Source organism: Streptomyces sp. NPDC002958, from assembly GCF_055563255.1.
Map to the genome: position 1 here is coordinate 544,120 of NZ_JBVHDS010000002.1, position 96,464 is coordinate 640,583.

Here is a 96,464-nt window from a genome sequence, read left to right on the forward strand (position 1 = left end):
TATGGTCGGGCTTGTCCGACCCGTTGTGGTCGGGCTTGTCCGACCCGTTGTGGTCGGGCTTGTCCGACCCGTTGTGGTCGGGCTTGTCCGACCCGTTGTGGTCGGGCTTGTGCGGCCAGGATTGGGTGGGGGTGGGCTTCGGCGCGGGTGTCGTGTGTGAAGGGGACGGCCCCTGGGTCTCGGTGGGCATCGGGGTGGGAGAGTCCGTCCGGGTCGGCGTGGGCGACGACTCCTCACCGCAGGTCGGCAGATCCCCGTCAAAGGGATAGGAGTGCAGCTCCTGACCGCCCGACTCGCCCTCGGAGGTATGGGTCAGTGAACCGGCGGTGTAGAAGCGACCGTTGGTGCCGCTCATCGCCAGCGTCGTCATGCTCGACTGGTTACCGACCAGCACGCTGCCCTGGAACTGTCCGGTGCCCTTCAGCCCGATCTCGGTGGCGTCCGGGAAGTTCCACATCAGGTGCTCACGGAGTCCGGCCTGGGGCAGCGAGCCCATCAGCGTACTGATGTTGCGGCTGCTGCCGTAGACGTTGACCAGCACGGTCGCGCCGTCCGGAATGCCGTTGAACGTGATGCCCTGCTGGCCACCCTGAGCTGTCGCCACATCGGCGTCCACGGCGAAGACCTGGATGGCGGAGGTGCCGTCACCGGTGAAGACGGTCTCGAAGCCATTGTTCTGCACGGTGCCCGTGGTGGGCCGGCGGTGGTCCATGTTGTCGTCGTACGCGTAGCAGTGGCTGGACTCGGTCAGCTGGTCGCGCAGCGCGGTGTACGGCGCCGTGGCGTCGGGGTCCTGGACCGCCGTCGGGTTCACCGTCCCGCTGAGGTTCTGTGCGTACTTCACCAGACCGTGGTTCAGGCCCCCTTCGGCGAGCAGCCGCCTTCCGCTCGCGACGATCAGAGCGCCGCCCACGGTCAGGTAGTCGGATCCGTTGGGCGGCGGCACCCGGGAGCCCACGTCCGCAACGCCGACGTTGTAGATCTGCGAGACGCCCTCGCGCTTGTCCATGTCGAAGTCGCCAAGGGCGACGATCTTCCCCTCGGCCTCGGCAGCGGTCTCCCGGACCAGGAAGTCACCGCCGACGAAGATGTTGATATTGCTGTCGTGGTGGGTGACGGGCCTGTTGCCCGGGTCGGGCCATGTCGTCGGGCAGTCGTTCCCCAGACACGGGCCGAGCCCGCCGGGCAGCGGGTCGGCGACAGCGGTGGACGCGAGCGTGCCCACCATTGCCGCTGCCGCTGTCACGGCCACCGCCGCCCGAATACCTTTGCCGCGCCTACGCGCATCTGTTGCCATGTAGGGAAATATGCAGCTTTGGCTAACAAACGATTGAAATGCCACGCCGGTCGGTGTCCGATGCACCCGGATACCCGGACACGCGGGGCCGCGCCCGGGTAGGCCGTGCGCGCACGAGCGCGCGTCAGGCCGTCTCCGCCAGCAGTTCGGCCTCCACCCGAGGGTCCAGACCGACCGCGGCCCGGTTGGGCCGCCGCGGTGCCGCACCACCCCGTTCGGCCAGCCACTTCCAGGTGTCGGCGACCGTCTCCTCGACCGGCCGGCGGCGCAGACCGGCCGCGTACGCCTTGCTGACGTCGCCCCGGTGCACGGTGTCGTACAGCTCGCCCGGCGGCAGCCAGACCGGCAGGTCTCTCCAGGGCTCCACACCCGTCGCGAGGACGGTCTCCGTGGGAGTCCAGCGGAGTTCCGCGTCGGAGCCGGTGGCGCGCGCACAGGCGTCCAGCAGCTGCCGCATGGTGGCGTGGCCCGGGCGGCTGACCAGGTTGTACGGACCGTGCAGACGGCTGCGACCCGCGCCCAGGAGCCAGTTCGCGAGGCCGCGGGCGTCGATGTACTGGAGCATCAGATCTCGTGCGCCCGGGGCCAGTACGGGTCCGCCGCGGGCGATCCGCAGCAGCCACCAGGGCAGCCTGCCGATGTTCTCCCAGGGGCCCGGGAGCAGTCCCGCGCGGGCCAGCAGGGCCCGATCGCCGAAGGCGTCGAGTGCGGCCAGTTCGCCGCCGCGGCGAGGGGATACGGGACGTCCCCACCGGCGTCGGGCGAGGCACCGGCCACCAGCGGACCGTCCTCGGGCAGACCGGGCGGCGCCGAGACGGGGCCGGGACGGGGCCGGGACGGCGCCGGGACGGGGCCGGGACGGCGCCGGGGACGGGACGGACTGCGCCGGTTTACGGGCTGTTCAATGCGGTACGGACCAAGGTCAGCAGCTCGTCCTCCGCCATGCCCAGTTCGCGCGCGTCCGCCACCACTTCGCGTACGTGCTCCAGCAACCGGGCCCGGTGCGGCGAGACGCCGTCCGTGACGACCGCGCCGCGTCCCCGGCGCAGTTCGATCAGCCCCTCCTCACGGAGCTGCTGGTAACCCCGCAGCACCGTGTGGACATTGACCCCGAGCGACTCGGCGAGCACCCGTGCGGCGGGCAGCCGCTCGCCCGGTACCACCGCCCCTTCGGCGACGGCGCGGCGCACGGATGCCGCGATCTGATCACCGAGTGGCACGGTGGAGGTGGGATCGACCCGGAAGAGCATGGTCAGTACTCCACTCGGCGCTGGTCGATCAGGGTGTTGAGGAGCGCGGCCGCGGTCGCTGAGTCGTCGACGGTCACCGCGAAGTCCCGGCCGCCGGCCAGTGTCGCCACGATTCCCTCACCGGAGCGGATCATGAGACCGGTCCGCCCCGGGCGGATGCGGTAGCCCCAGCCTCCGTACTCCGCAAGGGGGTTGATGTCCCGGCTGGTCACCGTCTCGATCCGGTCGAGCGGCACCCTGAGGCGCGGCCAGGGCAGCATTCCCGAGATGGTGATACCGCGCCGGTCCACCACCACGTACGGCCGCGCGAAGCCGGCCAGCAGCACACCGAGAAGCAGCAGCGCAATCGCGGCCACCCAGCCCGAGACGATCAGCAGCACCACCCCGCCGGCCACGAGCAAGAGCGCGACCATCGGAAGCCACCAGCTCCCGGCGCTGCGCGCCCATCCGGCGACCTCCCCCTCGGCAAGTGCGATCCGCGCACCGCCCCCGACCTGCCCGGTCGCGGCCGGCTGCTCCGGTACGGAAGCGAGCGCGGCCAGCACCAGCCCCAGACCTCCGGCGAGCACGGCGACTCCCAGGGCGACGGCGAGCTGCCCCACCGGGAACGACACGCCTTGCGCGTACCCCTGCGCGCTCTCACCGGCGTCCACATTGGCCAGCAGCACGGCGGCCATCACCCAGCCGAGGAATCCGGCGAAGGCATACCCACCGGCGAACAGCCAGCGGTGGGCCCACCCGTAGAACTTCCCCCTCACCACCATGAGGGCCCACAGGAGGCCGGTCACGGCGAACAGGAGGACGTTGACCACTACGTACGAGGCCTGCCCCGCATGCCCGTCCGCCCGGCCATCGGCCCGGAAGTGGCTGGCCAGCTGCTCGGGCAGCCGGTCACGGAAGACGACGAGCAGCACCGAATCGACGACGAGTGCGAGCAGGAAGGGCAGGGCGACGAGGGTCGCGCGGCCCAGATTCTTACGCTTCATGAAAACCTCCATTGTTTGCATGCTAATAGAACAATAGAGGTCTGGCAAAGGTTGGCAACACGCCGTCGGTGACGGCGGTATCAGGCGGGGACCGCCCTCGCCGCGATCAGAGACAGTCCGACGAGAAGTTGGAGGGCGGCGAGCACGAGCAGTACGGCCCGGGACAGGGACCGGCCGTCGGTGGCAAAACACAGCAGCCCGGGACAGGGCCCGGCCGTCGGTGGCAAAACACAGCAGCCCGACACCGAAAGGACCGGCCGGGGCGAGGAGGTACTCGGCGCTCTGCGAGAAGGTCGAGAGCGCGGCGGTCTCCTGCGCGCTCCGGCCGCTTGCGCCGATGACGGCCAGCCGAAGTTCGCCTTGACCACAGCGGGCAGCAGGACGTCACTCAGGGCCGGCCCGGCCGCACCCAGCAGCGTGCCGTCGGCGGTGCCCCGGTCCGAGGCGCCGCGCGAACGGCGAGCCCCGCGGGCAGCACCAGCAAGGCCGGCAGGACGGCGCGCTCGATGCCCACACGCCGGGCACGATCACGGCTTCAACAGCGCGGACCACCGCGGGCACGAGGATCTCCTCGACGCCCTGGGCGCGGGCGACGCCGCCCGCGCCGCCCGCGGTGCCACCTCCAACATCGATGCCACCGGCGACTGACATGGCACCACGCCGCCTTCCCGGCCCGGCCGGAGCTGAGCCCACGAGGCGGGTGCCGGATGCAGACGGGCCGGACAACCGGCCGAAAATGACCTGCCGGGCAGGGAGATCAGGCGAGTTCCAGCGGGAACGCGCCCCGGTGTCCGGTGCCGGCGCCCCGGTCCGGGCGGGGCTCGTACTCACGGCAGCTCCAGACCTCCTGGACGAATCCGGTCCGCCGGTCCCACAGGTCCAGGACATCACCCTCACCGGCCGCCCCGCGGTAGGCGTCCTTGGCACCCCGGAAGCATGCGAGGCCGCCGGAAAGGCCGCGGCCGGGGGCCGGGAAGTAGTCCGAGAAGGCGCAGGCTATGCAGGTCTGGAGGCGCACCCCGGGCGGCAGGATGCGCTGGATCGTGGCAAGGGCGGAGGCGAAGTCGCTCTCGGCGCGATGGGACCGGTAGGCCGCCCCGCCGAACTGCAGCTCCAGGTAGAGATACGGATCGGGACGGCGCAGCGACAACAGGCAGCTGAGCGTGGCCTGATGGACCGCTCCCTCCCAGAATACCGGGAGCGGCAGGTCCCATTCCAGGACACAGTTGCCCAACGCGCCGTCCACCAGGGCGAACAGGTCGCCCGCCGGTGGCGTGCCGGCCACCGGGGCGAGGCCGTCGAAGCTCTCGCCCTCGAAGTCGATGCCCCTGATCCGGAGGCGGAGTTGCTGTCCATCGGTGGTGAGGATGACGGCGTCGGAACCCTGTCGGTCCCGGTACCACCCTGCCCATGACTCATCTGTCATGGGCACGGACTGTAGCCCGTGCCCACGACAGTCGCCCTGTCGCCCTCCTTTTCGTCTCACGAGCCTTGTGACCTCGGCGCCTTGCTCCGTTCTCCTTCCTCCGCCCCTGCACCGTTCTCCCCCTCCGCTCCCCCCTCCGCTCCCTTCTCCGCCCCCGCCTCCACTCCCCTCTCCGCACCCTTCTCCGCGCCCCCTCCGATTCCGCCGTGCGTCCCGTTCCCCCCTCCCCTCTCCGTGTCAGTGCGTCCGGCGGGTGACGAACTCCGCCAGAGTCAGGAGGTCGCCCGCCGGGGCCAGGTCGGGGACCGCCCGGGACAGGTGGTGGACCGCGCGTGCCATCCGGTCCGCCGCACAGACCTGTGCCCAGTCCCGGCCGCCTGCCCGGTCGACGGCGTCGGCGGCGCGGCTCACCTCGTTGGGCGCGCTGATGGATCCCTGGTAGAGCGCGGCGAGTTCGGCCGCTGCCATGGTGCCGGAGGTCAGTGCGGCGACCACGGGCAGGGACTTCTTGTGGGCGACGAGATCCGCCCCGACCGGTTTCCCGGTCTGTGCCGGATCTCCCCAGATGCCGATCAGATCGTCGATGAGCTGGAAGGCGAGGCCCGCCTCCCGGCCGAATCCGTCCATCGCGCCGACCGCCCGTTCCCCCGCGCCGGCGTACAGCGCTCCCAGGGCGCAGGCGCAGCCCAGCAGGGCGCCCGTCTTGGCGGTGGCCATGGTCAGGCACTCGTCCAGCGAGACTTCGTCCGGGCCACGGTCCTCGAAGGCGCAGTCGGCCTGCTGGCCTGCGCACAACTCGATGACACAGGTTGAGAGCCGCGCCGAGGCGCGGGCCGAGGCGGGGTCGGTGTCCTCGGCGAGGAGCCGTTGGGCGAGGGCAAGCATGGCGTCACCGGCGATGACCGCGTCCGGAATACCGAAGACCGCCCAGGCCGTGGGCCGGTGCCGGCGAGTCCGGTCCTCATCGATGACGTCGTCGTGCAACAGGGTGAAGTTGTGGACCAACTCCACGGCGACGGCTGCCCGTACCGCCCGTCGCTGGTCGCCGCCCAGCGCACGGGCGGCGGCGAGGACGAGGGCGGGCCTGATCGCCTTGCCCGCCTGCCCCGATGACGGGGTGCCATCGGCCTGCTGCCAGCCGAAGTGGTACATCGCGACGCGGCGGATCGATCCGGGCAAGGATTCGACGGCGGCGCGCAGTTGGGGATCGACGAGGGTCCGGGTCTGTTCCAGGAGGGCTGTGACCTCACGGCCCTGCGTCGCGAGGGCGGCCGGGTCGTTGTCGCCCGGGGCTCGGGGTGTGGGTGGTTGGGGTGCGTGATGGGTCTTCACTGGGGCGTCCTCCCGAGGCCGCCCCGGGCACGGCTGCCCGGTGGCGGAGGTTGACAGGGGCCCGGACATCGTCGTCCGGGCCCCCGATGGGTTACCGCCAGCGGCTGACCTCGACGTTCTCCAGTACGCCGAGGGCGTCCGGTACGAGGATGGCCGCGGAGTAGTAGGCCGTCACCAGGTAGGAGATGATCGCCTGCTCGTCGATGCCCATGAAGCGGACCGACAGGCTGGGCTCGATCTCGTCGGGGATGCCGGTCTGCTGGAGCCCGATGACGCCCTGCTCGGCCTCACCCGTCCTCATGCAAATGATCGACGTGGTCCCTGCATCGGTGACCGGGATCTTGTTGGACGGGAAGATGGGTACGCCCCGCCAGGCCGGCACATGGTGTCCGCCGACCTCCACGCTCTCGGGCACCAGACCGCGCTTGTTGCATTCGCGGCCGAATGCGGCGATGGCCCGGGGGTGGGCGAGGAAGAGCTTCGAGCCTCGGCGGCGCGAGAGCAGTTCGTCCATGTCGTCGGGGCCGGGCACGCCGTCATGCGGCTGGAGGCGCTGCCCGTAGTCGCAGTTGTTGAGCAGACCGAACTCGCGATTGTTGATCAGCTCGTGCTCCTGGCGCTCGCGCAGCGCCTCGACCGTGAGCCGCAACTGCTGCTCGGTCTGGTTCATCGGCTGGTTGTAGAGGTCGGCGACCCGGCTGTGGACCTTCAACACGGTCTGAGCAACGCTCAGTTCGTACTCGCGCGGCGACGCTTCGTAGTCCACGTACGTGTGCGGGACGACGGCTTCGCCGACATGGCCGGCGGAGAGGTCGATCTCTGCCTCGCCGTACTTGTTGGTGCGCTGCTGCGGGATGTTGAGCAGTCCGGCGAGATGGGCGCGGAGTGAATCCGCGCGCTCGGCGAGGTTCAGCACATCCGCCCGCCTCAGCGTCAGCACCGTGCAGTCGGTGACGGCACGGGCCGTGTACTCCCAGACGGCGTCGCCGTCGATCAGGGCGTGGTCGCCGAAGTAGGCCCCGTCGGCATGGAGCCCCAGCACCGTCTCGCCCCCGTACGGACCGGTGCCGACCTTCTCGACCTTGCCGTGCGCCAGCAGGAAGACGCTGTCCGCCGCGTCCCCGGAGGTGGCCAGCACCTGCCCCGCGGCAATGTCGCGCTGTTCGCACCGCCGAGCCAGCTCGCCGAGCACCTCCTCGTCGCCGAACTCCCGCAGGGCGGGGAGCTCTGCGAGTTCGGCAGGGATGACCGCGACCCGGTCACCGGTCTGCACGAAGGTCACCCGGCCGTCCCCGACCGAGTAGCTCAGCCTGCGGTTCACCCGGTAGGTGCCACCCTGCACCTGCACCCACGGCAGCATCTTCAGCAGCCACCGTGAGGTGATCTCCTGCATCTGCGGAGCGGACTTGGTGGTCGTCGCGAGGTTCCGCGCCGCCGCCGTGCCCAGACTCTGCTGCGGCGGCACCGGCGCGTTCTGAACCTCTTCACCAACGGACATCTGACGTCCTCTCGATCATCGGCTGACCTGCGTGAAGAAGCCTTTCAGCACGGTGAGTCGGCACGCCATTACACAAAAGAGTGTGACTATTTGGCCTTTGGGCTGGGCACGACGCTCAGCGATGTCCACGGATCCCTTTAACTTGCATCCCTGATGCAAGTTATCTACGGTGACCATCATGCGGCTGACGAAATTCACCGACGTGGCGCTGCGCGTACTGATGCGCCTCGCCGTCGTGGAGAACGAGGACCCGCCGACCACCCGGGAGGTGGCGGCGACCATGCAGGTGCCGTACACCCACACCGCGAAGGTCGTCGCCAAGCTCCAGCATCTCGGCCTCATCGAGGCACGTCGGGGCCGCGGGGGCGGACTCAGCCTCACCGGAGCGGGCCGGTCCGCCTCGATCGGCGGACTCGTGCGGAAGCTGGAGGGGCCGGGCGACGTCGTCGAGTGCGAGGGCACCACCCCCTGCCCCCTGCGCTCGGCCTGCCGACTGCGCGGCGCCCTGCGCCAGGCGGAGGAGGCCTTCTACGCCTCGCTCGACCCGCTCACCATCCCCGAACTCGTCACCTCCCCCACCGGCCCACTACTGATCGGCATCAGCAGCGGCCGGCCTGCCGCCGACTGAGTCACCGCACACCACCACGGGCGCCATCGCCCGGATTCACACTGCCCAAAAATACGCATCCTGGATGCCAATTCAACCCGAGGAGTCATCGATGCTCTCCGAGACGTCGACCGCCACCGTCCGTGCCACCCTCCCCGCCGTGGGAGCAGCCATCGGAGACATCGCCGATCTCTTCTACCGCAAGCTCTTCGACGCCCACCCCGAGCTGCTGCGCGACCTCTTCAACCGCGGCAACCAGGCGTCCGGCGCGCAGCGCCAGGCCCTTGCGGGCTCCATCGCCGCCTTCGCGACCCAGCTGGTCGAGCACCCGGACACCCGCCCCGATGTGATGCTCGGCCGGATCGCCCACAAGCACGCCTCGCTCGGCGTCACCGCGGCGCAGTACGACATCGTGCACACCCATCTGTTCGCCGCCATCGCCGAGGTGCTCGGCGACGCGGTCACCCCGGAGGTCGCCGCCGCCTGGGACGAGGTCTACTGGCTGATGGCGGGCGCCCTGATCTCCATCGAGGAGCGGCTGTACGCGCAGCAGGGTGTCGTCGCCGGTGACGTGTGGCGCGAGTGGGAGGTGACCACCCGGATCGAGGAGACGGCGGATGTCACCACCTTCCAGCTCCGCCCGGCCGACGGCGCGCCCGCCCCCGCCTTCCGCCCCGGCCAGTACATCTCCGTACAGGTGGAACTCCCCGACGGCGCCCGCCAGATACGCCAGTACAGCCTCTCCAGCGCCCCCGGCTCACCGCTTCGCTCGATCACCGTCAAGCGGGTGCACGGCGGCGGCTCACCCGACGGCGAGGTCTCCCGTCATCTGCACGCCGAGGTCGGGGTCGGCGACCGGCTGCGGGTCTCCGCCCCGTACGGCGATCTCGTACTCGACTCCGCCGACGCCCCGCTGCTGCTGGCCTCCGCGGGTATCGGCTGCACCCCGATGCTCTCCATGCTGGAACACCTCGCGGCGACCGGGCACCGCGCCCCGGTCACCGTCGTGCACGGCGACCGCTCCCCCGCCGACCACGCGATGCGCACCGACCACGCCCTGCTCACCGGAAAACTCCCCGACGCCACCGCCCACTTCTGGTACGAGGACCCGGAGCCCGGCCACCGGGCCGACCGCACCGGCCAGGTCGACCTGAGCGGCCTCGCCATCGCCCCCGGCACCCACGCCTATCTCTGCGGCCCACTGCCCTTCATGCGCGCCGTGCGCACCCAGTTGCTGGCCAAGGGTGTTCCGGCGGCCGACATCCACTACGAGGTGTTCGGCCCCGACCTGTGGCTCGCCCAGGGCTGAACCCGGCCCACTGCTCGCGGAATTGACCGGATCGAATCGCACACGGCCCGAACAACACCTCAGGGCATGGCCCGGAGACCGACATTCCGGTACAAGCGCATCAGGGCGTGTTTCGAAAGGCCCGATCCCCCGCGCGCAAGGAGTCGGCCATGTCCTCACCCATGTCCGCGAGCACCTTTCTGGCAGCACTGATGAACGAGGGGCTCACCGTCGTCCAGGTCGGCGACTGGCGTACTCACAACCGCAACCACAAGGGCCCCTGGGGCCCGGTCAACGGCGTGATGATCCACCACACGGTCACCAAGGGCACCTCGTCCACCGTCCGCATCTGCCGTGACGGCTATCCGGAGCTGCCCGGCCCGCTGTGCCACGGCGTGATCGCCAAGGACGGCCGGGTCCACCTGGTCGGCTACGGCCGGGCCAACCACGCCGGTCTCGGCGACGACGACGTACTGCGCGCCGTCGTCGCCGAGAAGCGCCTCCCGTCCGACAACGAAACCAACACCGACGGGAACAGGCACTTCTACGGCTTCGAGTGCGAGAACCTCGGCGACGGCAAGGACCCCTGGCCCGCCGCCCAGCTCGAAGCCATCGAGAAGGCCGCCGCCGCGGTCTGCCGTCACCACGGCTGGACCTCCCGCTCGGTGATCGGCCACAAGGAGTGGCAGCCCGGCAAGCTCGACCCCCGCGGCTTCACGATGGAGTCCATGCGGGCCCGGATCCACGACCGCCTGAAATGACCCGCACCCACCCGGCACGGCGGGGCACGGCGACAATTGCGGCATGCACTTCGAAGCACTTGACCTCTCCCGGCTGCGGCCGGTGCTCCCCTCTCCCCTGCAACCGGTGGAGGACGAGCGCTTCGCGCGTCACGGCGTACGGCTGCTGCTCAAGCGCGACGATCTGATCCACCCCGATCTCCCGGGAAACAAATGGCGCAAGCTCTCCCCCAACCTGCGGGCCGCCGCCGGGCGCACCGTGCTGACCTTCGGTGGCGCGTACTCCAACCATCTGCGGGCCACCGCCGCAGCCGGGCGACTGCTCGGTTTCCCCACCGTCGGGGTCGTACGCGGTGACGAACTGGCCGACCGCCCCCTCAACCCCTCGCTCGCCCGGTGCGCCGCCGACGGGATGACCCTGCACTTCGTGGACCGTACGACATACCGCGCGAAGGCCGATCCAGAGGTCTTGGCGGGGCTGCTGAGCGTCTTCGGGGAGTGCTGCGTCATCCCGGAGGGCGGCAGCAACGCTCTGGCCGCACAGGGCTGTACGGAGCTGGGCCACGAGCTGCGCGGCCGGGCCGATGTGGTTGCCGTGGCCTGCGGCACCGGCGGCACCCTCGCCGGTCTTGCCGCCGGCCTCGCACCGGGGCAGCGCGCCCTCGGCGTTCCGGTGCTGCGCGGCGGCTTCCTCGGCGACTCGGTACGGGAGCTGCAACAGGCGGCGTTCGGCGGGCCTGCCGGGTCGTGGTTCCTGGACGAGCGCTTCCACTTCGGCGGCTACGCCCGTACACCCCCGCAGCTGCACGCCTTCGCGGACGACTTCGAGCAGCGGCACGGACTGCCCGTCGAGCGGCTCTATGTCGCCAAGCTGCTGTACGCGCTCACCGCGCTTGCCGAGGAGGGGGCGTTCCCTACGGGAACCACGGTCACGGCCGTCGTCACGGGCCGACCGTAGGACGCGCCCCTCAAGGTGCGCCCTACTCCTCCCGGTAGGCCGCCGCTTCCTCCAGGTCGAGCCGTCTGAGCAGCGTCCGGAGCATCTCGTCGTCGATCTGCCGCTCGTCCCGCAGCCGTACGAAGACCTCGCGCTCGGCTTCGATCATTTCCCCGGCAAGGCGCCGGTACGTGTCGTCCGCCGACTCCCCGGTCACCGGATTGGCCGCGCCCAGCCGCTCCCACACGGAGTTGCGGCGGCGTTCCAGGACGGTGCGCAGCCGGTCGGTGAGCGGTCCGGGCAGGGAGTTGCGCCGGTCGGCAAGCAGCTCCTCCAGGCGCGCCTCGGCGGCTGTGGACGCCTCGCTCTGCGCCTGCGCCTCGGCCAGCGTCCGGGCCGTCGCATCGCGCCCCGGCAGCTTCAGGACGCGCACCAGCAGCGGCAGGCTGAGCCCCTGGACGACGAGGGTGCCGATGACGGTGGTGAACGTCAGGAACAGCACCAGGTTGCGGGCCGGGAAGGCCTGCCCTTCAGTCGTGACCAGCGGGATGGAGAAGGCGATGGCGAGCGAGACGACCCCGCGCATCCCGGCCCAGCCGACGATCAGCGGGGCCGTCCAATTGGTCTCGGGCTCCCGCTCCCTGATCCGTTTCGACAGCCACCGGGGCAGGTATGCCGCCGGATAGACCCAGATGAAGCGCACCACGACGACAGCGAGGAATACGGCCACCGCGTACCAGAGGGCGTCTGCCACGGCGTACGTTCCGAGCCCCTTCAGTACGAAGGGCAGCTGGAGCCCGATCAGCGCGAAGACCGTGGACTCCAGGATGAACGCGACCATCTTCCAGACGGCCGCCTCCTGGAGCCGGGTCGCGAAGTCGACCTGCCAGGCACGGTGACCCAGGTAGAGCGCGACGACGACCACGGCGAGCACCCCGGAGGCGTGCACGCGTTCGGCCGCCGCGTACGCCACGAAGGGGATCAGCAGCGACAGCGTGTTCTGCAGCAGGGCTTCCTTGAGATGCGTACGGAGCCAGTGCAGCGGCACCATCAGTGCCAGGCCGACCGCGACACCACCGACCGCGGCGAGAAGGAATTCGCCAATCCCCGCGCCCCAGCTCATGCCCTCGCCGACCGCGGCGGCGAGCGCCACCTTGTAGGCGGTGATCGCGGTGGCGTCGTTCACCAGGGACTCGCCCTGCAGGATCGTCGTGACCCGGCTGGGCAGCCCGACCCGGCGGGCGATCGCGGCTGCCGTGACCGCGTCCGGCGGGGCGACGACCGCGCCGAGCACCAACGCGGCGGTGAGCGGCAGGTCGGGCACGAGGCGGTAGGCCAGCCAACCGACCGCAACAGTGGCGAACAGGACGTAACCGACGGAGAGCAGCGCGACGGGCCGGAGATTGGCCCGCAGATCGAGGTACGAGCTGTCGACGGCCGCCGTATAGAGCAGCGGTGGAAGCAGCAGCGGCAGCACGATGTGCGCGTCGAGGGTGTACGTCGGCACCCCGGGCAGATACGAGGCGGTCAACCCCGCCGCGACCAGCAGCAGCGGAGCCGGCACGGGTGTGCGGCGTGCCGCCCCCGCGATGGCCGCACTGGCCGCGACCAGTGCCACCAGCGGCAATGCGTCCATTTCACGGTCCTCGTATCCGTCGTAACCTGACAATCATGAGTGAATGCCCGCACGTGTCCGAACTGCCGCGCCCCGAGCCGGCCCCGCTCAGCGGGACCTGTCCCGGATGCCTGGAGGCGGGCACCCACCCGGTACAGCTACGGCTCTGCCTGGTCTGCGGCCATGTCGGCTGCTGCGATTCGTCGCCGCTGCAGCACGCCACCGCGCACTTCAAGGAGACCGGTCATCCAGTGATGCGGAGCTTCGAGTCGGGCGAAAGCTGGCGCTGGTGCTTCGAGGACGGTTCGATCGTCTGACGTCTGGGTACGTCAAACCGGCGCCGGTTGTTCGTAATTGACCGCCGCAGCCCCCTATCCACGGTATGTGCTCATGGGCTTACCATGAGTGACAGTCATGGGCTGGGGGTCCGGAGACACGGCATCATGGATCGCGATAGCGTCGCCGGACCAGAACCGAAGACGTACCGCATGGCTCCGGGGCACCCTTCCCGGATCCTCGAAAGAGTTTGTGCCACCTTGGAGGTGAGGGTGTCCCAGATCGCAGGCGAGCCCGGGAATCAGGACTTCGTAGAGGTCCGGCTGCCCGCTGCGGGTGCCTACCTGTCGGTGCTGCGTACGGCCACGGCCGGTCTCGCAGCGCGCTTGGACTTCACTCTCGACGAGATCGAGGATCTTCGCATCGCGGTCGACGAGGCCTGCGCGATCCTGCTCCAGCAGGCCGTGCCGGGCTCCGTCCTCAGCTGCGTCTTCCGGCTCATCGAGGATTCTCTCGAAGTGACGGTGTCGGCGCCGACGACGGACGGCCGGGCCCCGGAGCGGGACACCTTCGCCTGGACGGTGCTCTCCGCACTGGCCGGAAAGGTCGACTCCTCGGTCGCCGACGACCGTACGGTCAGCATCAGCCTGTACAAACAGCGCGGCGCGGGACCCGGGCCGGCGTGAGCAACGGGAACGGGGACGGTCCTGTGCGGGACGAAACGATCCGACCAGGGGTGGTGCACGCAGCAGACATCCCGGAACAGCAGGCCCTGCCCCATCCGGTGGACGGGGCGGACGGGCCTGCGGGCCGTATGGTCGCGGTGGAGCAGTCGCAGGCGGAGCGGGCAGGCCAGATGAGCGAGCATGGACACCACGATCCACACGACCGCAGCGGGGCGCGGGCGCTGTTCATCGAGCTGCGCAACCTTCCCGACGGGTCGGCCGAGAAGGCGGAGCTGCGCAATCAGCTGGTCCGGATGCATCTGCCGCTCGTGGAGCATCTGGCCCGCCGGTTCCGCAACCGCGGCGAGCCGCTGGACGATCTGACCCAGGTCGCCACGATCGGCCTGATCAAGTCGGTGGACCGGTTCGACCCGGACCGCGGCGTCGAGTTCTCGACGTACGCGACCCCCACGGTCGTCGGCGAGATCAAGCGCCACTTCCGTGACAAGGGCTGGGCGGTCCGGGTGCCTCGTCGGCTCCAGGAGCTGCGGCTCTCGCTCACCACGGCCACTGCCGAACTCTCCCAGCAGCACGGCCGCTCGCCGACGGTGCACGAGTTGGCGGAGCGACTGGGCATCTCCGAGGAAGAGGTCCTGGAGGGCCTGGAATCGGCCAATGCGTACAGCACGCTTTCGCTGGACGTACCGGACACGGACGACGAGTCCCCGGCGGTCGCGGACACGCTGGGCTCCGAGGACGAGGCGCTGGAGGGCGTCGAGTACCGGGAGTCGCTCAAGCCGCTGCTGGAGGACCTGCCGCCGCGCGAGAAGCGGATTCTGCTGCTGCGCTTCTTCGGCAACATGACCCAGTCGCAGATCGCGCAGGAGGTCGGCATCTCGCAGATGCATGTCTCACGGCTGCTGGCCCGCACACTCGCGCAGCTGCGCGAGCGGCTGCTCGTCGAGGAGTGACGCGAAGGGCTGATGCGGGCGCGGGGCGACGGAAACAACGGCCACGGCGCCCGCGCGCAGGGCAGCAGCATCCGGACAGTCGGCCGACTCGCGCATGGGTCGGCTGCGCCCGGGCAGTCGACGGCACCCGAGGCCCGTATCACCCCGGTGTCCGGTCGCCCGGGATATCCCGGATATCCCGGGCATCCGGCTCAGGCGTCCGGCGTGGTGCCCGGACGGCGGATGCCGAGTGCCTCGATCGTCGCCGGCCTGACCAGCTGGTAGAGCGCCGTCAGGACCATCGCGGCGAGGACGATCCCGACCGGGATCAGCGCGCCGTGGGACCTCAGCAGCGTCCAGGCCACCGGGAGCGCGATGATCTGTGTGATGAGCGCGGGACCGCGGCTCCAGCTGCGCCGCCGCAGCAGGCCACGGGCGGCGATCAGCGGGATCAGACCGAGCGCGATCAGCGTGAGGCCGCCCATCTCCGCCTGCTGCGAGCTCTCGGGCTGTCCGAACAGCCCCATGACCACCATGTAGATCCCACCGACGACGAGCGCCGCCCCTTCCAGGGCGGTGAGTCCGGCCACGAGTGTGATCCTCGGCTTCGCCGGTTCGAACAACGGCGAAGGCGACGAGGAGGGCGTGTTCTGCTGAGTACTCACCCTTGCAGGTTGGCATCCCAGCCGCGCGAACGAGAAGCCGGGGTCGGGAACGGTGCGGGAACGGACGACCGCCCCGTCCCACCACGCCCGGACCGTCACCGAGCGTGAAGGTCATGGGACAGGACTTCTGAGCGATACCGCGCGGTAGGTAGTCTGGCGGTCATGCGCGCACTCCTTGTGGTCAATCCAGCTGCCACCACCACCAGCGCGCGGACGCGTGATGTGCTCATCCACGCACTGGCCAGCGAGATGAAGCTGGAGGCCGTGACCACGGAGTACCGGGGGCATGCCCGGGACCTGGGGCGGCGGGCCGCGGACTCCGGAGAGATCGATCTGGTGGTAGCCCTGGGCGGCGACGGTACGGTCAACGAGGTCGTCAACGGTCTGCTGCACAACGGCCCCGACCTGGACAACTTGCCGAGCCTCGCGGTGGTTCCCGGCGGCTCCACCAATGTTTTCGCGCGCGCCCTGGGCCTGCCCAACGATGCAGTGGAGGCCACCGGCGCGATCCTGGACGCGCTTGCCAACCGCACCGAACGCACGGTCGGTCTCGGACTGGCGGCCGGCACCCCGGGCACCGAGGACGAGTCGGTTCCGGAACGCTGGTTCACTTTCTGCGCCGGGCTCGGATTCGATGCGGGCGTGGTCGGCCGGGTCGAACAGCAACGCGAACGTGGCAAGCGTTCGACGCATGCGCTGTACGTACGCCAGGTGGTCCGGCAATTCCTGGAGGAACCGCACCGACGGCACGGGGTGATGACACTGGAGACGCCCGGAAGGGAACCGGTCACCGACCTCGCGCTGTCCATAATCTCCAACACGGCGCCCTGGACCTACCTGGGGAATCGGCCCATGTACGCCTCCCCGAAGGCCACCTTCGACACCGGCCTGGACGTGCTCGGGCTGAAAAGGCTCTCCACTCCGGCGGTCGCCCGCTACAGCACCCAGCTGCTCACTTCGAGCCCCGAGAAGGGGCCCCGCGGTAAGCACGCGGTTTCACTTCATGACCTCACGGACTTCACCTTGCATTCAAAGGCTCCACTGCCCTTCCAGATGGACGGCGACCACCTGGGAGTGCGCACCAGTGTGACGTTCACAGGCGTACGCCGTGCACTGCGTGTGATTGTGTGAGTGGAAGGGGCCAAAGTCCTTTAACTCGAACGTTTGGGCTGGGCTCCACCCCATAGAAGTACGGCTGTGACCTAGCCGACACCGAGGAATCAAAAAAAACTTTCCAGAAGGGGTTGTATCCGCCGCTGAGGTTTGCGAATCTCTACATGGCGATCGGGACGGCCCGCACCAACGGCCTCCACTGAGAGCCAGAACCCCTCCTCACTTCACAGGACCACAACCAGTTCATCTGGGCGTCGGCCCGATACCTGCGGGGGGATTCGTGAAAGCGTTCACATTCACAAGCACCAGTATGTAATACCAAGGAGAGGTAGCAGCCATGGACTGGCGTCACAACGCCGTTTGTCGTGAGGAAGACCCCGAGCTGTTCTTCCCCATCGGCAACACCGGTCCTGCGCTGCTGCAGATCGAGGAAGCCAAGGCCGTCTGCCGTCGCTGCCCCGTCATGGAGCAGTGCCTGCAGTGGGCGCTCGAGTCCGGCCAGGACTCCGGCGTCTGGGGTGGCCTCAGCGAGGACGAGCGCCGCGCAATGAAGCGCCGTGCCGCTCGCAACCGGGCGCGTAACGCCAGCGCCTGATCCGACGCCACCGCTACGAGCCTCAGCCAGGCGGCGCGTACAGAGCGTACGCACAACCCAGCCCCTTGAGTCGCAGCGCGCAGTACCCCCGAAGCGCACGCATGAACAGTGAGCCCGGACCGTGATCAACGGTCCGGGCTCACTGCCGTGTTCGGGCCGGCCGCCCGCCGCCGCTACTTCTCGGCCCGGACAGGGATGTCGAGGACGACCTGGGTGCCGCGCTCGGGGGCCGGGACCATGCCGAAGGTCCCGCTCAGCTCTCCCTCCACCAGCGTCCTCACGATCTGCAGCCCCAGATTGCCGGCGCGCTGCGGGTCGAAACCCTCGGGCAGACCGCATCCGTCGTCCTGGACCGTGATCAGCAGCCGCCTCCCGGCGGAGGAGCCGCCACGTACGGCCGACACCTCGACCGTGCCGGACTCGGCGAGGGTGAAGGCGTGCTCCAGGGCATTCTGCAGAACCTCGGTGAGCACCATCGCCAGCGGTGTGGCCACTTCGGCGTCGAGTATGCCGAAGCGTCCCGTGCGACGGCAGGTGACCTTGCCCGGGGAGATCTCGGCGACCATCGCGATGACCCGGTCGGCGATCTCGTCGAACTCCACCCGCTCGTCCAGATTCTGGGACAGCGTCTCATGGACGATGGCGATCGAACCGACGCGCCGTACCGCCTCGTTGAGTGCCTCGCGACCCTGCGCGGAATCCATCCGCCGGGCCTGGAGCCGCAACAGGGCAGCGACGGTCTGGAGGTTGTTCTTCACCCGATGGTGGATCTCCCGGATGGTGGCGTCCTTGGTGATCAACTCCCGCTCGCGGCGGCGCAGTTCGGTGACGTCCCGCAGGAGGACGAGGGAGCCGATCCGGACGCCCTTGGGCTTGAGCGGAATGGCCCGGAGCTGGATCACCCCGCCCGCGCACTCGACCTCGAACTCGCGGGGTGCGTAACCGCTGGCGAGTTTGACCAGGGCCTCGTCCACCGGGCCGCGGGAGGGGGCGAGTTCGGCGGTGATCCCGCCCAGGTGCTGACCGACCAGGTCGGAGGCGAGGCCGAGGCGGTGGTATGCGGAGAGGCCGTTGGGGCTGGCGTACTGGACGACTCCGTCGGCGTCGAGCCTGATCAGCCCGTCGCCGACGCGCGGCGAGGCGTCCATGTCGACCTGCTGGCCGGGGAACGGGAAGGACCCGGCGGCGATCATCTGAGCCAGGTCGGAGGCCGACTGGAGGTAGGTGAGCTCCAGCCGGGACGGCGTACGGACGGTCAGGAGGTTGGTGTTGCGGGCGATGACTGCGAGGACCCGCCCCTCCCGGCGTACGGGGATCGACTCGACCCGTACCGGCACCTCCTCGCGCCACTCCGGGTCGCCCTCGCGCACGATCCGGCCCTCGTCCAGCGCCGCGTCGAGCAGCGGACGGCGGCCGCGCGGCACCAAGTGGCCGACCATGTCGTCCTGGTAGGAGGTGGGGCCGGTGTTGGGCCGCATCTGGGCCACGGACACATAGCGGGTGCCGTCGCGGGTGGGAACCCACAGCACGAGGTCGGCGAAGGACAGGTCGGAGAGCAGCTGCCACTCCGAGACCAGCAGATGCAGCCACTCCAGGTCGGTGTCGCTGAGGGCTGCGTGCTGGCGGACGAGGTCGTTCATGGAGGGCACGTGTGCGAGCGTACCCGCGGATGGGTAAGGGCTCCGAACCGAACGACCCTGCCGTGCGTGCACGGGGGAAGGGCCCGGAAAATTGCGGTGCTCCGATGGATGGACACAGGTTAATGGTCTAGTCCACAATGCTCAAGAAAGAGCTTCCGCTCTCCCCGCACAGGAGAGTGGATCGAGGTACCCGCGCTCTCTGCCCGACCGCGCAGGTCCCTCTCCCCGGCCGGGGGCACCGCACACCGCCGGCCGAGCAACTCCGGGCTGCGGTGCCGGACGGGCCGAGGGTCCCGTCCCGGCGCCGCGGCCCGCGGGTGTTTCTGCGGGCCGTCCGGATCGGCGCTCAGCGGGTCTCGGTGACCTTGGCCGGCGCCCGGGGGCGTCCGGGTCCTGGCCGCGGGCGATCGTCACCTCGTACGCCAGCATCTGCAGCGACAGGATCTCCAGGATCGGCTGGGCCTCTTCGGCGACCCCGGCCGTCGGCCGTCGTGTACGCATTGCCGGGTTCTGCTAGATTGGACTCGATTGGTCTATACCATATGATTCAACTCTTCAGATCGGCAGGCCACGCGTGGAAGTTGTCATCGTCCCGGACGCCAAGGCAGGCGGCGAACTCATCGCAGAGGCCATCGGCGCGCTGCTGAGCCGCAAGCCCGACGCCCTCCTGGGCGTTGCCACCGGCTCCACCCCGCTGCCCATCTACCAGGCGCTGGCGGCCAGGGTCCGCTCCGGTGCCGTGGACGCCTCGCACGCCCGCATCTGCCAGCTCGACGAGTACGTGGGGCTGCCGGCCGGCCACCCCGAGTCCTACCGCTCCGTGGTGCTGCGCGAGGTCGTCGAACCGCTCGGCCTGTCCGAGGCGTCCTTCATGGGCCCCGACGGCTCCACCGAGGATGTCCAGGCCGCCTGCGAGGCGTACGACAAGGCGCTCGCCGAGGCCGGCGGGGTGGACCTCCAGCTCCTCGGTATCGGCACGGACGGGCACATCGGCTTCAACGAGCCGTGCTCCTCGCTCGCCTCCCGTACCCGGATCAAGACGCTCACCGAGCAGACCCGGGTCGACAACGCGCGCTTCTTCGACAACGACATCTCCCAGGTGCCGCACCACGTGATCACCCAGGGCATCGGCACCATCCTGGAGTCCCGTCACCCGATCCTGCTCGCCACCGGCAAGGGCAAGGCGGAGGCCGTGGCGCAGACGGTGGAGGGGCCGGTGGCCTCGATCGTGCCCGCGTCGGCGCTGCAGCTGCATCCGCATGCGACGGTGGTGGTGGACGAGGCCGCCGCGTCGAAGCTGAAGCTGGCGGACTACTTCCGCGCCACGTATGCGGCGAAGCCACTGTGGCAGGGTCTTTAGTCGTCCCGGACGGGGGGAGAGGGTCGGGGCACCGTGGTGGGTGCCCCGACCCTCTCGCATGCCGTTACGCGTCCTGCGGACGTGCTTGTCCTCAATCGCCGGACGGGCTTGATCCGGCCCTCGCGCCGCGGGGAGGCGCGTCCAGGTGGACGGGGCCGGGGCGGGGCAGCACGTGATGCTGCTCCTCGTGCCGCATCACGCCCTGCTCTCAGACCCCGGGGCGGTCCGTACCGCTGGTGATGATTTCCGCGGCCGCCAGGCCACAGACGCGGGCCGCGCCGTGGGTGGCGATGTGCAGGGCGCCCCTGGGGGCCGCCTGCGGGACGCCCATTTCGACCACGACCGTGTCGGGGCGCTCCGCCACCAGGGCGTCGAGGGCCTCGGCCATCCAGGCGTGCCGGTGGACGTCACGGACGACCACGACGGTGCGCCGCTCCCCCGCGGCCCTCAGCACCGCGGACACGGGCGCTTCGGTCTCACTGCTGTACGTGTCGGTCTCTGTGCCCGGCAGCAGTCGGTTCAGCTCCGCGGCGACGCCCCACGGGGTCTCGTTGCCGACCGCGATGTTCACCTCGGAGGTGAACACGGCGACGTACGCGGGTTCGGTCAGCGGATCGGCGGAACCGGTCACCTTCACCGCGCGGCGTGCGGCCACCAGGCCGATGTCGGAGCCGATGCCGGTGCCGGGCGCGATCCCCTCCTGCTCTGCCGTGCCCGGCTCCGAACCGGCCCGCTCGGCCCCCCGCGTCCAATACGCGAGGGCGCGTACCCGTGCGGCCGCGTCCGCGAGCCGCTCCTCGGCGAGTTCACCGCTGCGTACCGCCGCGACCAGCGCGTCGCGCAGCCGCTGCACCGTGCCGTCGTCCTCAAGACCGCCACCGATGCACAGGGCATCGGCCCCCGCGGCGATCGCGAGGACGGAGCCGTGCTCGATGCCGTACGTCGAGGCGATGGCCTGCATCTCCACGGCGTCGGTGACGATCAGGCCGTCGTACCCCAACTCCTTTCGCAGCAGACCGGTGAGAATCTGCGGGCTCACCGTCGCGGGGCGGTCCGGGTCGAGTGCGGGCAGCAGGATGTGAGCGCTCATCACGCACTTGGAGCCTGCGGCGATGGCTGCCCGGAAGGGCGCCAGCTCACGGGCGTGCAGGGTCTCCAGGTCCACGTCGATGCGCGGCATCGCATGGTGCGAGTCGATCGCGGTGTCGCCGTGCCCGGGAAAGTGCTTGGTGCAGGCGGCGACTCCGGTGGCCTGGAGGCCCTCGATGTACGCGGCGGTGTGCCGGGCCACGAGCCCGGTGTCCGCTCCGAAGGACCGTACGCCGATGATCGGGTTGCCCGGGTTGGAGTTGACGTCCGCGGACGGAGCCCAGTTGAGGTTGACGCCGCACTCGGCGAGCCGACGGCCCAGCTCCTGGGCGACCGCGCGGGTCAGCGCCACGTCGTCGACGTGGCCGAGCGCGAGGTTGCCGGGGAAGGAGGAGCCGGTACGCACCTCGAGTCGGGTGACGTCACCGCCCTCCTCGTCGATCGCGACGAGGAGGTCCTCGCGCTCGGCTCTGAGCTGGGCGGTGAGCGCGGCGACCTGCTCGGCCGTCTGGATGTTGCGACCGAACAGTGCGACGGAGGCCAGGCCTTCGTCGACCCGGCGCAGCACCCAGTCCGGGGCGGTGGTGCCGGTGAATCCGGGCTGCAGGACGGCGAGAGCGTCGCGGGTGATGGTGTCCGTGGTGGATATCGGGGTGGTCATGAGGCAGCGTTATCCCTTCACGGCGCCGTCGGTGAGACCGCTGACGGCCTTGCGCTGCAGGAAGCCGAAGAGGACGAGGCCGGTCTTCTTACCGCTGTCGCCGTCGCCGTCGTCGGACCCACACGCCACGAGGCCGATCACCATGCCCGCGACGCCGGCCGCCGCGATGAGCTTGCGCTTCACGCCAAACCCTCCTCAGGGATACCGCAACCCCGCCCACCGCGAAGACATCCGACGAGTACTGCTGGGCTGGGGGCTGGACCTGGTCTTTAATGGTTTAGACCAGCAGCGGGAGCTTGGCCTGGACCTTCAGGAGTGTCAAGGGTGCATGAGAAGCGCACTCGCGTCCGTTACAGGACCGACACCTGAGGGGGGGCGACGAGTCGTGACCGGACCGTGTCACCATGTGAGCCGCGACAGACGGAGGAGCCGGTGACGGCAGCAACGCAGCAGTCGGGAAGGCGTGCCATGGGTGCCGACGGGGACAGCACGGAGAACGAGACGGGCGCAGCCACGCGGACGGCGCGCGTCCCGAAGTACTACCGGCTGAAGCGACATCTCCTCGACATGACGGACACCATGCCGCCGGGGACCCCCGTGCCGCCGGAGCGGACCCTGGCCGCCGAGTTCGACACCTCTCGCACGACGGTGCGCCAGGCGCTCCAGGAACTGGTCGTCGAGGGCCGGCTGGAGCGCATCCAGGGCAAGGGCACCTTCGTCGCCAAGCCGAAGGTCTCACAGGCGTTGCAGCTCACCTCGTACACCGAGGACATGCGCGCCCAGGGACTCGAACCGACGTCCCAGTTGCTGGACATCGGCTATGTCACGGCCGACGACACGCTCGCCGGACTGCTCGACATCACGACCGGTGGCCGAGTGCTGCGGATCGAACGGCTGCGGCTCGCGAGCGGGGAGCCGATGGCGATCGAGACCACACACCTTTCGGCCAAACGCTTTCCCGCGCTGCGCCGTTCACTGGTGAAGTACACCTCGCTCTACACCGCGCTGGCCGAGGTGTACGACGTCCGGCTGGCCGAGGCCGAGGAGACCATCGAGACCTCGCTCGCCACCCCGCGCGAGGCCGGACTGCTCGGTACGGATGTGGGCCTGCCGATGCTGATGCTGTCCCGGCACTCGCTCGACGGACAGGGTGAGCCGGTGGAGTGGGTGCGCTCGGTCTACCGCGGCGACCGGTACAAGTTCGTGGCGCGCCTGAAGCGGCCGATGGACTGAGCCCGGGGCGCGGCAGTCGGCCGTTTCCGGCCACCCACCCGTACACACCGCCCTCGCGGCCCCCATGGAATCCACCACTCCACGGGGGCCGTTCGCATGCCCTGGTACGAACCAAGTCCCGCACGTTTGGCGGCCTTCCGAACATTCGCGCCCGCCCGCACGACCGTTGCCGGACCGCAATACGGACAGGGGGTGACGGTGCCCGGAATCGTCCCCTAGATTTCCTGCGCATTACACCAGGTGATCAGCGAGGGGACGGAGTCGCCGCATGCCAGCAGCCCCAAATGGAAAGCCGCCCACGGTCACACCCGTGCGGGTGGTCATCGCCCTCTGTCTCATCGCGCCGTTCGTGGCGATGCTCTGGGTGAGTTCATACGCGAAGGTGGATCCCACCTTCATCGGTATTCCGTTCTTCTACTGGTACCAGATGCTCTGGGTGCTGGTCTCCACCGCGCTCACGTTGATCGCTTACAAGCTGTGGCAGCGTGACCAGCGTGCCCGCAAGGGGGGTGCGTCGGCATGAAGGACGGCGTGAACGGCGTCGCGCTCGGCGTCTTCATCTTCTTCTTCCTGGCCGTCACGGTCATGGGCTTCCTGGCGGCGCGCTGGCGTAAGGCCGAGAACGACGCCAGTCTCGACGAATGGGGCCTGGGCGGACGGTCGTTCGGCACCTGGGTCACCTGGTTCCTGCTCGGCGGCGACCTGTACACCGCGTACACCTTCGTCGCCGTTCCCGCGGCGATCTACGCGGCGGGCGCGGCCGGCTTCTTCGCGGTGCCGTACACCATCCTCGTGTACCCGCTGATCTTCACCTTCCTGCCGCGGCTGTGGTCGGTCTCGCACAAACACGGGTACGTGACCACCTCGGACTTCGTCCGCGGGCGCTTCGGCTCGAAGGGTCTTTCACTGGCGGTCGCCGTCACGGGCATCCTCGCCACGATGCCATACATCGCACTCCAACTCGTCGGCATCCAGGCGGTGCTGGACGTGATGGGCGTCGGCGGCGGCGAGAACACCCACTGGTTCGTCAAGGATCTGCCGCTGCTGATCGCGTTCGCGGTACTCGCCGCGTACACCTACTCGTCCGGCCTGCGGGCGCCCGCGCTGATCGCGTTCGTCAAGGACGGACTGATCTACCTGGTCATCGCGGTGGCGATCATCTACATCCCGATCAAGCTCGGCGGCTTCGACGACATCTTCGCCAAGGCCGGCGAGGCGTTTTCGCAGAAGAACCCGGCCACCGGCGCGCCACGCGGCGCGCTCGCACCGGGTGAGGCCGGCCAATGGGGTTACGCCACACTGGCGTTGGGTTCGGCGCTGGCGCTCTTCATGTATCCGCACTCGATCACCGCGACACTCTCCAGCCGCAGCCGCGATGTGATCCGGCGCAACACCACGATCCTGCCGCTGTACTCGCTGATGCTGGGCCTGCTGGCGCTGCTCGGCTTCATGGCGATCGCCGCCGGAATCAAGGTGGACAACGGGCAGTTGGCCATCCCCCAGCTGTTCGAGAACATGTTCCCGGACTGGTTCGCGGGCGTCGCGTTCGCCGCCATCGGCATCGGCGCGCTGGTGCCCGCCGCGATCATGTCGATCGCCGCGGCGAACCTCTTCACCCGCAACATCTACAAGGACTTCCTCAAGCCGGACGCGACCCCGGCGCAGGAGACCAGGGTCTCCAAGCTGGTGTCGCTGCTGGTGAAGGTCGGCGCGCTCGCCTTCGTCCTCACCATGGACAAGACGGTCGCGATCAACTTCCAGCTGCTCGGCGGGATCTGGATTCTCCAGACGCTGCCGGCCCTCATCGGCGGGCTGTTCACCCGCTGGTTCCACCGCTGGGCGCTGCTCGCGGGCTGGGCGGTCGGCATGGTGTACGGGACGGTGGCCGCGTACGGGGTCGCCAGCCCGACCCAGGCGCACTTCGGCGGGTCGTCCAAGGAGATCCCGGGCATCGGCGAAATCGGCTACATCGGTCTCACGGCGCTCGTGCTGAACGCGGTGGTGACGGTGGTGCTCACCTTCGTCCTGAACGCCGTGAAGGCACCCGCCGGGATCGACGAGACCTCCCCGGCCGACTACACGGCCGACGCGGGCGACCCGGACGTCCGGGTGGAGCTCCCGTCGGCCACGGCCGGGGCACCGGGCGGCGGCCACTGACGGCCGCACCGACGCCGGCCGACGGCCCGTCGAGCCCCCTTCAGCGGGGCGCGGCGGGCCGTCCGTGCGATCGGGCCCAACGGTCCGGGAGAGGGCCGTACGGCTTGCTCTGCGGGCCCGACTTGGGCTGTGCGACACAACATGTGGGGGCTGTCTCATCCGACGGCCCCCACATGTATGCTCATGCTCGCTGTCGCCGCAGGGAAATCCGGTGCGAATCCGGAACTGTCCCGCAACGGTGTATTCGGTGCGCTTTTGCGCACCATCGACTCAGTCCGAGGACCTGCCGACAGCGCATCCGGCTCGACCGAACCGGATGCCAGACGTCCGGGCCTCGCGGATGGGCCGGTGGACGCCGTACGGAGTGCTGCCCCGACGCGGGCCCGCCTCTGCCCGGCTGCCCCGTTCCCCGCCGGCCCCGAGCCGAGCGAGGGAGAGCACCACGTGACCATCGCGCCAGCCGATCCGGCTTCAGTCGCCGTGTCCGAAGCGGCCGAGTCCGAGGGAACCGCACACGACGGACCGGGGACCGCACTGCTGCGGACCCTGACCGACCTCACCGTCGATCTGCCCGACACCGACCCCGGTCGCGTCGCCGCCGCCGCGCTGCGCGGCCGCAACGCCCGGTCGGACGAGGCCGAGCTGCGCTCGCTGGCCACCGAGGCCGCCGCGGGGCTCATCTCCGAGGACCCCGCGTACTCCCGGCTCGCGGCCAGGCTCCTGACCCGCACCATCGCGGACGAGGCGGCCGGTCAGGGCGCGGTCTCCTTCTCCGCCTCGGTCGCCGTCGGGCACCGCGAGGGCCTGATCGCGGACCGTACCGCCGAGTTCGTCGCGCTGCACGCGGCCACTCTCGACGCGCTGGTGGAGCGTTCACTCGCCGACGGCGCCGACGACCGCTTCGGCTACTTCGGGCTGCGGACCCTGCACAGCCGCTATCTGCTGCGCCACCCGCACACCCGCCAGGTCATCGAAACGCCCCAGCACTTCATGCTGCGCGTCGCGGCCGGTCTCGCCGAGGACGATTCGCAGCGCGCCCTGGACGAAGTCGCCGCTCTGTACGGGCTGATGAGCCGGCTCGACTATCTGCCGTCCTCGCCGACCCTGTTCAACTCCGGTACCCGGCACCCGCAGATGTCCTCCTGCTATCTGCTGGACTCCCCGCTCGACGAGCTCGACTCGATCTACGACCGATACCACCAGGTGGCGCGGCTCTCGAAGCACGCGGGCGGCATCGGTCTCTCGTACTCCCGCATCCGCGCCCGCGGTTCGCTGATCCGCGGCACCAACGGGCACTCCAACGGCATCGTGCCGTTCCTGAAGACGCTCGACGCCTCCGTCGCCGCGGTCAACCAGGGGGGCCGCCGCAAGGGCGCCGCCGCCGTCTACCTGGAGACCTGGCACGCGGACATCGAGGAGTTCCTGGAGCTGCGCGACAACACGGGTGAGGACCAGCGGCGTACGCACAACCTCAACCTGGCGCACTGGATCCCGGACGAGTTCATGCGCCGGGTCGACGCGGACCGCGACTGGTCGCTGTTCTCGCCTGCCGATGTGCCCGAGCTCGTCGACCTGTGGGGAGACGAGTTCGACGCCGCGTACCGGGCCGCCGAGACCAAGGGGCTGGCCCGCAAGTCGATGCCGGCCCGTGAACTGTACGGCCGGATGATGCGTACCCTCGCCCAGACCGGACAGGGCTGGATGACGTTCAAGGACGCCTCGAACCGGACCGCGAACCAGACCGCCGAGCCGGGCCGCGTCGTCCACTCGTCGAATCTGTGCACCGAGATCCTCGAAGTCACCGATGACGGCGAGACGGCCGTCTGCAACCTGGGTTCGGTCAACCTCGGCGCGTTCGTCACCGATGGTGGCATCGACTGGGAGCGGCTGGACGCGACTGTCCGTACCGCCGTGACCTTCCTCGACCGGGTCGTCGACATCAACTTCTACCCGACCGAGCAGGCCGGCCGGTCCAATGCGAAGTGGCGCCCCGTCGGTCTGGGGGCCATGGGTCTCCAGGACGTCTTCTTCCAGCTGCGGCTGCCGTTCGACTCCCCCGAGGCCCGCGCGCTCTCCACGAAGATCTCCGAGCGGATCATGCTCGCGGCGTACGAGGCGTCCTGCGGGCTCGCCGAGCGCTCGGGCCCGCTGCCCGCGTGGTCCCAGACGCGTGCCGCGCGCGGTGTGCTGCACCCCGACCACTACGACACCGAGCTGAACTGGCCGGAGCGCTGGGCCGCCCTGCGCACCCGGATCGCGAAGACCGGGATGCGCAACTCGCTGCTGCTCGCCATCGCGCCGACGGCGACGATCGCCTCGATCGCGGGTGTGTACGAGTGCATCGAGCCGCAGGTGTCCAACCTCTTCAAGCGCGAGACGCTCAGCGGTGAGTTCCTCCAGGTCAACGCATACCTGGTGGAGGAGCTGAAGCAGCTCGGCGTGTGGGACGCGCGGACCCGTGAGGCGCTGCGCGAGGCAAGCGGTTCCGTACAGGACTTCGCCTGGATTCCACAGGAGGTGCGGGCGCTGTACCGCACGGCGTGGGAGATCCCGCAGCGCGGACTGATCGACATGGCGGCGGCGCGGACGCCGTTCCTCGACCAGAGCCAGTCGCTGAACCTGTTCCTGGAGACGCCGACGATCGGCAAGCTCTCCTCGATGTACGCGTACGCCTGGAAGCAGGGGCTGAAGACGACGTACTACCTGCGCTCGCGCCCGGCGACCCGGATCGCCCGTGCGGCCTCCGGCCAGGCAGCTGCCGCCGCCCCCATTCCCGTACAGCAGGCCCAGGCTCCCGACGCGGACGCCATCGCCTGCTCCCTCGAAAACCCCGAGTCCTGCGAGGCCTGCCAGTGATGAGCTCGACCAACTCCGAGAAGAACCTGCTCGACCCGGGCTTCGAACTGACCCTGCGCCCCATGCGCTACCCGGACTTCTACGAGCGCTACCGCGACGCGATCAAGAACACCTGGACGGTGGAGGAGGTCGACCTCCACTCCGATGTCGCCGACCTCGCCAAGCTGTCCCCCGGCGAGCAGCACATGATCGGCCGGCTCGTCGCGTTCTTCGCGACGGGTGACTCGATCGTCTCCAACAACCTCGTGCTGACGCTGTACAAGCACATCAACTCCCCCGAGGCACGGCTGTATCTGTCGCGGCAGCTCTTCGAGGAGGCTGTGCACGTCCAGTTCTATCTGACGCTGCTCGACACCTATCTGCCCGATCCGGACGACCGTGCCGCCGCGTTCGACGCGGTCGAGGAGATCCCGTCCATTCGTGAGAAGGCGCAGTTCTGCTTCAAGTGGATGGTCGCCCTGGATGGGCAAGGAGGGGTCGAGAAGATCGAGCGCCTGGAGACCAAGGCCGACCGCCGCCGCTTCCTGCTGAACCTGATCTGCTTCGCGGCGTGCATCGAGGGGCTGTTCTTCTACGGCGCGTTCGCGTACGTCTACTGGTTCCGCTCGCGGGGTCTGCTGCACGGTCTCGCCACAGGCACCAACTGGGTGTTCCGTGACGAGACGATGCACATGAACTTCGCGTTCGAGGTCGTGGACACCGTCCGCAAGGAGGAGCCGGACCTCTTCGACGACGAGCTCCAGCGGCAGGTCACCGACATGCTGAAGGAGGCCGTCGACGCGGAGCTGCAGTTCGGCCGCGATCTGTGCGGTGACGGGCTGCCGGGCATGAACACCGAGTCCATGCGCCAGTACCTGGAGTGCGTGGCCGACCAGCGGCTCACCCGGCTGGGCTTCCCGGCGGTCTACGGCTCCGAGAATCCGTTCGCGTTCATGGAGCTGCAGGGCGTGCAGGAGCTGACGAACTTCTTCGAGCGCCGACCGTCCGCCTACCAGGTGGCGGTGGAGGGCTCGGTCGCCTTCGACGACGACTTTTAGGGCCAGCTTCTGAGGCAGGAGCGCCGCGCAGCCGTCACGGCTGCGCGGCGAGGGCCGCCTGACTGCGGCGGCACGGAGAAAAGCCCGGTGTGCCCGGTCCGGACGGACCGGGCACACCGGGCTCTCGTGCGTCAGATGCCGCAGTTCGGCGCCGACCAGAAGTGGCTGGGGCCCTGGTTGACGTGGATGTGGTCGTCGTGGCCCGGGTAGCCGGGGCCGAGGATCCCGTTGAAGCCGTGGTTGCGGGCCTGCTTGGCGAGGGTGCACAGGGAGTGCGGTCCTGCGCCCAGGTCGGCCGCGTCCCCGTAGAGATGACGGCTGTTGGACGCGCCGCCGACCGCGCTGTTGCAGGAGGTGGAGCGGAAACCGCTGGTGATCCGGATCGACTGGTCACCGAGCGCGTGCCGCAGTGCCTCCAGCTTCCACATGGTGCTCAGCGCGTTGGCCTTCGCCGTGCCCGCCGCGACGGCACCACCCGCCCAGGTCGTATTGCACTGGTTGTGCTCGGCGTACGTGAAGTGGATCGGGGTGCAGTCGTTGTCCTGGAGCTCATAGATCTTGGCCTGGGTGGCCGGGCCCGCGATGCCGTCGGCAGTTAGGCCGTAGGCGGCCTGGAAGCGCTTGACGGCAGCGGTGGTGGCCGGACCGTAGGAGCCGTCGACCGCGAGTACGGAGTTGTAGCCGGGGTAGCCGGCCACCCGTATCTGGAGCTGGACGACATCGTTGCCGGTGGCGCCGGGGGACAGCGTGCGGGTCCAGGTGTAGCAGCCGTCGGCCTGCGCGGTACCGGCGGTCACCACGGCCCCACCCAAGGCGAAAGCCATGGTCATGACAAGGCCGAGCAGTACTCGTGCGGTGCGTCTGAGCATGAGGGGGCTCCCTACCACGACGGAGATATGGGGAGAGAGCTTGTCGGACGAGTCGATGCGCGTCAACTACGCACAGCAAAACCGCAGTTGACGATCGACCGAAGAAAAGAACCGGCGGGCCCGGTCTCCCTCACAGGGGAGACCGGGCCCGCTCGGCGGCACACCGGATGCTCAGTCGTTCGGCACGATCTCGTAGCGCGGCGTGTTCTCCGCCATCTGCCGCAGCGCGTCCTTGCGGTCCCGCTTCGAGAGCCGGTCGATGTACAGGTATCCGTACAGATGGTCCGTCTCGTGCTGGAGGCAGCGGGCGAAGTAGCCGTAGCCCCGGATCTTCACCGGGTTGCCCTTGGCGTCCTGTCCGCGGACCACCGCGTAGTCCGGGCGAGCCAGCGGGGCGTACGCCGTCGGGACGGAGAGGCAGCCCTCGTTGGAGTCGTCCAGGACCCGGTCCTCGGGCGCCAGCTCCTCCAGCACCGGATTGCAGACGACGCCCACATGCCGCACGCCGTCGTCGTCCGGGCAGTCGTAGACGAAGACCTTCAGGTCGACGCCGATCTGGCTGGCGGCCAGGCCCACGCCCTCCGCCGTCCGCTGGCTCGCGAACATGTCGTCGATCAGCCGGCCCAGCTCGTCGTCGAACTCGGTGACGTCCTTGCACTCCTTGTGCAGCACCGGGTTGCCCACGACCGTGATCGGACGGGAGGTGCCGCGCTCGCGATATGCCGTCTCGCGCGCCTCACAGTCCTCGGTGTCCACGACGAAACCTTCGTCGTCGACGCTGATCTGCTCGTCCGTCTCCTGCTGCACCATGTCCGCCGTACGCCTTCCTCAAAACCTGATCCCGGACGTCCGAAGGACCGGGGCCCGGGCACCCGAGCACCGCCATCGGTGCCCGTACAGCCTACGGGCACCGGTCAGCAGACTTCTTCGAGATCCCGCCACTCACGGCTTTCCGGGCTGTCCGCCACCCAGCCGTCCAGCAGTCCGCGCACCAGCCCGGCCGGTGCGGCTATCCCGCACTCGCGCTCGGGCACCCACAGCTCACCGGCGGTGCGGTGCCCCAGCGGGCCCGGATGCCCCGGCTCGCTGTGGTCGTGCGGGTCCAGGTGCTCGCCGTCCTCGTCGCTCTCCATCCGGCTCTCCGAACAGGCCCGGCAGAGCAGCCGCACTGAGGACGACCAGTCCTCGGCGGCGAATCCGGCGTCGGACGCCAGTTGCTCCAGGGCGTCCCGGTCCGCCTCGGTGGCCGCTTCGAGCAGCACCACCCAGGTGGGTACGGGGGACGGCGCCCACAGCTCGATCTCGTCGAAGACGGGGTACGAGGGTCCGGCCGCGGTGACCCGCTCGCCGTGCGGCACACCGTCGTGCAGGACGACCTCGCCCCAGCGGCGGCCGGACGACGGCAGCGGGATGGAGAGCACCTCCATCCGGGCCGGATCGAGCCTGCGGCCCCAGACGACCTCGGCCTCGCCCTCCGGCGACAGCCGTACCGCGGCGCTGCCCAGCTCCATGCCGACCGGCTCGCTGTTGGCCGCCGAGGTGTGCTGGCCGGCGCCCGGCACCTTCAGGCCGTACGCCTGCCAGGCGCGGCGCGCCAGCGGCCAGTCCTGCAGTGCGGTGGCGGCGATCCCGACGTTCCACCAGTCCGGAGCGCCTGATTCCTTGTCGAGCAGCGCGACGGCCCTCAGGCCGGCGGCTCTCGCCTGTTCCCAGTCATGCCGGAATTTGTGCAGCAGCGCCAGGTTGAACCATGACTCCGAGAGCCAGGGCTCCAGGTCCGCCGCACGTGTCAGCAGTGCGCCCGCGTCCTCGTACCGGCCGTCGCCGATCAGCGTGAACGCGCGGTCCGTGGCCTGCCGCCAAGAGGCGGAGGGCCGATGCCGTACCTTCCCGAAGATCCTCACGATTCCCGCCTGTCCCGACTGGACACCCTCGTTTTCCGCTCTTCTTCGCATCCAACCATGCCAGGCCGGACGCTCGCTCATTACCCATGGGTTACCCAGGCAGGACGGGGGTCAGACCGCCCCGGGCCAGGACCCGGGCCAGTGATTCCACGACCTCGGGCTGATAGTCGTGACCGGTACCGAGCCTGAGTTGTTCCAGCGCGCCCAGCGGCCCGATGAGACCTTCCCCGGAGAGGTCGTCGTATGCGTTGACGGCCCTGACGATCCTGGCGGACAGTGGTTGCTCCCGGTAGGGGTCCGCCTGCCGCTCCACCACGACGGCGACCTCGGTGTCCACCCCGGTCTGCCGGACCACGGCCCCGCCGAGCAGCGCGATGCGGCGCTGCTCGGCGGCGGGCAGGGTGGCCGTCGCCCCGTCCGGGACCGGGTCGACGAGGGAGAGCTGACCGATGTCGTGCATCAGGGCCGCGTACTCCAGCACGGTCAGCTCGCTCCCGGAGAGCCCCAGCTCGCGGCCGACGGCCGTGCAGAGCACCGCGACCCTGCGGGCATGCCCGTGCGGGGTGTATCCGGCGATCTCGGTGGACCGGGCGAGCGAGGTGATCGTCTGCCGGTAAGTGGTGCGCACGGCGACGAACCGGCGGAACGAGACCTGGGCCAGCAACAGGGGTACGCACAGGACGGGCAGCACCCACAGCCCCGCGACGGCGACCCCGAGGGCCATCACGACCCCGGTCGCGCAGACCGCCGAACCGATGCCGATGAGGGCGCGCAGCTCGTCGCGGAGAAGCGGCCCGTAGGGGAGGGGGGTACCTCCCATGCTCTTGAAGCTATGGGGGACGGTGCGCGAACGCAGCAGCAGGGCCGCGAGCACGGCGTCGCACAGAGCGGTCAGGACGAGGAGCAGGAGCGGGAAGAGCACGTAGTACGGGCCTTCGCCGAGCCGACCCGCGGTACGGCCGGAGTCGTGCAGCGGCTGGAAGCACACGGCGGCGTAGGTGACGGTCAGGATGCGGCGGGCCACCCGGTCGGGTGCCAGTCCGCTGCCGCGCGCCACGTGGGGCACACAGGCGACGAGCTGTGCCGCGACGAGTACGGCGATCACCTGGAGGACACCGTGCCCGGTGGGTTCGGCTCCGCTGCGGCCGAGAAGGGCGTACGCGAGTGCTCCGGCGGCTCCGAGCGGTGCGGGCTCGCGCTCGCCGGGCAGCGCGCCCCAGCGGGCCAGTTCACCGACGGTGATGAGCACCCCGAAGGCGAGGGCGTGGCCGGGGTCGTGGACGCCGTCCCAGATGGTGTGGCCGAGCCCGGCGACGGCGAGCACGGCGGCTGTGCCACGGACGGCGAGGACGGCGGGGGGTAACGCCTGTCGCCGGGTGCGGGTCACCGGGGGCGGTCCACGGACGACTGCGGACCGGGAACGACAGGATCAAGCCCGCCCGCGGGCGCCGTCTCCAACCCGCCGGTGGGCGCCGTCTCCAACCCATCCGGCGACGGAGAACAAACCGGCCCCCGGGCAGCCACGGAGCCCCCGCCCGCCCTCCGCTGCCTCGGGATCGCCTCCTCCGCCGTCACGACCGTGGTCGCCGCCGACCATCCGTGCCGGTCCAGCGCCCGCACCAGCGCCCGCACCATCTGCGGATCGAACTGCGTACCCGCACACCGCTTCAGCTCCTCCAGCGCCGCAGGCACCGGCCTCCCCCTCCGGTACGACCGGGTCGATGTCATCGCGTCGAAGGCGTCCGCCACCGCGACGACCCGTGCGAACTCGGGGATCTCCCGCCCGCTGAGCCCGTACGGGTAGCCGCTGCCGTCGAGCCGTTCGTGGTGGTGCAGGATCGCGGCCCGTGCCTCGCCGAGAAAGCCGATACCCCGGACGATCTCGTGCCCGTACTCCGGATGCAGTTCGATCATCCGCCGTTCCTCCGGGGTGAGCGGCCCGTCCTTGCGGAGCACCCTGGTCGGGACGCCGAGCTTGCCGACGTCGTGCAGGATGCCGGCGAACCGGAGGACCTCCAGGCGGCCCTGGTCCATGCCCAGTTCACGGGCGATGAGGGCGGAGGCCTGTCCGACCCGTTCGCTGTGACCGCGGGTGTACGTGTCCTTGATGTCGACGGCCTGTACCAGCGCCCTGATGGTGGCGCGGTGGGCGGCGTGCTCGCGGTGGTACTGGGCGAAGACCCAGCAGGAGATGTACATCGGCAGCAGGACGACGAGCGCGGACAGCGGCCCGTACGGACCGCGCCACAGGACGGCCATCATCAGTCCGGCGAGTCCGTGCACCAGATGCGGGCCCATCGAGCGGGACAGCAGTCCGCTCCAGGCACGCCGGACGGGGAGCCGCTCGGCCGCGACCAGGATGGAACCGTCCAGAGCGGTCAGGACGAGGCTGAAGGCCAGGGCGGCCGCGCAGGCGGGCAGCAGCGCGTACGGGAGGTCGGGGAGCCGGCCGGGGCCGCCGAGCGTGACGGCGCCGCCGAGCAGACCGTGAACGGACGAGGCCGCCCAGACGGTGACGGCGAGCTGCGCGGCCCGCCAGACACGCCGGGCGGTGGCGGGCGGGGTCTCCACCGGGCCGACGAGCGATCCAGGGATCGCGACCAGGGCGGCCGCGGCGGGCGGCAGCAGAAAGGCGGCGGCGAGCAGCAGCGGGAAGAACGACCCGGCGCTGATCGGCACGGAGCTGCCGAAGAAGAGGCAGCGCCCGGGGAGTTCACAGGCCAGATAGAGGCCGGTGAGCAGTCCGACGGTGGCCCACGGGGTCCCGGTGCCCGTGCCCAGCGCGGGGAACACACAGGACAGGGCACAGACCACAGCCGCCAGAATGTACGCGCGCGCCGCCCCGCGTGTGGCTCTCACCCGCCCGGCCCGCCCCCCAACATGGTCAATGGAGGCGCCAGGCTAGCGAGTTGTGTGTCCTTTCGAGCCGCGATGAGCCCGATTAGCACATTCGGGTGATGTGCGGGGGACGCGACCGATACGGGGGCGCGGCTACATGTGGCAGCCGCCGGGCGTCACTCCTTGGCGGCGGTCGGCTGACCGGTCTCCGAAGCCGTCACGTCCAGCTCGGGCACCGCCTGCCCCGAGCGGATCAGATCGATCCGACCCATCACCTTGGAGCGCAGATCGGTCGGCACGTCGTCCTGGCCGCAGCAGCGCTTCACCAGCTTCTTCACGGCCTGTTCCAGGCCGTACTTCTCCAGGCACGGGGAGCACTCCTCGAAGTGCTCCTCGAACTTGGTGCAGTCACTGTCGGGCATCTCGTGATCGAGAAACTCGTAGAGATGATCGAGGACCTCTGAGCAGTCCGTCTCGTGCGGCTCTCCGCAGCTCATGAGCCCGAGCCTTTCCGATCGTCCGACTCTCCGGCACCGGCGGCAACGAGCCCGCGCTCACGGGCGTAGTCCTCCAGCATGCCGCGCAGTTGGCGGCGGCCCCGGTGCAGTCGGGACATCACCGTACCGATGGGAGTCCCCATGATGTCCGCGATCTCCTTGTAGGCAAAGCCCTCTACATCGGCGAGATACACAGCGATGCGGAACTCTTCGGGGATCGCCTGCAGAGCGGACTTCACATCCGAGTCGGGCAGGTGGTCGAGCGCCTGCGACTCGGCGGAACGCAGACCCGTCGACATGTGCGACTCGGCACGCGCCAGCTGCCAGTCCTCGATCTCCTCGGCGGCGCTGCGCTGAGGTTCGCGCTGCTTCTTGCGGTACGAGTTGATGAACGTGTTGGTGAGGATGCGGTACATCCACGCCTTGAGGTTGGTGCCCTCGCGGAACTGGTGGAAGGAGCCGTACGCCTTGGCATACGTCTCCTGGACCAGGTCCTCGGCGTCTGCGGGGTTGCGCGTCATGCGCAGCGCGGCCGAGTACATCTGGTCGAGGAAACCGAGCGCGTCCCGCTCGAAGCGCGCGTTGCGCTCGGCAGTCGTCTCCTGTGCGCGGCCGTCGTCGGTCCCTGTGTCGGTCCCAGTGACCGGACCCACCTCCTCCAACGCTGTGGCGGAGCCGAAACCGGACCCGCTCGAATCGGAGAATAGTCGACCTTGCTTCGATACGGGCTGTCGATCCGATCCGCTCAGTGCCCGCTCGGGAGTGGCCTTGGCCGCATGCAGCACCGTCCACTCCAGGTCGGCGGCGTTCGAGCGGCGCGGGCAGATGGTCGAACCCATGCGACGGACTCCCTCTCCACATACGACGTTGATGTACCGATGTCACCGACAACAGTGGCCTCTCGCTCAACATTCCCGGAGGTGTGACCGGCTCCGCCCGCGGGGCGGCGTATGTCACACGAGGGTGGCCAGCCACGCGGTCACGGCGTCGGTGAGGACCTCCATGGCCTGATCCTCGGTCAGACCGGACTTCTTGGGTACGGCGAACCCGTGGTCGCCGTACGGCACCTCGGTGATCTCGTACTTCCCCGGGGGGAATTCGGCGGGCCGCCCGAACGGGTCGTTGCCGCCCTGCACGACCAGCGTGGGTACGCCGGAACCGAGGAGCTCGTCCTTGCGGGATTTCTCCGGCCTTCCCGGCGGGTGCAGCGGGAAGCTGAGCGCGAGGACGGCGTGGGCGCCGAGCTCTGTCGCCGTACGGCAGGCCACCCGGGCCCCGGCGCTGCGCCCGCCCGCGACGACGGGCAGCCCCGGGGCGGTGAGCGCGGGCCACAGGCCCCGCCATCCGGTGTCCAGGGTCTTCGGGGCGGGCGCGAGCTTCTTCCCGGCGACCCGCCACGGCTGCTCCACCAGGGCGACGGTCACCCCGTGGACGGGCAGCGCGGCGGCCAGGGCCCGGAGGTCACGGGTCTCGATGCCGCCGCCCGCGCCATGGCTGACGGCGAGCACCAGGCGGGCGTTCTCCGCGGGCAGCCAGGTGATCCTGGCCGGCCCGGCATCCGTGTCGAACGTCTCGACGGTACGGCCTGTCTCTGTAGGACTCACGCGCCCATCCTGCCCGGTCAGAAGAGCGTGCTCGCTTCCGGCGCGGCCAGCTCCTCCACCAGCTCGGGACCGTTGTTGCGGACGTTGCTGACGGCCGTGGCCACCGGATAGGCCCGCATCAGCCCGCCCGGCGGCGGTGCGAGCAGTGCCTTCAGCTCCTCGATGTCGGTGCGTGTCGGGTCGAGCCAGGCGTCCCACCGGTCCGGGGTCAGCATCAGCGGCATCCGGGGGTGGATGTCGGCGAGCGCGGCCGGGCCCTCGGCGGGGGCGACGGCGAGCGGGGTGGTCTCCGCCTCGGTCGTGATCACCGAGCAGGTCACCCACCAGGCCATCGGGTGGTCGTCCGGAAGGGTCCTGTCGCGCCAGAACTCGTACAGTCCGGCCATCGCGAAGACCGATCCGTCGGCGGGCGTCACGAAGTAGGGCTGCTTGCGCGGCCGCTTCTTCTTCCCTTTCTCCTCAAGCCGCCGTTCGTCCGCGCCGGTGACCCACTCGTAGTAGCCGTCGGCAGGCAGGATGCAGCGCCGGGAGACGAAGGGGCGGCGGAAGGACGGCTTCTCGTGGACCGTCTCCGCGCGGGCGTTGATCATGCGTGCGGCGCCCTCGGGGGACTTCGCCCAGGACGGTACGAGCCCCCATTTCAGGGCGCGCAGCTGGCGAACCGGACGCTGATCGTCTGCGTCTTTCAAGGGGCGTTCCAGTACGACGTAGACCTCCTTGGTCGGCGCCACGTTCCAATCGGGCGCCAGGGTCTCCTCCGGTTCCCACTTCTCGACCTGGAAGAGTCCGGTCAGATCCTCGGGTCGCCGACTCGCTGCATACCGTCCGCACATAAGTGCCAGACTGCCACGACCGTCACGACGACAAAACGCCGATACCGCAAGGAGTCGCCCACGCCATGGACAACACCGATCTGGGCAATCTGTGGGACCGCGTCTTCGGCACCCAGCCCGCGCCCGAGCAGTGGCTGGTGGTGGTGACCGGCACGCTCGCGCTGATAGCCGTCGTACCGAACCTGATATGGCGGCTGACCCGCAACGCGATCACCATCGCGCACGAGGGCGGGCACGGGCTGATCGCGCTGCTCACCGGACGGCAGCTGTCCGGCATCCGGCTGCACTCGGACACCAGCGGGCTGACGGTCAGCCGCGGCAAGCCGACCGGCATAGGGATGATCCTGACCGCGGCGGCGGGCTACACCGCCCCGCCGCTGCTGGGGCTGGGCGGGGCGTGGCTGCTGGTCAACGGCAGGATCACGCTGTTGCTGTGGCTGGCCACAGCGCTGCTCGCGGTGATGCTGGTGGTGATCCGCAATGTGTACGGGGCGCTGACGGTGATCTTCACCGGTTCGACCTTCCTGCTGGTGTCCTGGCTGGCCTCGCCCGCCGTGCAGTCGCTGTTCGCGTACACCGTGGTCTGGTTCCTGCTGCTCGGCGGCGTACGTCCGGCCTTCGAGCTCCAGTCGAAGCGGCGGCACGGCGGTGCGCCGGACTCGGACGCGGACCAGTTGTCGCGGCTGACGGATGTGCCGGCCGCGCTCTGGCTGTTCCTCTTCCACGCGGTGTCGCTCTGCTCACTGATCGGCGGCGGGGGCTGGCTGCTCGGTCTGTGAAGGGCGGTACCGCCCGGCGACACGTACCACGCTTGTATGGGGGGCGACACGTACCACGCTTGTATTACGCGCTGCTTCCGACCCATTTGATCGAGATTCGGGTTTGCGGTGAGCCACTAAAGTGAGGTCCATGACCGAAAGTTCCGTGCACCCCGCCCTCTGGCCCGCCCCGCATGCGAGTGGGGCCGTCGACGCGACCGTCACCGTGCCCGGATCGAAATCGGTCACCAATCGCGCCCTGGTCCTCGCCGCTCTCGCCGCCGAGCCCGGCTGGCTGCGCCGACCGCTTCGCTCCCGCGACACCTTGCTGATGGCCGAGGCGCTGCGCGCGCTGGGCGTCGGCATCGAGGAGGGCCTCGGCCCGGAAGGCTCCGGCGAGGTCTGGCGGGTCATCCCGGCCGGCCTGCACGGCCCCACCACGGTCGACGTCGGCAATGCCGGCACGGTCATGCGCTTCCTGCCGCCGGTCGCGGCCCTGGCCGACGGTCCGATCCATTTCGACGGCGACCCCCGTTCGTACGAGCGCCCGCTGAACGGCGTGATCGACGCGCTGCGGGTGCTGGGCGCCCGGATCGACGACGACGGGCGCGGCTCGCTGCCGATGACCGTGCACGGCGGCGGGGCGCTGGACGGCGGAACGGTGACGATCGACGCTTCCTCGTCCTCCCAGTTCGTCTCGGCGCTGCTGCTGTCGGCGCCGCGCTACAACCAGGGGGTGGAGGTGCGTCACACCGGCGCCAGGCTCCCCTCCATGCCGCACATCCGGATGACCGTCGACATGCTGCGCGCCGTCGGCGCCCAGGTCGACGAGCCGGAGACGGGCGGCGAGCCGAACGTCTGGCGGGTCTCCCCCTCCGCCCTGCTCGGCCGCGATCTGACCGTGGAGCCCGACCTCTCCAACGCCCAGCCGTTCCTCGCCGCCGCGCTGGTCACCGGCGGGCGGGTCACCATCCCCGACTGGCCCGAGCGCACCACCCAGCCCGGCGACGCCCTGCGGGAGATCTTCACCGCGATGGGCGGCAGCTGCGAGCTGACCGAGCGCGGCCTCACATTCACCGGTTCGGGCCGTGTCCACGGCATCGACGTCGACCTCGGCGAGGTCGGTGAGCTCACCCCGGGTATCGCGGCGGTCGCGGCCCTCGCCGACGGCCCGTCCACCCTGACCGGTGTCGCCCATCTGCGGCTGCACGAGACGGACCGGCTCGCCGCGCTCACCAAGGAGATCAACGAGCTCGGAGGCGATGTCACCGAGACCGCCGACGGTCTCCGCATCCGGCCCAGGCCGCTGCACGGCGGTACCTTCCATACGTACGACGACCACCGGATGGCAACCGCGGGGTCGATCATCGGCCTTGCCGTCCCCGGAGTGGAGATCGAGAACGTGGCGACTACCGCCAAGACCCTGCCGGACTTCCCGCAGATGTGGACCGGAATGCTCGGGGCCTGAGACATGCGCCGCTATGGCAAGAACCCCGACGAGGACGACATCCGGTTCCGCCCCAACCCGAAGGGCAACCGGCCTCGTACGCATACCCGCCCGAAGCACGAGGACGCCGAGGAGGGCATGGTCCTCACCGTCGACCGCGGCCGCCTCACCTGTCTCGTCGACGGCCGTACGGTCATGGCGATGAAGGCCCGTGAGCTGGGCCGGAAGGCCGCCGTGGTGGGGGACACCGTCTCCATCGTCGGCGATCTGTCCGGCGCCAAGGACACCCTCGCCCGTATCGTCCGCATCGGTGAGCGCCGCTCGGTACTGCGCCGGACCGCTGACGACGACGATCCGTACGAGCGGGTGGTCGTCGCCAACGCCGACCAGCTGGCGATCGTCACCGCGCTGGCCGATCCGGAACCCCGCCCGCGGATGATCGACCGCTGTCTGGTCGCCGCGTACGACGGCGGACTGAGCCCGCTCCTGGTTCTCACCAAGTCCGACCTGGCCTCCCCGGACAAGCTGCTGGAGGCATACACCCCGCTGGGCGTCCCGTTCATCGTCACCAGCCGCGAGGAGCTGGAGAACGGCGACGCGGCAGACCGGGTCCGTGACCAGCTGCGCGACCGGGTCACCGCCTTCGTCGGGCACTCCGGTGTCGGAAAGACGACGCTGGTCAACGCGCTCGTACCGAAGGACCGACGGCGTACCACCGGGGTGGTCAACGCGGTCACCGGCCGTGGCCGGCACACCACCACATCGGCGCTGGCGCTCCCCCTGCCCGACTACCGCGGCTGGGTGATCGACACCCCCGGCGTGCGCTCCTTCGGGCTCAACCACATCGACCCGTCCCGGGTGATCCACGCGTTCTTGGACCTGAAGCCCGGCGCCGAGGACTGCCCGCGCGGCTGCACCCATGACAGTCATGAACCGGAGTGCGCTCTGGACGCCTGGGTCGCGGACGGCCACGCCGATCCGGCGCGGCTGGATTCGCTGCGGCGGCTGCTCTCCACCCGGGAACGACGCGAAGGCGACTGACCCGGGCACGTTTGCGATCTGCTGCCGCAGGTAAGTGCATAATCACACCCAGCGTGGCAAAGGCGGTCACCGAAGCGGGAGGTCACTGATGGCGTGGCTGCTGGTCGTGGTCGCAGGACTTCTGGAGACCGGCTTCGCCGTCTGCCTGAAGCTCTCGCACGGCTTCACCCGGCTCTGGCCGACCATCGCGTTCTGCGTCTTCGCCCTCGGCAGCTTCGGTCTGCTGACGCTGGCGCTGAAGAAACTCGACGTGGGGCCCGCCTACGCTGTGTGGACGGGCATCGGCGCGACGGGCACCGCGATCTACGGCATGGTCTTCCTCGGCGACGTGGTCTCCACCCTCAAGCTGGTCTCGATCTCCCTGGTGATCGTCGGAGTGATCGGGCTCCAGCTCTCGGGCTCGTCCCACTGACCACGCGTCGCGCTCACACCGTGACGACCGTGCCCGTGAAGTGGCACGCGGCTGTGTGACCGGCGCCCGCACCGACCGGCGCTCACCGGGCAGGCCGCCGCTCCAGCGCCTCGCGCACCAGCGGCACCGACTCCCCCTCCGTCCCCGAGGGCGCCGGCACCAGCGCGTAGCTCAGTGCGAGCCGCAGCGCGATCTCGCAGGTCACGGCCAGTGCCTCCGGGTCGTGCGGTGGCCCTCCCTCGCCGAGGGCGGCCACCGCGCGTTCCCTGACCTGGCCGAGCAACTCGGCGGGCGTCGGCGTCCCGGCGTCGGCACGCCGCTGGGCGGGCACGAGCGAGGCGGTCGGCGCCGCGGGACGTACGGGACGGGGTAATCGCTCACCCCAGCAGCCCGTGAGCAACCCCCTGACCAGACCGTTCGCACGAACGGCCCGGACGGTCCAGGCAGCGGTGGCGACCAGTCCGTCCCCCGTACCGCCGGCTGATCCCAGTGCCCGCTCGACACCGGCCAGATAGCCGTCGGCGGCGCTTCGGACCAGGGCACGGGCCAGGCCGTCCTTGCTTCCGAACTCGTTGTAGAGGGTCTGTCGGGACACCCCGGCGGCGGACGCGACATCGACCATGCGCACCGCCGACCAGGGCAGGGTCGCCAGCGCCGAGAGGGCGGCGTCCAGCAATGCTTCTCGCGCCGTGGGCATCGTCGCCTCCCGCGCCAAGGGCTCTGCGTCCCAGAGTTGACGCGCTCTTGGGGACTGTCAATGGCCCGCGCGGCTCCGGTGTCCTGTAGCCCTGTTCACCTTGCGGTCGATACTGTGACGACATGCCCGACTACCACGATGATCTGCGCCTCGCCCATGTGCTGGCGGACGCCGCCGACGCGGCGACGATGGACCGGTTCAAGGCTCTGGACCTCAAGGTCGAGACCAAGCCGGACATGACGCCGGTGAGCGAGGCCGACAAGGCCGCCGAGGAGCTGATCCGCGGCCACCTCCATCGGGCGCGCCCGCGCGATGCGATTCTGGGCGAGGAGTTCGGAATCGAGGGAACCGGCCCGCGCCGCTGGGTCGTCGACCCGATCGACGGCACCAAGAACTACGTACGCGGAGTGCCGGTCTGGGCGACGCTGATCTCGCTGATGGAAGCGGGTGAAGAGGGCTTCCAGCCGGTGGTCGGTGTGGTCTCGGCCCCCGCGCTGAACCGGCGCTGGTGGGCGGCGAAGGGTGCGGGCGCGTTCTCGGGCCGCAGCCTGACCTCCGCGACCCGGCTGCAGGTGTCGAAGGTGGAGCGGATCGCGGACTCCTCGTTCGCGTACGCGTCGCTCAGCGGCTGGGAGGAACAGGGCCGGCTCGACGGTTTCATGGATCTGACCAGGGCCTGCTGGCGCACTCGCGGGTACGGGGACTTCTGGCCGTACATGATGGTCGCCGAGGGATCGGTCGACATCTGCGCGGAGCCGGAGCTCTCGCTCTGGGACATGGCCGCGAACGCGATCATCGTCCAGGAAGCGGGCGGGAAGTTCACCAGCCTGGACGGGGTGTCCGGCCCCGGCGGCGGCAATGCGGCGGCCTCGAACGGACTGCTCCACCACGAACTGCTGGGTTATCTGAACCAGCGCTACTGATCGGGATCACGCTCCCGAGGGGCGTCCCGCACCACCGCACGCCCCTCGGACGATCACGCCCCCCTTGTTCCGGTCCCACATCAATGCAACCCTGAGAGTCCCCCGCTTGTGAACTCGTGAATCGACTCACACAGTCGCTTCACGAAGGAGGTGGCTCCCTTCATGCTCGTCCGTGACGCCATGAGCACACTGGTCCTCACCATCGGCCCCGCCCATACGCTCCGCCAGGCCGCCCGGCTGATGTCGGTCCGACACGTCGGAGCCGCCGTCGTCCTCGACCGGGACACCAGCGGGCTCGGCATACTCACCGAGCGCGACATACTCAACGCGGTCGGCGCCGGTCAGAATCCCGATGTCGAGACCGCCGCCACGCACACCACCACCGATGTGGTCTTCGCCGCGCCCTCCTGGACTCTGGAAGAGGCCGCGGAGGCCATGACGCACGGCGGGTTCCGCCATCTGATCGTGCTGGACGACCACGGGCCCGTCGGCATCGTCTCGGTCCGCGACATCCTGCGTTGCTGGGCGCCCACCAGGCGCCGCCACCACGCGGAACTCGTCGGCTGAGCCCCACGAACGACCGGTGGGCCGGCCCCTCCGAAAAGGAGACCGTCCCACCGTCGACGACAGGCGCCCGTACCGGGAGGGCCCCTCCCGGCAAGCTTGGCCCGGCCGCGCCGCCCAGCACGCACGCTCGCGGCGTGTCGGCCAAAAGCCCTGGTGGCTCCTTCCCCAAGCTCTCAACGTCGTTCGAGCAGGGAAGACCCCGTCCAAGGACTTCCGGCCGCCCGGCGATCGCGCGCGCTGGACGACGCCTATTCCGGGCAAACACCGCCGGTCACAGCACTAGCCGCGGAGGGCCTGGACCGCGGCCTCCAGACGCTTGCCGAAGTCGCCGTCCGCCTGGCGGAAGTTGTTGATCGCGCGCTCGGCGATGTCGTCGCGCGACACCTTGGCGATGAACCCGGCGAGGTTCTCGATCAGCCGGGCCTTCTCGTCCTCGGAGAAGAGCCGGTAGAGGTCTCCGGCCTGCACGAAGTCGTTGTCCTCGGCGTGGCTCGGGGCCACGTGCGTACCGATCTCACCCGTGACCGAGGTGGGTTCCCACAGCGGCCGGTCCGTCTGGACCGGGCCGCCGAAGCTGTTCGGCTCGTAGTTCTTCGCACCCTTGTGGCGGCCGTCGTACAGGTAGCCGTCACGGCTGTTGGTGCGCGCCTCGGTGGCGTGCGGGCGGTTCACCGGCAGGTGGTCGGCGTTGATGCCGACGCGATAGCGGTGGGCATCGCCGTACGCGAAGAGACGGCCCTGGAGCATCTTGTCGGGGGACGGACCGATGCCCGGCACGAAGTGCGCGGGGCTGAAGATCGACTGCTCGGTCTCCGCGAAGACGTTCTCCGGGTTGCGGTTGAGCTCCAGCTTCCCGATCTCGATCGGCGGGTAGTCCGCGTGCGGCCACACCTTGGTGAGGTCGAACGGGTTGAAGCGGTACGTGGCCGCCTCGGCCGCCGGCATGATCTGGACCTGCACCGTCCAGGACGGGAAGTCGCCGCGCTCTATCGCCTCGCGCAGATCGCGCTGGTGGCTGTCCGGGTCCTCACCGGCGAGCTTGTTGGCCTCGGCCTGGGTGAGGTTCTTGATGCCCTGGTCGGTCTTGAAGTGGTACTTGACCCAGAAGACCTCGCCGGCCTCGTTGTTCCACTGGTACGTGTGCGAGCCGTACCCGTTCATGTGGCGCAGCGTCGCCGGGATGCCACGGTCGCCGAAGAGCCAGGTCACCTGGTGGGTGGACTCGGGCGACAGACCCCAGAAGTCCCAGACGTTGTCAGCCTCCTGCGAGCCGGTGTACGGGTCGCGCTTCTGGGTGTGGATGAAGTCCGGGAACTTGATGGCGTCCTTGATGAAGAACACCGGGGTGTTGTTGCCGACGAGGTCGTAGTTGCCCTCTTCGGTGTAGAACTTCAGCGCGAAGCCGCGGGGGTCACGCACCGCGTCGGCCGAGCCGAGGCTGCCCGCGACGGTCGAGAAGCGCAGGAACGTCTCGGTCTGCTTGCCGACCTCGGAGAGGAACTTCGCCCGCGTCCACTGCGAGACGTCGCGGGTCAGCGTGAACGTGCCGTACGCGCCGGCGCCGCGGGCGTGGACGATGCGCTCCGGAATGCGCTCACGGTTGAAGTGCGCGAGCTTTTCCAGCAGCGACTGGTCCTGCACCAGGACCGGACCACCGACGCCCGCGGTCTGGCTGTTCTGGTTGTCGGCGACCGGCGCGCCGGCCTCCGTGGTGAGCGGTCCCTGCGTCACGTGCGCCTCCTGCGTCGTTCCTGCACATTCGTCATGTCCTGCACAGCCAGTCACTTGGCGTATGCCGGTCCCGATCCTACAATGGACATAGTCTAAGTCAAGTGGACATCCAAACTCACATCTGTTCGGGACCTGGTCCCCCCACTGTTAGGCTTGTGCTTATGAGTGACCTGTTGGAACGACTTCGCGGACGCGGCTGGCGCATGACTGCGCAGCGGCGCGTCGTGGCCGAGGTCCTCGACGGGGACCATGTGCACCTGACGGCTGACGAGGTCCACGCACGGGCCGTCGCCAAGCTGCCCGAGATCTCCCGCGCCACCGTCTACAACACCCTGGGCGAGATGGTGACGCTCGGTGAGGTCATCGAGGTCTCCACGGATCGCCGGGCCAAGAGGTACGACCCGAACGCGCACCGCCCCCACCACCACCTCGTCTGCGCGAACTGCGGCACCATCCGCGACGTGCACCCGGCGGGCGACCCGCTGGCCGATCTACCGAGCGACGAGCGGTTCGGTTTCACGGTCTCCAATGTCGAGGTGACCTACCGCGGCATCTGCCCGAACTGCGCCGCGACGACCTGAGTTCTGCCACGGAGGGCCCCGGCGCGAGCATCACGCGCACCGGGGCCTTCCGCGTGAACGCCTCCCGGGGATGGCACGCATCCCCGCCCCCACCCCGCGCGCACCCCCTTCCCGAATCTGACGGGTAGTCATATCGTCGGCGGCGATCACGTCCGCCCCGCGGCGGATCCGCACCTCGATACGCGCGAGGAGAGACCCGTGGGAGATCCGCACCCGACCCCAGCCCCAGCCCCAGCCCCAGCCCCAGTCACCTTTGCGAAACTCCGCGCCGACGCGCTCACCCGCTCGTTCGGGCGCGGCGCCAAGGCCTTGCCCGTCCTCGGCCCGGTCGATCTCTCTCTCGCACCGGGCGAGTTCGCCTGCATCGTCGGCCCGTCCGGCTGCGGCAAGTCCACGCTGCTCAGGATCGCCGCCGGGCTGCTCCGCCCCAGCTCCGGCGAGCTGTCCATCCGTACGGCCTCGCCCCGCCCGGCGGCGATGATCTTCCAGGACTACGGGATCTACGACTGGAAGACCGTCCTCGCCAACGTCCGGTTCGGCCTCGACGTACAGCGCGTACCGCGCAAGGAGGCCGACGCCAGGGCGCGCGACTGGCTGGCCCGGATGGGGCTCTCCGACTTCGCGGGCGCGTATCCGGCCGCCCTCTCCGGCGGGATGCGGCAACGGGTCGCGATCGCCCGTGCCCTCGCCGTCGAACCCGAGATGCTGCTGATGGACGAGCCGTTCGCGGCGCTCGACGCCCAGCTGCGCACGATCCTCCAGGACGAACTGCTCGACCTCACCCAGACCACGCGTACCACCACCCTCTTCATCACCCACAGCCTCGAAGAGGCGATCGTGCTCGGGGACAGGGTGCTGGTGATGTCCGCCAGACCGGGGCGGATCATCGCCGAGCGCCGCCCGCCGTTCAGCCGGCCGCGCACCGGCGAGGTCCGGTCGGCACCCGAATTCACCGCGCTGAAGAGCGAGTTGTGGGAGCTGCTGCGCGGCGAGGTGCGGAGGGAGGCGGTCCCGGCATGAGCACCACTGTGAATGCCACGAAGCCCGACGACGGTGTCCTGATCCGCAGGCCGGGCCCGCAGGAGCTGCATCCGGTACGCACCCACCGCAGGCGTCGCGCCCTGGAACTCGCGCTCGCCGTCGCCGTACCGCTGCTCCTCGTGCTGCTCTGGCAGCTGGCCGCCGACCGGTCCTGGATCGACGACCGGGTCTACCCCGCCCCCTCCACCATCCTGGCGGACGGCTGGGACCGGGCGGGCGCCGGTGAGCTGTGGCCGGATGTGTGGGCCACACTCAAACGGGTCCTCGGCGGCTATGCGATCGGTACCGTCGCGGGATACGCGCTCGGGCTGCTGATGGGCTCGCTCTCGCTCGTACGGGCGGCGCTGGAGCCGTTGCTCGATGCCTTGTACGTCGTACCGAAGCTGGCCCTGCTGCCGGTCTTCCTCAATATGTTCGGCCTCGGCGAAGGTCCGCAGATCGCCCTGGTCGCCGCGACCGTCTTCTTCTTCGTCTGGATCTCCACCATGGCGGCCGTGCTCGCCGTCCCCGTCGGCCACCGGGACGCCGGTCAGGTCTTCGGCGCCTCGCCCTGGCAGATGTTCCGGCATGTGCTGCTGCCCGCGTCGCTGCCCGCGGTCCTGGTCGGGGCGCGCATCGCGGCGGGGGTGGCCGTGCTGGTCATCGTCGCCTCCGAGCAAATCGCGGCGGCCGACGGCCTCGGCCATCTGATCTTCGACTCCCGGGCACTGTTCCAGAACGATGTGATGTTCGTCGGCATCGTGTGTGTGGCGGTCCTCGGTGTCGTCTTCTCCGAAGTGGTGCGGATCGCCGGGCGGTTGCTCACGCCGTGGGCCCCGCGCGACCGCGGCCGCAGCCAGTCGTGAACGGCTCCCCGCCGGAACCGTGCCCGGTGTCCCGCCGGGCTCTCCATCGGCTCCCCCACGTTCTTCGTACGGAGGCACTGTGCGTACTCGTACCCCCTTCACCTGCACCGTCCTGCTCGTCACGGCATCCTTGCTCGGCGCGGCGGGCTGCGCCGGGAACGACTCCGCCGACGACAGCGGCGCCCCGGCCGCGCCGCGCACCGTCAAGCCCGTCGCGGGCTGTGGCGCCGACAGCTGGACCGACCCGGCCGACCTCGCCCCCGACCGGAAACCGGCCCGCTGCGACAAGGGCGCCCCGGCCGCCCAGCCCCTGGCGAAGCAGCGGAAGGTCGTCGTCGCCACCGGCACCCTGAGTGCGGAGTACGTTGCTCCGCTCCAGCTGGCGGTGACGAAGGGCGAGTTCGCGAAGGAGGGGCTGGACGTCGAGCTGAAGGTGCTGCCCACCCCTGACGCCCTGCCACTGCTCGCCAAGGGCGATGTGGACGCCCAGTGGGCGGCTCCCGAGGCGGCCGTGATGAACGGCATCAACGGCGGCTTCGACATCAAGTGGGTGGCGGGCAACTTCTCCCCCGACCCCACGTCCAAGAGCGGCCTATGGGTACGGCTCAAGGACGGCGAGAACGCCGATCACGTCGATATGGCGGGCCGGAAGATGGGCACGATGATCGGCAAGGGCTCGGTCATCGCGTACCCGATGGACACCTCCCTGAAGAAGCACGGCGGCGGCCTCGACAGGATCAGCTTCCAGCAGCTCGGTTCGGCGGACGTGCTGACCGCGCTGCAGAACGGCGGCGTGGACTCTGCCTGGCTGCTCGACCCGGTCTGGCGCAAGGTGGACGGCAACAAGAAGTACGCGTTCCTGGGCGGCCAGCCGGTCGGTGAACCCCTCGGCGGCCTGCTCTTCGGCCCGACGCTGCTCAACAAGGACCCGGACGCGGGCGTCGCCTTCCTCCGCGCCTACATCCGGACGGTGAACACCTATTTCGCCGACGACTACAAGTCCGATCCCGCGTTCGTCGCCGAACTGGCGAAGCTGATGAAGACCGACGAGGCCACGCTGCGGTCGACCCCCTCGATGCGGATGGACTGGGAGATACGGAAGGGCACGACGGACCGGCTGCAGAAGGCGTACGCCGATTCGGGCGTCTCGAAGGGTGCCCCGGTACCGGAGACGAAGGCGGTCGACCGGGCGATGTACTCGGAGGCCGTGGGCCGCAAGCTCTGACAGCTCCGACTCCCGCGCATGGCTATACGCGGAAGGCCGGATCCTCTGGAGGATCCGGCCTTCCGCGTTCAGTAGCGGGGACAGGATTTGAACCTGCGACCTCTGGGTTATGAGCCCAGCGAGCTACCGAGCTGCTCCACCCCGCGTCGTTGTGTCCCCAACAGTACGTCACTGCTCCGGACCAGCGCAAATCCATTGCGGCGCCTTACGCGGAGGCGCCGGGGAGGCACCAGGGAGCCGCCTCCCCGATGCCCCGCCCTTCGCCCTACGCGGTCAGTTCCTGATGCAGCGCCTCCCGCAACCGGGCAGCCCGCTCGGCGACCTCCGCCGGGCCCAGCTCGACTGCCCGCGCACACCAGCGCTGCCCCTCGGTCAGCTCGCCGCGGCGGGCGGCCAGCAGGGCAAGACGCAGAGCGGCCCGCCCGTGCCCGTCGTTCGCGGCACGGCTCCACCACAACGCGGCCTCACGCTCGCTGCCCTCGCGGGCGAGCAGCAGCCCGAGGTTGAAGGCACCGTTGCGGCTGCCCGCCTCGGCGGCCTCGCGGTACCAGCGGGCGGCGCTGTCCACGTCGCCACGGGCCGCCGCGAGCATCCCGACCCGTACTTGGGCGCGGCGGTGCCCCTGCTCGGCGGCCCGCTCGTACCACTCCTCGCACTCGGTCTTCTCCGGCATCGGCTCGCCGAGCACGGGAGGTCCGGGCGGCGGCTGCCGCGAGTCCAGCACCCCGGCCAGCCGGAAGGCGGCCTCGGCACTGCCGCCGCCCGCCGCGCAGCGCAGATGGCGTTCGGCCTCCTGCTCCTCGCCGTGGTGCAGCAGGGCCATGCCGACCTGGAGGGCGGCCTCGGTGTGGCCGGCCGCCGCGGCACGCTCGTACCAGACCAGTGCCGTACGGTCCTCGTCGCGGCCGGCGTGCAGAATGCCGAGGTTGAAGGCCGCGTCGACGCTGCCCGCCTCGGCGGCCTTGGAGAACCAGGGCTCGGCGCCGGTCGCGTCGCCTGCCTGGAGCAGGAGTACGGCCAGTGCGTTGGCAGCCTCGCGGTGGCCCGCGTACGCGGCGCGGCGGTACCACTGCTCGGCCTGCGGCGTACGGTCCTGGGCCGCGCAGAGCAGCCCCAGGTTATAGGCGCCATTGACGTCGCCCGCGTCCATGGCGGCGCGGTACCAACGCTCGGCCGTCTGCTGCTCGCCACGGGCGGCGTGCAGGGCGCCCAGGGCGTTGGCGGCGTTCCCGTCGCCGTCCTGGGCGGCACGCAGCCACCACACGGCGGCGCTCTCCTCGTCGCCCGCGTCACGCAGCAGGAATCCGAGCGCACAGGCGGCTCGTGCCTCGCCGGCCTTGGCGGAGATGAGGTACCAGCGGCCGGCCTCCTTTGGCTCGCCGCGCTGTTCGAGGATGGCGCCGAGATGCAGGGCGGCGCGCCGGTGGCCGCGCGCGGCGGCCTGCCGGTACCACTGCTCGGCCTCGCCCACGCGCCCGGTCGCCGGACCCGCCACGGGGCCGTCGTGCCTGCGCACCGCGGGGCGGCCGACGGCGCCCGGACGATCGGCGGCGCCCACGCCGGGGCCGGTTCCGGGGCCCAGCCCCGGGCGGCCGAAGGCGTCGTGCGGGTCGCCGGTGGCATTGCGGTCCAGCATGCGCGCGAGACGGTACGCGGCCTCCCGGTGCCCCTGTTCGGCGGCGGCGCGCAGCCAGCGTTCGGCGCCGACGTCGCTGCGGTGTTCCAGCAGGTCGGCGAGGGCGTACGCGCCCAGCGCATGGCCCTGCTCAGCGGACTGCCGCAGCCAGTACTCGGCGCCGGGTTCGTCGCCGCGCTCCCGGTAGTGGCGGCCGAGGGCGTGCGCGGCGGCGGCGGAACCGGCGACGGCTGCGATACGCCACCAGCCGGCCGCGTCGTCGGTGTACCCACGCTGATGGAGCAGGACGCCCAGGTTGTTGGCCGCGGCCCGGTCGCCGTCGGCGGTGGCCCCCCGCAGATAGGGCTCGGCGCCGTCCAGATCACCGCGGCGCAGCAGCAGGGCACCGAGGACGCTCATCGATGTGGTGTCCCCGGCGTCCGCGGCGCGACGGTGGCGCACCTCACTCTCGGCGCTCTCCGGAGTCTCCGGAGTCTCCGGAGTGTCCGGGCTCTCCGGGTTCTCCGCGTTCTCCGGGTTCTCCGGCCTCTCTGGGCTCTCTGGGCTCTCTGGGCTCTCCCGAGTCTCGGGGCCCTCCGCGGCCTCAAAGGCCCCGGTGCTCCCGGTGGCCCGGGCACTCCCGGTGGTCCCGGCACTCTCCGTGCCCTCTGCACTCTCGACGGTCGCGGCACACCCCACAATCTCGGCGGTCTCGGTCGCCCCAATGATCTCAGTGGTCTCAGTGGTCTCGCTGTTCTCCGCGGCCGCAGCACCAAAAGCCGCATTCATCGCACTATCCGCCCGATGAACGCGGCGCTGCACAAACCGCCCTGTCTCCAACAGAGTTGCCCTGTCCCCCATAAATACCATCGTCGCACCACCCGCAACCCGCGTACACCTGGTATATCGCGGCCAGTGAGGTCACTTCAGCGTTTTGTCGACATGCCCACAGAGAGATAAGTCAAACACGTCTGGACCCAACTCGTGCCCCGCGAACCGCACTTCACGCCCACCACGGAAAAGTCGCCGCGACACGACGAGGGCCCGGATCCTCGAAAGGATCCGGGCCCTCGTCTTTCAGTAGCGGGGACAGGATTTGAACCTGCGACCTCTGGGTTATGAGCCCAGCGAGCTACCGAGCTGCTCCACCCCGCGTCGTTGTGTTGAAACCGTACCACGACGCGGGGCGAGCCTTTACCGAGTTACTTAGCCACTGCCGCCCGCATCGGACGCCTTGTCCGCATTGCCCGGACTGCCCGGACTGCCCGGACTATTCGCACTGCCGGACTTGGGCTGGGCGGCCTCCGCACGCTGCAGCGCGTCCTGCAGATCCTCCTGGGCCTTGCCGTAGGCGCTCCAGTCCTGCTTCTTCAGGGCTGCCTCGCCTTCCGCATAGGCCTTCTGCGCGTCCGCGATCGCCTTCTTCAGCGCCGCGTCACCGGTGGCCGGTGGCTGCGTGGTGTCGGCCGGTGGTCGGGTGGTGTCGTCAGGCGGCTGGGTGGTGTCGGAGTCCGTCACCCCGAAGACCGCGTCGAGCGCCTCCCCGAGGCTGTTCTCGAAGACGGTCTTCGACCCGTACGAGGCAGCGACCTTGCGCATCAGCGGATAGTTCTGCGTGCCACCGCGCGTGTACACCGGCTCGATGTAGAGGAAGCCTCCTTCGAGCGGCACTGTCAGCAGATTGCCGTACTCGATGTCGGAGTCGGTTCCCTTGAGGTTCCTCACGAACTCGGCGACATCGTCGTTGCCGTTGAGCTCACTCTGTACCTGGCCGGGGCCCTTCACCGTGGTGGTGACTCTCAACAGTCTTATCGTGCCGTAGTCCTTGCTGGCCGCATCCGCGTCCACTGCCATGAACGCCCCGAGGTCGGGCCGTCCCTTCGGGGTGAACGTCGTCGTCAGCGAGAACTTCTGGGCCGTCTGGTCCGGCATCTTGATGCTCAGGTAGTACGGCGGGACGGCACCGGACTCCTTGTTGGTCGGGTCGTCCGGGACCTGCCACGCGTCACTGCCGCTGTAGAACTGGGCGGGGTTCGTGACGTGGTAGCGGGTGAGCAGCTCGCGCTGCACCTTGAACAGGTCCTGCGGGTACCGCAGATGCTCCATGAGCTCCTGCGGGATCTCCGACTTGGGCTCCACCGTCCCCGGGTACGCCTTGCTCCAAGTCTTGAGGACCGGGTCCTCGGTGTCCCACTCGTAGAGCTTGACCTTGCCGTCGTACGCGTCGACGGTGGCCTTCACCGAGTTGCGGATGTAGTTGACCTGGTTCTCCTGGGCGACGACCGCACGCTGGTCGGTGGTCAGCGAGTCGGCCGTGGTGTCACCGAGCGTGGTACGGGAGGCGTACGGGTAGCTGTTGGTGGTGGTGTACGCGTCGACGACCCACTGGATGCGGCCGTCCACCACGGCCGGGTAGGCGTCGCCGTCGATGGTCAGCCACGGGGCGACCGCCTCGACGCGCTCCTTGGGCGTGCGGTTGTAGAGAACCCGCGAGCCCTCGCCGATGGCCCCCGAGTAGAGGATCTGCGGCTCGCCGAACTCCACGGCGTACGCGGCGCGGTTCAAGGCGTTGGAGAGACTGACTCCGCTGTCGCCCTGGTAGCTGGTGGTCTTCTCGCCGTCCTCCTCGTAGTCGAGCTCCTTCTGGGGCCCGCCGACGATGGAATACTGCTCGGTCTTCTCGCCGTAGTAGATCTTCTGCTCGTACTCGCCGAGCTCACCCGTGGTCGGGAGACCGGACTCGGTGAAGTCCGGAGAACCCTTCGGGTTCGTGCCGGTCGTCGTGCCCTTGGCCGCGATGGCGCCGTAGCCGTGGGTGTAGGTGAAGTGGTCGTTGATCCAGTTGCGCTTGGGGATGCCGTCGAGGTTGAGCTCGCGCAGACCGATGACCGTGTCCTGGTCCTTGCCGGCGGCGTCCTTGTAGCGGTCCACGTCAAGCGTCTTGGGGAACTGGTAGTAGTTCCTCTTCTGCTGGAGCTGCTGGAAGGCCGGGGAGACGACGTTGGGGTCCATCACCCGGTAACTGGCGGCATCGTCCGCGCTGGCGCGCAGCTTGGCGTCGTTGGTCGTCGTGCTCTTGCCCGAGTAGTCGTCGACCTGCGCGTCATCGATGTCGTACGCGTCACGCGTCGCTTCGATGTTCTTCTGGATGAACGGCGCTTCCTTGGCCTGCTCGTTCGGCTGGACCTGGAACTTCTGCACGATCGCCGGGTACAGCCCGCCGATCAGGATCGCCGAGAGCACCATCAGACCGAGGCCGATCATCGGGAGCTGCCAGGTGCGGCGCCAGAGCGTCGCGAAGAAGAGCACGGCGCAGATCGCGGCGATGAAGAACAGAATGGTCTTCGCCGGAAGGTAGGCGTTGGCGTCGACGTACCTGAGGCCCGTCCAGTTGTCCGTGGCCTTGAAGTCGCTGGACTTCACGGCCAGGCCGTAACGGTCGAGCCAGTACGCCACGGCCTTCAGCGAGACAAAGACGCCGAGCAGCACCGACAGATGGCCGGTGGCCGCGCCGGTGGCCCGGGCGCCGGGGCTGGTGATGCGGAGCCCGCCGTACAGATAGTGGGTCAGCGCGGCGGCGATCAGCGAGAGCACCGTGGCCGCGAATCCGAAGCCCAGCAGGAAGCGGTACCAGGGCAGGTCGAAGGAGTAGAAGGACACATCCAGATTGAACTGGGGGTCCTTCTGGTTGAACGCCACGCCGTTCACATACGTCAGCCAGGTGCGCCACTGACCGGAGGCGGATGCTCCGGCGATCAGTCCGACGAGCGCGGTGATCGCGAGCAGCACCCACTTCTTGTACGGGGCGAGGCTCATCCGGTAGCGGTCCAGGCTCTGCTGTTCCAGCGACATCGCACTCAGCGGCGGTCGGAGCCGGTGCGCGAGCCAGATGTTCAGACCGACGGCGATCGCCATCAGCAGTCCGAAGACGAGGAACAGCCCGATCTTGGTCCACAGAGTGGTGGTGAAGACGGATGAATACTCGACCGACCGGTACCAGAGCCAGTCCGTCCAGAACCCGGCGAACATGACGAACGCCATGGCGAGAACCGCCAGGACGCCCAGTGTCATGAGCAGGGTACGGGCGCGCCGGGACGGGCGACCGACTCTGATCCGTGGCCCGGTCGGGCCTCCGCCGCGGTCCGGCATCTGGAAAGCCAACGTACGCACCTCGAAGTTCGCGGGTCGTGTGAAGCGGGCCCAGCGATCGTAGAGCCCACCTATGCAACTTACTGAGCCTTTACCTAGTTCCCGTTCCCGGCACGGAAGGAGGCAGGATATTGGCCATGCCCAACGTTTCCCCCTCAGGCCCCCCGATGGCCGCGAGCCCCCTCACCGTCGCCGTGCTCGAAATCGACCAGTACATCTCCGGCCTCGGCTGGGACCAGCCGGCCCGGCTCTTCGCTCTCGTCGACACCGCCCGGCTGCGGGCCCAGGAGCCCGGCCTCGCTGCCCAGCTCGGTCTCGACAGCTCCGACTCTCCGATCGCCTCACTCACCCCCATCGAGCAGGAGGAGCTCCCGCCGGGAACCGCCCTGGACGAGTTCCTCGCCACGATCGCCTGGCCCGACACGGTGATCGGATGCGCGATGACGGTGGAGCGACTGATGCTGCCGCCGTCCGCCGAGGCCTCCGTGCCGAAGGGACTCAGCGATGCCCAGCTGACCAAGTGGGTCGCCAAGCACCCGGAGCGCCAGGAGGTCCGCATGACCGTGGCCGTCCTTCGGGACGGTACGCGCGAGTCGGCCGTACGGCTCCGCGAGAAGGACTCCCCGAGCGAGGTGCGGACCGGCGCCGGCCTGGTGCCCGGGCTGGCCGACGCGCTGGCCGCAACCTTCGAGGCCTGACCCACCCCGCCGCGCCCCGTCACATCCCCGTCTAGGGGACGCGGTCAGCCTGCCGAGCAGCTCGGCAGGTCGGCCGTGTCCCCCGCCCGGATCTTCTCCAGTGACTTCTTCGCGTCGTCGATCGTCTTCACCCTCACCAGCGTGAGTCCGCTCGGGGTGTCGGAGGCGGCGGCCTTGCAGTTGTCGTTCGGCGTCAGGAAGTACTCTGCCCCGGCGTCGCGCGCGCCGACCAGCTTCATGTTGATGCCGCCGATCGGGCCGACCTTGCCCTCGTCGTCGATCGTGCCGGTGCCCGCGATGAACTCGCCGCCCGTGAGGTCGGTGGGCGTCAGCTTGTCGATGATGCCCAGGGAGAACATCAGACCGGCGCTCGGGCCGCCGACATCGGCGAGCTTGATGTCGATGTCGAACGGGAACGTGTGGTCCGTCCCGGCCTGGATGCCGACGATCGCGCGGTTCTCCTTGGGTGCCTTCTTCGTGGTGATGACGACCTTCCGGCTGCCTTCGGGCTCCTTGCCGGCCTTCTCGGCCGCCTGCGCCGTCTTCGCCGGGATGATCGTGAACGTGACGTCCTCGCCGGGCTTGTGGCGGGTGACGAGCTTCGCGACGTCCTCGGGCTGCTCGACCGCCGTACCGTCGACCTGCTTGATCACATCACCGGCGTGCAGCCTGCCCTGGGCGGGGCTGTCCTTGATGACCGTGGAGACCACTACGCGCGACGAGACCGGGATGCCCAGCTCGGTCAGGGCGGCGACCTTGGCGCTCTCCTGGGACTGGCTGAACTCCTCGGCGTTCTCCTGCGTCGACTGCTGCTCGGTCTTGCCGTCGGGGTAAAGGGTGTCGTGCGGTACGACCACGCTGTCGTGGGCCAGCCAGCCGTAGACGGCCTCGACGAGGTTCATGTTGTAGTCGGCACCGGTGACCCTGACCGTCGTCATATTGAGGTTTCCGGACGTCGGGTACGTCTTGTGCCCGGAAATCTGCAGGACCGGTTCGCCTTCGGCCTTGCCGAGGGTGTTCACGGTCGGCCCGGGAGACATCTCCGCATACGGCACCTTGATCAGCACACCTGCGCAGAGCAGCGCGATGAGGATCAGCGTGGAGGCGAGCATCGTCGTGGTGCGGCGTGGCATGGAACGACAGTACGGGAAGGGTCTGTCAGTGCACCGTCGGGGCCGGTCCGTGCGGGGCGGAAAGCCTGGCCTGGCACTGCGCCCAAGGGCGTCGGTGGCCGGCTTCGCGAGGCGGATTGGCGACTGCGTATGTTCGATGGAGGTCAGACGACATCGGAACCGGAGTGCGTTTTCTCCATCGCCTCACGGAACCGGGCATACCCGGCTAGTTCTGAGACATCACCGGCCGTGCGATTACGGGTGGCCCAGATTCCCCATATCGCGGCACCGAGCGCAGCGAAAAGCGGAATCAACAACCAGACGAGTGCTGCCATTACGACCTCCCTGCCCCGTGAGCGACCGCAATTGACCGATCAGCAGATTAACCATCTGCACGACCCACAGTCACGGCAGGGGTGCGGTTACGCAAATCGGGGGGATGATCACCCGGCCGGTTTGCGCTCAGCAGGCGCCGACCCACTCCTCGGTACCGTCCGAAAAACGCTGGTGCTTCCAGATCGGAACCTCGTGCTTGAGGTCGTCGATCAGCTTGCGACAGGCCTCGAACGCCTCCGCGCGGTGCGGGCAGGACACGGCGACGACCACGGCGAGATCGCCCACTCGGAGGTCACCCACTCGGTGGACGGCGGCCAGTGCCCGGACCGGGAATTCCGCAGCAACCTTCTCGGCCACCCGGCGCAATTCGTCCTGTGCCGAGGGGTGACAGGAGTACCCGAGCGCACCGACGTCCTGACCGCCGTCGTGGTTGCGCACCGTGCCGACGAAGAGCGCCGTGCCGCCCGCGGCGTCGTCCCCGACGGCCCGGAAGATCTCGTCGACCGACAGCGGCGTGTCGCGAATCGCCAGCAGCCGGATCGGGTCGGTTACCGCGCGCTCGCCGGGGTGGTCGTGGGTGGGAGCCATGGGGCCCATGGTGCCGTACCGCACCGACATCGTGGAATAGCGCTTTCCACCGGCGGGCCCGCCTCTGGCCTTGGAACCTTCTACAGAGGCCCCACAGCCCTCTAGATGCGGCGGCGGGCCTTGCGGGCGCGGCGGACCAAGGCGGCGGTACCGAGCAGCGCCACGGTCGCACCGGCGGCACCTGCCGCGGTGGCGTCCTTGCGGCCGAGGCGGCGTCCCGCGACGGTATGCCGGCCCTCGACCTCTTCGAGGAGCGCGGCGAGCACCTCCTCGTTGGTCCAGTTCGGCCGCCAGCCCGCGTCGTGCAGCCGGCTCACGCTGACCACCCAGGGGTGCATCGTGTATGCCAGATCGCCCGCCGGGGACGGGGTGAGGCCGATCCGATGCAGCCGGGCGGCGGCGCCGAGGGCCACGGCTGAGGGAAGTTCCATCCGGCGAACGCCGCTGAGCTCCTCGACCTCCTCCTGTTCCAGCCAGCCGTCGCAGCCGACCGCGAACTCGCCGTCGATCTTCTCCAGCGCGGCGTACTCCAGGGCCGTGACCAGGTCGTCGACATGGCAGAACTGCCAGGTGGGGCGCGATCCGGCGACGACCAGGAGGCGCGGCGACTCGAAGTAGCGGGTCAGCGCGGTGTCCGTACCGCCGACCAGGACGGTGGGCCGGACCACGGTCACATTGAGTCCGGGGTGGGCGCGGGGCGCGCGGCGGCCGAGCCGTTCGATCTCCAGGAGGTCGCCGACGCCGGTGGCCTCGGCCGTGGCACGCAGTTCGGCGTCCTCCGCGAGCGGAATGTCGTTGTCGGGCAGAGCCCCATAGACCATCGCCGAGGTGCACAGCACGACCCTGTGGACCCCGACGGCCGCAGCGGCCGTCAGCACGGTCTGGGTGCCGCGCACGTTGTAGGCGGTGCGGGCGGCGGGGTCGGTCTCCAGGTCGAGATCGAGTGCCAGATGCACGACGACATCTGCGCCGCGCAGCTTCTCCGCGATGGCGGGGTCCCGGACGTCGAGGATGTGCCAGGTCGCCTCGGAGACCTCCCCGCGGCGTTCATCGATGGCGATGACCTGCTTGATCTCCTCGGATACCGCAAGGCGTGCGACGAGCAGCTCACCGACGCCCCCCGCGGCTCCGGTGACCGCGACGACGGGGCCACGGCTCCTGGAGCGGCTCTTGGCGGGCTTACTCTCGGTCGAGGGGGCGGACAGGTTTCGCGCTGCGCGAACCTGAGGATCTGGGGAACTCACCGGGCGTCTCCAGCGGTTGTCTTCAGTACGTACCCGAATGACGCGTACGTACCAGGTGGCGTCCATCCTGCCGCAGGCCGGGAGCCGGCGGAGCACTGAGGCCCCAAGCGGACTTTTGGTGTCTACGCTGGATGGTGATGTCGGGCAGTCGCCGTCGGTTCGAGCCGGCGGCCCTACGAGCCGAGGAAACCCGTGAGTGACACCCCATTCGGATTCGGCCTTCCGCCGGAGGAGCCGGAAAACGGCGACGAGGGCAAGAAGAAGGACCCCACCGGAGGTGGGCAGGGTTCGGGCGGGCCGACGAACCCGTTCGGCTTCGGTCCCGGCGCGGGCGGGGACAACCCGTTCGCGGCGATGTTCGGCACGATGAACCCCAATGACCTGGGAGCGGCCTTCCAGCAGCTCGGCCAGATGCTGAGCTACGAGGGCGGTCCCGTGAACTGGGACATGGCCAAGCAGATCGCCCGCCAGACGGTTTCGCAGGGCACGCCGGACGGCACCAAGGACGCGAGCGTCGGCCCGTCCGAGCGGTCCGCGGTCGACGAGGCGCTGCGCCTGGCGGACCTCTGGCTGGACGGCGTGACGTCGCTGCCCTCCGGTTCGGTCTCGACCGTGGCGTGGAGCCGTGCGGAGTGGGTCGAGGCGTCCCTTCCCGCCTGGCAGAAGCTGGTCGACCCCGTGGCCGAGCGCGTCGGTCTGGCCATGGGCGATGTGCTGCCCGAGGAGATGCAGGCGATGGCGGGCCCGCTGATCGGCATGATGCGGTCGATGGGCGGCGCGATGTTCGGCCAGCAGATCGGGCAGGCCGTCGGTGTGCTGGCGGGCGAGGTGGTCGGATCGACCGATATCGGGCTGCCGCTCGGCCCGGCGGGCAAGGCCGCGCTCCTTCCGCTGAACGTCGAGATGTTCGGCAAGGACCTCAGCGTGCCGCAGGATGAGGTGCGGCTGTATCTCGCCCTGCGCGAGGCCGCCCACCAGCGGCTTTTCGCCCATGTTCCGTGGCTGCGTTCGCATCTGTTCGGCGCCGTCGAAGGGTATGCCCGGGGCATCAAGGTCGACACCAGCAAGCTGGAGGATGTGGTCGGCCAGTTCGACCCGTCGCAACCCGAGCAGTTGCAGGACGCCCTCCAGCAAGGCATGTTCCAGCCGGAGGACACGCCGGAGCAGAAGGCCGCTCTGGCCAGGTTGGAGACGGCGCTCGCACTGGTCGAGGGTTGGGTGGACGCCGTGGTGCACGAGGCCGCGAAGTCCCGTCTGACCTCGGCGGACGCGCTGCGCGAGACCATGCGCAGGCGGCGCGCCTCCGGCGGGCCGGCCGAGCAGACATTCGCCACGCTGATCGGCCTTCAGCTGCGTCCGCGGCGGCTGCGTGACGCCTCGCGCCTGTGGGCATCGCTCACGGACGCCCGCGGTCTCGACGGGCGCGACGCCCTGTGGGAGCACCCCGACATGCTGCCGACGGCCCACGACCTGGACGATCCGGACGGGTTTGTGCACCACGAGCAGCTGGACTTCTCCGAACTGGACAAGATGCTCGGCGAGGCCGCGAAGGGTCCACAGAAGCCCGAGGCCGACGCCGACGACGCGGATGCCGAAGGAACCGACGGCCGCAAGAGCGACGGCAAGGGCGACACCGACCAGTGAGCCTGTACGACGACGCCGTTCTCGCACTGAAGAGGTACGAGAACCCGGTGGACCCGACCCAGGAGGAGCTGCGCCAGGTCTATCTGGACCATCTGGCTCAGCATCCCGACGGCATGTGGAAGGCCTGCGGGGCAGGACATCTGACGGCCAGCGCGCTGGTCATCGATCCAGAGCGCGGCCGAGTGCTGCTCACACTGCACCGCAAGCTTCAGATGTGGCTGCAGATGGGCGGCCACTGCGAGCCGCAGGACACCACGCTGGCTGCTGCGGCGCTACGTGAGGCCACCGAGGAGTCCGGCATCAGCGATCTGGTCCTGCTCGCGGGCGGACCGGTGACGCTGGACCGCCACCGGATCCCCGCGCCCTGTCACTGGCATCTGGATGTGCAGTACGCGGCGCTGGCACCGTCGGGCGCGACGGAACAGATCAGCGACGAGTCACTGGACCTGCGCTGGTTCGCGTACGACGAGGTCGCGTCGGTGGCCGACACATCGGTCGTACGACTGATGACACGCGTCCGCGCCGCGCTGGAGCAGCGCGGGTAGGAGCGGCATGCGGCATGGGGAAGGGCAGTCTCCTGGGAGACCGCCCCTTCCCGTGTTCGTGCGTGCCGGTGCGCTGCGGCTCAGTTCCAGGAGTTGTTCTGGTTCTGGCCGTGGGCGCCGTGCTGGCCCATCCCGTACTGGGCCCGGACGCCCTGGCCGATCTCGTGGTTCTGCGGGGGCAGCACCTCGCTCGGCTGGACCAGGGCGAAGCCCTGACCGAGGAAGCTGAGCTCCCAGCCCTCGCCGGTGTTGCCGCGCCGCCGCCAGACGCCCGAGGAGTGCGTCTGGGCCTGCATCTGAACGCGCAGCGAGCTGGACCAGGCGACGATCGCGTCGGCGTCGACGTTGACGTACTTGTCGGGTGTGACCTGCATCATAAGCGGCTGACCCGAGGTCATGAGAGCGACCTTGCCGGTGCCGGAGATGTTGAGCTGGTACTTGCCGGTGCCTGAGATGCCGTACTGGCTGTCCACCGCGATGACCTCGGTGTGCAGCGAGGAGTCGAGCGCCAGGACGTAGGCGCTGTCCACCGTCATGCCCTCGTGGTCGACGTCCACGACATGGATGTACTGCGCCAGGTTGGCGAGGTAGACGGTGCCCTGGCCGGAGCAGCGCATCAGATCGAGGCCCTCGCCGGTGCTCGCGCGGGCGCGGCGCTGCCCGTGCGACTGGTACTCGCCGTCGAACTCCATCAGTCCCTGGTAGGCGACCATGGCGCCCTTGCGGGCGAGTACGTCGTCCTGGCCGGTCAGCGAGACCCGCAGGAGCTGCGGGTTCTGGACGGCGTACCGGTCCTGGGACTGCTGTTCCGTGTAGCTGAAAAGCGGACTCTGCATGGTGTGTTCTCCCTCCCCCTCAGTTCCGGATCCGCAGGCGGTCGGTACTGTCCTCGCTCGGCTGTACGACGACGATGCCCTGGCCGGAGAAAGCCATCTGGTAGGCCTCACCGCTGCCCCGCCCGATGAGCGAGGATGCCTTGAAGCTGCGCTTGCCCTTCACCTTGAGGTTCGGGGACCACGCCACGAGGGCGTCCGGGTCGACGTAGGTCTCGTCCTCGCCGCGTCCGCAGTCGACGACGATCGGTGTGCCGCGTGAGGTGATGGCGACCCAGCCGGTGCCCGAGATGCAGACGTTCCACAGGCCCTGACCGGCGAATTTGGAGAGGCCCTTGACTCGCTCCACGCCCCAGGTGAGATGGCCGTCGAAGGCGAGAACGTTGGTGCCGTTGACCGAGAGGGAGTCGTTGTTGAGGTTGATGACGACCACATCGGCGCCGTAGTCGGCGAGGTAGAGCAGTCCGTCGCCGGAGCACTTCATGATCGGCGCGCCCTCGCCGGTGACCCACTGGGAGGCCATCTGACGGGCGGCGGGCGGGTTGGGTTCGTACTGGATGAAGCCCTCGTACGCCACCATCGAGCCGGTACGTGCGTAGAGGTCCTGGCCGGTGGCCATGGCGACCTTGAGCATCGTGCGGCCGTGGTTCTCCATACGGGCCGTGACGGGGGTCGGGGCGTAGCCCGCGAGTTGCTGGTTCATGACGGACTCCCTCAGACCTCGTAGGGCTGGACGACGATGAAGTTGCCGGGGGCGCCCCGGAACTGAAGGTTCACGGTCTCTCCGCTGTGCCCCGGGTACGCGTTACGACGCAGCCGGACCTGGCTGGAGATGATCACCTGGGAAGCGGATGACCAGGCCACGACGGCGTTGCAGTCGGCGAAGGTGGTCGGTGTGACGGGCAGGACGACGGGGACACCGTGGGTCTTGACGACGACTGTGCCGGTGCCCTGGAACTGCATGGTGAACAGGGCGCCGCCGGGGATGCCGTGGCCCTCGATCCTGCGGACCTCGTGCTGGAGCGACTCGTCGAAGGCGAGGACGTTCTCCGCCGAGACGCAGATGCCGTCGCCCTGCAGCTCGATGGCGTGCAGATGGGAGCCGTCCTCGGCGAAAAACACTTGTCCGCGGCCGGTGCAGCGCATCAGCTGCATCTCCTGGCCGGTGGAATTGCCGACGATCCGGCCGGCGAAACCGGCACCCTTGTAGCTGAAGTCGACCTTGCCCTGGTACATCACCATGCTGCCCTGGCGGGCGAGCACGGGCGTACCGCCCATGGTGAGGTCGATCCGCATGAGCTGCTGGTTCTGCGGGGTCCAACGCTGCCCGGTGGCTGTCTCCTTGTACGGCTGGAGCGCGGCCTGAAGACCGGCACCGGCCTGCGGCACACCTTGCGGCACGCCCTGGGGCATACCGGGAGGCTGCATTCCGGGAGGCTGCTGACCGTACGGAGCAGGAACCTGCTGACCGTACGGGGCGGCGGGCGGGGGCTGCTGGCCGGGGATCTGCCCGAACTGCGACTGCTGGGGCGGCTGACCGTAGGGAGCCGGGGCGGGGGCGGGCGGCGACGCCGTGACACCGTGCGGCGCCATCGGGGCTGCCATCGTCGGCGTGGCATGCACCTGCTGCGGCATGTGGGCCGGGGCCTGCGCGGCCGGGGCACCGAAGGAAGGGGCCGTCTGCGGAGCCTGCGGTGCGGCCGGGGCGCCGAAGGACGGGGCGGGCGCCGGTGCGGCCGTCTGGCCGGGCGGGGCGAACGACGGGGCGGCGGCCTGCGGCTGAGGTGCGGTGGGCTCCTCCTCGGCGACCTCGCCGCCGAAGTTCTTCAGCAGCGCTTCCAGGCCACCGTCGAAGCCCTGGCCGACGGCGGCGAACCGCCAGACGTCCTTCAGATAGAAGTCGCCCAGCATCACCGCCCGCTCGGTGGTGAACTCCGAGCCGTTGAAGGCGTACCTGACGACTTCCTCGCCACCCGCGACGATGCGGATGTATCCGGGGCCGACCTGCGACATCTGCCCGGCGCCGTCGACCGTCGCGGTGAACGACAGCTTGTGGATGTTCGCCGGAATGCGGTCCAGGGTGACGCGGAACGACTCGGTGTCACCGGCCTGGGCGCCAAGGAGCTGAATGGACTCCTCGGGCGATTTCGGCTGATTGAAGAAGATAAAATACCGGTCGTCGGAGAGCTGCTCATTGGCATCGAGGCCGAAGCAGCTGATGTCAAAGCTCAGTCCCGGGCCGGCGATCTGCACACCTACGTACAGGTCCGTCCCCGGCGTGAGATCGCTGATCTTGGCCTTGTGGCCGCGCTGGAATTCCCTGGCCATGCGTAACGACCGTCCCCCATCCCGGATGTGTATGCGTCGCGTCAGGCTAACCGCAAACTCCGACATTGAGCCAAGTCGGTACAGACCCGGTACAGAATCGCCGAACGTCACTCACCGCGTGCGGCGGGCAGATGCGGCAGCCGGTCGGCCGCCACCACACCCTCCAGGTAGCCGCGGGCCCGCTCGGTACGCGGATACGCCTCCAACAGCCGCCAGAAGCGCGGACCGTGGCCGGGGACGAGCAGATGGGCCAGCTCATGGACCAGTACGTAGTCGATGACGTACTCGGGCATGCCCTGCAGCCGGTGCGACAGCCGGATGCTGCTCTCCGCCGGGGTGCAGGACCCCCAACGGGTGTTCTGATTGGTCACCCACCGTACCGACGCGGGCCTTGCCCGGCCCTCGAAATACTGGGCGGACAACCGCTCCGCCCGCTCGGCGAGTTCGCTGTCGCCGAGGATGCACTTGCTCTCCTGGGCCGCGAGTTTGTCGAGCATCACGTTCACCCAGCGCTGCTCCTCGGCCTCCGACATCCGGGCCGGGATGAGCACGATGGTGCGATTCCCCTCCCGGTACGCGGAGACCGTTCTGCTGCGGCGGGTGCTCCTGCGGACCTCGACCGCGCTCGTTGCCGAGGCGCGGGGCGGACGGTCTGCCGCGCTGCGCTGATGGGTTCCGGCGCTGCGCGCGGGGGTCTCCCCGGGGAATCCGGGTGACAGGTCGGCGGGCACGCCATGACGTTACCCGGTGTCAGTGGGGGAAGTCCCGCCTCCGGGACGGTTCGCACGTGGTCCGCTCCACAGCGTGCACCATTTGAACGACTAATACCCCATGCCTGTGGATAACTCTCCGCACACTTCGGCGTCTTCCTGCATTCTGACAACGGATCTCACGAAGATCCGGGACACCGCCCACACACAGAGATCATGGACACAGACCGGGGGAAGCCGTGTACCCGATGTTGAAGCCCGCACTGCGCCGCGCATGGCGCGGCCGAGGCACCGTGCAATTCGGAGTGACCCGCGCTCACGCGGTGAAGCTCGGTCCGATGGATATCGCGACGGGCTGTTTTCTGGAACTGCTCGACGGCACGCGCGGCCTGCCGCTGCTGCGACAGGAGGCTCGCGCACTGGACCTGTCGGACCATCAGGTCGACACACTGGTGGGCCGCTTGACGGCCGCAGGACTGATCGATGACGTGCGGGCGGCTGCCCCGGAGACCGATGCGTTACGGAACCGGCCCGGCGCCCTGGAGCGGCACCGCCCCGATCTGGCGTCGCTCTCCGTCGTCCATCCCGAGCCGGGCGGCGGGATGCGGCGGCTGGCAGCCCGCCGGGCGATGCGGGTCCAGGTGCGGGGTGCCGGCCGGGTCGGTGCCGCGATCGCGGCGGTGCTGTCCGGATCCGGGGTGGGCCGGGTGGAGGTTCTGGACGGCGGGTGCACCGAGCCGTGGGACGTATCGCCCGGCGGGCTTCCACCGGCGGCCGTCGGCGAGCGCAGGGACACCGCCGCCCGGCAGTTGGTGCGCAGGTCCGCCGTCGGTTCGGCTCCCCGGGCATCGGAGACGGCAGGTTCCCCGGCGGCGGGTGGCGAGCCGGGGCTGTCACTGATCGTGGTCGCCCCTCGCGACGGCCTCGCGGTGTACGCCCCCGACCCGCGCCCGGCCGAACCATGGATCGCTTCGGGGACTCCCCATCTCTACGCCGGGGTGATGGAGGCGACGGGAGTGGTCGGACCCCTGGTCCTGCCAGGAGGTACGGCGTGCGCGAGGTGTCTGGCGCTGGAGCGTGCGGACCGGGATGAGGACTGGCCCAGGATGCTGTCTCAGTGGCAGTCCGGGCGGCGCACCGCTGTGCAGGCCTGTGACCTGGCGCTGGCGACGTCGGTGGCCGGTCTGGCTGCCGCCCATGCGCTGTCCTTCCTGGACGGGGAACTGCCCGCCAGTACGGGAACTCGTTGGGAGGCCGCGCTGCCGCTGTTGGACTGGCGGTCCGAGCGGATGGAGGCGCACCCCGACTGTTCCTGCGGGGCAGCTGCACACACTGAGGGGGAGCGCGCCTCCGGGGCCGACGCGGCGCACGACACAATGGCCGGGTAACCGCCGCACGCGGTACGGCAGTCTGGGATTTGGAGGGGCTCATGTCTGATCTTCCCCGGAAAGCGGTCACCCGTACCGCCAAATTGGCCGCCCTGCCACTGGGCTTCGCCGGCCGCGCCACGTGGGGGCTGGGCAAGCGAATCGGTGGGAAGTCCGCGGAGTTGGTCGCCCGCGAGGTGCAGCAGCGCACCGCGGACCAGCTTTTCAAGGTCCTCGGCGAGTTGAAGGGCGGGGCGATGAAGCTGGGTCAGGCCCTGTCCGTCTTCGAGTCGGCGCTGCCCGAGGAGGTCGCCGGACCGTACCGGGCGGCACTCACCAAACTTCAGGAAGCGGCACCTCCCATGCCCGGCGCCGCTGTTCACGCGGTGCTGGAGGAACGCCTCGGCGAGGGCTGGCGGGAGCTGTTCCTCGCATTCGAGGACAAGCCGTCGGCCGCCGCCTCGATCGGTCAGGTGCACCGGGCTGTGTGGCACGACGGTCGGGACGTCGCGGTGAAGGTGCAGTACCCGGGCGCCGGAGAGGCGCTGCTCTCGGATCTGGCCCAACTCAGCAGGTTCGCCCGGCTGCTCGGCCCGCTGATTCCCGGAATGGACGTCAAACCGCTCATCTCGGAGCTGCGTGACCGGGTATCGGAGGAGTTGGACTACGAGCAGGAGGCACGGTCGCAGCGGGACCATGCCGAGGAGTTCGCGGCCGACCCGGATGTCGTGATCCCCGGTGTGGTGCACCAGTCCGACCAGGTGCTGGTGACGGAGTGGATGGACGGTGTTCCGTTGGCCGACGTGATCGCGGAGGGCACGCCGGAGCAGCGGGACCGGGCCGGTCAGTTGCTGGCGCGCTTTCTCTTCTCGGGGCCCGCGCGCACCGGGCTGCTGCATGCGGACCCGCATCCGGGCAACTTCCGGCTGCTGCCCCCGGACGACGAGGCCGGGGGAACCGGTCAGTGGCGGCTCGGGGTGCTGGACTTCGGCACGGTGGACCGGCTGCCGGGTGGTCTGCCGCAGACCATTGGGGACTCCTTGCGGATGACGCTGGCGGGTGATGCGGAGGCGGTGTACGAGCTTTTGCGCGAGGAGGGGTTCGTCAAGGACTCGATCGACCTCGACCCGGACGCGGTGCTCGACTATCTTCTCCCGATCATCGAACCGGCGCAGGTGGAGCAGTTCACCTTCACCCGGAGCTGGATGCGCAATCAGGCGACGCGGATTGCGGATCCCCGCTCGCCCGCTCATCAGCTGGGCAAGCAGCTGAATCTGCCGCCCTCCTATCTGCTGATACACCGGGTGACGCTGAGCACGATCGGGGTGCTGTGCCAGCTGGGTGCGACGGTACGGCTGCGCGACGAGCTCGAATCCTGGGTGCCGGGGTTTCTGTTGGAGGACGAGCAGGAGTCCGTGGTGCAGGAGTTGGCGGGCGACGCGGCCGCCGGCGCATAGGGCGGCCTTCAGGCCCCCGGCACCGAGCCCGGGACGTCACAACTCCGACCCGTTACAACCCTGGGCCATCACAACCCGGGGCCATCACAATTCCAGGCCGTCCCCGGGCGACACCACCAAGGGTGTCACCACCAGGCGGAGTCGAGGCGGCTCTCGATCGCCCTGATGTGGGTGCGGGCGCACGCTTCGCAGAAGTACTGGTGTCTGCCGTTCTCCACGGAGCAGATCCAGGTCGGCGGTGCGGTCTCACTGTCGGCGGAGGTACCGCACAGGGCGCACACGACTGCCGCGGCGTCCCTTTGCGCGGGTTGCTGTTTTTGGTGATGAGTCTCCTCGTCCACCTCGTGACGATAACTCCGTCGCTGCTGTGCCGCGCGGCACCACACAGCACGACCGCATAGCACGACCGTGGGGCCGGCCCGTTCGGACCGGCCCCGCGGAAGGGGTACTGACTATGGGTGCTGTTTGCTGGTGGTTCGGCCCGGCTAGTGCATGACCGCCATGGCCAGCGCACGTCGGGCGCGCATCGAGGCGCGCTCGGCCCGGCGCTGCATCCGGCGCGCGGTGACCAGGCGCACGGCCTGGCGTCGCGTGTCGGCTTCCCTCTGGCGGTCGTGCATATGGGCACGAGCCAGGGCTTCTGGGATGAGTTGCATCTCGCGGGTCCTGTTCTGACGCGAGTCGTTCGCGCCGATGATGGTGACGTTCGGTGTTGCGGAGCCGACGGGCTCATTCGTGGGGACGGACATTGGTGCCTGATTTCGGGGATCGTGGGTGTGGGGGCGGTCGATGGTTCCGATGCGCTTCATGGGTTTGGGGGCCGTGACCCCCAGTCCGGCGGTCACGCCGCGACCGGGTTCTTGCGCGGACGGCCACGCGGCCGCTTGCGAGCAACGACGACGCCCTGGATGAAGAGCTCACCACCCCAGACGCCCCACGGCTCGCGACGCTCCTTGGCGCCGGCGAGGCAGGCCTCGACGAGCGGGCAGGTGCGGCAGAGGGACTTGGCGTACTCGACGTCGGCCGGCGACTCGGCGAAGAAGACCTCCGGGTCATAGGAACGGCAGGGGACGGGCACGCCGAGGTTCTCGATGGCGTCGTCGAGCGCGGTGAGCGCAGTGAGGGGGATCAAGGTGGAGTCCTCCGTGAGGCCGGGCGGCGGGATCGTTTCGGAATGCGGTACGGACGGGGCGTGCGCTTCGAGTTGCACGGTGGGTGGTGTCCTCGTCTGGTCGTTCCGGCCTGTTGGCCGGGGGCGGCTGGTACCGGGTGCTGCTTGTCCCGAGGCTCCTTCGCGCTGTCCCGTCCGTTTGGACAAAACAAAAGGGCCGCGGATCCCGAGTGGGGTTCCGCGGCCCTGAAGGCGCCGGCCTGATTCTGAATCAGGCTGGATCACTCCAGGGTTCAGGCCCACGGAAGGCCCACATCGTGTGATGCGTCGTCTGCTTCTTGGCGCCGGATTCCGCTCCTGCATCGACGGCCGCAAAGGCATAGGCCTGGGCCTGTCCCTTCGCTACTGCTGCTGCCGATGCCTGGGTCGGTCGCTCATTGCGCTCCCGCACGGGGGAGTTCGCCAGGGACAGCGGGCTGACGGCGGAAATGCCGGACATACCGGTGCCACGAAGCGAGGAATCCGAAGAGCAGGCGAGGCCGAGCGAGCAGGCGGAGACAACCGAAAGATCGGTCATTTTCTTGGTCTTGATGATGCTGATCACTTCAATCGCCTCCTCTCGGCGTCTCGGGGGGACCGGCGGGCCGGTCCTGCGTATTCGGATAAGTACAGCACAGGACCAGGGCTTCAGAGAAGTCGCTGTTCCCGTGGTTAAGAACCTATGGTGACGACTGGGGCGGGCGCAAACTATTTTTTCGACGAGTTTTTCTCACGCCTCGTCATCGGTGTCCGTGAACTCCCCATCCACCGTCTCACCTGCGCAGATGGCGAGGACCGCGGTCCCGAAACGGTCCAGCTTCCGCGCGCCGACCCCGGAGATCCCGGCCAGTTCGCCCGCGCTGCCCGGCATTGCCTCGGCGATCGCCATCAGCGTCTTGTCCGTGAACACGCAGTACGCGGGCTGGCCGATCTCCTTCGCCCGGACAGCCCGCCAGTCGCGCAGCCGCCCGTACAGCGCCTCGTCCATGTCGGACGGGCAGTCGTCGCAGCGCATCAGCTTCATCTCGCCCGCATCGGTGAGGGTCTTGCCGCAGACCCGGCACCGGGCGGGGCCGCGACGGCCGCGCTTGGCGACCGGTCCTGGGCCCCGTTCGATCCCGCCGCCACCGGCCGCACCGCGCGTACCGAGCGCCGCCGAGCCGGGGCGCAGTCCGTTCAGGAACCGGCTCGGGCGTCGTCCGGTGCGGCCGCCCGGAGAGCGGGACAACGACCATGAAAGCGAGAGGTGGAAGCGGGCCCGGGTGACGCCGACGTACAGCAGCCGGCGCTCCTCCTCGATCTGCTCGTCGGTCTTGGCGTAGGTGATCGGCATCATGCCCTCGGTCAACCCGACCAGGAATACGGCGTCCCACTCCAGGCCCTTCGCCGAGTGCAGCGAGGCGAGTGTGACCCCCTGAACCGTGGGGGCATGCTGGGCGGCGGCCCGCTCGTCGAGTTCCGCGACCAGATCGGAGAGCGTCGCGCCCGGCCTGGCCTGTTCGAAGTCCTCGGCGAGCCGGACCAGCGCGGCCAGGGACTCCCAGCGGTCGCGCACCGCTCCGGAGCCCGCGGGCGGCTCCGTGGTCCACCCCTTGGTGGACAGCACTGCCCGCACCTCCGCCGGCAGCCCCTCCGCGTCGTCGAGCAGGGAGTCGTTGCCCCCCGCGCGTGCCGCGCCGCGCAGGGCGACGCCGGCCTCCCGTACCTCCGCCCGTTCGAAGAAGCGCTCCGCGCCCCTCAGCTGATACGGCACGCCCGCGTCGGCCAGGGCCTGCTCGTAGACCTCGGACTGGGAGTTGACCCGGTAGAGCACGGCGATCTCGCCGGCCGGAACGCCCGCGGCGATCAGATCGCGGATGCGGCGGGCGGTGCCCTCGGCCTCGGCGGGCTCATCCGCATACTCCGTATAGACGGGCTCGGGGCCGGGCTCGCGCTGCGAGACCAGTTCCAGCCGTTGCTCGGCGGCGCGGCCGCGGGCCTGGCCGAGCAGCCCGTTGGCCAGATGGACGACCTGGGGGGTGGAGCGGTAGTCCCGGACCAGCTTGACCACCGTCGTGTTGGGGTGGCGGGTGCGGAAGTTCAGCAGGTGGTCGGGGGTGGCTCCGGTGAAGGAGTAGATCGTCTGACTGGCGTCACCGACGACGCACAGGGTGTCCCGGTCGCCGAGCCAGAGGTCGAGCAGGCGCTGCTGGAGCGGGCTGACGTCCTGGTACTCGTCGACGACAAAGTGCTGGTACTGGCGGCGGACATGGTCGGCGATGTCGTGGCGGTCCTGAAGGATGGCGACGGTCAGAAGCAGCACGTCCTCGAAGTCGATCACTGAGCGGTCGCGCTTCAGCTGCTCGTACATCGCATAGATCTGGGAGATCTCGGCCGGATCGCGAGGGGCGTCCCGCTGGGTCTTGGCGACCACGGCCGGATAATCGGCGGGCACGGTCTGGGTGACCTTGGACCACTCGATCTCGCTGGTGACATCGCGCAGCTCGTTGCGGTCGAGCCGGATGCGGCAGCGGGCCGCGGCCTCCGCGACCAGCTGGACCTTGCGCTCCAGCAGCCGGGGCAGGTCGCCGCCGACCGCTTTCGGCCAGAAGTACTGGAGCTGGCGCAGGGCGGCGGAGTGGAACGTCCGCGCCTGCACCCCGCCCGCACCGAGCTGGCGCAGCCGTCCCCGCATCTCTCCCGCGGCCCGGTTGGTGAACGTGACGGCGAGCACACTTGTCGGCTGGAGTATCCCGGCGCGCACCCCGTAGGCAATGCGATGCGTAATCGCACGCGTCTTGCCCGTACCGGCTCCGGCCAGCACACACACCGGGCCGTGCAGGGCCAGGGCGACCTCACGCTGCTCGGGGTCCAGGCCGTCGAGCACGGCGTCGGCCGACTCGGGGACCTGCGGGAAAAGGGAGGAATGCGTTGCTGCTGTCACCCCGCCATGCTGCCAGGTCGCAAGAGGCGGGTGCGGAGGTTGTCCACAGGGGGCCGCATCTGTCGTACTAACGGGGGGCAGTGTCGCACTGAGGCAGGGGTGGTGGCCCGCCGACACAGGGGTGATGGCCCGCTGACGCAGGGGTGGTGGCCCGTCAGCACAGCGGTAGTGGCCCGCCGACGCAGCAGTGGTGGCCCGCCAATGCGGGGGTGGTGGTGGGAATGGTGGTCGGCTCGCGTACGTTCCCTCTCCGTGCGGCAACGCACTTTCCAGCTTCTCCGCGTGACGGATGAGACGGATGAGACAGACGAGTCTGATGAGACAGAGGAGCGCGAAGACATGACGGGCACTGTGACGATGTACAGCACCACGTGGTGCGGCTACTGCCGTCGGCTCAAGAGCCAGATGGACCGTGAGGGCATCGCGTACAACGAGATCAACATCGAGCAGGACCCGGACTCCGCGGCCTTCGTCGAGAAGGCCAACGGGGGCAACCAGACCGTTCCCACCGTCCTGGTGGTCGGCTCCACGGGTGTCGAGGCCGTCATGACAAACCCGTCCCTGGCCCAGGTGAAGCAGGCGCTCGCCGCCTGATCCCGCCGCTCCCGCGGTACAGGAACGCCCCCTTCCGGTCGGAGCACCGGAAGGGGGCGTTCCTGTACGTATCCGAAAGGCGCTGCCCAGTAAGCCGTGGGCCGTACGTCAGCCGACGCTGCCCGGCTTCGGGAGCGGCTTGCCGTACCAGAGCTCGATCAGGCGGGCGGCGATCGAGATGCCGAACGGGGGCAGGATCTCGCCCGACTCGAAGGCCGCCGTCAGGTCCTCGCGGGAGAACCACCGGGCCTCCTCGATCTCCTCGCCGTCCACGTTGATCTCGGGCGAGGTCGCCCGTGCCATGAAGCCGAGCATCAGGCTGGAGGGGAACGGCCAGGGCTGGCTGGCGATGTACTCGACCTCGCCGACCGTGACTCCCACCTCCTCGAAGACCTCGCGGGCCACGGACTGCTCGATCGACTCCCCCGGCTCGACGAAGCCCGCGAGCGTCGAGAAGCGACCCTCGGGCCAGTGGACCTGGCGGCCCAGCAGGGCGCGGTCCTGGTCGTCCGTCACCAGCATGATGACCGCGGGGTCGGTACGCGGGTAGTGCTCGGCGCCGCAGGCCGGGCAGCGGCGGATGTGACCGGCCGCCGCGATGACCGTGCGCTCGCCGCAGCGTGAGCAGAAGCGGTGCAGGCGCTGCCAGTTCTCCAGTGCCACCGCGTGCACCATCAGCCCCGCGTCGCGGGGGCCGAGCAGCAGTCCGGCCTCACGCAGGCCGGCCGGGCGGGCCGGCTGGTCCATGCGGCCGGGCAGGGAGTCCTTCTGGAGCGCGAAGTAGCTGACGCCGTCCTCGTCGGTACCGAGGAAGTAGCGGTGGGTCTCGGTGACCGGGGCCTCGAAGGCCGGGGTCATGACGATCTCCGTATTTCCGTCGGCCGTGTCATCAATCAGTACCTGCCCACCGGAGACGACGAACACGCGGGTGGTGGGGTGGCTCCAGGCGGCTGCCAGCCATGCCTCGTCGAGGCGGTGGTGCGCGGTGCGGTCGATGCCGCTGGGCGCGGTGAGAGCGATGGGCCGGTCCGTCGTGGCGTTGTCGAAGGTGCTCACAGGTGCTTCCTACTCCCCCGGGGTGGATCTGGATCGGGTGTTCAGAGGATTCAGCGGAGTGCGGCGGCCAGTTCGCCCCAGAGGTGGGCGGTCGTCTCCACGCCCTTGAGCAGGAGGTCGAGTTCGACCTTCTCGTTGGGGGCGTGCCAGCCGTCGGACGGTACGGAAATACCCAGGAAGAGGACGGGCGCGCCGAGCACGTCCTGCAGGTCGGCGGCGGGCCCCGAGCCTCCTTCCCGGGTGAAGAGGATCTTCTGGCCGAAGGCCCGTCCCATGGCGCGGGCCACGGCCTGCAGGGCGGGGTGGTCCAGCGGGGTCAGACAGGGGCGGGTGGCGGGGGCGAAGGTGATCCGGTGACGGACACCGGCCGGAACCTGCGCTTCGGCCCAGGCCCGGACCACTTGCTGGATGTGGTCGGGGTCCTGGCCCGCGACCAGCCGGAAGCTGATCTTCACCAGGGCGGAGGACGGGATGATCGTCTTGCTTCCGGCGCCCTGGTAGCCACCGCCGATGCCGTTGACCTCGGCGGTGGGGCGGGCCCAGATGCGTTCCAGCGTGGAGTGGCCGGCCTCGCCCGACACCGCTCGGGACTTGGCGGTGCGCAGCCAGGTCGCCTCGTCGAAGGGCAGTTCGGCGAAGAGTGCGCGCTCGGTGTCGGTGAGTTCCGTCACGCCGTCGTAGAAACCGGGGATCGCAACCCGGCCGTCCGCGTCGTGCAGTGCGGCGACGAGCCGGGCCACTGCGGTCGCCGGGTTGGGGACCGCGCCGCCGAACGACCCGGAGTGGATGTCCTGCTCGGGGCCGTACAGCTCGATCTCGCACTCGGCGAGGCCGCGCATGCCCGTACAGACCGTGGGGGTCGTCTCGTCCCACATGCCGGTGTCGGAGACGATCACGGCGTCGGCGGTGAGTCGGCCGGCCTGCTCCTCGACCAGGGTGCGGAAATTCGGCGAGCCGGACTCCTCCTCGCCTTCGATCAGCAGCTTGAGGTTGACGGCGGGGGTGGTGCGGCCGGTGGTGGCGAGGTGGGCCCGGACGCCCAGGGTGTGGAAGAACACCTGCCCCTTGTCGTCCGCGGCTCCGCGCCCGTACATGCGGCCGTCGCGGATCACCGGCTCGAACGGGTCGGTGTCCCAGCCGTCCTCGCGGGCGGCGGGCTGCACGTCGTGGTGCCCGTAGACGAGGACGGTCGGGGCATCCGGGTCGTCGGACGGCCACTCGGCGAAGACCGCGGGGGCGCCGGGCGTCTCCCAGATCTCGGTGATCGGGAAGCCGGTCTCCTCGAGCTTGGCGGACAGCCACTCGGCGCTGCGTCGTACGTCCCCGTCGTGGACCGGCTGGGCGGACACGGACGGGATGCGCAGCCAGGCGGCGAGGTCGTCGAGGAAGGCTGCACGGTGCTGTTCGGTGTACGTACGGACGGCGCTGTCCGGGGTGTCGCTCATGGCCTTGAGCCTATCGGCCCGTGGGAGGTGGCTCGTCCAGCAGGAGCCGCTCCAGCTCCGCCCGGCCCGGGAGGCGAGTGGGGCGGGCGGTCTCTCCGCTGCGTACGTACAGGAACGTGGCGGTGACATCGGTGAGCGGCAGGTCGTGCAGCTCGGCCCAGGCCAGGCGGTAGACCGCGAGCTGGAGGGGGTCGGCGGTGTTGGTGCGGGTGGTCTTCCAGTCGACGATCTCGTAGGTGTCCCCGGTGCGGTACACCGCGTCGATACGGCCCCGGATCACCCGGCCTGCCAGGGTGATCTGGAAGGGCGTCTCCACGCGGTACGGGGTGCGGCGGGCGTACGGGGTGCGCTCGAAGGCCTCCTTGAGCGCGGCGAGGTCGCGCTCGTCGGCGATCTCGGCGTCGCTCCCGTCGCCGCCGGGCAGTTCGTCCGGCCCGAGCATGGGCAGCGGCAGCTCCTCGAAGCGGGACTCCACCCAGGCGTGGAAACGCGTGCCGCGGCGGGCAGCGGGCTGTGGGGGCCGTGGCATGGGGCGGGCCAGTTCCTGGGCGAAGCCGTCGGGGTCGTCGGCGAGACGCAGCAGCTGGGTGGCGGAGAGCGAGGCGGGTACGAGGACGTCGCGCACGGTGGCGCGGGCGCGGCGCAGTTCGCCGGTGAGGGCGTCGAGGTCGCGGTCCCAGGAGGCGATGGTGCGGGATTCCTCGGGGGTGAGGCGGTGCTCCTGGGCGAGCTCGGCGGTACGGGCCGCCGGGACGTGTGGGGCGGGGGCCGGTGGGGGCTCGGTCGGCAGCGCGTCCCAGTCGTCGGCCTCGTCGGGGTACGCCTCACTGTCGGGGAACGGGGCGCCGTCGGGGAACAGGCCGTCGTCGTACGGGTCGCCGTACGGATCCGGGGCCTCGTCGGGGTACGCCGCGTCGTCGAGGAACTCGGCATCGGACGACGCCTCGTACGCATCCGGCGTACTCCCCGCCGTGGCCAGGGCTTCCAGATGCGCCATCACCGTGTCCGCGGCGGCCCGGCGGCGGGTCAGGGCGGTGTCGTCGAGGGGAAGCGGCCACGCCCGGTCGGCCTCCTTCTCGGCGAGCGCCGGATTCTCCTCGTCCTCGGCCGGTTCGTCCGCCCAGGCCTCGATCTCGCCGTGTCCGGCCGCGCAGTGCTCGTACAGCGCGTGCAGGAAGTCGGACGGGCCGCGCGGCTTCTTCTGGGTCGGACCCCACCAGTGGCCGGAGCCGAGCAGCAAGGTGCGGGGCCTGGTGAAGGTGACATATCCCAGGCGGAGCTCCTCGGTGTGCTGGTGCTCCTTCATCTCCTCCTTGAAGCCCTTGAGACCCTTGGCGTCCCAGGTGTGGATGGCGGGGAGGGTGGCGGTGTCCCCGCGCAGGGCGTGCGGGAGGACCTTCGACTGGGAGGTCCAGGCGTCGCGGGACTGGCTGCTGGGGAACTGGCCGGTGACCAGGCCGGGTACCGCGACGACGTCCCACTCCAGGCCCTTGGACTTGTGGGCGGTGAGGACCTTGACGGTGTTCTCGCCGCCGGGCAGGGCGTTGTCCAGGCCCTTCTCGTACTGGACGGCGGTGCGCAGGAAGCCCAGGAAGGCGAGGAGGGTGGCCTCGCCGTCGACGGCGGCGAAGCGGGCCGCGACGTCGAGGAAGTTGGCGAGGGTCTCGCGGCGGCGGGCGGCCAGGGCGTGCGGCGATGCCGAGAGTTCGACCTCCAGGCCGGTGGTGGCGAGGACGCGGTGCAGTACGTCCATCAGGGGGTCGGCCAGCGAGCGGCGCAGGTCGCGCAGTTCGGCGGCCAGGCGGGCGAAGCGGATGCGGGCCTCGGTGGAGAACGGAAGTCCGTCGTCCTCCCCTCCGCCCGATTCGAGGAAGGTGTCCAGCGCGTCGGCGAGAGAGATCACTTCGGCCGGGTCGATGCCTTCGACGGCCTCGGCGAGGCGGCGGTCGGGGTCGAAGCCGTCCTCGTCGCTGTGGGCCGCGCGGTGCACGAGGAGACGGGCGCGGCGGCCGAGGAGCGCGAGGTCACGGGGGCCGATCCGCCAGCGGGGGCCGGTGAGCAGCCGGACCAGGGAGGCGTTGGCGCCGGGGTCCTGGAGGACCTCGCAGACCGCGACGAGGTCGGCGACCTCGGGCAGGTGCAGCAGCCCCGACAGGCCGACGACCTCGACCGGGATGTCGCGGGCCACCAGCGCGGCCTGGATCTCGGGGAAGTCGCCCGCGGTACGGCACAGGACGGCGATCTCGCCGGGCGCCTTTCCGGTCGCCACGAGGTGGGCGATCGAATCGGCGAGCCAGCCGATCTCTTCGGTGTGGGTGCGGAGCAGGGCGCAGCGGACGACGCCGTCGCGCTCGGCGCCCGGGGCGGGGCGCAGTGCCTCGACACCTTCGTGCATGGCGCGCAAGGGGGTGGCGAGGCCGTTGGCGAGGTGAAGGAGGCGGCCACCGCTGCGGCGGTTCTCGCTGAGGGAGTAGCGGGTGGCGGGGGTGCCGTCGGCGTGCGGGAAGTGGAGCGGGAAGTCGTCGAGGTTGGCCACGGAGGCACCGCGCCAGCCATAGATCGCCTGGCAGGGGTCGCCGACGGCCGTGACGGCATGGCCGGTCCTCCCTTCGGGACCGCGGCCGAAGAGGGCGGAGAGCAGCAGGCGCTGGGCGACGGAGGTGTCCTGGTACTCGTCGAGCAGCACGACGCGGAATTCGTCGCGCAGGATCGCGCCGACCTCCGGGCGGGTGAGGGCCAGCTCGGCGGAGAGGGCGATCTGGTCGCCGAAGTCGAGGAGGTCGCGGCTTTTCTTGGCCTCGCGGTAGCGCCGGGTCAGCTGCAGCAGCTCACGGCGGGCCTCCGCCGTCTCGGGGATCTTGCGCAGTTCGGCGTTGGTGAGCCGGGCAGATTCCAGCGTGCGCAGCAGGTCGGTGTCGTACTCCGCGAGCTGTTCGGGTCGTACGAGATGCTCGGCCAGCTCGGCGTCGAGGGCCAGCAGATCGCTGACCAGGGTGGGGAACGACCTGGTCAGGGCCGGATAGGGGCCGGGCGCCTCGCGCAGTACGCGGGCGGCGAGCTGGTAGCGGGTGGCGTCGGCGAGGAGGCGGGTGGTGGGTTCGAGGCCGATGCGCAGCCCGTGCTCGGTCAGGAGTCGGCCGGCGAACGCGTGGTACGTCGAGATGCTGGGCTCGCCCGGCGGGTTGTCCGGGTCGATGGTGTCCGGATCGGTGACCCCGGCCGCGACCAGGGCCTTGCGGACGCGTTCGGCGAGCTCGCCCGCCGCCTTGTTGGTGAAGGTGAGTCCGAGGACCTGCTCCGGGGCGACCTGACCCGTCCCCACCAGCCACACCACGCGCGCCGCCATCACCGTGGTCTTCCCCGAACCGGCTCCGGCCACGATTACCTGAGGGGCGGGCGGCGCTGTGATGCAGGCCGTCTGCTCCGGGGTGAACGGGATCCCCAGGAGCTCCTTGAGCTGCTCGGGATCGGTGATACGAGAGGACACCCGTCAGAGGCTAACCGGGCGCACCGACAATGTGCGGGGGCCGCCGGGCGGTCCGGGAGGCCCGGTGGCCCGGTGGCCCGCAACAAGCCCGCCCGGTGGCCCGCGACAGGGTGGCCCGGTAGCCCGCGACTCCGGTAGTCCGCGACAGGGTGGCCCGGTAGTCCGGGTCCGGACTACTTTGGGGTCGATCACCTCAACTTTCTTGCGAGGACGGCCCCATGAGCACCGCTGCATCCGGTCCCGACGTCTCCGGCCTGCACCAGCGCATCGATACGACGAAGGCGCATCCGGCCCGGGTGTATGACGTATTTCTCGGCGGCAAGGACAACTACCCAGCCGATCGTGAGGCGGCGGCCGCCGCGCTCGCGGCCAATCCGCGCGGCTACCTCGATGTGCGGCACAACCGGGACTTCGTGCGCCGCGCTGTGACGTCCCTGGTCACCGAGGCCGGCATCCGGCAGTTCCTCGATATCGGCACCGGGCTGCCGACGCAGGAGAACGTGCACCAGATCGCCCAGCGGATCGCCCCGGACTCCCATGTCGTCTACGTCGACAACGACCCGGTGGTGCTGGTCCACGCACAGGCCCTGCTCGTCAGCTGTCCCGAGGGGAGGACCGACTACATAGAGGCCGACCTCCACGACCCGGAGAAGATCCTCGACCTCGCCCGGCGCACGCTGGACTTCGACCGGCCGGTCGTGCTCGTGCTCGCGGCCGTCCTTCACTTCATCGAGGACGCGGAGGCGTACGGCATCGTCGAGAACCTCGTCGATGCCCTGCCCCCGGGCAGCCATGTCGTGCTGAGTCACCTCACCGAGGATCTCAATCCGGTACAGATCGGCAAGGTGGCCGCGACGTACACGGAGCGGGGGTTCTCCTTCGTTCTGCGTTCCCGTGCCGCGGTCGAGCGGTTCCTGACCGACAACGGCCTGGAGGCACTGGAGCCCGGTGTCGTGCCCGCCCACCACTGGCACCCGGATCACCCGGCGGGCCGCTCCGGGGCGAACGAGGTGGATCCGGAGTTCCTTGCGGGTCTCGACGCCATCGACAGGACCCGGTATCTGGACATCGGTGATGTCACCGACGAGGACATCAACGTCTACGTCGTGGTGGCCCGCAAGCCCTGACCGAGGGGCAGGAAGGCGCTCACTCCAGGATGTGACGTCCCTCCGGCTGTGCGCTGCACGAGGCCCGGAAGGTGCAGTGCGTGCAGTGCTGGCCGGTCGTGGGGGTGAAGCGTTCGTCAAGGACCCGGCCGGCGGCCGTGGCCAGCAGGTCGGAGACCCACTCGCCGGAGAGCGGTTCCTGGGCCTGCACCTTGGGGAGGGTTTCGCCGCCCTCCTTCTTGGGGGCGGGCTGGCGCAGCTGTACGAGTTCGGCGCCGCCGGGCACGGGACGGCGGCCGTCGAAGACCTCGTCGACCGCCCCTTCCCGTACGGCCAGCTGGTACACGGCGAGCTGGGGGTGGCGGGTGACCTCGTCCTTGGTCGGGGACTGCTTGCCGGTCTTGAAGTCGACGACGTACGCCCGGCCCTCGGCGTCCTGTTCGACCCGGTCCATGGATCCCCGGATGCGTACCTCGTACTCCCCCGCCTCCAGCGTCACGTCGAAGTCGTGTTCGCTCGCGGCGGGGGTGCGGCCGACTCTGTCCATGACATGCCAGCGCAGGAAGCGTTCGAGGGCGACCCTGGCCTGTTCCTTTTCCTGCTGGGACTTCCAGGGGGCGTCGAAGACGAGGCCGTCCCAGACCGAGTCCAGCCGCTCCATCAGGACGGCCAGATCGGCGGGGGTGCGTCCGGAGGCCACTTCGTCGGCGAGTACATGGACGACGTTGCCGAAGCCCTGTGCGGCCGTCGCCGGGGCGTCCGCCTTCACCTCGCGGCCCAGGAACCACTGGAGCGCGCATGTGTTGGCGAGCTGATCGAGCGCGCTGCCGGAAAGGGCCACGGGCTGGTCCCGGTCGCGGAGCGGGGCGGCGGAGCGGGTCGGCTCGTACAAGCCCCACCAGCGGTAGGGGTGGGCCGCGGGTACGAGCGGCTGGCCCTCGTCGTCGGTGAGCGCGGCGAGGCGGGCGAGGCGGTGGGCGGCCTCCTCGCGCAGGGCGTCGGAGGCGTCGGGGTCGACGGTGGTGGCGCGGAGTTCGGCGACGAGCGCGGCGACGGCGAGGGGGCGGCGCGGGCGGCCCGGGACGTCGCGGGGTTCGACGCCGAGTTCGGTGAGGAAGCGGGACGGCTGGTCGCCGTCGTCTGCGGGCGCCTTGACCGCGGTGACGACGAGACGTTCGCGGGCGCGGGTCGCCGCGACGTAGAAGAGGCGGCGCTCCTCGGCGAGGAGGGCGCCGGGGGTGAGCGGTTCGGCCAGGCCGTCGTGGCCGATCCGGTCCGCTTCGAGCAGCGAACCTCGGCGGCGCAGGTCCGGCCAGAGTCCTTCCTGCACACCTGCGACGACGACGAGGCGCCACTCCAGGCCCTTGGACCTGTGCGCGGTCATCAGCCGTACGGCGTCGGGGCGCACCGCACGCCTGGAGAGGGTGTCTGCGGCGATGTCCTGTGCGTCGACCTCCTCCAGGAAGTTGAGCGCGCCGCGCCCGCCGGTGCGTTCCTCGGCACGGGCGGCGGTGTCGAAGAGCGCGCAGACGGCGTCGAGGTCGCGGTCGGCGTTACGGCCACCGGCGCCCCCGCGCATCGCGGCACGCTCCAGTCGCCCCGGCCACGGGGTGCCGGCCCACAGCTCCCACAGTGCCTCTTCCGCAGTACCGCCGCCTTCGAGGAGCTCACGCGCCTTGCGCAGGAGCGCGCCGAGGCGCTGGGCGCCGCGGGCGTACGCCGGATCGTGCGCGACGAGCCGCTCGGGCTCGGCGAGTGCGCGGGCCAGCAGGTCGCCGGAGGGCGCCGGTACGCGATTCCCGGCGGCCCGTTCCTCGTCGCGCAGAGCGCGGCCGAGCCGGCGCAGGTCGGCCGCGTCCATGGAGCCGAGGGGGGAGGTGAGGAGGGTCAGGGCGGTCTCGGTGTCCAGCCAGGCGGGCGCTCCGGTGGCGGAGGGCTGGCCGGGGGCCTGATCGGGTCTATGGCCGAAGGCCTGGCCGGGTTCCTGGCCGGGTTCCTGGCCGAAAGCGTGGTCGGGCTCCTGGCCGGAGGCCTGGTTGGGCTCCTGGCCGGGCTCCTGACCGAAGGCCTGATCGGCTTCCTGACCAGGGGCCTGGCCGAAGGCGTGGTCGGGCTCCTGACCAAAGGCCTGGCCGAAAGCGTGGTCGGGCTCCTGGCCGGAGGCCTGGCCGGGTTCCTGACCAGGGGCCTGGCCGAAAGCCTGGCCGGGTTCCTGGCCCGAGGCCCCCGCCTCTGTCTCCGCGCCCAGCGCACCCCGGCGCAGTGCCGCGGTGGCGACCGCGCGGAGGGCCGTCAGAAGCGGGGCCACCGCCGGTTCGTGGCGCAGGGGGAGGTCGTCACCGTCGATCTCCAGGGGGACACCCGCCGCTGTCAGGGCCCGGCGCACCGAGGGGATCGTGCGGCCTCCGGCCCGTACGAGCACCGCCATCTCGTTCCACGGGACACCGTCCTCCAGATGCGCCCGGCGCAACAGATCGGCGATGTTGTCGAGCTCGGCGGAGGCGGTCGGATAGGTGTGCGCCTCCACGCTGCCGCCCTCGCGGACCGCGGCGAGCTCCCGGTGGGCGCGGACCTTCGCCGAGGGCAGCCGGGTCAGCGGCATCCGGCGGGTGAGCAGCCGGGTGGCGGCCAGCAGCTGTCCGCCGGAGCGGCGCGAGGTGGTGAGGACGCCGACCGGGGCCGGGGCGCCGTCCGCCCGCCGGAACGTCTCCGGGAAGTCGAGGATGCCGTTCACGTCGGCGCCCCGGAACGCGTAGATCGACTGGTCCGGATCACCGAAGGCGATCAGGTCCCGGCCGCCCCCGGTGCCCGGGGCACTCCCCCGGTTGCCGGCCAGCGCGTGCAGCAGTCGCACCTGTGCCGGGTCCGTGTCCTGGTACTCGTCCACGAACACCGCGTCGTACTGCCCGGCCAGCAGCGCCGACACCTCGGGGCGCTCCGCGAGCAGCACGGCCCGGTGCACCAGCTCCGCGTAGTCCAGCACCCCCTGCGCATCCAGCACATCCAGGTACTCGGCGAGGAACCCTGCGGCGGCGCCCCAGTCCGGCCGGCCGGTGCGGCGGGCGAAGTCGGCCAGCGCGTCCGCGCCCAGGCCCAGCTCACGGCTGCGGGCGAGCACCGCCCGTACCTCATCGGCGAAACCACGCGTGGTCAGACAGGCCCGCAGCTCGTCGGGCCAGCGGATGTGCGCGAAGCCGTCCTGTTCCAGTTCGAGCTGGCCGGCGAGCAGCTCGCGGACGGTGACGTCCTGCTCCGGTCCGGAGAGCAGCCGCATAGGTTCGGCGAAGAGATCTGCGTCCTGGTGGGCGCGGACCAGTGCGTAACAGAAGGAGTGGAACGTGGTGGCCTGCGGACCGCGGGCGGCACCGAGCCGGGCGGCCATCCGGTCGCGCAGCTCCACGGCGGCCTTGCGGCTGAAGGTGAGCACCAGGATGCGGGCCGGGTCGCCGCCGCGTGCGACGCGTGCGGCGACCGCCTCGACGAGCGTGGTCGTCTTGCCGGTGCCGGGCCCGGCGAGCACCAGGAGCGGGCCGCCGGGGTGATCAACCACCGCGCGTTGCGCCGCGTCCAGGAGAGGGGGGTCCACGGAGCCCGGCGGGGTGCGCACCAGTCGGTACGCGCCCGCGGTCCGCTGCCGTGCCTGACGGTGCGGACTGTGCCGGGTGAAGGAGGAGGAGCTCACGTGGATCGCCGGTCCTGGTGGGTGTACTGGTGATGAGGGTGCGGTGCCTGCCGCGAACTGACGACGCTACGCCAGCGGCGGCGCGGTACGGGGCGAGTCCGCTGCGTACCTCGTCACGTTCCGCGTCGCAGGTGCCGTCGCGGAACGCGTCGTATTCCACACCACGCGCCGGGCCCGGCACCGCCCGCTGCGCCCCCGAATGGCGGAAGCTGTCAGTTGTGAGCACCTCCGCCCTTCTCCACGTCCGCGTCCGCACCACCGGTGACGCCGTCCCACCGCGCCCGCCTCATGTCGAGGCGCGGCAGATGGCCCTCCGCGCTGCGCGACGCCTCGCGCAGCGGGGTGCTCTCCTCGCGGTAGTGGTCCAGCGCCCGCAGTTCGTGGCCGGGCAGCAGCGCCCCGTCGGCGCGCACCACGCGCCACCACGGCACCGCGGCCCCGTACAGCGCCATGACCCGGCCGACCTGGCGCGGGCCGCCATCGCCCAGCCACTCGGCGACATCTCCGTACGTCATGACACGGCCGGGCGGGATCAGCTCGGCTACGTCGAGCACCCGCTCCGCGTACTCCGGCAACTCGTCACTCGTGCGGTCACCGCTCGTCCGGTCGCCGCTCGTCCGGTGTTGGCTCATCCGGCCCATCCTGCCGTACGCCACCGACAGCCCCGCCCGATCCGCGTGCGTCCTTCGGCGGGACGTGCGTGCGGGAGCAAAGGAGCGTATCTTGCGCTTCGCGCGTCCGTGCAGCGCACCCTGATGCCCGCCTTTGTCGCCGGGCCGTGCCACCATCGTGCGGGCGGTGACCGGTGATACGAGAACACGAAGACCAATCAGAGGCGACGAAGGAGCAGGGCGTGCAGCCACCGAAGGCGGCGGACGCCCCTGACACCGACCCGTACCCGCACGCATCGGACGCGCCCGCCGAAACGCCCGGTGCGGAGCAAGGGACGCCCGGTACGGAGCAGGAACCGCCCGTCCCGGGACAGGGGAAGGCCCCCGAGCACCTGGCCGGTTCGACGCTCTCCACCGCCGCGGCGGAACAGGCCGAGCGCGTCTCGGGCGACGAACCACTGCTCCCCGCCCGGGTGCACCGCCCCTCCGATCTCATGCGGCTCCTCATCGGGGTCCTGGCGATCGTCGTCCTGTTCTCGATCGCCGCGTTCGCCCACGGCACGACCACCGGTCTCGAACAGGACATCAACAAGGGCACCGGCCAGGCGCCCGACATCCTGATCAAGATCGCCGGTCTGGTATCCAGCATCGCCGTACTGCTCGTCCCGGTCGCCTTCGCCATCGAGCGGCTGATCAAACGCGACGGGCTACGGATCGCGGACGGCGTGCTCGCCGCCGTACTGGCGCACGGCGTCACACTCGCCACCGACCTCTGGGTCGCCAGGTCCGCCCCCGACACCATCCAGGACGCCCTGACCCAGCCGCAGCCCGGTGCCGCGCTCACCGATCCCGTACACGGCTATCTCGCACCCGTGATCGCCTATATGACGGCGGTCGGAATGGCGAGACGGCCGCGCTGGCGGGTCGTGCTGTGGGTGGTGCTGCTGCTCGACGCGTTCACCATGCTGGTCGGCGGCTACACGACCCCGTTCTCGATCGTCCTCACCGTGCTGATCGGCTGGACCGTGGCGTACGGCACGCTGTACGCGGTCGGCTCGCCGAACGTACAGCCGACCGGTCAGCATCTGATGGGCGGTCTGCGCCATGTCGGCTTCCGCCCGGTCTCCGCGATGCGCGCCGAGGACACTCCCGACTCCGGCGACCAGAACGACCGGGGGCGCCGCTACCTGGTCACCCTGGAGGACGGGCCACCACTCGATGTGACGGTCGTCGACCGCGAGCAGCAGGCCCAGGGCTTCTTCTACAAGCTGTGGCGCAGGCTCACCCTGCGCGGCATCACCCAGCGCCGTTCGATCCAGTCGCTGCGTCAGGCGCTGGAGCAGGAGGCGCTGCTCGCTTACGCGGCGATCGCCGCCGGGGCCAACGCGCCCAAGCTGATCGCCACCTCCGAGCTCGGGCCCGACGCCGTGATGCTGGTGTACGAGCACATCGGCGGCCGTTCCCTGGACGCGCTGGAGGACTCGGAGATCACCGACGAGCTGGTGCGCGGCGCCTGGCGTCAGGTGAAGGCTCTCCAGTCGCGGCGGATCGCACACCGCAGGCTCACCGGCGACGCCATCCTCGTGGATCGTTCCGGCAAGGTGTTCGTCACCGATCTGCGCGGCGGCGAGATCGCGGCCGGTGATCTGGTCCTGCGCATGGATGTCGCCCAGCTGCTGACCACCACGGGGCTGCGGGTGGGCGCCGAGCGTGCCGTTGCCGGCGCTCTGGAGGTGCTCGGGCCCGACGCCGTCGCAAACTGTCTGCCGCTGCTTCAGCCGATCGCACTGAGCCGCTCCACCCGGGCGACCCTCCGCCGGCTCGCCCGGGAACGCTCGCAGCGCGAGCGCGAGGCGGTGCTCGAGGCGTCGAACGCGGCCAAGCGTGCCAGGGCTCTCGAACAGGGGGCGGGGTCCGAGGCATCGAAGGAGACGGCCACCGCCGGTACGGCTCCGGGCCACAAGGCCGACCTCAAGGTCACCCGCAAGTCGCACCGTAACCAGAAGCAGGCCGATAAGCGGGCCATGGACAACGCTCTGGAAGAGGTGCGCGAGGAGGACCTGCTCTCCCAGATGCGGCAACAAGTACTGCGGATCCGGCCGCAGGCACCGGTCGAACCCGTCCGGCTGGAGCGCATCAAGGCGCGCACCCTGGTCAGCTGCATCGCCGGCGCGATCGCCGCGTACTTCCTCATCTCGCAGGTCACCCAGGCCGACTTCGGTACGGTCGTCGAGGCGCAGTGGGGCTGGGTGGCGGCCGCGGCCGGCTTCTCCGCCCTCAGCTATGTCGCGGCGGCGATGAGCCTGCTGGGCTTCGTGCCGGAGCGGGTGCCGTTCGGCAAGACGGTGCTGGCACAGGTCGCCGGGTCCTTCGTGAAGATCGTCGCCCCGGCCGCGGTCGGCGGTGTGGCGCTGAACACCCGCTTCCTCCAACGTGCCGGAGTACGTCCGGGGCTCGCCGTGGCGAGCGTCGGTGCCTCGCAGCTGTTCGGTCTCGGCTGCCACATTCTGCTGCTGGGGGCTTTCGGCTATCTGTCCGGTACCGAGAAGACCCCGTCCTCGCTCACCCCTTCCAGGGCCGTGATCGCCGGGCTGCTGACGGTCGCCGTGCTGGTGCTGGTGGTGACGGCGGTTCCGTTCCTGCGGAAGTTCGTGGTGACGCGGGTGCGGTCGCTGTTCGCCGGAGTCGTTCCGCGCATGCTCGACGTGGTGCAGCGGCCACAGAAGCTGCTGACGGGCATCGGCGGAATGCTGCTGCTGACCGGTCTGTTCGTGATGTGTCTGGACGCGTCGGTCCGGGCGTTCAGCGGTCCGGATGTGCCGCATCTCAGTTACGCGAGCATCGCGGTGGTCTTCCTGGCCGGTAACGCGCTGGGGTCGGCGGCGCCCACACCGGGCGGGATGGGCGCGGTCGAGGGTGCGCTGACGCTGGGGCTGATCGCGATCGGCCTGCCGAAGGAGGTCGCGGCACCGGCCGTTCTGCTGTACCGCCTGCTGACGCTGTGGCTGCCGGTGCTTCCCGGCTGGCTCTGCTTCAACCATCTGACGCGCAAGGGCGAGCTGTGACCCGTAAGGACCGGCCCTGACGGCTTCTCAGCCCTCAGCCGTCAGCTCCCAGCCGTCGGACGGGCTTGTCCGTGGGACCGGTCGCATGTCCGCAAGGCCGGTCGCATGTCCGTAGGGCCGGTCGCGTGTGTCCGCAAGGCCGGAGACGTGCCCGCAAGGCCGGTCGCGTATGCCTGCAAGGCCGGAGACGTGCCCGCAAGGCCGGTCGCGTATGCCTGCAAGGCCGGACGCATGTCCGCAAGGCCGGACGCCGTGCCCGTAAGGCCGGACGGGCGATCGAATCGCCCCCGGCCACCCACTTGGGCGGGTGTCTCGTGCACCGGTCCGGTTCCCGCCGCACGATGGGGCTATGAGGACCTCCCCTGCCCTACGTGCCACCGCTCTCGCTGCCGCCGTCACCGTGCTCCTTCCCATCACCGCCTGCTCGGAGAGCGGCAACAAGGACGACCCGGACGGGCCGCAGAGATCTCCGCTGGCGGCGAATGCCGCCGAGGCGAACAGCTCCGGCGACCTCGCTTCTCAGCAGCTGACGTGGAAGCCCTGCCCTGCCCCGTCCCCGGCGCAGGGCAGCGGATCGGTCCCGTCGCCCCTGCCCGGCGGCACCCCCTGGGAATGTTCCTTCATGAAGGTCCCGCTCGACTACGCGAAGCCTCACGGCAAGACGATCGAGCTGGCACTCATCCGGGCCAGGGCCACGAACCCTGACAAGCGGATCGGCTCCCTCATCTTCAACTTCGGCGGCCCCGGCGCCTCCGGGGTCGCCACCCTGCCCGCCTTCGGCACCATCTACGACAAGCTTCGCGCTGGCTACGACCTGGTCAGCTTCGACCCGCGCGGGGTCGGTGGCAGCGCGGGCGTGGAGTGCAAGACCGACCATCAGCTCGACGCCCGCTTCGAGATCGACGGCACTCCGGACACCACCGCCGAGGTGAATGCCCTCGTCGAGGACACCAAGTCGTTCGCGTTGGCCTGCGAGAAGAACTCCGGCACGGAGCTCCCCTACGTCGGCACCACCAACACCGCCCGCGACATGGATCTGATGCGTCAGGTGCTCGGTGACAAGAAGCTGCACTACTTCGGCATCTCGTACGGCACCGAACTGGGCGGCGTCTACGCCCACTTGTTCCCGCAGAACGTCGGCAGGTCGGTGCTGGACGCGGTGATCGATCCGACCCAGAACTACGAGCAGACCTCCCTCAGCCAGGCCAAGGGGTTCCAGCTCGCGCTGGACAACTTCACCAAGGACTGCGCGGACCGCGGCGACGCCTGCAGGCTCCCCGGTGCCACCGGGAAAGAGGTCGAGCAGGGGATCTTGGATCTTCTCACCCGGCTGGAGAAGAAGCCGATCCCCGGGATCGGGAACCGGCAGCTGACCCAGACCCTCGCCATCACCGGCATCGCGGCCGCCCTCTACTCCCGCCAGACCTGGCCGTTGCTGGAGCAGGGAGTGGACGAGGCCGACGGCGGGAGCGGTGCGCTGCTCCTCGCCCTCGCGGACTCTCTGAACGGCCGTTCCGACAACGGTCACTACAACAACTCGATGGCCGCCAACACCGCCATCAGCTGTGCCGACTCCAAGCTGCGGTTCACCGTGGACCAGGCCAAGGCGAGGCTTCCGGAGTTCCGGTCCGCCTCGTCGGTCTTCGGTGACTACCTGGGCTGGGGCCTGATGGCCTGCACCGGCTGGCCGGTGGCAGGCGCCTGGGACACCCCGGACGTCAGCGCCCCGGGCGCGGCCCCCATCCTCGTCATCGGCAACACCGGCGACCCGGCGACCCCGTACAAGGGGGCGAAGGCGATGGCCGACGCGCTGGGCAAGGGCGTCGGTGTGCAGATGACGTACGAGGGCCAGGGGCACGGCGCGTACAACAGCGGCAATGCCTGTGTGCAGAAGGTCGTGGGCGGCTACCTGCTGGAGGGCAAGGTTCCGGCGGCCGGGACCGTCTGCAAGTAAGCCTCGACCACGGACGGCCTGGCATGGGCGCACTTTCTGTACGTTGTATGTGCAGGAACATCGGGGAGGAACGTACGCGGCCGCTGCCGACCGGCTCGGGTCGCGAACGCCGCGCTGCCCGCCGCCCTCACCCGCGACAAGGGCCGGCGCCTCGGCTCGATGCTGTTCAACTTCGGCGGCCCCGGCGGTTCGGGGGGTCTCGATACTGCCGCGCGCGGCCGACTCGTACGGGAAGCTCAACGCCCGCTACGACCTGGTGAGTTTCGACCCGCGCGGGGTCGCGGGCAGCGCAGGGTCCAGGCCGAGCAGAAACTTCCAGTCCATCCGGGCCCGCACCTGGTCAGCGGCCTGCCGGTCGGTCAGCCCCTCCGCGTACTGCAACACCGATACCAACGCCAACGCCCCCGGCGAGACAGCTGGACGTCCCCGGACAGCGAACGCTCCGGCGAACGCCTCGTCCTCAAACAGCGGGCCCAACGCCTCCCGGATCCGCACCGCCAGCGTCCCCTTGGGAAAGGCCGCCCGCACCACCCGGGCCGTCAGCTCAGGCACCCCCTGATCCACACGCGGCTCCAGCGACATCCCTCTCGGCCCACCCACGACCACAACAACCATGGAAGACCAACGAACCAGCCCTGCTCGAATCACGCATTTCTCAGCAGAGTCCTTCAGCCCGGTGCACTGCGAATAAACCCGGTAGCTCAATCCTGAAGCCCGGTGCACTGCGAATAGACCCGTTAGCGCAGATCCGGGGTACGCCGAAGGGGCCGGTCCGCAGCGGACCGGCCCCTTCGAGGTGTTCGGACTCAGTACACCGGCTTCTCGGGCTCGATCTGGTTGACCCAACCGATCACGCCGCCGCCCACGTGCACCGCGTCGGCGAAACCCGCCGACTTGAGGACCGCGAGGACCTCGGCGCTGCGGACACCGGTCTTGCAGTGCAGGACGATGCGCTTGTCCTGCGGGAGGTCCTGGAGGGCGCTGCCCATCAGGAACTCGTTCTTCGGGATCAGCCTGGCGCCGGGGATCGAGACGATCTCGAACTCGTTCGGCTCACGGACGTCGATGATCTCGATCTTCTCGTCCGTGTCGATCCACTCCTTGAGCTGCTTGGGAGTGATCGTGGAGCCGAGCGCCGCCTCCTGGGCCTCCTCGGACACGACGCCGCAGAAGGCCTCGTAGTCGATGAGCTCGGTGACGGTCGGGTTCTCGCCGCAGACCGCACAGTCGGGGTCCTTGCGGACCTTGACCTGGCGGTACTGCATCTCCAGGGCGTCGTAGATCATCAGTCGGCCGACCAGCGGGTCGCCGATACCGGTGATCAGCTTGATGGCCTCGGTGACCTGAATGGAGCCGACGGAGGCGCAGAGCACACCGAGCACGCCGCCTTCGGCGCAGGAAGGGACCATGCCCGGCGGGGGCGGCTCCGGGTAGAGGCAGCGGTAGCAGGGGCCGTGCTCGGACCAGAAGACGGACGCCTGGCCGTCGAACCGGTAGATCGAACCCCAGATGTACGGCTTGTTCAGCAGTACGGCCGCGTCGTTGACCAGATAGCGGGTGGCGAAGTTGTCCGTGCCGTCCACGATCAGGTCGTACTGGGCAAAGATGTCCATCACATTGTCGGCTTCGAGCCGCTCCTCGTGAAGGACCACATTCACGTACGGGTTGATGCCCAGTACCGAGTCCTTGGCGGACTCGGCCTTGGAGCGGCCGATGTCCGTCTGGCTGTGGATGATCTGGCGCTGCAGGTTCGACTCGTCGACCTCGTCGAACTCCACGATGCCGAGCGTGCCGACACCGGCGGCGGCCAGGTACATCAGGGCCGGCGAACCGAGACCGCCGGCGCCGACACACAGCACCTTCGCGTTCTTCAGCCGCTTCTGTCCGTCCATCCCGACATCCGGGATGATCAGGTGACGGGAGTACCTGCGGACCTCGTCGACGGTGAGTTCAGCAGCTGGCTCGACCAGGGGTGGCAGCGACACAGGAACCTCAACAATGCAGGTGGCCGGTTTCTACGTACTTCATCTACGTACGGTTGTTCTTGCCGTAACACTGCCACGCCCCTGCTCATTCCGAGATACCTGGTCCGATCCGCGAGACGATTTCGTCCCAGTACCTGGGCAGCGCCGCGAATGGGTCCGTTTGTCCGCGTCGGCCGTCCCGGTCCGTGAAGAAGATGGTGCCCGCGCCCTGCCAACGGGCAATGCGCATGGCCTCTTCGAGGTGGGTGCGCGGGACGCTGTGGACGAAGTGGGCAAACCGCTCCGGTGGGTAGGCGGCGGTCCACTCCGCCACCTGCGACCAGCGGTAGTCGGTCCACGGTCCGGAGAAGGTGACCAACTGGTCGGCGGCCTCCGCATAGCCCGGATACGGATGGGTGCCCAGCCCCAGCACCAGCAGCCCGCCCCCCTCCCCGCAGTCGCCGCCGCTGCCCCTGACCCTGCCCCTGTCGCTGTCGCTGTCGCTGTCGTCGAAAAGTGTGGCGAGTGTGCTCGTGAGACGGCGGACCGCCGGGAGGTCGGCACGCTCGGCCGGACACCGCCCGAGATAGAAGCCGTCGACGCGATACCAGTCGCAAAAGGACTGCGCGTCGGCGATCAGCTCCCCGAAGGGACGGCTGCCGTAGGCCAGATCGAGATGGCCGAGCAGTCGGCCGCCCGCCGTCCGGACGGAGTCCTGCGAGCCCTCGCCGTGCACGGCCCGCTCCCGTGCGTTGCGGAGTCGGCCCGCGGCCTCCAGGCAGTGCGGATCGGGGCGGGCACCGGGGCCGTTGTCGATACTGAGAACCGCCCAGTGCAAAGGGGTGCCGGGACGGGTGAGCTCGGCCCACTCGGTGGGGGCGAGCAGCGGATGCGCGTAGCCGGGGACGCCGAAGCCGAGCTGCTCGGCGCCGCTGGTCCTGCGTGCGGTGTCGGTGGGGGTCAGATACGGCACGCCGCCTCCATCCAGATGTCGGCGAGGGACTCCTCCAGATTGATCCGGGGGCGCCAGCCGAGCCGGTCCCTGGCGGTGCGGACGTCGGCCTGCTGCCAGGCCCCGCAGCCGTCCGGATAGGGGGACGGGGTCGCCGAGAGATGCTCGATGACCGACTCGGTCGAGGTGCGCTGGGCGCCAATGGGCACCCGGGGCGGGGGCGCGTCGAGTTCGTGGAGTGTGCCCGCGTATCCGGCGACCCTGGCGAGGACGGCGGCGGCGTCCCGAAGCCGCACGGCGCGGCCGGTACCGATGTTGACGACGCCCTGCGCGGCGGAGAGCGAGGCGGCGTGCACGGCGCGCGCGACATCGCGTACGTCGACGAAGTCGCGCTGCACGCCGAGGCCGCTGAGCTTCAGCTCGCCGTCGCCGGACTGCATGGCCCGGCGCATCGCCTCGGCGAGCCTGCCGAGCGGGGAGCCGGCCGGGGTGCCGGGGCCGACCGGGGAGAAGACCCGCAGCACAACCGCGTCGAGGCCGGAGCCGAGGACCAGTTCGGTGGCGGCGAGTTTACTGACGCCGTACGGGCCGCCGGGGCGCGGAATTGCGTCCTCCGCGGTCGATGAGCCGGGCTGCGAGGGCCCGTACTCCGACGAACAGCCGACCTGGACGAGCCGGGCCGTACAACCGCTGCGCCGCATCGCCTCGCAGACGGTGGCGACGGCGACAGTGTTGTGCCGGGTCAGATCGCGGGCCCCTCCGCGGGTGGCGCCCGCGCAGTTGACGACGACTCCGGGGTGGACGGCGTCCAGGAAGCGGGTCAGCGCGCCGGGGCTTCCGCTGGCGAGGTCGAACCGTACGTCGGCGTCGTCACCGCGACCGAGCGCGGTGAGGTGAACGGCGGGGTCGGCGAGCAGGCGGTCGGCCACGAACCGGCCGAGGAATCCGTTGGCTCCGAGCAACAGCACCCTCATCGCGCGCCCCCTTGGTGCCGACGGCGGACTGCCGGTGCGGGGGATTGGGGGGTCATGTTCGGTGTCTCCTTGAGGAAGTGAATGCGGTACGGGGCGGGGCAGGGGCCCGCGGCGTCGGCTCCGCGGGGGCGTACAGGTGGTTCGTATGTGAGGGTGGAGCGGTGGTGCGGGTGCGGTCGCGGGGTTACACGGTGGTGCGGGTCTCGTCGCCGGGCTGAGCCGGGGTGTGGGCGGATGCCCGGGAGAGGGCGACGGTGGCGGTGATCAGCAGCCCGAGCGCGGCTGCGCCACAGGCGACGGCGGGTACGGCTCCGGTGCCGGCCGCCACGACGAGGGAATCGACGGGGCGGGCGAGGAAGTGCAGACCGGGCAGCCGCCCGGCCAGGACCAGGGCGGGTGCCAGCGCTTCGACGGCGCAGGCGGCGGCGAGCCCCATAGCAGCAGGCTCGGGGAAGCCGTGCACGGTCAACAGCCGGGCCAGCAGGAGCAGCACACCGAGCGCGGCCGCGCCGACGAAGGCGCCGCCTCCCCCGTATCCCAGGTGCGCGAGGTACAGCAGCCCGGCGAGGACGCACAGGTGGAGTGCGACGGTTCCGAACAGCAGGGGGCGCACCCCTGCGGCGAACTCTTCCAGTGCGCGGCTTCCGATGAGTTTGCGGTGCGCGTGTACGGAGAAGAGGTGCGTGCACCAGGCGGCCGGGGCGACAGAGAGGGCCAACCCCAGCAGCGGTGCGGGGGTGAGCGTCCAAGGGCCTTCTGGGCCGCCGCTGAGTACCTGGTCGAGCAGCGCGTTGCCGTACAGGGCATATCCGAGGAGCCAACAGCCGTACACATGGGCGGTGCCGGAGGAACGGCCCTCGGCATGCAGGGGGCCGCTGCGCAGGCTGAGGGTGAGGCCGATGAGGGCGACGAGCGCTCCGGCGAGGGTGATCGCAAGCCGTCCCTGGCCACCGAGCACCCCCTCGGTGAGCCTCAGTGCGCCGGCGGTCGCGATGCAGGCGGCGCCCGGCACCAGTGCGCGGAGCGACCACGCGGCGCGCGTCTCGGTGTCACGCTCCGGCGCGCGAAGTCCTGTTGCGGTCTCCCCCGTCACGCCGGGTACCCGTGCGAAGAGTTCCTCGGCGAGCGAGAAGACGTCGCGGTGCCGGTAGCGGGCGGCAGCGCGGTCGGTGACGCCATGCGCTTCGAGCCCGGCGGCGATCGCCAGCGGATCGACGGCCCGCTCGCACAGTTCGCGGTGGCGGTGCATCAGCGATTTCACGGGGTCGGCGGGACCGCGGCGCGAGGCGTTCAGCTTGCGCGCCGGAGCGGCGCGCGCGATCTCGGGTGCGCGGGGGGCAGCAGCCCGCTCTGTGGCGGCCTGCTCTGAGGGGGCTTTCTCTGTGGCTTTCGGTGCGGGGGCGGGCTCCGTGTCGGCGGGAGCTGTCACAGGTGCGGCCTCGGCATCGGAAGCCCTGCCGGGAACAACCGGGTCCGGGCTCGGCGGACCCCACACCGGCTCCGACATCTCGGCGGCGAAGGTATCGGAGACCAGCGCCCAAGAACGGAGGTCCCAGCTTCCGCCGGTGGTCGGTGTGGCGGGTGCGTCGGAGACCTCGGTCGGGCGGCCCATGGTGATTCCTCCGTGATCGTCGCCGACTGCACCGGACCGTCCGGGCCCGCCGCTACGGCCCGGCCCAACCGTCCTTTGTTCCTCTTCAGACATCGCCGTCACCCGCTCCCCGCACTCCCGCGCAGATGGCCCGGAGCTCGGCGGCCCAACTAGGCGTGCGGTCGACCGCGGCTGCCGGGGCGGGACTCGAGCCCGTCCACGGGCCCAGGACATGCGCCTCGGGCGGGGTGGCGAACGGGCGCGGTGCGCCGTCGGCGTTCACCGCGTCGACCTCCCTGCGCATGGGGGCGTGCGAGATCAGCTCCAGGTAAATGCCGCGAAATGCCGCGAGGTTCTGTTCGACGGTGAAGAGTTCGAGCGCCCGGGCGCGTGCCGCCGCTCCGAGCCGTGCGCGGCGCTCGGGGTCGCGCAGCAGCGCGAGGCACGCATCGGCGAGCGCCCGGGGGTTTCGCGGGGGCACCACGAGCCCGGTACCGCCGATGACTTCGACGACCGCGCCGACATCCGTCGACACTGTGGCCCGTCCGCAGAACATCGCCTCGACGAGACTGATGGGGAAGCCTTCGACGACGCTGGAAAGGACGACGACCCCGCCCGCCGCATAGGCCTCCGACAGGCCCTCCACCTCGGCTCCGCCGATGTCCTCGAAGGAGACCGGGTTGTCGCCGACGGCGTGCGCGTCCGTGGCCTCGTCGGGGAACAGCTGGGCGGCGAGCGTCCGGCAGTGGGCGAGATAGGTGGCGCCTTCCGGGCCCCGAGCCGCCGCGCCGATGATCCGCAGTCGGGCCTCCGGTTCGGCCTTCCGTACCTCCACGAAGGCGTGCAGCAGCGCGATCAGGTCCTTGGCGGGCTCTATCCGGCCGACCCAGACCAGTGTGTCGTCGGGTCCGCTGTCACCGCTCTCCCCCAGCGCCGTGAACCGACCGGACTCCATGCCGGGGTAGACGGTGCGCAGCTTCTCGCGCTCGGCACCGCACCGTTCCTGCCAGCGGCGGGCATGGGTGTTGCCGGGGGTGATGAGTGCGGCCTGCCGGTACACCTCGGTGGCGAGCCGGCCGTGGAAGCCGGCGAGCAGGGCGCGTACCGGCGCACTCAGGGAAGTGCCGGCCGCGGCGAGGTAGTGCGCCCGCAGATGCACGCCGTGCTCGGTGACCAGCAGCGGTACCCCGAAGAAGCGTTTGGCCAGCAGTCCCGGCAGGGCGGCGGCACCGCCGGACGTGGCATGGCAGAGATCGACCGCGCCAAGGCTCTCCTCGTCGTACCAGTCGAGGGAGAGCGGGCGCAGCACCCGGTCGAGTTCCCGGGCGAAGGCGAGGAGGTCGGGGACGGTGGCGGTCTGAACGGTGCGCCCTGCGCCCGGAGCGCGGCAGGCGGCTTCGAGTACGCGTACGGCGGTCTCGGAGCGGAGCGCCGTGGGAAGCCCCCCGTGTTCGCGGGCCAGTTCGGCGAGTCCGTACAGGCCCTCCGTGAACTGGGCGTCCGCGATGCCGACGGCCGTACGCCCGATACGCCTCTCTTCGCTCCGTTCGCCAAAACCCGCGTCCCCGCTCACGCCCGGACGAAGGCCCCCGCCCCCGCCCTCGCGCGCATTCCCGACGTCGCCCTCGCCGCCCGTCGCATCCACTGCGCAGACCGAGGTCGCGAGAGCCGTGAAGTGCGCCGTGAAGCACTCCCGTTCGCGCCGCCCGTAAAGACGTCCGCCGCCGCTCGTCACCATCCGGGCGAGCAGCCCCTTGAGGGCGTGGGTGCCCAGGAAGTCCTCGCCGGCCGTCCACAGCGGCGCCGTTCGCACCCGGCTGACCTGCGGCGGGAGCGGGACCCAGCCCCGCGCCTCCTGCTCGGCGGAGCGGCTGAGCGCGAAGAGGTCGAACTCGTGCTGCGTGAGTCCGCGCACCAGACGGTCGCACCAGAGTCTGGACTCACCGGTCGCATACGGATAACCACCGTCGGTGAGGAGTCCGATCCGCACGAGCACACCCCCGATCTCCCTTGTGGGCGGCCGCCGTTGGAACGGCGGCTCACAGCGGGACGACCGTAAGCGGATACGTCGGTGGGGGGGGGGGGGGGGGGGGGGGGGGCCCCCCCCCCCGGGGGGGCGCGGGGGGGGGGGGGGCCCCCGCGCCGGGGGGGGGGGGGGGGGGGGCCAAAGTTTGTTGCGGGGGGGGGGCGCGGCCCGC

81 protein-coding genes, 2 tRNA genes, 4 pseudogenes and 1 riboswitch are annotated in these 96,464 nt (G+C 70.0%); of the genes and pseudogenes, 35 read left to right on the top strand and 52 right to left on the bottom strand.

Annotated elements, in window-relative coordinates:
* From ACZ3IC_RS05910 to ACZ3IC_RS05940, 7 genes and pseudogenes are all read right to left on the bottom strand, one after another.
* Positions 1-1,252, bottom strand: a 1,252-nt coding sequence (locus ACZ3IC_RS05910) for a choice-of-anchor A family protein (protein ID WP_467412972.1), incomplete at its 3' end; no start/stop codon positions are given.
* A 169-nt stretch (positions 1,253-1,421) separates the two neighbouring features.
* Positions 1,422-2,107, bottom strand: a pseudogene (locus ACZ3IC_RS05915) (Rossmann-fold NAD(P)-binding domain-containing protein); the annotation flags it as partial.
* An 80-nt stretch (positions 2,108-2,187) separates the two neighbouring features.
* The gene (locus tag ACZ3IC_RS05920; protein WP_467412973.1) at positions 2,188-2,547 is read right to left on the bottom strand and encodes a GntR family transcriptional regulator; all 360 of its coding nucleotides are present in this window, start codon (positions 2,545-2,547) and stop codon (positions 2,188-2,190) included.
* Positions 2,548-2,549: 2 nt separating this feature from the next.
* Complete coding sequence (locus ACZ3IC_RS05925; RefSeq protein WP_467412975.1) at positions 2,550-3,533, bottom strand: SdpI family protein; 984 nt, start codon at positions 3,531-3,533, stop codon at positions 2,550-2,552.
* A gap of 757 nt (positions 3,534-4,290) precedes the next feature.
* Entirely contained in the window at positions 4,291-4,959 is a 669-nt protein-coding gene (locus tag ACZ3IC_RS05930) for a DUF6304 family protein (protein WP_467412976.1), read from the bottom strand.
* A gap of 237 nt (positions 4,960-5,196) precedes the next feature.
* Positions 5,197-6,360, bottom strand: coding sequence for a family 2 encapsulin nanocompartment cargo protein polyprenyl transferase (locus ACZ3IC_RS05935; protein ID WP_467412978.1), 1,164 nt, complete (start codon positions 6,358-6,360; stop codon positions 5,197-5,199).
* A gap of 22 nt (positions 6,361-6,382) precedes the next feature.
* On the bottom strand, positions 6,383-7,789 hold the full coding sequence (locus ACZ3IC_RS05940) for a family 2B encapsulin nanocompartment shell protein (protein ID WP_467412980.1): 1,407 nt from the start codon (positions 7,787-7,789) through the stop codon (positions 6,383-6,385).
* A gap of 178 nt (positions 7,790-7,967) precedes the next feature.
* Here ACZ3IC_RS05940 and ACZ3IC_RS05945 point away from each other — a divergent pair, with 178 nt between their 5' ends.
* The 4 genes from ACZ3IC_RS05945 to ACZ3IC_RS05960 all read left to right on the top strand — a co-directional run bounded on the left by ACZ3IC_RS05945 (position 7,968) and on the right by ACZ3IC_RS05960 (position 11,382).
* Positions 7,968-8,417, top strand: coding sequence for an RrF2 family transcriptional regulator (locus ACZ3IC_RS05945; RefSeq protein ID WP_467412982.1), 450 nt, complete (start codon positions 7,968-7,970; stop codon positions 8,415-8,417).
* Positions 8,418-8,508: 91 nt separating this feature from the next.
* Complete coding sequence (locus ACZ3IC_RS05950) at positions 8,509-9,705, top strand: globin domain-containing protein (protein ID WP_467412983.1); 1,197 nt, start codon at positions 8,509-8,511, stop codon at positions 9,703-9,705.
* A gap of 149 nt (positions 9,706-9,854) precedes the next feature.
* A complete protein-coding gene (locus tag ACZ3IC_RS05955) occupies positions 9,855-10,445 on the top strand; it encodes an N-acetylmuramoyl-L-alanine amidase (protein ID WP_467412984.1) in 591 nt (196 codons plus the stop codon).
* 43 nt (positions 10,446-10,488) lie between these two features.
* Positions 10,489-11,382: a 1-aminocyclopropane-1-carboxylate deaminase/D-cysteine desulfhydrase gene (locus tag ACZ3IC_RS05960; RefSeq protein ID WP_467412986.1), complete on the top strand. Its 894-nt coding sequence runs from the start codon at positions 10,489-10,491 to the stop codon at positions 11,380-11,382.
* Between the two features lie 22 nt (positions 11,383-11,404).
* On the opposite strand, the gene ACZ3IC_RS05965 is transcribed toward ACZ3IC_RS05960, so the two are convergent.
* Positions 11,405-12,997, bottom strand: coding sequence for a Na+/H+ antiporter (locus ACZ3IC_RS05965; protein ID WP_467412987.1), 1,593 nt, complete (start codon positions 12,995-12,997; stop codon positions 11,405-11,407).
* Between the two features lie 35 nt (positions 12,998-13,032).
* On the opposite strand from ACZ3IC_RS05965, the gene ACZ3IC_RS05970 reads away from it, so the two are divergent.
* The 3 genes from ACZ3IC_RS05970 (at position 13,033) to ACZ3IC_RS05980 (ending at position 14,888) form a co-directional block, all read left to right on the top strand.
* Positions 13,033-13,293 (top strand): UBP-type zinc finger domain-containing protein, encoded by a 261-nt coding sequence (locus ACZ3IC_RS05970; RefSeq protein WP_467412989.1) that lies wholly within the window; start codon positions 13,033-13,035, stop codon positions 13,291-13,293.
* Between the two features lie 231 nt (positions 13,294-13,524).
* Positions 13,525-13,938, top strand: a complete 414-nt coding sequence (locus tag ACZ3IC_RS05975) for an ATP-binding protein (RefSeq protein WP_073781878.1) — start codon at positions 13,525-13,527, stop codon at positions 13,936-13,938.
* A complete protein-coding gene (locus tag ACZ3IC_RS05980) occupies positions 13,827-14,888 on the top strand; it encodes an RNA polymerase sigma factor SigF (protein ID WP_467413165.1) in 1,062 nt (353 codons plus the stop codon). The genes ACZ3IC_RS05975 and ACZ3IC_RS05980 overlap by 112 nt, the downstream gene beginning before the upstream one ends.
* 191 nt (positions 14,889-15,079) lie before the next feature.
* Here the strand turns inward: ACZ3IC_RS05980 and ACZ3IC_RS05985 are convergent, their stop codons facing one another.
* Positions 15,080-15,457, bottom strand: coding sequence for a hypothetical protein (locus ACZ3IC_RS05985; RefSeq protein ID WP_467413168.1), 378 nt, complete (start codon positions 15,455-15,457; stop codon positions 15,080-15,082).
* Between the two features lie 237 nt (positions 15,458-15,694).
* Between ACZ3IC_RS05985 and ACZ3IC_RS05990 the strand changes: the two genes are divergently transcribed.
* Positions 15,695-16,663 carry a diacylglycerol/lipid kinase family protein gene (locus ACZ3IC_RS05990; protein ID WP_467412990.1) on the top strand — a complete coding sequence of 323 codons (969 nt, stop codon included), beginning with the start codon at positions 15,695-15,697 and terminating at the stop codon, positions 16,661-16,663.
* Between the two features lie 319 nt (positions 16,664-16,982).
* Positions 16,983-17,240 carry a WhiB family transcriptional regulator gene (locus ACZ3IC_RS05995; RefSeq protein ID WP_003953983.1) on the top strand — a complete coding sequence of 86 codons (258 nt, stop codon included), beginning with the start codon at positions 16,983-16,985 and terminating at the stop codon, positions 17,238-17,240.
* 173 nt (positions 17,241-17,413) lie between these two features.
* Here the strand turns inward: ACZ3IC_RS05995 and ACZ3IC_RS06000 are convergent, their stop codons facing one another.
* Both ACZ3IC_RS06000 and ACZ3IC_RS06005 read right to left on the bottom strand, forming a co-directional pair.
* Complete coding sequence (locus tag ACZ3IC_RS06000; protein WP_467413170.1) at positions 17,414-18,880, bottom strand: histidine kinase N-terminal domain-containing protein; 1,467 nt, start codon at positions 18,878-18,880, stop codon at positions 17,414-17,416.
* Positions 18,881-19,226: 346 nt separating this feature from the next.
* A pseudogene (locus tag ACZ3IC_RS06005) lies at positions 19,227-19,366 on the bottom strand (SIS domain-containing protein); the annotation flags it as partial.
* Positions 19,367-19,454: 88 nt separating this feature from the next.
* Between ACZ3IC_RS06005 and nagB the strand changes: the two are divergent.
* Positions 19,455-20,240, top strand: coding sequence for a glucosamine-6-phosphate deaminase (nagB, locus tag ACZ3IC_RS06010; RefSeq protein ID WP_467412991.1), 786 nt, complete (start codon positions 19,455-19,457; stop codon positions 20,238-20,240).
* Between the two features lie 208 nt (positions 20,241-20,448).
* On the opposite strand, the gene ACZ3IC_RS06015 is transcribed toward nagB, so the two are convergent.
* Together ACZ3IC_RS06015 and ACZ3IC_RS06020 are read right to left on the bottom strand one after the other, a co-directional pair.
* On the bottom strand, positions 20,449-21,990 hold the full coding sequence (locus ACZ3IC_RS06015) for a glycoside hydrolase family 3 protein (RefSeq protein WP_467412993.1): 1,542 nt from the start codon (positions 21,988-21,990) through the stop codon (positions 20,449-20,451).
* A 9-nt stretch (positions 21,991-21,999) separates the two neighbouring features.
* The gene (locus tag ACZ3IC_RS06020) at positions 22,000-22,173 is read right to left on the bottom strand and encodes a hypothetical protein (protein WP_467413182.1); all 174 of its coding nucleotides are present in this window, start codon (positions 22,171-22,173) and stop codon (positions 22,000-22,002) included.
* Positions 22,174-22,458: 285 nt separating this feature from the next.
* Between ACZ3IC_RS06020 and ACZ3IC_RS06025 the strand changes: the two genes are divergently transcribed.
* The 5 genes from ACZ3IC_RS06025 (at position 22,459) to ACZ3IC_RS06045 (ending at position 29,273) form a co-directional block, all read left to right on the top strand.
* Entirely contained in the window at positions 22,459-23,223 is a 765-nt protein-coding gene (locus ACZ3IC_RS06025; RefSeq protein WP_467413172.1) for a GntR family transcriptional regulator, read from the top strand.
* Positions 23,224-23,491: 268 nt separating this feature from the next.
* Positions 23,492-23,746 (top strand): DUF3311 domain-containing protein, encoded by a 255-nt coding sequence (locus ACZ3IC_RS06030; protein ID WP_467412995.1) that lies wholly within the window; start codon positions 23,492-23,494, stop codon positions 23,744-23,746.
* Positions 23,743-25,380, top strand: coding sequence for a monocarboxylate uptake permease MctP (gene mctP, locus ACZ3IC_RS06035; protein WP_467412998.1), 1,638 nt, complete (start codon positions 23,743-23,745; stop codon positions 25,378-25,380). Before ACZ3IC_RS06030 ends, mctP begins: the two co-directional genes overlap by 4 nt.
* Before the next feature lie 190 nt (positions 25,381-25,570).
* A riboswitch (adenosylcobalamin-variant (AdoCbl-variant) riboswitch) is annotated at positions 25,571-25,673 on the top strand.
* Between the two features lie 151 nt (positions 25,674-25,824).
* Complete coding sequence (locus ACZ3IC_RS06040; RefSeq protein WP_467413000.1) at positions 25,825-28,236, top strand: ribonucleoside-diphosphate reductase subunit alpha; 2,412 nt, start codon at positions 25,825-25,827, stop codon at positions 28,234-28,236.
* Positions 28,236-29,273 carry a ribonucleotide-diphosphate reductase subunit beta gene (locus ACZ3IC_RS06045; protein ID WP_467413002.1) on the top strand — a complete coding sequence of 346 codons (1,038 nt, stop codon included), beginning with the start codon at positions 28,236-28,238 and terminating at the stop codon, positions 29,271-29,273. Before ACZ3IC_RS06040 ends, ACZ3IC_RS06045 begins: the two co-directional genes overlap by 1 nt.
* Positions 29,274-29,404: 131 nt before the next feature.
* Here the strand turns inward: ACZ3IC_RS06045 and ACZ3IC_RS06050 are convergent, their stop codons facing one another.
* The 9 genes from ACZ3IC_RS06050 to ACZ3IC_RS06090 form a co-directional block, all read right to left on the bottom strand.
* A complete protein-coding gene (locus ACZ3IC_RS06050) occupies positions 29,405-30,142 on the bottom strand; it encodes a D-Ala-D-Ala carboxypeptidase family metallohydrolase (protein WP_467413003.1) in 738 nt (245 codons plus the stop codon).
* 171 nt (positions 30,143-30,313) lie between these two features.
* On the bottom strand, positions 30,314-30,952 hold the full coding sequence (def, locus tag ACZ3IC_RS06055) for a peptide deformylase (protein WP_467413005.1): 639 nt from the start codon (positions 30,950-30,952) through the stop codon (positions 30,314-30,316).
* A 104-nt stretch (positions 30,953-31,056) separates the two neighbouring features.
* Entirely contained in the window at positions 31,057-32,046 is a 990-nt protein-coding gene (locus ACZ3IC_RS06060) for a tetratricopeptide repeat protein (RefSeq protein WP_467413008.1), read from the bottom strand.
* Between the two features lie 91 nt (positions 32,047-32,137).
* Positions 32,138-33,433: an HD-GYP domain-containing protein gene (locus tag ACZ3IC_RS06065; RefSeq protein ID WP_467413010.1), complete on the bottom strand. Its 1,296-nt coding sequence runs from the start codon at positions 33,431-33,433 to the stop codon at positions 32,138-32,140.
* Positions 33,430-34,905, bottom strand: a complete 1,476-nt coding sequence (locus tag ACZ3IC_RS06070) for an HD-GYP domain-containing protein (RefSeq protein ID WP_467413012.1) — start codon at positions 34,903-34,905, stop codon at positions 33,430-33,432. Before ACZ3IC_RS06070 ends, ACZ3IC_RS06065 begins: the two co-directional genes overlap by 4 nt.
* Positions 34,906-35,060: 155 nt before the next feature.
* Entirely contained in the window at positions 35,061-35,381 is a 321-nt protein-coding gene (gene rsrA / locus ACZ3IC_RS06075) for a mycothiol system anti-sigma-R factor (RefSeq protein ID WP_467413015.1), read from the bottom strand.
* A complete protein-coding gene (locus ACZ3IC_RS06080) occupies positions 35,378-36,034 on the bottom strand; it encodes a sigma-70 family RNA polymerase sigma factor (protein WP_467413173.1) in 657 nt (218 codons plus the stop codon). The genes rsrA and ACZ3IC_RS06080 overlap by 4 nt, the downstream gene beginning before the upstream one ends.
* A gap of 300 nt (positions 36,035-36,334) precedes the next feature.
* Positions 36,335-36,985 (bottom strand): alpha/beta hydrolase family protein, encoded by a 651-nt coding sequence (locus tag ACZ3IC_RS06085; RefSeq protein ID WP_467413016.1) that lies wholly within the window; start codon positions 36,983-36,985, stop codon positions 36,335-36,337.
* Positions 36,986-37,002: 17 nt separating this feature from the next.
* The gene (locus ACZ3IC_RS06090) at positions 37,003-37,818 is read right to left on the bottom strand and encodes an SOS response-associated peptidase (RefSeq protein WP_467413019.1); all 816 of its coding nucleotides are present in this window, start codon (positions 37,816-37,818) and stop codon (positions 37,003-37,005) included.
* 65 nt (positions 37,819-37,883) lie between these two features.
* Between ACZ3IC_RS06090 and ACZ3IC_RS06095 the strand changes: the two genes are divergently transcribed.
* From ACZ3IC_RS06095 to ACZ3IC_RS06110, 4 genes are all read left to right on the top strand, one after another.
* Complete coding sequence (locus ACZ3IC_RS06095) at positions 37,884-38,597, top strand: M50 family metallopeptidase (RefSeq protein ID WP_467413021.1); 714 nt, start codon at positions 37,884-37,886, stop codon at positions 38,595-38,597.
* Between the two features lie 130 nt (positions 38,598-38,727).
* Positions 38,728-40,044, top strand: coding sequence for a 3-phosphoshikimate 1-carboxyvinyltransferase (gene aroA, locus ACZ3IC_RS06100; RefSeq protein ID WP_467413022.1), 1,317 nt, complete (start codon positions 38,728-38,730; stop codon positions 40,042-40,044).
* A gap of 3 nt (positions 40,045-40,047) precedes the next feature.
* A complete protein-coding gene (rsgA, locus tag ACZ3IC_RS06105; protein ID WP_467413024.1) occupies positions 40,048-41,064 on the top strand; it encodes a ribosome small subunit-dependent GTPase A in 1,017 nt (338 codons plus the stop codon).
* 88 nt (positions 41,065-41,152) lie between these two features.
* Complete coding sequence (locus ACZ3IC_RS06110) at positions 41,153-41,476, top strand: DMT family transporter (RefSeq protein WP_467413026.1); 324 nt, start codon at positions 41,153-41,155, stop codon at positions 41,474-41,476.
* Positions 41,477-41,558: 82 nt separating this feature from the next.
* Here the strand turns inward: ACZ3IC_RS06110 and ACZ3IC_RS06115 are convergent, their stop codons facing one another.
* The gene (locus ACZ3IC_RS06115; protein ID WP_467413029.1) at positions 41,559-42,173 is read right to left on the bottom strand and encodes a TetR/AcrR family transcriptional regulator; all 615 of its coding nucleotides are present in this window, start codon (positions 42,171-42,173) and stop codon (positions 41,559-41,561) included.
* A 122-nt stretch (positions 42,174-42,295) separates the two neighbouring features.
* Between ACZ3IC_RS06115 and hisN the strand changes: the two genes are divergently transcribed.
* Both hisN and ACZ3IC_RS06125 read left to right on the top strand, forming a co-directional pair.
* Positions 42,296-43,096 (top strand): histidinol-phosphatase, encoded by an 801-nt coding sequence (hisN, locus tag ACZ3IC_RS06120; protein WP_467413031.1) that lies wholly within the window; start codon positions 42,296-42,298, stop codon positions 43,094-43,096.
* Positions 43,097-43,258: 162 nt separating this feature from the next.
* Entirely contained in the window at positions 43,259-43,663 is a 405-nt protein-coding gene (locus tag ACZ3IC_RS06125; RefSeq protein WP_467413033.1) for a CBS domain-containing protein, read from the top strand.
* Positions 43,664-43,942: 279 nt separating this feature from the next.
* Here the strand turns inward: ACZ3IC_RS06125 and ACZ3IC_RS06130 are convergent, their stop codons facing one another.
* Positions 43,943-45,394, bottom strand: a complete 1,452-nt coding sequence (locus ACZ3IC_RS06130) for a catalase (protein ID WP_467413035.1) — start codon at positions 45,392-45,394, stop codon at positions 43,943-43,945.
* Positions 45,395-45,555: 161 nt separating this feature from the next.
* On the opposite strand from ACZ3IC_RS06130, the gene ACZ3IC_RS06135 reads away from it, so the two are divergent.
* From ACZ3IC_RS06135 to ACZ3IC_RS06150, 4 genes are all read left to right on the top strand, one after another.
* On the top strand, positions 45,556-45,975 hold the full coding sequence (locus tag ACZ3IC_RS06135) for a Fur family transcriptional regulator (RefSeq protein WP_467413038.1): 420 nt from the start codon (positions 45,556-45,558) through the stop codon (positions 45,973-45,975).
* A 198-nt stretch (positions 45,976-46,173) separates the two neighbouring features.
* Positions 46,174-46,995, top strand: coding sequence for an ABC transporter ATP-binding protein (locus ACZ3IC_RS06140; RefSeq protein ID WP_467413039.1), 822 nt, complete (start codon positions 46,174-46,176; stop codon positions 46,993-46,995).
* Entirely contained in the window at positions 46,992-47,861 is an 870-nt protein-coding gene (locus ACZ3IC_RS06145; protein ID WP_467413041.1) for an ABC transporter permease, read from the top strand. The genes ACZ3IC_RS06140 and ACZ3IC_RS06145 overlap by 4 nt, the downstream gene beginning before the upstream one ends.
* Before the next feature lie 79 nt (positions 47,862-47,940).
* A complete protein-coding gene (locus ACZ3IC_RS06150; protein ID WP_467413042.1) occupies positions 47,941-49,086 on the top strand; it encodes an ABC transporter substrate-binding protein in 1,146 nt (381 codons plus the stop codon).
* A gap of 72 nt (positions 49,087-49,158) precedes the next feature.
* On the opposite strand, the gene ACZ3IC_RS06155 is transcribed toward ACZ3IC_RS06150, so the two are convergent.
* The 4 genes from ACZ3IC_RS06155 to ACZ3IC_RS06170 all read right to left on the bottom strand — a co-directional run bounded on the left by ACZ3IC_RS06155 (position 49,159) and on the right by ACZ3IC_RS06170 (position 54,850).
* Positions 49,159-49,232 (bottom strand) — tRNA-Met (locus ACZ3IC_RS06155).
* Between the two features lie 119 nt (positions 49,233-49,351).
* Complete coding sequence (locus ACZ3IC_RS06160) at positions 49,352-51,490, bottom strand: tetratricopeptide repeat protein (RefSeq protein ID WP_467413045.1); 2,139 nt, start codon at positions 51,488-51,490, stop codon at positions 49,352-49,354.
* Positions 51,491-51,782: 292 nt separating this feature from the next.
* Positions 51,783-51,856 (bottom strand) — tRNA-Met (locus ACZ3IC_RS06165).
* Between the two features lie 51 nt (positions 51,857-51,907).
* Positions 51,908-54,850, bottom strand: coding sequence for a UPF0182 family membrane protein (locus ACZ3IC_RS06170; protein ID WP_467413175.1), 2,943 nt, complete (start codon positions 54,848-54,850; stop codon positions 51,908-51,910).
* Between the two features lie 137 nt (positions 54,851-54,987).
* Here ACZ3IC_RS06170 and ACZ3IC_RS06175 point away from each other — a divergent pair, with 137 nt between their 5' ends.
* On the top strand, positions 54,988-55,548 hold the full coding sequence (locus ACZ3IC_RS06175) for a PPA1309 family protein (RefSeq protein ID WP_467413047.1): 561 nt from the start codon (positions 54,988-54,990) through the stop codon (positions 55,546-55,548).
* Positions 55,549-55,592: 44 nt separating this feature from the next.
* Here ACZ3IC_RS06175 and ACZ3IC_RS06180 read toward each other — a convergent pair whose 3' ends face one another.
* From ACZ3IC_RS06180 to ACZ3IC_RS06195, 4 genes are all read right to left on the bottom strand, one after another.
* On the bottom strand, positions 55,593-56,681 hold the full coding sequence (locus ACZ3IC_RS06180) for a YlbL family protein (protein WP_467413048.1): 1,089 nt from the start codon (positions 56,679-56,681) through the stop codon (positions 55,593-55,595).
* Between the two features lie 143 nt (positions 56,682-56,824).
* Positions 56,825-56,995, bottom strand: a complete 171-nt coding sequence (locus ACZ3IC_RS06185; RefSeq protein ID WP_467413049.1) for a hypothetical protein — start codon at positions 56,993-56,995, stop codon at positions 56,825-56,827.
* 127 nt (positions 56,996-57,122) lie between these two features.
* Positions 57,123-57,584 (bottom strand): molybdenum cofactor biosynthesis protein MoaE, encoded by a 462-nt coding sequence (locus ACZ3IC_RS06190; RefSeq protein WP_467413051.1) that lies wholly within the window; start codon positions 57,582-57,584, stop codon positions 57,123-57,125.
* Positions 57,585-57,685: 101 nt separating this feature from the next.
* Positions 57,686-58,828 carry an SDR family oxidoreductase gene (locus ACZ3IC_RS06195; RefSeq protein WP_467413053.1) on the bottom strand — a complete coding sequence of 381 codons (1,143 nt, stop codon included), beginning with the start codon at positions 58,826-58,828 and terminating at the stop codon, positions 57,686-57,688.
* A gap of 192 nt (positions 58,829-59,020) precedes the next feature.
* Here ACZ3IC_RS06195 and ACZ3IC_RS06200 point away from each other — a divergent pair, with 192 nt between their 5' ends.
* Both ACZ3IC_RS06200 and ACZ3IC_RS06205 read left to right on the top strand, forming a co-directional pair.
* A complete protein-coding gene (locus tag ACZ3IC_RS06200; RefSeq protein WP_467413055.1) occupies positions 59,021-60,472 on the top strand; it encodes a zinc-dependent metalloprotease in 1,452 nt (483 codons plus the stop codon).
* Positions 60,469-61,017 carry an NUDIX domain-containing protein gene (locus ACZ3IC_RS06205; protein WP_467413056.1) on the top strand — a complete coding sequence of 183 codons (549 nt, stop codon included), beginning with the start codon at positions 60,469-60,471 and terminating at the stop codon, positions 61,015-61,017. The genes ACZ3IC_RS06200 and ACZ3IC_RS06205 overlap by 4 nt, the downstream gene beginning before the upstream one ends.
* A gap of 80 nt (positions 61,018-61,097) precedes the next feature.
* Here ACZ3IC_RS06205 and ACZ3IC_RS06210 read toward each other — a convergent pair whose 3' ends face one another.
* The 4 genes from ACZ3IC_RS06210 to ACZ3IC_RS06225 all read right to left on the bottom strand — a co-directional run bounded on the left by ACZ3IC_RS06210 (position 61,098) and on the right by ACZ3IC_RS06225 (position 64,909).
* Positions 61,098-61,853 carry an AIM24 family protein gene (locus tag ACZ3IC_RS06210; protein WP_467413059.1) on the bottom strand — a complete coding sequence of 252 codons (756 nt, stop codon included), beginning with the start codon at positions 61,851-61,853 and terminating at the stop codon, positions 61,098-61,100.
* A gap of 19 nt (positions 61,854-61,872) precedes the next feature.
* Complete coding sequence (locus tag ACZ3IC_RS06215) at positions 61,873-62,553, bottom strand: AIM24 family protein (protein WP_467413061.1); 681 nt, start codon at positions 62,551-62,553, stop codon at positions 61,873-61,875.
* Positions 62,554-62,564: 11 nt separating this feature from the next.
* Complete coding sequence (locus tag ACZ3IC_RS06220) at positions 62,565-64,178, bottom strand: TerD family protein (protein ID WP_467413063.1); 1,614 nt, start codon at positions 64,176-64,178, stop codon at positions 62,565-62,567.
* A 107-nt stretch (positions 64,179-64,285) separates the two neighbouring features.
* Complete coding sequence (locus ACZ3IC_RS06225; RefSeq protein WP_467413065.1) at positions 64,286-64,909, bottom strand: M48 metallopeptidase family protein; 624 nt, start codon at positions 64,907-64,909, stop codon at positions 64,286-64,288.
* A gap of 218 nt (positions 64,910-65,127) precedes the next feature.
* Between ACZ3IC_RS06225 and ACZ3IC_RS06230 the strand changes: the two genes are divergently transcribed.
* Together ACZ3IC_RS06230 and ACZ3IC_RS06235 are read left to right on the top strand one after the other, a co-directional pair.
* A complete protein-coding gene (locus tag ACZ3IC_RS06230; protein WP_467413066.1) occupies positions 65,128-66,276 on the top strand; it encodes a ThiF family adenylyltransferase in 1,149 nt (382 codons plus the stop codon).
* A gap of 41 nt (positions 66,277-66,317) precedes the next feature.
* Positions 66,318-67,712, top strand: a complete 1,395-nt coding sequence (locus ACZ3IC_RS06235) for an ABC1 kinase family protein (protein ID WP_467413069.1) — start codon at positions 66,318-66,320, stop codon at positions 67,710-67,712.
* Between the two features lie 125 nt (positions 67,713-67,837).
* Here the strand turns inward: ACZ3IC_RS06235 and ACZ3IC_RS06240 are convergent, their stop codons facing one another.
* The 5 genes from ACZ3IC_RS06240 to ACZ3IC_RS06260 form a co-directional block, all read right to left on the bottom strand.
* Complete coding sequence (locus ACZ3IC_RS06240; protein ID WP_467413070.1) at positions 67,838-68,053, bottom strand: hypothetical protein; 216 nt, start codon at positions 68,051-68,053, stop codon at positions 67,838-67,840.
* A 144-nt stretch (positions 68,054-68,197) separates the two neighbouring features.
* Positions 68,198-68,521: a hypothetical protein gene (locus tag ACZ3IC_RS06245; RefSeq protein WP_467413177.1), complete on the bottom strand. Its 324-nt coding sequence runs from the start codon at positions 68,519-68,521 to the stop codon at positions 68,198-68,200.
* Between the two features lie 32 nt (positions 68,522-68,553).
* The gene (locus tag ACZ3IC_RS06250) at positions 68,554-68,922 is read right to left on the bottom strand and encodes a WhiB family transcriptional regulator (protein ID WP_467413071.1); all 369 of its coding nucleotides are present in this window, start codon (positions 68,920-68,922) and stop codon (positions 68,554-68,556) included.
* Positions 68,923-69,094: 172 nt separating this feature from the next.
* Positions 69,095-69,427, bottom strand: coding sequence for a hypothetical protein (locus ACZ3IC_RS06255; RefSeq protein ID WP_467413074.1), 333 nt, complete (start codon positions 69,425-69,427; stop codon positions 69,095-69,097).
* 165 nt (positions 69,428-69,592) lie between these two features.
* On the bottom strand, positions 69,593-71,785 hold the full coding sequence (locus tag ACZ3IC_RS06260) for an ATP-dependent DNA helicase UvrD2 (RefSeq protein WP_467413075.1): 2,193 nt from the start codon (positions 71,783-71,785) through the stop codon (positions 69,593-69,595).
* Between the two features lie 339 nt (positions 71,786-72,124).
* Between ACZ3IC_RS06260 and ACZ3IC_RS06265 the strand changes: the two genes are divergently transcribed.
* Positions 72,125-72,379 carry a mycoredoxin gene (locus ACZ3IC_RS06265; protein WP_467413076.1) on the top strand — a complete coding sequence of 85 codons (255 nt, stop codon included), beginning with the start codon at positions 72,125-72,127 and terminating at the stop codon, positions 72,377-72,379.
* 108 nt (positions 72,380-72,487) lie between these two features.
* Here the strand turns inward: ACZ3IC_RS06265 and nudC are convergent, their stop codons facing one another.
* From nudC to ACZ3IC_RS06280, 3 genes are read right to left on the bottom strand one after another with little or no spacing between them, the layout of a single operon-like run.
* Entirely contained in the window at positions 72,488-73,435 is a 948-nt protein-coding gene (gene nudC / locus ACZ3IC_RS06270; protein WP_467413079.1) for an NAD(+) diphosphatase, read from the bottom strand.
* A gap of 50 nt (positions 73,436-73,485) precedes the next feature.
* Entirely contained in the window at positions 73,486-74,880 is a 1,395-nt protein-coding gene (locus tag ACZ3IC_RS06275; protein WP_467413080.1) for a dipeptidase, read from the bottom strand.
* 10 nt (positions 74,881-74,890) lie between these two features.
* On the bottom strand, positions 74,891-78,367 hold the full coding sequence (locus tag ACZ3IC_RS06280; protein ID WP_467413081.1) for a UvrD-helicase domain-containing protein: 3,477 nt from the start codon (positions 78,365-78,367) through the stop codon (positions 74,891-74,893).
* Positions 78,368-78,585: 218 nt separating this feature from the next.
* Between ACZ3IC_RS06280 and ACZ3IC_RS06285 the strand changes: the two genes are divergently transcribed.
* Positions 78,586-79,494 (top strand): SAM-dependent methyltransferase, encoded by a 909-nt coding sequence (locus tag ACZ3IC_RS06285; RefSeq protein WP_467413084.1) that lies wholly within the window; start codon positions 78,586-78,588, stop codon positions 79,492-79,494.
* Between the two features lie 19 nt (positions 79,495-79,513).
* Here ACZ3IC_RS06285 and ACZ3IC_RS06290 read toward each other — a convergent pair whose 3' ends face one another.
* Entirely contained in the window at positions 79,514-83,155 is a 3,642-nt protein-coding gene (locus ACZ3IC_RS06290; RefSeq protein ID WP_467413085.1) for an ATP-dependent helicase, read from the bottom strand.
* Positions 83,156-83,367: 212 nt separating this feature from the next.
* On the bottom strand, positions 83,368-83,787 hold the full coding sequence (locus tag ACZ3IC_RS06295; protein ID WP_467413087.1) for an MGMT family protein: 420 nt from the start codon (positions 83,785-83,787) through the stop codon (positions 83,368-83,370).
* Between the two features lie 221 nt (positions 83,788-84,008).
* Between ACZ3IC_RS06295 and ACZ3IC_RS06300 the strand changes: the two genes are divergently transcribed.
* From ACZ3IC_RS06300 to ACZ3IC_RS06310, 3 genes and pseudogenes are all read left to right on the top strand, one after another.
* Positions 84,009-86,831: a lysylphosphatidylglycerol synthase transmembrane domain-containing protein gene (locus tag ACZ3IC_RS06300; protein WP_467413090.1), complete on the top strand. Its 2,823-nt coding sequence runs from the start codon at positions 84,009-84,011 to the stop codon at positions 86,829-86,831.
* Positions 86,832-87,180: 349 nt separating this feature from the next.
* Complete coding sequence (locus tag ACZ3IC_RS06305) at positions 87,181-88,785, top strand: alpha/beta hydrolase (protein WP_467413091.1); 1,605 nt, start codon at positions 87,181-87,183, stop codon at positions 88,783-88,785.
* Positions 88,786-88,917: 132 nt separating this feature from the next.
* Positions 88,918-89,086 (top strand): annotated as a pseudogene (locus tag ACZ3IC_RS06310) (alpha/beta hydrolase); the annotation flags it as partial.
* Here ACZ3IC_RS06310 and ACZ3IC_RS06315 read toward each other — a convergent pair.
* The 6 genes and pseudogenes from ACZ3IC_RS06315 to ACZ3IC_RS06340 form a co-directional block, all read right to left on the bottom strand.
* Positions 89,080-89,367, bottom strand: a pseudogene (locus tag ACZ3IC_RS06315) (transposase); the annotation flags it as partial. The pseudogenes ACZ3IC_RS06310 and ACZ3IC_RS06315 overlap by 7 nt on opposite strands.
* A gap of 224 nt (positions 89,368-89,591) precedes the next feature.
* Positions 89,592-90,770 (bottom strand): adenylyltransferase/sulfurtransferase MoeZ, encoded by a 1,179-nt coding sequence (gene moeZ / locus ACZ3IC_RS06320; protein WP_467413092.1) that lies wholly within the window; start codon positions 90,768-90,770, stop codon positions 89,592-89,594.
* Between the two features lie 85 nt (positions 90,771-90,855).
* Positions 90,856-91,722 carry a spherulation-specific family 4 protein gene (locus tag ACZ3IC_RS06325; protein WP_467413095.1) on the bottom strand — a complete coding sequence of 289 codons (867 nt, stop codon included), beginning with the start codon at positions 91,720-91,722 and terminating at the stop codon, positions 90,856-90,858.
* On the bottom strand, positions 91,710-92,675 hold the full coding sequence (locus ACZ3IC_RS06330; protein ID WP_467413096.1) for an NAD-dependent epimerase/dehydratase family protein: 966 nt from the start codon (positions 92,673-92,675) through the stop codon (positions 91,710-91,712). Before ACZ3IC_RS06330 ends, ACZ3IC_RS06325 begins: the two co-directional genes overlap by 13 nt.
* Positions 92,676-92,859: 184 nt before the next feature.
* Positions 92,860-94,287, bottom strand: coding sequence for a hypothetical protein (locus tag ACZ3IC_RS06335; RefSeq protein WP_467413098.1), 1,428 nt, complete (start codon positions 94,285-94,287; stop codon positions 92,860-92,862).
* A gap of 85 nt (positions 94,288-94,372) precedes the next feature.
* Positions 94,373-96,256 (bottom strand): DUF3492 domain-containing protein, encoded by a 1,884-nt coding sequence (locus ACZ3IC_RS06340; protein WP_467413179.1) that lies wholly within the window; start codon positions 96,254-96,256, stop codon positions 94,373-94,375.
* Between the last annotated feature and the right edge of the window lie 208 nt (positions 96,257-96,464).

Bases quoted from the DNA above. Each gene is read 5' to 3' on its own strand.
- ACZ3IC_RS06170 (WP_467413175.1), bottom strand. From the start codon at position 54,850: ATGCCGGACCGCGGCGGAGGCCCGACCGGGCCACGGATCAGAGTCGGT.
- ACZ3IC_RS06110 (WP_467413026.1), top strand. From the start codon at position 41,153: ATGGCGTGGCTGCTGGTCGTGGTCGCAGGACTTCTGGAGACCGGCTTC.
- ACZ3IC_RS05990 (WP_467412990.1), top strand. From the start codon at position 15,695: ATGCGCGCACTCCTTGTGGTCAATCCAGCTGCCACCACCACCAGCGCG.
- ACZ3IC_RS05950 (WP_467412983.1), top strand. From the start codon at position 8,509: ATGCTCTCCGAGACGTCGACCGCCACCGTCCGTGCCACCCTCCCCGCC.
- ACZ3IC_RS06275 (WP_467413080.1), bottom strand. From the start codon at position 74,880: ATGAGCGACACCCCGGACAGCGCCGTCCGTACGTACACCGAACAGCAC.
- mctP (WP_467412998.1), top strand. From the start codon at position 23,743: ATGAAGGACGGCGTGAACGGCGTCGCGCTCGGCGTCTTCATCTTCTTC.
- def (WP_467413005.1), bottom strand. From the start codon at position 30,952: ATGGTGCAGCAGGAGACGGACGAGCAGATCAGCGTCGACGACGAAGGT.
- ACZ3IC_RS05940 (WP_467412980.1), bottom strand. From the start codon at position 7,789: ATGTCCGTTGGTGAAGAGGTTCAGAACGCGCCGGTGCCGCCGCAGCAG.
- ACZ3IC_RS06015 (WP_467412993.1), bottom strand. From the start codon at position 21,990: ATGACCACCCCGATATCCACCACGGACACCATCACCCGCGACGCTCTC.
- ACZ3IC_RS06125 (WP_467413033.1), top strand. From the start codon at position 43,259: ATGCTCGTCCGTGACGCCATGAGCACACTGGTCCTCACCATCGGCCCC.
- ACZ3IC_RS05935 (WP_467412978.1), bottom strand. From the start codon at position 6,360: ATGTCCGGGCCCCTGTCAACCTCCGCCACCGGGCAGCCGTGCCCGGGG.
- ACZ3IC_RS06235 (WP_467413069.1), top strand. From the start codon at position 66,318: ATGTCTGATCTTCCCCGGAAAGCGGTCACCCGTACCGCCAAATTGGCC.
- ACZ3IC_RS05995 (WP_003953983.1), top strand. From the start codon at position 16,983: ATGGACTGGCGTCACAACGCCGTTTGTCGTGAGGAAGACCCCGAGCTG.
- ACZ3IC_RS06335 (WP_467413098.1), bottom strand. From the start codon at position 94,287: ATGGGCCGCCCGACCGAGGTCTCCGACGCACCCGCCACACCGACCACC.
- ACZ3IC_RS06090 (WP_467413019.1), bottom strand. From the start codon at position 37,818: ATGTGCGGACGGTATGCAGCGAGTCGGCGACCCGAGGATCTGACCGGA.
- ACZ3IC_RS06185 (WP_467413049.1), bottom strand. From the start codon at position 56,995: ATGGCAGCACTCGTCTGGTTGTTGATTCCGCTTTTCGCTGCGCTCGGT.
- ACZ3IC_RS06030 (WP_467412995.1), top strand. From the start codon at position 23,492: ATGCCAGCAGCCCCAAATGGAAAGCCGCCCACGGTCACACCCGTGCGG.
- ACZ3IC_RS05965 (WP_467412987.1), bottom strand. From the start codon at position 12,997: ATGGACGCATTGCCGCTGGTGGCACTGGTCGCGGCCAGTGCGGCCATC.
- ACZ3IC_RS06305 (WP_467413091.1), top strand. From the start codon at position 87,181: ATGAGGACCTCCCCTGCCCTACGTGCCACCGCTCTCGCTGCCGCCGTC.
- ACZ3IC_RS06190 (WP_467413051.1), bottom strand. From the start codon at position 57,584: ATGGCTCCCACCCACGACCACCCCGGCGAGCGCGCGGTAACCGACCCG.
- aroA (WP_467413022.1), top strand. From the start codon at position 38,728: ATGACCGAAAGTTCCGTGCACCCCGCCCTCTGGCCCGCCCCGCATGCG.
- ACZ3IC_RS06145 (WP_467413041.1), top strand. From the start codon at position 46,992: ATGAGCACCACTGTGAATGCCACGAAGCCCGACGACGGTGTCCTGATC.
- ACZ3IC_RS06245 (WP_467413177.1), bottom strand. From the start codon at position 68,521: ATGAAGCGCATCGGAACCATCGACCGCCCCCACACCCACGATCCCCGA.
- ACZ3IC_RS06175 (WP_467413047.1), top strand. From the start codon at position 54,988: ATGCCCAACGTTTCCCCCTCAGGCCCCCCGATGGCCGCGAGCCCCCTC.
- rsrA (WP_467413015.1), bottom strand. From the start codon at position 35,381: ATGAGCTGCGGAGAGCCGCACGAGACGGACTGCTCAGAGGTCCTCGAT.
- ACZ3IC_RS06285 (WP_467413084.1), top strand. From the start codon at position 78,586: ATGAGCACCGCTGCATCCGGTCCCGACGTCTCCGGCCTGCACCAGCGC.
- ACZ3IC_RS05925 (WP_467412975.1), bottom strand. From the start codon at position 3,533: ATGAAGCGTAAGAATCTGGGCCGCGCGACCCTCGTCGCCCTGCCCTTC.
- ACZ3IC_RS06095 (WP_467413021.1), top strand. From the start codon at position 37,884: ATGGACAACACCGATCTGGGCAATCTGTGGGACCGCGTCTTCGGCACC.
- ACZ3IC_RS05955 (WP_467412984.1), top strand. From the start codon at position 9,855: ATGTCCTCACCCATGTCCGCGAGCACCTTTCTGGCAGCACTGATGAAC.
- ACZ3IC_RS06295 (WP_467413087.1), bottom strand. From the start codon at position 83,787: ATGAGCCAACACCGGACGAGCGGCGACCGGACGAGCGGTGACCGCACG.
- ACZ3IC_RS06180 (WP_467413048.1), bottom strand. From the start codon at position 56,681: ATGCCACGCCGCACCACGACGATGCTCGCCTCCACGCTGATCCTCATC.
- ACZ3IC_RS06265 (WP_467413076.1), top strand. From the start codon at position 72,125: ATGACGGGCACTGTGACGATGTACAGCACCACGTGGTGCGGCTACTGC.
- ACZ3IC_RS06115 (WP_467413029.1), bottom strand. From the start codon at position 42,173: ATGCCCACGGCGCGAGAAGCATTGCTGGACGCCGCCCTCTCGGCGCTG.
- ACZ3IC_RS05930 (WP_467412976.1), bottom strand. From the start codon at position 4,959: ATGACAGATGAGTCATGGGCAGGGTGGTACCGGGACCGACAGGGTTCC.
- rsgA (WP_467413024.1), top strand. From the start codon at position 40,048: ATGCGCCGCTATGGCAAGAACCCCGACGAGGACGACATCCGGTTCCGC.
- ACZ3IC_RS06000 (WP_467413170.1), bottom strand. From the start codon at position 18,880: ATGAACGACCTCGTCCGCCAGCACGCAGCCCTCAGCGACACCGACCTG.
- ACZ3IC_RS06215 (WP_467413061.1), bottom strand. From the start codon at position 62,553: ATGAACCAGCAACTCGCGGGCTACGCCCCGACCCCCGTCACGGCCCGT.
- ACZ3IC_RS06050 (WP_467413003.1), bottom strand. From the start codon at position 30,142: ATGCTCAGACGCACCGCACGAGTACTGCTCGGCCTTGTCATGACCATG.
- ACZ3IC_RS05945 (WP_467412982.1), top strand. From the start codon at position 7,968: ATGCGGCTGACGAAATTCACCGACGTGGCGCTGCGCGTACTGATGCGC.
- ACZ3IC_RS06025 (WP_467413172.1), top strand. From the start codon at position 22,459: ATGGGTGCCGACGGGGACAGCACGGAGAACGAGACGGGCGCAGCCACG.
- ACZ3IC_RS05920 (WP_467412973.1), bottom strand. From the start codon at position 2,547: ATGCTCTTCCGGGTCGATCCCACCTCCACCGTGCCACTCGGTGATCAG.
- ACZ3IC_RS05970 (WP_467412989.1), top strand. From the start codon at position 13,033: ATGAGTGAATGCCCGCACGTGTCCGAACTGCCGCGCCCCGAGCCGGCC.
- ACZ3IC_RS06135 (WP_467413038.1), top strand. From the start codon at position 45,556: ATGAGTGACCTGTTGGAACGACTTCGCGGACGCGGCTGGCGCATGACT.
- ACZ3IC_RS06220 (WP_467413063.1), bottom strand. From the start codon at position 64,178: ATGGCCAGGGAATTCCAGCGCGGCCACAAGGCCAAGATCAGCGATCTC.
- hisN (WP_467413031.1), top strand. From the start codon at position 42,296: ATGCCCGACTACCACGATGATCTGCGCCTCGCCCATGTGCTGGCGGAC.
- ACZ3IC_RS06210 (WP_467413059.1), bottom strand. From the start codon at position 61,853: ATGCAGAGTCCGCTTTTCAGCTACACGGAACAGCAGTCCCAGGACCGG.
- ACZ3IC_RS06330 (WP_467413096.1), bottom strand. From the start codon at position 92,675: ATGAGGGTGCTGTTGCTCGGAGCCAACGGATTCCTCGGCCGGTTCGTG.
- ACZ3IC_RS06045 (WP_467413002.1), top strand. From the start codon at position 28,236: ATGAGCTCGACCAACTCCGAGAAGAACCTGCTCGACCCGGGCTTCGAA.
- ACZ3IC_RS06160 (WP_467413045.1), bottom strand. From the start codon at position 51,490: ATGAATGCGGCTTTTGGTGCTGCGGCCGCGGAGAACAGCGAGACCACT.
- ACZ3IC_RS05960 (WP_467412986.1), top strand. From the start codon at position 10,489: ATGCACTTCGAAGCACTTGACCTCTCCCGGCTGCGGCCGGTGCTCCCC.